The organism is Paenibacillus sp. FSL H7-0703 (assembly GCF_038003485.1).
Lineage (GTDB): Bacteria > Bacillota > Bacilli > Paenibacillales > Paenibacillaceae > Paenibacillus > Paenibacillus polymyxa_B.
In genome coordinates this window covers 2,496,029-2,611,371 of sequence record NZ_JBBOPF010000001.1, presented here as the reverse complement: position 1 = coordinate 2,611,371, position 115,343 = coordinate 2,496,029, and the positions used below count along the sequence as shown (strand labels likewise).

At 44.6% G+C, this 115,343-nt stretch carries 102 protein-coding genes and 2 pseudogenes (2 of these 104 running past the window's edge); 67 read left to right on the top strand and 37 right to left on the bottom strand.

Annotated elements, in window-relative coordinates:
- Both MHB46_RS11390 and csaA read left to right on the top strand, forming a co-directional pair.
- On the top strand, positions 1 to 798 hold the 3' portion of the coding sequence (locus MHB46_RS11390) for a DMT family transporter (protein WP_341162381.1). The gene continues 108 nt to the left of window position 1, outside the view; only the last 798 of its 906 coding nucleotides appear in the window; the start codon falls outside the window, past its left edge; it ends in the stop codon at positions 796 to 798.
- A gap of 56 nt (positions 799 to 854) precedes the next feature.
- Positions 855 to 1,187, top strand: coding sequence for a chaperone CsaA (gene csaA / locus MHB46_RS11385; protein WP_053324545.1), 333 nt, complete (start codon positions 855 to 857; stop codon positions 1,185 to 1,187).
- 266 nt (positions 1,188 to 1,453) lie between these two features.
- On the opposite strand, the gene MHB46_RS11380 is transcribed toward csaA, so the two are convergent.
- Positions 1,454 to 3,880 (bottom strand): UvrD-helicase domain-containing protein, encoded by a 2,427-nt coding sequence (locus tag MHB46_RS11380; RefSeq protein WP_341162380.1) that lies wholly within the window; start codon positions 3,878 to 3,880, stop codon positions 1,454 to 1,456.
- A 310-nt stretch (positions 3,881 to 4,190) separates the two neighbouring features.
- Here MHB46_RS11380 and MHB46_RS11375 point away from each other — a divergent pair, with 310 nt between their 5' ends.
- Positions 4,191 to 5,042: a zinc ribbon domain-containing protein gene (locus MHB46_RS11375; RefSeq protein ID WP_069010833.1), complete on the top strand. Its 852-nt coding sequence runs from the start codon at positions 4,191 to 4,193 to the stop codon at positions 5,040 to 5,042.
- 65 nt (positions 5,043 to 5,107) lie between these two features.
- Positions 5,108 to 5,896, top strand: coding sequence for a TrmB family transcriptional regulator (locus MHB46_RS11370; protein WP_165178885.1), 789 nt, complete (start codon positions 5,108 to 5,110; stop codon positions 5,894 to 5,896).
- 7 nt (positions 5,897 to 5,903) lie between these two features.
- Here the strand turns inward: MHB46_RS11370 and MHB46_RS11365 are convergent, their stop codons facing one another.
- Positions 5,904 to 6,536 carry an NUDIX hydrolase gene (locus tag MHB46_RS11365; RefSeq protein ID WP_165178886.1) on the bottom strand — a complete coding sequence of 211 codons (633 nt, stop codon included), beginning with the start codon at positions 6,534 to 6,536 and terminating at the stop codon, positions 5,904 to 5,906.
- 173 nt (positions 6,537 to 6,709) lie between these two features.
- On the opposite strand from MHB46_RS11365, the gene MHB46_RS11360 reads away from it, so the two are divergent.
- Positions 6,710 to 7,003 carry a hypothetical protein gene (locus MHB46_RS11360; RefSeq protein ID WP_025719794.1) on the top strand — a complete coding sequence of 98 codons (294 nt, stop codon included), beginning with the start codon at positions 6,710 to 6,712 and terminating at the stop codon, positions 7,001 to 7,003.
- 71 nt (positions 7,004 to 7,074) lie between these two features.
- On the top strand, positions 7,075 to 7,776 hold the full coding sequence (locus MHB46_RS11355; protein ID WP_025719795.1) for a histidine phosphatase family protein: 702 nt from the start codon (positions 7,075 to 7,077) through the stop codon (positions 7,774 to 7,776).
- 83 nt (positions 7,777 to 7,859) lie between these two features.
- Here the strand turns inward: MHB46_RS11355 and mscL are convergent, their stop codons facing one another.
- Positions 7,860 to 8,354 carry a large conductance mechanosensitive channel protein MscL gene (gene mscL / locus MHB46_RS11350; protein WP_341162379.1) on the bottom strand — a complete coding sequence of 165 codons (495 nt, stop codon included), beginning with the start codon at positions 8,352 to 8,354 and terminating at the stop codon, positions 7,860 to 7,862.
- 151 nt (positions 8,355 to 8,505) lie between these two features.
- Between mscL and MHB46_RS11345 the strand changes: the two genes are divergently transcribed.
- Positions 8,506 to 8,949, top strand: coding sequence for a carboxymuconolactone decarboxylase family protein (locus tag MHB46_RS11345; RefSeq protein ID WP_209949355.1), 444 nt, complete (start codon positions 8,506 to 8,508; stop codon positions 8,947 to 8,949).
- 18 nt (positions 8,950 to 8,967) lie between these two features.
- Entirely contained in the window at positions 8,968 to 9,927 is a 960-nt protein-coding gene (locus MHB46_RS11340; protein ID WP_341162378.1) for a sigma-70 family RNA polymerase sigma factor, read from the top strand.
- Positions 9,928 to 9,985: 58 nt separating this feature from the next.
- Here MHB46_RS11340 and MHB46_RS11335 read toward each other — a convergent pair whose 3' ends face one another.
- From MHB46_RS11335 to MHB46_RS11315, 5 genes are all read right to left on the bottom strand, one after another.
- The gene (locus MHB46_RS11335; protein WP_165178889.1) at positions 9,986 to 10,324 is read right to left on the bottom strand and encodes a DUF4870 domain-containing protein; all 339 of its coding nucleotides are present in this window, start codon (positions 10,322 to 10,324) and stop codon (positions 9,986 to 9,988) included.
- 325 nt (positions 10,325 to 10,649) lie between these two features.
- Positions 10,650 to 11,333: an MOSC domain-containing protein gene (locus MHB46_RS11330; RefSeq protein ID WP_341162377.1), complete on the bottom strand. Its 684-nt coding sequence runs from the start codon at positions 11,331 to 11,333 to the stop codon at positions 10,650 to 10,652.
- Between the two features lie 553 nt (positions 11,334 to 11,886).
- Positions 11,887 to 12,168: a transposase gene (locus MHB46_RS11325; protein WP_134904816.1), complete on the bottom strand. Its 282-nt coding sequence runs from the start codon at positions 12,166 to 12,168 to the stop codon at positions 11,887 to 11,889.
- Positions 12,169 to 12,199: 31 nt separating this feature from the next.
- A complete protein-coding gene (locus MHB46_RS11320; RefSeq protein ID WP_209949363.1) occupies positions 12,200 to 13,351 on the bottom strand; it encodes an MGDG synthase family glycosyltransferase in 1,152 nt (383 codons plus the stop codon).
- Positions 13,352 to 13,395: 44 nt separating this feature from the next.
- The gene (locus MHB46_RS11315; protein WP_341162376.1) at positions 13,396 to 14,433 is read right to left on the bottom strand and encodes a serine hydrolase domain-containing protein; all 1,038 of its coding nucleotides are present in this window, start codon (positions 14,431 to 14,433) and stop codon (positions 13,396 to 13,398) included.
- Positions 14,434 to 14,798: 365 nt separating this feature from the next.
- Here MHB46_RS11315 and MHB46_RS11310 point away from each other — a divergent pair, with 365 nt between their 5' ends.
- Together MHB46_RS11310 and map are read left to right on the top strand one after the other, a co-directional pair.
- Positions 14,799 to 14,987 (top strand): hypothetical protein, encoded by a 189-nt coding sequence (locus MHB46_RS11310; protein WP_007428354.1) that lies wholly within the window; start codon positions 14,799 to 14,801, stop codon positions 14,985 to 14,987.
- Positions 14,988 to 15,092: 105 nt separating this feature from the next.
- A complete protein-coding gene (gene map / locus MHB46_RS11305) occupies positions 15,093 to 15,875 on the top strand; it encodes a type I methionyl aminopeptidase (protein ID WP_081317543.1) in 783 nt (260 codons plus the stop codon).
- 66 nt (positions 15,876 to 15,941) lie between these two features.
- Here map and MHB46_RS11300 read toward each other — a convergent pair whose 3' ends face one another.
- Entirely contained in the window at positions 15,942 to 17,228 is a 1,287-nt protein-coding gene (locus tag MHB46_RS11300; RefSeq protein ID WP_341162375.1) for a hypothetical protein, read from the bottom strand.
- Between the two features lie 112 nt (positions 17,229 to 17,340).
- Here MHB46_RS11300 and MHB46_RS11295 point away from each other — a divergent pair, with 112 nt between their 5' ends.
- Entirely contained in the window at positions 17,341 to 17,853 is a 513-nt protein-coding gene (locus tag MHB46_RS11295) for a GNAT family N-acetyltransferase (protein ID WP_341162374.1), read from the top strand.
- On the opposite strand, the gene MHB46_RS11290 is transcribed toward MHB46_RS11295, so the two are convergent.
- Together MHB46_RS11290 and MHB46_RS11285 are read right to left on the bottom strand one after the other, a co-directional pair.
- Positions 17,842 to 19,101 carry a DUF438 domain-containing protein gene (locus MHB46_RS11290; RefSeq protein WP_341162373.1) on the bottom strand — a complete coding sequence of 420 codons (1,260 nt, stop codon included), beginning with the start codon at positions 19,099 to 19,101 and terminating at the stop codon, positions 17,842 to 17,844. The genes MHB46_RS11295 and MHB46_RS11290 overlap by 12 nt on opposite strands.
- A gap of 14 nt (positions 19,102 to 19,115) precedes the next feature.
- Complete coding sequence (locus MHB46_RS11285) at positions 19,116 to 19,343, bottom strand: DUF1858 domain-containing protein (protein WP_209949371.1); 228 nt, start codon at positions 19,341 to 19,343, stop codon at positions 19,116 to 19,118.
- Positions 19,344 to 19,578: 235 nt separating this feature from the next.
- Between MHB46_RS11285 and MHB46_RS11280 the strand changes: the two genes are divergently transcribed.
- Genes MHB46_RS11280 through MHB46_RS11260 form a run of 5 tightly spaced genes read left to right on the top strand, consistent with a single transcriptional unit; the run spans position 19,579 to position 23,936 of the window.
- The gene (locus MHB46_RS11280; RefSeq protein ID WP_209949373.1) at positions 19,579 to 20,298 is read left to right on the top strand and encodes a hypothetical protein; all 720 of its coding nucleotides are present in this window, start codon (positions 19,579 to 19,581) and stop codon (positions 20,296 to 20,298) included.
- A gap of 42 nt (positions 20,299 to 20,340) precedes the next feature.
- On the top strand, positions 20,341 to 20,742 hold the full coding sequence (locus MHB46_RS11275; protein ID WP_039270421.1) for a GntR family transcriptional regulator: 402 nt from the start codon (positions 20,341 to 20,343) through the stop codon (positions 20,740 to 20,742).
- Positions 20,743 to 20,783: 41 nt separating this feature from the next.
- Positions 20,784 to 21,719 (top strand): ABC transporter ATP-binding protein, encoded by a 936-nt coding sequence (locus tag MHB46_RS11270; RefSeq protein ID WP_341163733.1) that lies wholly within the window; start codon positions 20,784 to 20,786, stop codon positions 21,717 to 21,719.
- Positions 21,720 to 21,721: 2 nt separating this feature from the next.
- Positions 21,722 to 22,624 (top strand): ABC transporter ATP-binding protein, encoded by a 903-nt coding sequence (locus MHB46_RS11265; RefSeq protein ID WP_069291013.1) that lies wholly within the window; start codon positions 21,722 to 21,724, stop codon positions 22,622 to 22,624.
- The gene (locus tag MHB46_RS11260) at positions 22,617 to 23,936 is read left to right on the top strand and encodes an ABC transporter permease (protein ID WP_341162372.1); all 1,320 of its coding nucleotides are present in this window, start codon (positions 22,617 to 22,619) and stop codon (positions 23,934 to 23,936) included. Before MHB46_RS11265 ends, MHB46_RS11260 begins: the two co-directional genes overlap by 8 nt.
- 215 nt (positions 23,937 to 24,151) lie before the next feature.
- Here the strand turns inward: MHB46_RS11260 and MHB46_RS11255 are convergent, their stop codons facing one another.
- The 3 genes from MHB46_RS11255 to MHB46_RS11245 all read right to left on the bottom strand — a co-directional run bounded on the left by MHB46_RS11255 (position 24,152) and on the right by MHB46_RS11245 (position 25,835).
- Complete coding sequence (locus tag MHB46_RS11255) at positions 24,152 to 24,733, bottom strand: TetR/AcrR family transcriptional regulator (protein WP_013369248.1); 582 nt, start codon at positions 24,731 to 24,733, stop codon at positions 24,152 to 24,154.
- A 93-nt stretch (positions 24,734 to 24,826) separates the two neighbouring features.
- Positions 24,827 to 25,333: a fumarylacetoacetate hydrolase family protein gene (locus MHB46_RS11250; RefSeq protein ID WP_341163732.1), complete on the bottom strand. Its 507-nt coding sequence runs from the start codon at positions 25,331 to 25,333 to the stop codon at positions 24,827 to 24,829.
- Positions 25,263 to 25,835: a hypothetical protein gene (locus MHB46_RS11245; RefSeq protein WP_341162371.1), complete on the bottom strand. Its 573-nt coding sequence runs from the start codon at positions 25,833 to 25,835 to the stop codon at positions 25,263 to 25,265. The genes MHB46_RS11250 and MHB46_RS11245 overlap by 71 nt, the downstream gene beginning before the upstream one ends.
- 165 nt (positions 25,836 to 26,000) lie before the next feature.
- Here MHB46_RS11245 and MHB46_RS11240 point away from each other — a divergent pair, with 165 nt between their 5' ends.
- Positions 26,001 to 27,023: an MBL fold metallo-hydrolase gene (locus MHB46_RS11240; RefSeq protein WP_341162370.1), complete on the top strand. Its 1,023-nt coding sequence runs from the start codon at positions 26,001 to 26,003 to the stop codon at positions 27,021 to 27,023.
- Positions 27,024 to 27,167: 144 nt separating this feature from the next.
- On the opposite strand, the pseudogene MHB46_RS11235 reads toward MHB46_RS11240, so the two are convergent.
- Positions 27,168 to 28,134 (bottom strand): annotated as a pseudogene (locus tag MHB46_RS11235) (IS4 family transposase); the annotation flags it as partial.
- A 563-nt stretch (positions 28,135 to 28,697) separates the two neighbouring features.
- Here MHB46_RS11235 and MHB46_RS11230 point away from each other — a divergent pair.
- Complete coding sequence (locus MHB46_RS11230) at positions 28,698 to 28,850, top strand: hypothetical protein (protein WP_341162369.1); 153 nt, start codon at positions 28,698 to 28,700, stop codon at positions 28,848 to 28,850.
- Between the two features lie 268 nt (positions 28,851 to 29,118).
- Positions 29,119 to 29,289, top strand: coding sequence for a hypothetical protein (locus MHB46_RS11225; protein ID WP_155399775.1), 171 nt, complete (start codon positions 29,119 to 29,121; stop codon positions 29,287 to 29,289).
- Positions 29,290 to 30,479: 1,190 nt separating this feature from the next.
- Here the strand turns inward: MHB46_RS11225 and MHB46_RS11220 are convergent.
- Complete coding sequence (locus MHB46_RS11220; RefSeq protein WP_341162368.1) at positions 30,480 to 30,854, bottom strand: aldo/keto reductase; 375 nt, start codon at positions 30,852 to 30,854, stop codon at positions 30,480 to 30,482.
- On the opposite strand from MHB46_RS11220, the gene MHB46_RS11215 reads away from it, so the two are divergent.
- Positions 30,813 to 31,208, top strand: a complete 396-nt coding sequence (locus MHB46_RS11215) for a hypothetical protein (RefSeq protein WP_341163792.1) — start codon at positions 30,813 to 30,815, stop codon at positions 31,206 to 31,208. The genes MHB46_RS11220 and MHB46_RS11215 overlap by 42 nt on opposite strands.
- A 177-nt stretch (positions 31,209 to 31,385) precedes the next feature.
- On the opposite strand, the pseudogene MHB46_RS11210 reads toward MHB46_RS11215, so the two are convergent.
- The 3 genes and pseudogenes from MHB46_RS11210 to MHB46_RS11200 form a co-directional block, all read right to left on the bottom strand.
- A pseudogene (locus MHB46_RS11210) lies at positions 31,386 to 31,646 on the bottom strand (Tn3 family transposase); the annotation flags it as partial.
- Between the two features lie 136 nt (positions 31,647 to 31,782).
- Entirely contained in the window at positions 31,783 to 32,346 is a 564-nt protein-coding gene (locus MHB46_RS11205) for a receptor-mediated endocytosis protein 6 (RefSeq protein ID WP_341162367.1), read from the bottom strand.
- 143 nt (positions 32,347 to 32,489) lie between these two features.
- Complete coding sequence (locus MHB46_RS11200; protein WP_341162366.1) at positions 32,490 to 32,930, bottom strand: YybH family protein; 441 nt, start codon at positions 32,928 to 32,930, stop codon at positions 32,490 to 32,492.
- A gap of 137 nt (positions 32,931 to 33,067) precedes the next feature.
- On the opposite strand from MHB46_RS11200, the gene MHB46_RS11195 reads away from it, so the two are divergent.
- The 4 genes from MHB46_RS11195 (at position 33,068) to MHB46_RS11180 (ending at position 36,303) form a co-directional block, all read left to right on the top strand.
- Positions 33,068 to 33,961 (top strand): helix-turn-helix domain-containing protein, encoded by an 894-nt coding sequence (locus MHB46_RS11195; protein ID WP_341162365.1) that lies wholly within the window; start codon positions 33,068 to 33,070, stop codon positions 33,959 to 33,961.
- A gap of 119 nt (positions 33,962 to 34,080) precedes the next feature.
- Positions 34,081 to 35,409 carry a replication-associated recombination protein A gene (locus tag MHB46_RS11190; RefSeq protein ID WP_341162364.1) on the top strand — a complete coding sequence of 443 codons (1,329 nt, stop codon included), beginning with the start codon at positions 34,081 to 34,083 and terminating at the stop codon, positions 35,407 to 35,409.
- Between the two features lie 46 nt (positions 35,410 to 35,455).
- Positions 35,456 to 35,803, top strand: a complete 348-nt coding sequence (locus MHB46_RS11185) for an MmcQ/YjbR family DNA-binding protein (protein WP_341162363.1) — start codon at positions 35,456 to 35,458, stop codon at positions 35,801 to 35,803.
- Positions 35,804 to 35,877: 74 nt separating this feature from the next.
- On the top strand, positions 35,878 to 36,303 hold the full coding sequence (locus MHB46_RS11180) for a MaoC family dehydratase (protein ID WP_341162362.1): 426 nt from the start codon (positions 35,878 to 35,880) through the stop codon (positions 36,301 to 36,303).
- A 672-nt stretch (positions 36,304 to 36,975) separates the two neighbouring features.
- Here the strand turns inward: MHB46_RS11180 and MHB46_RS11175 are convergent.
- Positions 36,976 to 37,548, bottom strand: a complete 573-nt coding sequence (locus MHB46_RS11175; RefSeq protein WP_328801634.1) for a DinB family protein — start codon at positions 37,546 to 37,548, stop codon at positions 36,976 to 36,978.
- Positions 37,549 to 38,360: 812 nt separating this feature from the next.
- Between MHB46_RS11175 and MHB46_RS11170 the strand changes: the two genes are divergently transcribed.
- The 4 genes from MHB46_RS11170 to MHB46_RS11155 all read left to right on the top strand — a co-directional run bounded on the left by MHB46_RS11170 (position 38,361) and on the right by MHB46_RS11155 (position 42,081).
- On the top strand, positions 38,361 to 39,179 hold the full coding sequence (locus MHB46_RS11170) for an alpha/beta fold hydrolase (protein WP_190298551.1): 819 nt from the start codon (positions 38,361 to 38,363) through the stop codon (positions 39,177 to 39,179).
- A 353-nt stretch (positions 39,180 to 39,532) separates the two neighbouring features.
- On the top strand, positions 39,533 to 40,192 hold the full coding sequence (locus MHB46_RS11165; protein WP_341162361.1) for a hypothetical protein: 660 nt from the start codon (positions 39,533 to 39,535) through the stop codon (positions 40,190 to 40,192).
- Between the two features lie 548 nt (positions 40,193 to 40,740).
- A complete protein-coding gene (locus MHB46_RS11160) occupies positions 40,741 to 41,415 on the top strand; it encodes a DUF418 domain-containing protein (RefSeq protein ID WP_445667590.1) in 675 nt (224 codons plus the stop codon).
- Between the two features lie 240 nt (positions 41,416 to 41,655).
- Positions 41,656 to 42,081, top strand: a complete 426-nt coding sequence (locus MHB46_RS11155) for a MarR family winged helix-turn-helix transcriptional regulator (RefSeq protein WP_025719952.1) — start codon at positions 41,656 to 41,658, stop codon at positions 42,079 to 42,081.
- A gap of 160 nt (positions 42,082 to 42,241) precedes the next feature.
- On the opposite strand, the gene MHB46_RS11150 is transcribed toward MHB46_RS11155, so the two are convergent.
- Both MHB46_RS11150 and MHB46_RS11145 read right to left on the bottom strand, forming a co-directional pair.
- Positions 42,242 to 43,216, bottom strand: a complete 975-nt coding sequence (locus MHB46_RS11150) for a bile acid:sodium symporter family protein (RefSeq protein ID WP_341162360.1) — start codon at positions 43,214 to 43,216, stop codon at positions 42,242 to 42,244.
- 115 nt (positions 43,217 to 43,331) lie between these two features.
- A complete protein-coding gene (locus MHB46_RS11145; RefSeq protein ID WP_341162359.1) occupies positions 43,332 to 44,213 on the bottom strand; it encodes an AraC family transcriptional regulator in 882 nt (293 codons plus the stop codon).
- Positions 44,214 to 44,349: 136 nt separating this feature from the next.
- Between MHB46_RS11145 and MHB46_RS11140 the strand changes: the two genes are divergently transcribed.
- From MHB46_RS11140 to MHB46_RS11130, 3 genes are read left to right on the top strand one after another with little or no spacing between them, the layout of a single operon-like run.
- The gene (locus tag MHB46_RS11140) at positions 44,350 to 47,706 is read left to right on the top strand and encodes a DUF5107 domain-containing protein (RefSeq protein WP_341162358.1); all 3,357 of its coding nucleotides are present in this window, start codon (positions 44,350 to 44,352) and stop codon (positions 47,704 to 47,706) included.
- Positions 47,699 to 48,985, top strand: coding sequence for a cellulase-like family protein (locus MHB46_RS11135; RefSeq protein ID WP_341162357.1), 1,287 nt, complete (start codon positions 47,699 to 47,701; stop codon positions 48,983 to 48,985). Before MHB46_RS11140 ends, MHB46_RS11135 begins: the two co-directional genes overlap by 8 nt.
- 21 nt (positions 48,986 to 49,006) lie before the next feature.
- Positions 49,007 to 51,364 carry a beta-galactosidase gene (locus tag MHB46_RS11130; RefSeq protein WP_341162356.1) on the top strand — a complete coding sequence of 786 codons (2,358 nt, stop codon included), beginning with the start codon at positions 49,007 to 49,009 and terminating at the stop codon, positions 51,362 to 51,364.
- A gap of 94 nt (positions 51,365 to 51,458) precedes the next feature.
- Here the strand turns inward: MHB46_RS11130 and MHB46_RS11125 are convergent, their stop codons facing one another.
- Positions 51,459 to 52,442 carry a glycoside hydrolase family 5 protein gene (locus MHB46_RS11125; protein WP_341162355.1) on the bottom strand — a complete coding sequence of 328 codons (984 nt, stop codon included), beginning with the start codon at positions 52,440 to 52,442 and terminating at the stop codon, positions 51,459 to 51,461.
- Between the two features lie 496 nt (positions 52,443 to 52,938).
- On the opposite strand from MHB46_RS11125, the gene MHB46_RS11120 reads away from it, so the two are divergent.
- The 5 genes from MHB46_RS11120 (at position 52,939) to MHB46_RS11100 (ending at position 58,835) form a co-directional block, all read left to right on the top strand.
- On the top strand, positions 52,939 to 53,505 hold the full coding sequence (locus tag MHB46_RS11120) for a 5' nucleotidase, NT5C type (RefSeq protein WP_341162354.1): 567 nt from the start codon (positions 52,939 to 52,941) through the stop codon (positions 53,503 to 53,505).
- 121 nt (positions 53,506 to 53,626) lie between these two features.
- Positions 53,627 to 54,421, top strand: a complete 795-nt coding sequence (locus MHB46_RS11115) for a Nif3-like dinuclear metal center hexameric protein (protein WP_341162353.1) — start codon at positions 53,627 to 53,629, stop codon at positions 54,419 to 54,421.
- 79 nt (positions 54,422 to 54,500) lie between these two features.
- Positions 54,501 to 56,855 (top strand): glycoside hydrolase family 2 TIM barrel-domain containing protein, encoded by a 2,355-nt coding sequence (locus MHB46_RS11110; protein ID WP_341163731.1) that lies wholly within the window; start codon positions 54,501 to 54,503, stop codon positions 56,853 to 56,855.
- A 181-nt stretch (positions 56,856 to 57,036) separates the two neighbouring features.
- Positions 57,037 to 58,245, top strand: coding sequence for an MFS transporter (locus MHB46_RS11105; RefSeq protein ID WP_432421734.1), 1,209 nt, complete (start codon positions 57,037 to 57,039; stop codon positions 58,243 to 58,245).
- Between the two features lie 20 nt (positions 58,246 to 58,265).
- Positions 58,266 to 58,835, top strand: coding sequence for a sugar O-acetyltransferase (locus MHB46_RS11100; RefSeq protein ID WP_341162352.1), 570 nt, complete (start codon positions 58,266 to 58,268; stop codon positions 58,833 to 58,835).
- A 114-nt stretch (positions 58,836 to 58,949) separates the two neighbouring features.
- Here the strand turns inward: MHB46_RS11100 and MHB46_RS11095 are convergent, their stop codons facing one another.
- Positions 58,950 to 59,501 carry a helix-turn-helix domain-containing protein gene (locus MHB46_RS11095; protein WP_336077950.1) on the bottom strand — a complete coding sequence of 184 codons (552 nt, stop codon included), beginning with the start codon at positions 59,499 to 59,501 and terminating at the stop codon, positions 58,950 to 58,952.
- A 113-nt stretch (positions 59,502 to 59,614) separates the two neighbouring features.
- Between MHB46_RS11095 and MHB46_RS11090 the strand changes: the two genes are divergently transcribed.
- From MHB46_RS11090 to MHB46_RS11060, 7 genes are all read left to right on the top strand, one after another.
- Positions 59,615 to 60,196, top strand: a complete 582-nt coding sequence (locus MHB46_RS11090) for a LysE family transporter (protein ID WP_341162351.1) — start codon at positions 59,615 to 59,617, stop codon at positions 60,194 to 60,196.
- A gap of 272 nt (positions 60,197 to 60,468) precedes the next feature.
- Positions 60,469 to 62,208 carry an alpha,alpha-phosphotrehalase gene (gene treC, locus MHB46_RS11085; RefSeq protein ID WP_341162350.1) on the top strand — a complete coding sequence of 580 codons (1,740 nt, stop codon included), beginning with the start codon at positions 60,469 to 60,471 and terminating at the stop codon, positions 62,206 to 62,208.
- Positions 62,209 to 62,298: 90 nt separating this feature from the next.
- A complete protein-coding gene (gene treP, locus MHB46_RS11080) occupies positions 62,299 to 64,257 on the top strand; it encodes a PTS system trehalose-specific EIIBC component (RefSeq protein ID WP_341162349.1) in 1,959 nt (652 codons plus the stop codon).
- Positions 64,258 to 64,333: 76 nt separating this feature from the next.
- Positions 64,334 to 65,083 carry a trehalose operon repressor gene (treR, locus tag MHB46_RS11075; protein ID WP_341162348.1) on the top strand — a complete coding sequence of 250 codons (750 nt, stop codon included), beginning with the start codon at positions 64,334 to 64,336 and terminating at the stop codon, positions 65,081 to 65,083.
- A gap of 210 nt (positions 65,084 to 65,293) precedes the next feature.
- Positions 65,294 to 66,034, top strand: a complete 741-nt coding sequence (locus MHB46_RS11070; RefSeq protein WP_341163729.1) for a LytR/AlgR family response regulator transcription factor — start codon at positions 65,294 to 65,296, stop codon at positions 66,032 to 66,034.
- A gap of 1 nt (position 66,035) precedes the next feature.
- A complete protein-coding gene (locus tag MHB46_RS11065) occupies positions 66,036 to 67,337 on the top strand; it encodes an ATP-binding protein (protein ID WP_341162347.1) in 1,302 nt (433 codons plus the stop codon).
- Between the two features lie 123 nt (positions 67,338 to 67,460).
- Entirely contained in the window at positions 67,461 to 69,503 is a 2,043-nt protein-coding gene (locus MHB46_RS11060) for a serine hydrolase domain-containing protein (protein WP_341162346.1), read from the top strand.
- Positions 69,504 to 69,616: 113 nt separating this feature from the next.
- On the opposite strand, the gene MHB46_RS11055 is transcribed toward MHB46_RS11060, so the two are convergent.
- From MHB46_RS11055 to MHB46_RS11045, 3 genes are read right to left on the bottom strand one after another with little or no spacing between them, the layout of a single operon-like run.
- Entirely contained in the window at positions 69,617 to 70,816 is a 1,200-nt protein-coding gene (locus MHB46_RS11055; protein WP_341162345.1) for a Ger(x)C family spore germination protein, read from the bottom strand.
- Positions 70,809 to 71,912 carry a GerAB/ArcD/ProY family transporter gene (locus MHB46_RS11050; protein WP_341162344.1) on the bottom strand — a complete coding sequence of 368 codons (1,104 nt, stop codon included), beginning with the start codon at positions 71,910 to 71,912 and terminating at the stop codon, positions 70,809 to 70,811. Before MHB46_RS11050 ends, MHB46_RS11055 begins: the two co-directional genes overlap by 8 nt.
- A 24-nt stretch (positions 71,913 to 71,936) precedes the next feature.
- On the bottom strand, positions 71,937 to 73,634 hold the full coding sequence (locus tag MHB46_RS11045; protein WP_341162343.1) for a spore germination protein: 1,698 nt from the start codon (positions 73,632 to 73,634) through the stop codon (positions 71,937 to 71,939).
- A gap of 233 nt (positions 73,635 to 73,867) precedes the next feature.
- Here MHB46_RS11045 and MHB46_RS11040 point away from each other — a divergent pair, with 233 nt between their 5' ends.
- From MHB46_RS11040 to nirD, 8 genes are all read left to right on the top strand, one after another.
- Positions 73,868 to 74,878, top strand: coding sequence for a LacI family DNA-binding transcriptional regulator (locus tag MHB46_RS11040; RefSeq protein ID WP_341162342.1), 1,011 nt, complete (start codon positions 73,868 to 73,870; stop codon positions 74,876 to 74,878).
- 407 nt (positions 74,879 to 75,285) lie between these two features.
- Positions 75,286 to 75,942: a ribulose-phosphate 3-epimerase gene (rpe, locus tag MHB46_RS11035; protein ID WP_341162341.1), complete on the top strand. Its 657-nt coding sequence runs from the start codon at positions 75,286 to 75,288 to the stop codon at positions 75,940 to 75,942.
- 19 nt (positions 75,943 to 75,961) lie between these two features.
- On the top strand, positions 75,962 to 76,411 hold the full coding sequence (gene rpiB / locus MHB46_RS11030) for a ribose 5-phosphate isomerase B (protein WP_023986894.1): 450 nt from the start codon (positions 75,962 to 75,964) through the stop codon (positions 76,409 to 76,411).
- A 42-nt stretch (positions 76,412 to 76,453) separates the two neighbouring features.
- The gene (locus MHB46_RS11025) at positions 76,454 to 77,413 is read left to right on the top strand and encodes a DUF7916 family protein (protein WP_341162340.1); all 960 of its coding nucleotides are present in this window, start codon (positions 76,454 to 76,456) and stop codon (positions 77,411 to 77,413) included.
- 137 nt (positions 77,414 to 77,550) lie between these two features.
- The gene (locus MHB46_RS11020) at positions 77,551 to 79,410 is read left to right on the top strand and encodes a beta-glucoside-specific PTS transporter subunit IIABC (RefSeq protein WP_341162339.1); all 1,860 of its coding nucleotides are present in this window, start codon (positions 77,551 to 77,553) and stop codon (positions 79,408 to 79,410) included.
- A complete protein-coding gene (locus tag MHB46_RS11015; RefSeq protein ID WP_341162338.1) occupies positions 79,407 to 80,078 on the top strand; it encodes a DUF4867 family protein in 672 nt (223 codons plus the stop codon). The genes MHB46_RS11020 and MHB46_RS11015 overlap by 4 nt, the downstream gene beginning before the upstream one ends.
- A gap of 259 nt (positions 80,079 to 80,337) precedes the next feature.
- Positions 80,338 to 82,767 carry a nitrite reductase large subunit NirB gene (gene nirB / locus MHB46_RS11010; RefSeq protein ID WP_341162337.1) on the top strand — a complete coding sequence of 810 codons (2,430 nt, stop codon included), beginning with the start codon at positions 80,338 to 80,340 and terminating at the stop codon, positions 82,765 to 82,767.
- Positions 82,768 to 82,806: 39 nt separating this feature from the next.
- Positions 82,807 to 83,136, top strand: a complete 330-nt coding sequence (gene nirD / locus MHB46_RS11005) for a nitrite reductase small subunit NirD (protein ID WP_250267393.1) — start codon at positions 82,807 to 82,809, stop codon at positions 83,134 to 83,136.
- Between the two features lie 72 nt (positions 83,137 to 83,208).
- Here nirD and MHB46_RS11000 read toward each other — a convergent pair whose 3' ends face one another.
- The 3 genes from MHB46_RS11000 to MHB46_RS10990 all read right to left on the bottom strand — a co-directional run bounded on the left by MHB46_RS11000 (position 83,209) and on the right by MHB46_RS10990 (position 89,123).
- Positions 83,209 to 84,612: an exosporium glycoprotein BclB-related protein gene (locus tag MHB46_RS11000; RefSeq protein WP_341162336.1), complete on the bottom strand. Its 1,404-nt coding sequence runs from the start codon at positions 84,610 to 84,612 to the stop codon at positions 83,209 to 83,211.
- 235 nt (positions 84,613 to 84,847) lie between these two features.
- A complete protein-coding gene (locus MHB46_RS10995) occupies positions 84,848 to 88,735 on the bottom strand; it encodes an immunoglobulin-like domain-containing protein (RefSeq protein WP_341162335.1) in 3,888 nt (1,295 codons plus the stop codon).
- Positions 88,736 to 88,781: 46 nt separating this feature from the next.
- A complete protein-coding gene (locus tag MHB46_RS10990; RefSeq protein WP_341162334.1) occupies positions 88,782 to 89,123 on the bottom strand; it encodes a phage tail protein in 342 nt (113 codons plus the stop codon).
- Positions 89,124 to 89,360: 237 nt separating this feature from the next.
- Here MHB46_RS10990 and MHB46_RS10985 point away from each other — a divergent pair, with 237 nt between their 5' ends.
- From MHB46_RS10985 to MHB46_RS10975, 3 genes are read left to right on the top strand one after another with little or no spacing between them, the layout of a single operon-like run.
- Positions 89,361 to 91,061, top strand: a complete 1,701-nt coding sequence (locus MHB46_RS10985) for a spore germination protein (RefSeq protein ID WP_341162333.1) — start codon at positions 89,361 to 89,363, stop codon at positions 91,059 to 91,061.
- Positions 91,062 to 91,086: 25 nt separating this feature from the next.
- Positions 91,087 to 92,181, top strand: a complete 1,095-nt coding sequence (locus MHB46_RS10980) for a GerAB/ArcD/ProY family transporter (protein ID WP_341162332.1) — start codon at positions 91,087 to 91,089, stop codon at positions 92,179 to 92,181.
- Positions 92,178 to 93,377 carry a Ger(x)C family spore germination protein gene (locus tag MHB46_RS10975; protein WP_341162331.1) on the top strand — a complete coding sequence of 400 codons (1,200 nt, stop codon included), beginning with the start codon at positions 92,178 to 92,180 and terminating at the stop codon, positions 93,375 to 93,377. Before MHB46_RS10980 ends, MHB46_RS10975 begins: the two co-directional genes overlap by 4 nt.
- A gap of 64 nt (positions 93,378 to 93,441) precedes the next feature.
- Here the strand turns inward: MHB46_RS10975 and MHB46_RS10970 are convergent, their stop codons facing one another.
- Entirely contained in the window at positions 93,442 to 93,990 is a 549-nt protein-coding gene (locus MHB46_RS10970) for a PadR family transcriptional regulator (protein ID WP_341162330.1), read from the bottom strand.
- Positions 93,991 to 94,156: 166 nt separating this feature from the next.
- On the opposite strand from MHB46_RS10970, the gene MHB46_RS10965 reads away from it, so the two are divergent.
- Positions 94,157 to 94,648: a phenolic acid decarboxylase gene (locus MHB46_RS10965; RefSeq protein ID WP_013308656.1), complete on the top strand. Its 492-nt coding sequence runs from the start codon at positions 94,157 to 94,159 to the stop codon at positions 94,646 to 94,648.
- A gap of 182 nt (positions 94,649 to 94,830) precedes the next feature.
- On the opposite strand, the gene MHB46_RS10960 is transcribed toward MHB46_RS10965, so the two are convergent.
- Positions 94,831 to 95,217 (bottom strand): winged helix-turn-helix transcriptional regulator, encoded by a 387-nt coding sequence (locus MHB46_RS10960; protein ID WP_076160541.1) that lies wholly within the window; start codon positions 95,215 to 95,217, stop codon positions 94,831 to 94,833.
- Between the two features lie 164 nt (positions 95,218 to 95,381).
- A complete protein-coding gene (locus MHB46_RS10955) occupies positions 95,382 to 96,725 on the bottom strand; it encodes a glycoside hydrolase family 30 protein (RefSeq protein WP_341162329.1) in 1,344 nt (447 codons plus the stop codon).
- 211 nt (positions 96,726 to 96,936) lie between these two features.
- Here MHB46_RS10955 and MHB46_RS10950 point away from each other — a divergent pair, with 211 nt between their 5' ends.
- The 7 genes from MHB46_RS10950 (at position 96,937) to MHB46_RS10920 (ending at position 102,801) form a co-directional block, all read left to right on the top strand.
- Positions 96,937 to 97,617, top strand: a complete 681-nt coding sequence (locus MHB46_RS10950; RefSeq protein ID WP_341162328.1) for a response regulator transcription factor — start codon at positions 96,937 to 96,939, stop codon at positions 97,615 to 97,617.
- The gene (locus MHB46_RS10945) at positions 97,614 to 99,383 is read left to right on the top strand and encodes a sensor histidine kinase (RefSeq protein ID WP_341162327.1); all 1,770 of its coding nucleotides are present in this window, start codon (positions 97,614 to 97,616) and stop codon (positions 99,381 to 99,383) included. The genes MHB46_RS10950 and MHB46_RS10945 overlap by 4 nt, the downstream gene beginning before the upstream one ends.
- A 23-nt stretch (positions 99,384 to 99,406) precedes the next feature.
- On the top strand, positions 99,407 to 99,916 hold the full coding sequence (gene pssA / locus MHB46_RS10940; RefSeq protein WP_025677988.1) for a CDP-diacylglycerol--serine O-phosphatidyltransferase: 510 nt from the start codon (positions 99,407 to 99,409) through the stop codon (positions 99,914 to 99,916).
- A gap of 22 nt (positions 99,917 to 99,938) precedes the next feature.
- On the top strand, positions 99,939 to 100,433 hold the full coding sequence (locus MHB46_RS10935) for a DedA family protein (protein WP_013308662.1): 495 nt from the start codon (positions 99,939 to 99,941) through the stop codon (positions 100,431 to 100,433).
- 87 nt (positions 100,434 to 100,520) lie between these two features.
- Complete coding sequence (psiE, locus tag MHB46_RS10930; RefSeq protein ID WP_254327328.1) at positions 100,521 to 100,937, top strand: phosphate-starvation-inducible protein PsiE; 417 nt, start codon at positions 100,521 to 100,523, stop codon at positions 100,935 to 100,937.
- A gap of 55 nt (positions 100,938 to 100,992) precedes the next feature.
- A complete protein-coding gene (locus MHB46_RS10925) occupies positions 100,993 to 102,000 on the top strand; it encodes an AI-2E family transporter (RefSeq protein ID WP_061831264.1) in 1,008 nt (335 codons plus the stop codon).
- A gap of 234 nt (positions 102,001 to 102,234) precedes the next feature.
- Positions 102,235 to 102,801, top strand: coding sequence for an NADPH-dependent FMN reductase (locus MHB46_RS10920; RefSeq protein WP_341162326.1), 567 nt, complete (start codon positions 102,235 to 102,237; stop codon positions 102,799 to 102,801).
- A gap of 100 nt (positions 102,802 to 102,901) precedes the next feature.
- Here MHB46_RS10920 and MHB46_RS10915 read toward each other — a convergent pair whose 3' ends face one another.
- Together MHB46_RS10915 and panB are read right to left on the bottom strand one after the other, a co-directional pair.
- Positions 102,902 to 103,825: a ketopantoate reductase family protein gene (locus tag MHB46_RS10915; protein ID WP_341162325.1), complete on the bottom strand. Its 924-nt coding sequence runs from the start codon at positions 103,823 to 103,825 to the stop codon at positions 102,902 to 102,904.
- On the bottom strand, positions 103,825 to 104,697 hold the full coding sequence (gene panB, locus MHB46_RS10910; RefSeq protein WP_341163728.1) for a 3-methyl-2-oxobutanoate hydroxymethyltransferase: 873 nt from the start codon (positions 104,695 to 104,697) through the stop codon (positions 103,825 to 103,827). The genes MHB46_RS10915 and panB overlap by 1 nt, the downstream gene beginning before the upstream one ends.
- A gap of 532 nt (positions 104,698 to 105,229) precedes the next feature.
- Here panB and MHB46_RS10905 point away from each other — a divergent pair.
- The 3 genes from MHB46_RS10905 to MHB46_RS10895 all read left to right on the top strand — a co-directional run bounded on the left by MHB46_RS10905 (position 105,230) and on the right by MHB46_RS10895 (position 107,374).
- Entirely contained in the window at positions 105,230 to 105,601 is a 372-nt protein-coding gene (locus MHB46_RS10905; protein ID WP_341162324.1) for an MmcQ/YjbR family DNA-binding protein, read from the top strand.
- A gap of 140 nt (positions 105,602 to 105,741) precedes the next feature.
- Positions 105,742 to 106,368: a nitroreductase family protein gene (locus MHB46_RS10900; RefSeq protein ID WP_039270528.1), complete on the top strand. Its 627-nt coding sequence runs from the start codon at positions 105,742 to 105,744 to the stop codon at positions 106,366 to 106,368.
- Between the two features lie 55 nt (positions 106,369 to 106,423).
- Positions 106,424 to 107,374: a ring-cleaving dioxygenase gene (locus MHB46_RS10895; RefSeq protein WP_341162323.1), complete on the top strand. Its 951-nt coding sequence runs from the start codon at positions 106,424 to 106,426 to the stop codon at positions 107,372 to 107,374.
- A gap of 94 nt (positions 107,375 to 107,468) precedes the next feature.
- Here the strand turns inward: MHB46_RS10895 and MHB46_RS10890 are convergent, their stop codons facing one another.
- Positions 107,469 to 110,828 (bottom strand): DEAD/DEAH box helicase, encoded by a 3,360-nt coding sequence (locus MHB46_RS10890; protein WP_341162322.1) that lies wholly within the window; start codon positions 110,826 to 110,828, stop codon positions 107,469 to 107,471.
- Between the two features lie 158 nt (positions 110,829 to 110,986).
- Between MHB46_RS10890 and MHB46_RS10885 the strand changes: the two genes are divergently transcribed.
- Positions 110,987 to 112,075, top strand: a complete 1,089-nt coding sequence (locus MHB46_RS10885; protein ID WP_039270534.1) for a site-2 protease family protein — start codon at positions 110,987 to 110,989, stop codon at positions 112,073 to 112,075.
- A 152-nt stretch (positions 112,076 to 112,227) separates the two neighbouring features.
- Here MHB46_RS10885 and MHB46_RS10880 read toward each other — a convergent pair whose 3' ends face one another.
- Positions 112,228 to 113,148: an AraC family transcriptional regulator gene (locus MHB46_RS10880; RefSeq protein ID WP_235307181.1), complete on the bottom strand. Its 921-nt coding sequence runs from the start codon at positions 113,146 to 113,148 to the stop codon at positions 112,228 to 112,230.
- Between the two features lie 349 nt (positions 113,149 to 113,497).
- Here MHB46_RS10880 and MHB46_RS10875 point away from each other — a divergent pair, with 349 nt between their 5' ends.
- Positions 113,498 to 115,343, top strand: partial view of a beta-galactosidase gene (locus MHB46_RS10875; RefSeq protein WP_341162321.1) — the 5' portion only. It continues 161 nt past the right edge of the window; only the first 1,846 of its 2,007 coding nucleotides appear in the window; the start codon lies at positions 113,498 to 113,500; its stop codon lies off the right edge, out of view.

Below are 115,343 nucleotides of genomic sequence, written 5' to 3'. Positions count from 1 at the left end.
ACCTCTGTGGCTGGGATGTACAGATTGTATATGTCAGTACTCATAATGCTTCCTTTTGTACCTTGGAAAATGTTCCGTTCCTTAGAAATGAACAAAAAAGATTGGAGTACCGTTTTCATTGCGGGTCTTTTTCTCGGGTTATATTTCTTATTCTGGATGGAATCTTTAGTATATACCTCAGTTTCGAGCTCCATGGTCATTCTATCGTTACAGCCTTTATTTGTAATGATGGGTTCATACTTTATGTTCAGAGAACGAGCAAACATATTGACCCTTCTTTGTTTGATCGCCGCTCTTGTCGGTTCAATCATTATAGCTTGGGGAGACATAGGGATTTCGAGAGAGGCATTAATCGGAGATGGATTATCGTTAGTAGGAACAATTTTGGTTTCAGCATATATGTTGGCAGGACAGAAAGTAAGTCACAAAATAAATGCAAATGTATATAGTGTTATTGTTTTTTTTATTGGTGGCAGCGTCATGCTGGTCTACAATTTGTTGAATCATTATGCCTTGATCGAATATGACTCGTCGGATTGGATTTATTTCTTGTTACTTGCAGTAATCCCAACTATTTTTGGACAATATATTTTTAATCTGTTGTTGAAATCAATGGGTGCAACTACAGTCTCAGTTGGTATTATTGGAGAGCCTGTTCTTGCCATAATTCTCGCCTACTTATTCTTGGGAGAAATAATCTCTGCATTTCAATTCATAGGTGGAATCATGACTTTATTCGGTATGGGGATGTATTTTTGGGCAAAATCTTTAAAGTATACTACGGTTGCAAAATATTAAATTTGAAATTCATTATCGCGAAATTGAATAAAACAATAGATGAGGAGAATGTTTAGATGGCAACGATTGATGATTTTTTGAAACTAGATATTCGAGTTGGAACCATAATTAAAGCTGAATTCTTTGCAGAAGCAAAAGTACCTGCTATTAAACTTGAAATTGATTTTGGACAAGATATCGGAATAAAAGCTTCGAGTGCACAAATTACAAAAAGATATGTGGCTGAAGATATTATAGGGGAACAAATCATAGGTGTAGTCAACTTTCCACCTCGACGGATAGCAGGCTTTAAGTCAGAGGTATTGGTCCTTGGAGGAATTCCTGAAAAGGGGGATGTGGTTCTATTGAAACCGGATATCAAACTACCTAACGGAACACCTATTGGGTGATAGAGCGCTTGTTTAATCATTAAAATATATAACTTCACAACAGGCAAGGCATTGAACTAACGGGATACGATTCTTCAATAGCAAGTTGAAATAGATAGCGGCAGACTAGGACTTTATTTTCACGTCCTAGTCTGCCGCTTTTTCTTTTATTGGTCTGTCTAAAGCTTATTTGATTCATTAAAATCTGCAACAGTTAGGCTGGAAATCACGAGTGTCACCAGTCCAGTAAAAGCACAGTTCTCCAATACCAGCTATACGCCTTATACCTATCTGGCTGGGATGCTGCGTGTCCCCTCTGTCATCGGGGAGGCGCAGAGCGGGCACACCGGCGGCGTGCCCGTGCTAGCCGCACTTGTACGGCGTCCGCTTGTTGTGTCGCGCCGCATCCACGCTTTGCAGGCGCCGTCGGTGCATTTCCACACGGGCACGCTGATGCGTGGCTCCGCCGGAGACCCTGCCACCGACGAGGTCGTCCGTACCGCAGCGCTGCCTGGTCCCGGCCTGCTGCTCACGCGGGTCGCTGTGCCAGACGCTGGCGATCCAGCGCCAGCACGGTTGCTATACCCGGAAGCACCCTTCGGTTGGCCGAAGCTGCCGCGGCGCGTTTCTGGCTTGGAAGCCTCAGGAGTGACTCCATAGGCTTCCAGCAGGAAGCGTGACACGGCGGCAGGCTTGCCATGATTAGAGGCGGGAGAGGTGATGTATAGCGACTCCTTCGCCCGGGTGACGGCCACATAAGCGAGGCGGCGCTCTTCTTCAAGCGCTGCCTCGTTATCCACAGCGGTAGTCGGGGCGGCGCCTGCCCGCCGATCCTCCGGAAGCTCGCTGTGCAGCGCCGAGCTGTGCGGCAGAATGCCTTCGCTGGCTCCGATCCAATATACGCAAGGGAATTCCAGCCCTTTGGCGCGGTGGATCGTCATGAGCCGAACTGCATCGCTGTCTTCTTCTCTGCGCAGCGATTCCATTTGGCGGTGACGCTCGGAAAGCTCGTCCGCAAAGCTGACGAACGCCTCCACGGTGTCAAACCGCTTGGCTGCCGTTTCGAGCTCCTCCAGACTTTCTTGCATCGTTTCCTTATAATGAGTCCACGCGCCCGTATCTCCGCTTTCCAAATATTTGTCATAAAAGACGCGCCGCATTTCTTGAATGGCATAGGCAGGTTTCATTGTAGTGAGACTGCGAATCAGACGAATACGCTCTTTCACCTGCTCACGCTGAAAATCACGTAGTCGATCCCAGCGGCTGAGATGAATCAGCGGGTATTTTTTAGCCTGCTGTTTCTCCTCGCGCATAATCCATTCCATCCCCGCCTCACGGGATACGTACAGCGGCCCGAGGGTGCTCGGAATGGATTCCATACGCCGGGGATTTAGCGACAAGCGCAGGTGATCCATTAAGGGACGAATCAGGGACTGATCATAAAATACAGCCCCTGCTCCGTACTGAATAAATGGGACATCCCGCATAATTAATTGCTCAAAAATAGATCGGCTTCCGCTGGCTGTCCGGTGCAAAATAGCGATATCCCGGTAGCGCAGCCGACCTTCCTCTACCTGCCCGAGTAGATGAGTAACAATATGCCCCGCTTCCTCCTCGGGTCCGGATGGGGTGGCAAACTGCGGCGGCAAGCCTTCACGCCCGGCAGCCGAAAGACGTTTGGAGCGTCGATGGACATTTTTGGCGACAATGTTAGAGCCCAGCCCCAAAATCCGCGCATCGCTGCGATAATTAATATCCAGGGTAATGACCTTTGCATCCTTATAAACCTTGTCAAACTCCAGAATGGATTCCTGGCGTGCCCCATTAAAGGTATAGATCGTCTGATCATCATCCCCGACGACCATCAGATTGCGATGTCGGGCAGCCAATCGCTGCACCATCTCATATTGCAGGGCATTCGTATCCTGAAATTCATCGACCATGATATGTGAAAAACGCCGCTGAAGCGGCTGAAGCACATCCGGGTCACGCAACAGTGCGGAGGCACGCAGCAGAATATCGTCAAAATCCATTTTATTGCGTTCCTGTTTCCACGCTTCATAAGCGAGCATGGCACGTTTGGCATCCGATTCCTCGCGCACGCTTTCCGGCAGCTCGTCCGCGCTGCGGCCTTCCGCTTTCCAGGCGGAGAGGGCAGACAGCAGGCTTTCCGGCTGGAAAGCCTCGCTGAGCCCAAGCTGACGCAGCATCATTTTCATGACGGTATGCTGGGCCTGCGTTTCACCGAACACTTCATCTTGCACGCCACGATGACGCAGCATCGCCAAAGCGAATGAGTGAAACGTGCGTGCCTGAACTGCACGTGCAGCGGCAGGGCGCACACCGGGTAATCCTGCGATGCGCAGTTTCATTTCGGCAGCTGCCTTGCTGGTGAAGGTCACCAGTAGAATGGACGATGCAGGGACATCACGCATCGCCATGAGGTAGCCTGCGCGGGCAGCCAGCACTGTGGTTTTGCCGCAGCCAGCCCCTGCAAGGGTCAGAAGGGGGCCTTTGCCGTGGCGGACGGCCTGAATCTGCGGGCGGTTCAGGTGAATGCCGGCGTTCTCTAAAGCACGAAAATAGGCCGAGTCTTGGTCGGTGTCGGGCACCAGCGTTATACTGGTATCCATGGAAGCACGACGTGCCTGAGGGCTCGACGTTGAATAAGGAACCCCGATGGGTCGGGGGTAAAAAGAAGGATTTGGGTCCATAATCCTGAAACCCCTTTCGTTCTTAAAATCTTCCATTTTCACAAATGGGGGTAGTTTTTGGTATGATAGAGTTCTAGTCAGCTTTAGCTGACGATAAGAACAAGGCGATGGACTAAAATAATGCTGAAATTCATGCGGATCTTGGCGGAGCAACAGAACGTCAATACGTTGACGCTAATGCCTATAGCCTTCAATCAGGCGATATGACCGCATTCCATTATACAGGAGTTCGAGGTTTGCCAACAGAAAAAAACTTTGGGATATACGGACGGTACAGTGAAATCCGGCTGGATATGGGGAGGAAATAACGATGAAGCTGATTCAACGTATAAAGGAAGGCGCTAATCGCGCAACAGAAAAGGCGCAGCATGCTGTCGAGATTAGTAAGATCAATTCACAAATTACAACGATTCAGCAGGAAATGGATGTTCATTTCTTACGAATGGGTCAGATCTTTTACGAAGGCTACCGAGCATCCGACATGTCGGTGGCAGAAACCGAGATGACACAGCTATCCACCGCATGTGATGAGCTTCAGGATGAAATTGACGAGCTGCGCAGTAGAATTGCAGAATTGAAAAACGCTCATTTATGCACCTGTGGAGCGGTTGTGCCTCTGGATGCGAACTTTTGCCCCAAATGCGGACGCAAGCTCAATGAAGGACAGGCTGCTTCCAAACAAGTGGCTGCTGTGCGTGAAGAGGTGCCAACGGACGTCTATTCTTTTGATCTGCGCAAGCCAGAGGTAGTGAAGGATGCTGCACCTGCTTACACGGAGTATGCAGAACATGAAGTAGTCGATCGGCATGAACAGGAACAGGATGAGCGGTATGAAACACACGAACCAGCGGGACTAGACCGCGATTACACAGTGTCTGATTTTACACCGGAAGAAAAAGCGGCATTCGACGCTGAGTGGGAGCGCCGTCGTCAGGAAGAGCTGGAAAAAGAACACCGTCGTCTTGAAGAACTGGCACGTGAGCGTGAGCGTCAGGAAGAGCTGGACGAGCGGATTCGATATTGGAAGGCCAACAACTCCGGGGCTGATAAGCCGGCAACGCCGTCTGCACAAGTACGTGAAAATGTAAAATGCCAAATCTGTACTGCAGAACTACCCAAAGGGTCCAAATGGTGCCCGCGTTGCGGAGCTGAACAGATTTGACGCAGCCGAACAGGCTGCTGCAGGACACAGACATAACGCCGGGCAGCATAGGGGGAACAGAATATATGGAGCGTTTGCTGCATCATCTGCGGAATCTGGGTTTTACGGAAATGGAAGCCAAGGTTATGGTCGAGCTTTCGAGGCAAAATGCGGCTTCCGGCTATGAAGTGGCTAAGCGTCTGGGTGCATCGCGTTCCAACGTGTACGCGGCTTTACAGCGTTTGGCCGGGCAGGGATACCTCAGAACCAGTGCTGGAGAGCCTGTTCGTTACAGCATGCTGCCACCGGGTGAATTGACCCGGATGATCGAAGGACAAATGCAGGAGTCCCTGCGTGCGGTGGAGAAGGAAATGCCACGAACAGAACCAACCAAGCCGACCTTTTATAATGCGGAAGGCGATCGGAAGGTGCTGGAAAGTCTGACACGTGAATTGGAACGGGCAGAGCATGAGATTGTGTTGGATTTGTGGCGCGAGGAAGCCGAACTGCTGCGGACAGAGTTGGAGAAAGCCGAGAGTCGAGGTGTGCGTCTGCTCTGGTCCTGCGATAACGGGGAAAGCATGATGGGACCGTGGTTACCGCTTAGGTCTGGTACAGACGGACAGGAACCAGCAGGACGCAAGTTTTCTTTTGTTATTGATCGGCGTTGGTGCATGCTGGGTATGCGGGGAGAGAATTGCCTGACACAGGCGCTTATTACCGAGCATCCGGTAATGACAGGTCTGCTGCTTAATCATTTTGCTCAGGATCTTATTCTGTATGAGCTGGAGCATGATATGGGCAGAGAGCTGTCGACCCGGTATGGCTGGCGGTATGAAGGCATTATCGGCAAATATATGTCAGCTGGAGAATAGCTAAAGATTACCGGTTAGGAAGTTCCATCAGTGCCCGGCATATAGATGTAATATAGCCCGCCTTATGAGGCACGAATTGATCCGATGTAATCAGGCGGCGAGTTTTTTCTGGGTTCGGCCCTGACGTAATGCCTTGGGCTTCGATAAAGGGAATATGGCCTTCAAAAAGGGCCAGTGCTTGGTCAAGATCTGCTTCGTACAGTCCGGCTACTTCTTCTTGCTGGAGGTGATAAGCTTCCAATGGCTGGTTCGATAGCAGTCCAAACACCGAGCTAACCTCCCGGTCCCAAAAAGAGGTGCCTTGTGCGGTACCTTTGCTTTCATACCGAACGGTCATCAGCGGTGTTAATGAGGTAAAGGGAACATGAATACCCAGTTCTTCCTCCAGCTCACGAGCCGCCTGAGACATATCTTCGCCTGCCGTCAAGTGACCGGCTGCTGTAATATCGTAGCATCCGGGGAAGGTGTCCTTCGTATCCTGACGCTGTTGGAACAGCAAGCGACGGCCTGTCGAAGTGTCTCGTGCTAGCCAGCAGTGAAAGGTATGGTGCCAGTATCCCTTGGCATGTGCGTCTTGTCGCGAGGCTGTGCCAAGAGAGTTGTCTTCATCATCGTAGATATCTAGAAGCTCGCTAGTCATCGTGGTTCCTCCTATAGTAAGCAGAAATTCAAAGGTCTACTTTACAGTATAACGTGTTTTCTGTCCTGACGATATGAAGGCGGGTGTGGAATGTGGAGTGGCATTTGGGGTATGCTGGGAACATAAGGATTTGCAACATCACACAGGTTTATGATTGAAAGGAGCGATTTTACATGGAATGTATAGTACATTTTCGAGTCATGCATCCGGAGGAACCCAAGGAACTTCGTGGGTTAATTATGCTGGAAAGTGGGGGCAAGCCGGGGATTGATCAAATCACGGATATGTTCAAAAATATGGGCTATGATGTCCGCCCAGACAATCCGGACGAATTGATTTTTAAACCAGTCGATGTCAGAGCCAATTATACATATATCCGGGTTATTGAGCTGGATACGGGTGAGGAAGTCTACCAGGAAGATAGGGATTTGCGCGCGATTTTGGAAACTTTGCTGAATAAACGTTAAAGATCAGGAGAACTAATCGATGAAATGAGATAGAGCGATACTGTCGCCATTCATAGGAACGGAGAACAATGATGAGATTGTATATTATCCGACACGCTGACCCCGATTACCCCAATAACACCATCACACCGGAGGGACATTTGGAAGCCCAGGCACTAGCCAAGCGGCTTTCCAGTCACGGACTGGATCGAATTTATGCCTCTCCTTTGGGGAGGGCTTTGGATACGATGCGCTACACCGCCGACTCTCTGGGTATGACTCATGAAGTAGAACACTGGACGCAGGAGCTGGCTCTAAAGCTGGAGGAAACCCCATACGGCCGTCTTTCCCATTGGGATTTGCCTGGTGAAGTGATCCGTTCCGAGTTGCCCCTGCCCACTCATGACTCTTGGCAGGAGATTTCCTATTATCAGGGAACGCAAAGCCCTGAAACCTTCGAGCGGCTGAAGCTTCATTCCGATGAGTTCCTGAAACGGCAAGGCTTTGAGCGGGTGGAGGGCAGGTACCGGATTCTGAAGCACACTGAAGATCAGGTGGCGGTATTTTGTCATGGCGGCTTCGGGCTGACCTGGCTTGCTCATCTGTTGGAGCTGCCATTGCCCTTGGTCTGGTCCGGTTTTTGGATGCCGCCTAGCTCCGTAACCACGATCTTGTTTGATGAGCGCTCCCAAGAATGGGCAGTTCCCCGTTGCATCGGCTTCGGTGATGTTTCCCATCTGTACGCTGAGGGCTTGCCCGTCAGACCCCGTGGCATTATCACCAATTTCAACTAATTGGATTTTTTATACCATGCCAAAACGGCTTAAGACGATACACCGTCTTAAGCCGTTTATTGTAGTCATATAAATGGGTTGAGTCAGCGTGCTTCCACGTACCCTTCCAGCTTGGAAGTGCAATGTGCGCAACGGGTAGCGGCTACAGGAATTTCGGATAGGCAATGAGGACATTCCTTGATCGTTTTTTCCTGAGGAGGTTTTTCTTCCTCTTTGCGTTTCAGCATGTTAATCCCTTTGACCAGCATGAACACACAGAAGGCCACGATCAGGAAGTCCAGCAGGACGTTAATGAACTGACCATAGGCGAGGACCGCAATCCCTGCTTCTTTGGCCTGTGCCAAAGTCATGCGTGTATCGTCAGCATTTAAAGGACCGGCATTTTGTAAAGCTACATACAAGTCTGGAAAATTCATGCCGCCCAGAAGTTTACCAATCGGAGGCATGATAATATCGTTTACCACAGAAGTGACAATCTTGCCAAACGCTCCACCGATGATAACACCGACCGCGAGGTCAATCACGTTACCCCGTACAGCGAATTCTTTAAATTCTTTTATAATACCTTTTCCGCTCATGTGAGTGCTCACCTTCTTTACATAAAATCATTTATCTATAATACATGCTATGCCAATTGAGGGCAATTCCAAATTGATGTATTGCACTTTGTCACAAAATCACATGTTCATTTGTCTTCTATATGTAAACCAATAATGGAGGCGATGTATCGTGAGTTTAAGATTCAATCACAGAGCAGTGAGTCCCAGTACGTTCAAGGCGATGCTGGAGATGGAAAAATATATTTCCGGTCGTTTTACAGACAAAGTATTGTATGAACTACTGAAAATTAGAGTATCCCAAATCAATGGATGTTCCTATTGTCTGGATATGCATGCGAAGGATTTGCTCAAGCTGGGGGATTATGCTGACCACATTTTGCAGCTAGCCTTATGGCGGGAGGTTCCTTTGTTCACGGAAAAAGAACGTGTTATGCTTGAATTAGCTGAAGCGGTCACCCGTATTTCTGAACAAGGGGTACCTACGGATTTGTACAATAGGGTCAGAGAACAGTTTACAGAGGAAGAATACGTAGATTTGATAACCGCAGTTAACGTGATTAACAGTTGGAACCGGATTGCAATTGCAACGGGGATGTATCCGGGCATTCTTTAATGAACAGGGGGCTATGCTTTGTCTGGCAAAGAACATAGAATTGAACAAGAATCGGTGGATTTAAATCTGGAGGAGCTGTATCAAAGATATCGCAAATATTCTTTTGCCATTGCTTATCGCATGCTTGGAACGGTTACAGATGCCGAGGATGTAGTTCAAGACTGCTTTGTCGAGCTGAAGAATAAGCCCCTGGATGATATACACAATCCCAAAGCCTATGTAGCCAAAATGACGATGAATCGGTGTCTAAATCTGTTGAACTCTGCACGCAAGCAAAGAGAGACATATGTAGGACAGTGGCTGCCGGAGCCGTTGGGTGAAAGTGCAGATCTTCCTGCGGATTGGTTAGAGCGTAAAGACATGATATCTTACGCTTTTCTGGTTTTGCTGGAGCAGCTAAAGCCGATAGAGCGGGCTGTTTTTGTGCTGAGGGAAGCTTTTCAATATGATTACAAAGATATTGCGGAATTGCTAGGGAAGACTGAGAGCAACTGTCGTCAGTTGTTCAGTCGCTCCCGTCGTATTCTATCTTCGGGAGAATCTGCCCTTGAGGCTCAGTCCAGTCGCAATGTGAATAACTCTTCCCGAATAAAACTACTAGAACGTTTTACAACCGCCTTTCTTGCCTACGATGTGACTGCTATGCTGGAACTACTGGCTGAACAACCTGTATTCGTGTCAGATGGCGGAGGTAATGTGCATACGGTGATGAGACCGATGGTTGTACGCAAAGGTGTTCTTGCCCTGTTGACTTCTCGTCGGGTATTAACCGTTTTACGAGAAAGAGATGTGTTCCACACCGTCATCAATGGCGAGGTTCAGCTGGCATTTCTGGAAGACGGAAAAGTGAGAGAAACCTTATGTCTCAGACTGACACCGGACGGGGAGCATATTCAGAGTTTTTATTTAATGGTCAACCCAGATAAGTTGGGATACATTCATATAGGACAGAAGAAGCAAACATGCGATAAAAAGTAATCATCGAAACAGCAAAAACCTTGAATCCTGCTAAGGATCAAGGTTTTTTTTGTTGTTTTCACAACTGCCGGGCTTGATGAAGAGCCAGATCGCCTACCCAGGGAAGCTTGAGCCACTTTCCTTGGCCCGCACGAATTAACAAGATAATCCACAAGGCAAGGCTTGCCAGCGTTAGCAGGGAAGCGAGGAAAGGACCGAGTAGCGGAATGAATCCGACCAGCACATGTCCGATCATGAGGGCTACAAAAAGAAGTATGGATTGCAGTGCGTGAAATAATACGAATCGGCTTTTCTTTTCCAGCATGACAAAGGCCAGCGCGCCAATAAAGGCGAACAAATAGCACAGGACAGCTGCTATATTTTCATCCAATCCTGTGGAAGACTTATAGACTGACATGTCAGGCATATCCTCCTTTATAAAAGATTCAAGCTAAGTCTCCGTACTATACAAGCTATGAGGGCAGGATTGAAGGATATGCCCGATCTCGGTAAAAAAATTGGCTCTACACCAAGGATAAGCGGTCAAGCGAATGGATATACTCGAATTTGGTGATAACCTTTTTTTACTTTATTGGTTTGCAAATGACCGATAAAGTGCCACCTTCCGTGGTTGAAAGGTCTCCCATTTGGACTGCGCTTCTGTCGCATCGCCCACAAGCTTCGCAGATTCGATGTTCGACTGCAGGCAGACGAGCTTGCAGACTCATTGAACCACTTCCACCTTACGAATTGCCTGATAGTCTTTCCCGAGAATCCGTTTCGGTTCCCGCCAAACGTTTTAGAAACGTATTTCTCCAGTTTAAGGACAATTCTTCCACTTCGAGAATTTGTTTAATACCCTCGATATGAGCCTTCTCTTGATGCATAATTCGATTGGCAAATGAAACCGTAATTGCTTTCGGATGGCGATGAAGGAGGGATAATCCCTCGGTTTTAGAGACAACTCCCTCTTCCAGAACGCGGAAGTAGAATCCCGTGTAGCCTGTTTGCTGTACCTTCAAGGGCATGTCCGGTACGCCGTACTTGATGGACAACTTGTAGCAAGGCTGTCTCGGCTGGCTAACTTGAACGATAGCTTTGCCAAGCTTAAAGACGTCTCCAATGCAAACGTCGGATTCTAGCAAACCCTTTATCGTTAAATTTTCCCCGAACGAGCCGTAATCGAGCGGTCTCCGCAATTCATTTTCCCAGAACGGATAGTGCTCGTAGGGATAGACGCATACAGCTTTCTCTTTACCCCCGTGATGAACTAGATCGCCCTGCCCATCCCCTTCGAAGTTTAGATAAGATAAATACAAATATTCATCTGTGGCCGACTTGAATATCCCCGTAGAAACGTCCTTCTGATTAAACTGGATCTGCTTGGGCATGCCGACATTAAGTGAAAGGATTTTAATAGATGCCATTCGGATCACTCCACTCCAAATTTTGGTCAACGAGTTTTTCTAGATGCTTCTATATACCGCGTTCCTGCATTCGTTCGCCTGCCTGAAGCGAGATTTCTATGATGACTACGCCTTTTTTACATTTCGTAATTTCTCTTTTGACTCTGTTCGTCCCCGTTTCCATTTTACACTCCTCTATGCGCTATTTGCGAATTTTCGATTAGTCTTCGTTAATGTGATAGAGTCCTTTTTGGGCAACTCATCATTCCGGGAGCGATGTTCTTGTTCGAACATACCCGATCTCGGTAAAAAAATGAATTAGAGAATGTGTATAAAAATACGAAAAAGGCTGAACGAAAAAGATTCGCTCAGCCTTTTAAACGGTTATGCACATGTTTTGCACATGTTGTATACACTTTATCCACCGCATATTAATGTTTATCCACAGAAATAACATGGTTTATACACAAAATGTGCACAATCTGTAGATAATATTACGATGATTCATACTTTGCACACAGTTTGTCCACAAACTATCAACATATTGGGTGTAGTTGTGGATATACTTCCATAATTATCGGTCACCAGTTTTTAAATGGCGGCGTGGGTGTGTGATTTTACCCATTTTATTCTTGTCATCCTCTTTGGGGATAAGTCGTTCATCGGTACGTCCTTCGTGATGATTATCAAAGGCATATTCGGTCATTTTCCACTCGGAAGTACCCAGAACAACATCAGCGGGAAAATGCTGGCCTCTGTGCAAATGCTGCTCATGTCCATCCTCATCAATATAAACACCGTCCACTTCTACCTTTTCACCCGTTAGCGGGAGTAAATCCTTTCCTTTGCGTTCCATTGGTATCCCCTCCGTCTTGGCTTATTCTTCGTTAATTTGTCCGTACGGAAGGTCTTTTATCCACAAGCTGATGCAAAATATCCTCGGCAATCTGGTCTGCGGGATGAGGCTTGCGGAGCAACTCAATCGCCTGCGTCATCTCTTCGGCAAGAGAGGGGGTGGAAATCAGGTCGAGACAATGCTGAATCAGCTCCTCCGTCGTGCGAGCAATACGGGCAGCTCCTTTTTGCTGCAAATACAGAGCATTATTTAGCTCCTGACCGGGTACGGGCTTGAACACAAGAATAGGCAAACCGGATGCAATGCTTTCCGAGAGTGTAATGCCGCCGGGCTTTGTAATCACCAGATTGCTCGCACGCATAAGTGCTGGAACAAAGTCCACGAATCCATAGGTGTAAATGTCCGGGTGGTCTGCATACAGCGCATCCAATTCTGCTTTCAGTTGCTGGTTACGTCCGCAGACGATGAGTAGCCGCAACTGAGGCAGCTGGCTTAATTGCCGACAGATATCCAGTATGCCGGATAGCACACCATAGGCGCCTGCCATAATGAGTAGCGTAGTAGTCTCAGACTGTGGTGATGGAATTACCTGTTCCTGAACAGGAACTTCGTTAGCAGACATGTTATAAAAAGAAGCGTGAATCGGAATACCCGTAGCGATAATACGTTCGATAGGTATTCCCCGCTGGGCGGCTTCCTGCTGGATATCCTCAGTGGCTACATAGTAGCGGTCAATATCGGGATGCAGCCAGCGCCCATGCAGATCGAAATCTGTAACCACGTTGACAATAGGCAAATTCATTCCCATTTTGCGGCGTAACGCCGGGAGCGCGAGCTGAGGGAACGTATGTATCACGAGATCCGGCAACTCCTTTTTCAGTGTGAGCGTAAGTTGACGCATTCCGAATGAATGCAGCACATGGCCAAAGGCCGATTTAGCCTGCATACCGCGCGTGATGTTATAGACCCAGCCGTAAAGCTGAGGAATGGTTTTGAAGCTTTGCATATATACAAATTTGGTCAGACCGTTCAACCAGGGATGAGATTCAGCCATCAGGTCGAGAAGTTGTACCTCGCAGCGTCCGAGTCTTCGCAAACTGTCCATAATCGCCCGAGCGGCCTGCACATGGCCTTCCCCGTAACTGGCGTATAATATTAGAATTTTTGGTGCTGAGACTTCCATGATTGTTTAGCCTCCTATATTCAATAAGCACATTAAAGCTCATTTCAGGAACGTTCTAAGTTGAGGGAGGATACAGCTGGCAAAACGTAGCGCTCCAGCAGTGTTCGCGGATTTTTCCAACGGCTCACCTTGCTATCTGCTGTAAATACTGCGACTGCGTTCGCTTCTGGCACAAGATAAATTTGCTGTCCTCCATGTCCGTGCGCACACGCGTAGTTGATGCCGTGGAGTCGTCCTGTCCACCATTGGAATCCGTAATCTCCGAATTCTGGATACCCTTCAGCCTGTCGCTGTGTCGCTTGATGCAGCCAATCGGCCGGAATCAATTCTTTTCCGTTCCAGCTGCCTTGATGAAGGCAGCAATCGCCGAATTTAGCCATGTCACGCGATGTCAGATATAGCCCGATATGTCCCATAGTGTAGCCCTCTGGATCTTGCGCCCAACCACTTCTCCCAAAACCTAAGGGTTCGAACAGATGCTGGAGAGCGTACGTATAGGCGTCAATCCCACAACAATGGGTCAGCAGCACGGACAACAAGTGCGAATCAACACTGCGATATTGGAATACACCGAGTAGATCCTCCTGTACAGGTAAGCGCAGGGCAAAGGACGGCCAGCTTTTGCTACGATGAAAACGGTGGATAAAAGCTTCTCCGAGCTTTTTGCCTGTCTGCCAATACAAGCCGGATGTCATGGTCAACAGATGGCGAATCGTAATCTGCTCTAGCAGTGTTTCCTTCCGCCTAGGTAAATACTCAGGCAACAGCTTATGTACAGCCGTTTCTGGCCCGGGCATATCACCGCGAGCCATAGCTATGCCGATGAGCGTGGAAGTGAAGCTTTTGGTCGCGGATCGCAAATCGTTCAGAGAGCTTGCTTCATGACCGTTGTAATAGCGTTCCCAGATCAGTTTGCCGTGGCGCAGCAGCAGGAAGCTGTGCATTTTAGGAAACTTGGCTTGAATTTCACGGTCTGCCTGATCAAGTAGGGAGACATTGATGCCCTCCTCTTCACAAGTTCCTATGTTCAGGGCAGACATACGGGCAACAGGTGCAGTGAACAGCGGAGCATAGCGGCTCATCCTTTTCCCTCCTTGTTATGTTTATTTATTTTACCCCAAACACATACACTCCAAAAACCGATAAATAAGGTATACCCCCTGTGCAACAGCTGATTGAGTACCCCAAATGACATGATGCGTAAAAGATAGGTAAAATCAATGTAAATTTACTGGAAAGCTGAAAGCTGTATCTGAATATGTTATAATGGGGTAGTGATTCAGCCAAAAGAAAATCGGTTAATAATAGTGTCAGGTACATGCCTTGTATAAGGTGTTCCCGACCTAAGCTGCAATTAGACATACTACTTCACTGCATAAGGACATCAATACTTTTCGGCATTCTCTTCAACGGAGCACTTATTTTCAACGTTTTGGGAGGGAGTTACATGGCAACGAAAGGTCACAATGAAGTTAAGGAAAGTCTGCGGGAAATGACTCGAATTTTCCGGCCTAAGGATCCCAAAAAATTTGTAAAGGAATATGTGCGAAAATACCGGATTACAGGAGGGTATGAGGAAGAGTTGACCATGGTGGTGGAAAACGAACTCGGTCGCATAAATTCTTCAGTATCTTAAAGGGTTCGATTACCCGAAAAACTAGAAATACGACTTTTATAAACCGTCTATCCACAGAGGAGACGGTTTTTTTGTGTCCGCCTTGCATACAATGGGATAGGTTTAGTGAATTTGTATGCTCAAAGGAGGCGGATTCCAATAGAGATAGCGATACGAACACCGGAGGAAATCGGCTACATGAGGGAGGCCGGACGTATTTTGGCAGATTGCCATCGTACGCTGGAAAGTCGTATTCTTCCGGGAATTACAACGCTTGAAATCGATGCTTGGGTGGAGCAGTTTTTAAGCAAGCGTGGAGCCACGCCTGAACAAAAGGGCTATAAAGGTTTCCCTTATGCCACCTGCGCTTCGGTCAACGAGGTGGTGTGTCACGGTTTTCCATCGGAGCGAGTGCTTCATGATGGGGATATTGTGACCATCGACATTGTGGTTAACAAGGACGGTTGGCTGGCTGACCGAGGATGGACCTATGCGGTAGGTAACATTAGCCGCCCGGTAGCACGACTGTTGCGGCAGACCCATAAGGCGTTGATACGAGGTATCGAGGCTGCCCGCCCGGGGAGGACGTTGGGGGATATCGGGCATGCTGTGGAAAAAACGGCAGGCTGGCGGCGGTTCGGCAACGTCAAGCCTCTGATCGGGCATGGCATTGGTCGCCAAATGCATGAGCCGCCAGAGGTTCTGCACTACGGTCGTCCCAAAACGGGATTACCGCTGCGCGAAGGGATGGTGATTACCATTGAGCCGGTATTTACCCTCGGAACCGAGGGCGCGGTGCTCTGGGGAGACGATGGCTGGACCATCAGCACAGCAGACGGCAGTTGGGGAGCTCAATACGAGCACACGATTGCGATTACAAAGAACGGTCCTTATATTTTGACCTCGTAAAAGAGAGTTGTGCCATAGGGAGTCAATGTGCGGGTCGTTTGCATAAGGCTCTCTAGGTAAGTTTTTTCAGGATGACACATTCATCGTGCTTGTAGAGATTTTTCGATAAAGCAACAGATAAATCCCCAGCTCGACAGGCGAGGAAACAGCCATCACAATTCCCGCCACTTTGCCATCCAGTCCTGGAAAAAAGCAGATACACAGAATAAGCGCGAGAATCGCAAAGCTTACAGAAAACAGCCTACCAATAAAGATAGGTTTGGTATTGCCGATTAATATCGACCGTCCAATAAAATATTCCACCCAAGGATAAAATGCAACATAGACAGCCAGTATGCGAAGCAGTCCTCTGGTTTCTAGCAACAGTTCTCCTTCCAATCCCAATACATTCCGTAACACAGGATCACTAGCAAATCCGAAGGAGAGTAACAGTAGTAGCAGCGGCGACAGGGTAGACAAAAAGCTCAAAAATATCAGCACTTCCCTGCGCTTGGTCGTATAAAATTGAATCACAATTTGATGCAAAGAGCTGCAAAACCAGACAAATAGATTTAGGATTTGCAGTGCTACAGAAAAGGATGCCACGGCCAAAAGTGGATCAGTTGTATTGTTCAGCGCAGCTTGGATGGAAGGATTCAGGATAACCAGCACCAGCGCCGAATATAGCAAAGGAAGGTAAAAAGGTAGGAGATGCTTCGCATGATGGATGGTTTGCTTCCCGTTGTCAGGAGGCAGCTTTCTTTTGAGAACCCGGCCTTCTAAAAAAGTAACGACCAGCTCTATGAGAATACCTGCAATAAAAATGGCGGCACCGACTCGTCCGTCATTCGTCCAGCCAGCACGGATCAAAAACCAGGAAGCAATTAGCATCACGATAATACGTATGGACGAGCTGAATGTCATCCATGCCGTTCGGTGCTTGTTAATAATAAGTCCCTGATATATGTTACGGACAGCTACCAATATGTATAGTAAAGTAAGAACCTGAAATACGTTCTTGGTGGGTTCGATCAATACTGGGGACACACCAAATACATATTGAAAGACCAGATTGCCTACGGGCGTCAACCCGATACTCCAGCCTATGATCAATACAGCCACCGCCACGAGCGCACATAAAATACCGATAGAATGAACGGACTTGCGATCATAACCGAATTTCGTGGTCATCTGCCGTACAGCGGTTAACGGAGTTTCCAACAGCAGGCACAAGCTGACGGCGACCGCATAGCTGCTTAATGTAAACGAAGGATGTTCCGAACGAGCAAGCACGGCATTGACGATGACATGCGTTAGTGCAGCAATTAATGACGAAATGCCAAGCGGCACATAAAATGAAACAATTTTATTCAAGTCGAATCCTCCAGTAATGAATGAATAGCAATGAATATCCTTATTATAGATCAAGATTTGGATCGTCGATATAATAGAGTGCATAATATTGGAAACTAGGAGTGGAACTTACATGAACATCAGGGAAGCAACGATATCAGATGCCGAGGGCATCGCCAAGGTGCACGTAGATTGCTGGAAGACGACGTACAAAGATATAATGCCTGCCCAGGTTCTGGAACAGATTTCCTATGAGCAAAGAACAGAACTGTGGAATGCGAATCTATCCAGTGAAGACGGTCATCGGGTATATGTTGCTGAAAATGAGAAGGGGGAAATCATCGGATTTGTGAGTGGGGGTCCAGAAAAGTCAGGTGAATATCCCCCGTATGGGGGAGAAATAACGGCTATTTACGTTTTGAGTGAATACCATAGTTTAGGCTTGGGGAAGAGACTATTTTTACGTCTGCTTCAACATTTTAATAGTATGGATATTCACTCTGTAATCGTATGGGTGCTAGCAGATAATCCAGCATGTACTTTTTATGAAAGGCTGGGGGCCAAACTTATAGTAGAACAACATATTATAAGTTTGGGTGGCAAAAACCTGAACATGGTGGCTTACGGTTGGATACTATTCGGATAGAATACGCTTTTGTCCTTCCAAAGCACGAATCGGTGCGATATTTTGCGTAAATTCCAACGTTCCCAGATAGCGGCCCTCTGCATCACGGATAGCAAAATAACGGATGTAGACAAATTTGTCCTTGATTGGAATCCAAAAATCTTCAACATCCTTGCGACCTGCCTTAAAATCTTCCAGCAGCTTCTCAACGACATGCACGCTTTGGGGTGGATGGCAATTCTGTACGGTACGACCAATGACGGCTTTCGTGCGCGCGAAGATTCGTTCTTTACCATGGGAAAAATAGCGAACAACATCGTTTTCATCGATAAAAGTCAGGTCAACGGGTAGATGATTCAAAAGCAGTTCCAATTGTTGTACAGATATAATCCCTGTCTCGAATCTCACGAAGCCTTGCGGTGTTCCAGATGTGTTTTCCGTTTGCTCAAGGGCTTCTGCAGGTTCCTCTGCCCGTTCAGGTATCCATTCACGTTCGGGAGCGGTCAGGCAGAATCCGATTTCCTCGCTTTCTCGGGCTATTTTCAGCCACTCATCCTCTGTCAGCTTACTGAGTGCCATCGGCAGCAAAATATTCTCTTCCTTGAATATCATTTCATTCACTTCGCTTATGATATGGGCAAGTGCCTTCCCAATCTGTTCACGATCTCCATTATATTCGGTGAGTAGACTCTTCGCCTCCTTAATCGCGGCACGAATGCTGTCGTCCACACCCCACATGACTTTGGTTGGGCCAAAAATTCCATAGCGTTCTAGATAAGGAAAGACCAGGTTTTCTTTGCGACTATAGTGCTTGTCGAGATCGAGCAGCAGACTTAAATCTTCCAGTAGCTTGTAGATGATTTTGGGGCTGTCGTCCTTTTGAAATTGGTCCGCGTGCAATGACAACTTGAAGTTGACCAATCGTTCGATCTCTCGATTTTCCAGCTTGAAGGTATGAACGGGATGTCCCGGTTGTTCCTCTGGTCCTGAAGGACGGTGAATATCCTCAATGGAACCCTTGAATATCGATGTATGCACGGAACAAAGACGCTGCACTTCCGATACGGGAATTCCCTCCTCAGTCATCAATGCATGCTCCATAGCCGAAATTTCCGCTACGCTTACTCCGCCAACTGCCTCTGCGAAACGTGCTTTGACTTCCTCCACGCTTTTCCCGGCATGTAATTCTTTTATAATTTCCTTTAGCGTTTGTTGGCGTTCCGTTAATTCCTCTGCTGTATGTTCACGGTTATTAATTAGCTCGCTCATGATTGTTAGCTCCTTTATTTTTGAATGGTAAAACCATGTTGCAAAAACGTGCGTTCCACGGTTTCCATAGCTGATTTTTTCAATGCAATACCTTTGGACAGTGTCATAAAACGACCTGCGGTTTGTAACATACCAGGCTTGGCGATATCGTGAAAACCCAGCTCTACCATGATGTCCTTCACTTCGGGATAACGGTTAACAAGGTTAAATATCGGCTCATCCCAGTGCAGTATCTTATCCATTTGGTCATCCCCTTGATTGAGAACGTTTATCATTTACAGAGTAGCATAGGTTCTGACGAGCTTTTGTGATTGTACGCACAATTTACATTCAGGTGTTGACAGTTGTAATTCATGGTTTATATACTGTGTATAAAGATATATACAGTAATAACACTGATTACTGTAATAATAACTTCGTATGAAGAGAGAACGAGGTCGTCATTACAGGCAGTGCAGAAGGGATCGGGATAAGAAAATGACAATTATCAAGCAGGCATGGAAGATTACCCGGCAGGATTTTCGCAACAATCCATATGTCATGCTGTGGACATTGCTGTTTATTGCGTATTTGGGATTTACCATGAGTTTTGCTGTAAGTGTGCATTGGGATGAACGTGGAAACTTGAGTCCAGTAGCCGATTTTATCATGCTGGTGTTGATTCCGTTTCTCGGATTCATTTATAACCGTCGTGCATTTAAATATCTTCAGGAAGATTCCTATACGCATATGCTAGCCTTTTTCCGCACCTTGCCTATACCGATGAACGCGGTGATTATGAGTCGAATTCAACAAGCGATTTTGGCGTTTATTGTGAATAGTGTAATATTTTTCACTCTCTTGTTTACGTTGTCAGCTACGTTTCGTGTATATGCCAGTACAGGTTTCTTTGTATCGTTTGCACTTACCTGGATAGGCTACGGAATGCTGATTCAAGCCATTTATATTCATTTGGAATTTCTTAAAAAAGGAAAATCCTACTTTTGGATATCCATTGTCATTATGCTCATTTGTGGGATAGTTACGATTATAGTTCGAGTATGTGGGGCCAATCTGGTATTGATAACGGCATTTTATAGTAAGGAATGGCAGCTGTTGTCTCCGGTGATGTGGGGAGCGTTGCTGGCAGGAGTTCTGGGTATGTGGGTGTCCTATAAGGTGACACAGCGTAGGCTTATGAAACGGGACTTGACTTAGCGGTATGTGTACAAAGATAGATAAAAAGGGGGGGAGAAGCAGGTGAATATACCAGTGCAAATTGATGAGAATAGCGCGGAACCGCTGTATGCACAAATTGAAAAGCAACTTCGTTCACTCATCGTAACCGGACAGATTGCAGCGGGGACGCTGCTTCCCTCCATTCGGGAGTTTGCAGGGACGCTCCGCTGCAGCGTCATCACCGTCCGGCGGGTTTATCAGGATTTAGAGAACGAGGGCTTGCTTCGTACCCGGCAGGGGACGGGCACCTTCGTAGCTTTGGTTGAGGACGATAAGCGCTCAGGTTACCGCCTTAAAGCAGTGACCGAGGCGTTGGAAACGGCGATTGACACAGGCATTGCTGTGCAGATGACAGAACAGGAATTGTTGGAGCTTTTCGCAGAAATGGTGAAGAGAAGGTATGAAGTCCAAGTGAAGGAGTGAAGCCCGTGAAAAACGATGTAAACCATCATGTGGAAGTTCCTATGGAGATACAGATAAAAACACCCATTATTGAGATGAGCCAAGTCTATAAAACCCGAGGTAACCGGGAAATTGGACCGATTAATCTAACCATTGAACCGGGATATGTAGTCGCTTTGGCTGGACATAACGGATCGGGCAAAAGTACATTGATTCACCTGCTGACTCAGCTTATCCATCCGGATTCCGGTGAAATTCGTTGGTTCGGTCAAGCGTATCCAGACGGCATGCCGGCAGATACACGACAATGGGTTGGGTATGTGTCAGAGCAGCCAACCCGTGAGGAAGATCGACTCACAGCAGAAGCAGCAGCGGCTTTTCGAGCCTTGTGGTATCCCGGCTGGGATGAAACACGTTTTCAGCGTCTGATGGAACGATTTCAGGTTCCTCAGCATACGAAATTATCGCGCATGTCCAAGGGAGAGCGCCGTAAGTTTGAGCTGGCTGCAGCCTTGGCACCTCACCCTCGTTTGTTGCTGCTGGATGAGCCTTCGTCGGGTTTAGACCCTTTTGCCTGGAAAATCATGCTGGAAGAACTGCGGGATTGTATGGAGAACGGCAAAACGACGGTCATTATTGCTACTCATATTATAGACGAGATTAAGCGTTTGGCGGATTATATTGTTCTGATGCATGATGGCAGGCTGCTCGGCAAGCTGGAAAAAGACCATTTGCTCGAAAATAGCAAAGAAATGTGGTTTGAAGGCACGCCAGAGGAGGCATCGGAGCTTCCGGGAGTGGTAGAGACGGAGAGCGAAGGCGGATTGCAGCGAATTGTAACGTTGGCAGCCGGAGAGACCAGCGCCATATTGGAACAAGCGGGCATTCGCCCTATCCGTGTGCGGCGTTTGGAGCTGGATGATATTTTAATACATTGGTCTGCGGGACAACTATCAGATGATGCGGAGACATACACGCAGAAAAAAGGAGCGGAGTAATCATGAGCATGCTGCAATTGAAAGAGGTCGTGAAGCAATATGGGAACCACACGGCGGTGAACGGAATTTCGCTAAATGTGAACGGCGGGGAGATTTACGGACTACTGGGAGGCAATGGAGCAGGCAAAACGACAACGATGCGCATGGTGCTCGGTCTGATTTACCCTGATGGGGGAAGCATTCAATATGAGGGTAAGCCCTATAGTAAGGAGCTTCAGCGGACGATGGGCTATTTGCCCGAGGAGCGTGGACTATACCCTAAGGTGAAGGTGAGCGAGCAAATTAACTATTTGGGCAGGCTGCGCGGCATGTCGGCCAAGGAGGCGGACAAAAGTCTACGCTACTGGCTGGAGCGTTTTGGAGTGCCGGAATACTACGACAAGCGGATTGAGGAGTTATCCAAGGGGAATCAGCAGAAAATGGGCTTTATTGCCGCTGTAGTGCATCGCCCGACGCTGCTTATTTTGGATGAGGCCTTCAGTGGGCTTGATCCGGTGAACGTTGAATTGCTTAAGGATACGGTGAAAGAGCTGCGGGACGATGGGGCTGCGATTTTATTCTCGACCCACCGCATGGAGCATGTGGAGGAACTGTGCCGCCATATTACGATCTTGCATCGCTCCAATACAGTTGTGCAGGGAAGTGTGCAGGAGATTAAGGGCCGTTACCCACGTGAAAAAGTTCGTCTCATTACTACAGGTGAAGTGAATGGACTGGAGCAGCTGCCCGGCGTGCGCCGTGCAGAGCCTATGGATCGCGGCTGGATGCTGCATATTGAGCAGCCGGATGCGGCGAAGTTGATTTTACAAACGGCGTTGGAGCAAACGGATGTAGAGCATTTTGAGATCAAGGAACCTACGCTGAACGAGATTTTCATTAGAGAGGTGGGGGATTCCCATGAATAGACTGGGTACGGTGATCGGTTTTACGTTTCGTCAGAAGGCGAGAACCAAATCTTTTATCATTACAACGCTGGTACTGGCCTTGCTCATTACGATTGGTATGAATCTGCCGTATTTGATTTCTTTGTTTAAAGGAGATGGGGTAGGAGGTTCGGGCACAACGGCAGCCGAGCATCATCGCTTGGGACTGATTGCTGGGAGCCGGATAGAAGTGGCGAATCAGCTGGAGCAATTCACCAAGGAGCAATCCAACCCGGCAGCCATCTGGGTGCGTTATGACAGCGTACAAACGCCGGCAATGCAGCAAGCCTTGAAAAACGGGGAGCTGCAAGGTTACGTGCAGTTCACGGAGCCTGCCGCCAAGGGAGACGCGTTTCCTAAAGTGGAGTACGTCTCTGTAGAAAAAGAGCCATCTCCTGCTGTAATTACATTGTTGCAGACGGGACTTCAGGAAGCTAAAGTCAAAGCCATTATGGGCGGCAATGCATTGACCAGCGATCAAATTCGTGAAATTAGCACACCTGTATTGGTGGATAGCAGGGAAGTAGACGGTCCGTCTGAGGCAGGGGGAGCCGTGGGGACAGAGAAAAAAGAGACCTCTATGATTAACTATGGTTTGGTCTATGTACTGATGATTTTATTCTTCACCTCCTCCATGATGACGGGGAATATGATTGCTGCAGAGGTGACATCGGAAAAAAGCTCACGTATCATGGAGATTCTCATCACAAGCGTATCGCCGTTGACCCAGATGTTCGGAAAAATTATCGGCATCTTCCTGGTCGGTCTACTGCAAATTGCTGTTTTTGCAGCCGTTGTATGTGCCAACCTTATGCTGCCGCATAATAATGTCATTCTTAGCTCAGCCGGGCTGGATCTGTCGCAACTGAATATCGCGGTGTTGGGCTATGGTCTGGTATTCTACATCCTCGGCTACTTTCTGTACGCAGTATTGTTCGCTGCGGTGGGCTCCATCGTTAGCCGTACCGAGGAGTTGGGACAGGCGATCATGCCGATTACCGTGCTGTCACTAGCAGCCTTTTATATCGGTATCTTCAATATCGCCGCACCTGATACGATTTTCGTAAAGGTTGCCGGGTACATCCCATTTTTCTCGCCGACCGTCATGCTGTTGCGGATTGGTCTGGAGCGGGCAAGCCTGCTGGAAATCTGGCTGTCACTTGGTATTCTGGTCGCCTCTATTTTGTTGTTCGGTTGGCTGGCTGCCAAGATCTACCGTACGGGTGTCTTAATGTATGGCAAACGTCCTTCGTTCAAAGAGCTAAGAAAAGCCATGAAGGCTTATAAGATTTAAATTTTTAGCAATACATTGTGAGTAACCATTATAGTTGAGACAAATGTAATTAATAAATGAGATTTTTTTCAATATATGTTTGAGACAAAGTGGGGGCCTTGATTCATCAGAAGTACCGATGGATCAAGGCTTTTCTACTTTATATGGTGATGATTAATAATTGGTGATGTTTTGAGAGGAGAAGTTAGACTTATCATTAAATAAATCAATAAAGCTTATGACTGAGACAAGATTCCTTTAACAAACAATGAGACACTGTGCTTGTAGAACTCTTCCTCGGTGACGAGTTGGGACTGATATTGCCGGTGAATCAGCTCGCTCATCTGAAATCCGTAGCACATCGAGAGGAAAGTCATGGCGGCAAGACGCTCATCCTGTCTGGCTATAACTTTTTTCTTCTGCAGGCGTTCAAAATATTCAACCAGCAAGGAGTGCAGCTTCACCGGCGGATCGGCCAGCACTCTGTCCAATTCGGGAAGCATTCCTTTGTCACGGATGCCAATCAAAATGATGTCCGCATTTTTATGGAAAAACAAACGGTACTGCTGACTTACATTCAGCAGATCTACTTCCGGATTATCGGTCGCATCCTCTTTTAACAGCTTCTCAAATTGCGGGATATCCGAATGTCTTTCAATGATGGCTTCCAATATGCCTTGCTTGCTTCCAAATTGCCGGAAAATCGTAGATTCATTGACTTTAGCTTCCGTTGCAATGGCTTTGGTGCTTACTCCCCGATAGCCCTTCTTTTTGATGAGTCGTGTCGCGGCTTCAATGATTCTGTCTGAAGTTTGCATTGCATTTCTCCTTTTACATATGTTAAACCTATTCTACTACAAGATTTTGCATATGCAGCAGGGTCGGGGTTCATCATTTTCATAAACGTTTATTTAAGGCAAATCGCTTCTTTTTTCCCAGCGGCTTGGTTCAGTAATCTTGACATGATCAGGCACCAATTGCGTGAGCGAGCCTAATTTATCAAATGTAATCTGGATTCGGTCAGAGGGCAACAGCCATTGTTCGGTCTCGATTGCGCAGCAATCCGGTATCGTCCCCATTCCTATAATCGTGCCCGGGAGCGGCGTGAAAACTTTGAGAATCTCCTCCATCACTTTAGCAGGGTGTACAGAATACTCGGATGTGCTTCCCTTCCAGTGCAGTCTCTCCCCGATCCGTACATCCACATCCAGTGCCAGCGGGTTGCCGATTTCATCCGGCGTAGCCAGAAATGGTCCTATTCCTTTGCTGCGATCAAAATCTTTGCAGCGCGTCGGTCCAGTCAGCGCCAGGAAATCAGGCCACTGCACATCGCGAACAGTACTGTCGTTAAAAATAACATAACCTGCAATGCAGTTCCCCTTCCCTGTAACAAAGGCCAGCTCCGGCTCGATATCCAGGTAGGAAGAGTACGAAGGCCAATGTATCGTATCCCCATCGCCGATTAATGCATTGGTTACACTTGTAATAACTGAAAATTACTTTATTCGGATCTTGCTGGAATTTTTCAGCAATTTTTCGTTTAAGTTCTTCTCTTTCCGGTCCTGTGTATTCTCTTTGCAGCAGATTTACGCCAGCATTTCTCAGATGTCTTGGCGTCAGCCCGAAATCGATAAGCGCAGCCGGATGCGGAACCGGCGGCAGCAATTTTACCGCTGCAATCGGGCAGACTTCATTTTCATTGAATTGATGCGACAGTTCGACAGCATATTGCATCAATTCCTTAGCGGCATCATAACTTGCCGGCAAATAATGAAGATAGCTGTCCATACTTTCAAGACTGTCAACGAATGTTCCCTGCTTTTTCATGATTGCGGCAAAAGACACGACAAATTTCTCGTTAATTACAAGCCCAAACAAAGGTTCCTGAGATGTCTTGGTTTGAAAGGTTACTAGCTTCATGTTGCAGCGCCTCCATCCATGTTGTTTGATGTTGTTCTGTTACTATCATATTGCATAACATAAATGCATGCAAGTGCTTGCTTGCATTTATGTTTTCGATTCTCTATACTAAAGACATAATCAGTGTGCTTTACCCCAAAAACATATACGCAAAGGAGAATTTTCATGAAGTATGGACGTATTATCCAAAAACCTCGCGTTAAATTTTTTGAAGTCGCAAATGGCGTCTTTGCCGGTATTTCGCCGTATCGCGGCATCAGTTGGGCCAATGCCGGGTTCATCAACAAGGGCGGAGGGCTGGTGTATGACACGTTCTTCGATTTGTTCCATGCGCGGGAAATGCGGGAGGCTTTTAAGGAAGTAAGCAACGGCGGCTCTCCCGCATATGTGGTGAATTCGCACTATAACAGTGACCATGCCTGGGGAAACAAAGTGTTTGAAGATGCTTCCATTATTATGCACAAGGAAGCGTCCAGAGAGCGTCTCACCGAAAATATCGCCTGGATGGATAGCGTCATCAGAAGAGGAAAGAATTCTCCGGAATCGACTTCGGGCGAGCGGTTTTTTGCAGCGGAATTTGAAGGATTCGACCTGGAAGGCGTAGAATGGGTGCTCCCGAATATTGAGATAAAGGACGATATCAACATCCGTCTTGGCGATATGGAAGTTATGATTTACAACGTAGCTCCGGCCCACTCTGACAGTGACTTGCTGCTGTGGATGCCAAAAGAAAAGGTGCTGTTCGCCGGCGATGTCGTGTTTAACGGTTGTACGGCATACAGCGAAGAGGGAACCCTCAATTGGGTTAAAGTGCTTGATCGCATTATTGATGAAATTAAACCCGAAATCGTTGTTCCAGGACATGGCGCCATCTGCGGCCTGGACTTCGTGAAGGAGCAAAGAGACTACCTTCTGAACCTGATTAGCGAGTTTAACAAGCATTACAATGACGAAATTGATACCTTGTCCCTGACCAAGCAAATTGATATTTCCCGCTTCCTTCATTGGATTCAGCCAGAACGGTTGTATGTTACAGTGGATATCCTATTGAAAAGCAAACGAGGGTTACCACCCCTTCCAATTTGGAACGAGGTGCCTGCTAAGCTGGAAGACATGAAAGCTTTTTTGGCCGGAAAATATGGCGATCAGATCAAGCCATGGGACCCTATGAGTGTTTGGCAAGAATAGCAAGTTGAAGCTAGCGTACGAAAAACAAAAAACGGCCTTGTCGCAAACGATGCGAACAGCGGCCGTTTTTTTATTATTCCATGGAATTAAAATCGGCGTTTAGAACCGATTATAAAGAAAAATGGAGATGGACTTATGACTAACTTAACTTTCGCAGCTCAAATCTCCAAACAAACCCTTGATGTAGCTGGGTAAACCGGAGATCCATTCCTGGAGTCGACAAAAAACAGCTGTTTTGTTCTTCTTTGTTTTGCCTGGGACATTTCGAAAAATAAATTCATGAGTTGCTCAAGCGCAGTCTGGTAATCCAGATTGCGGACTTCATCGGCAAAGAGGAAAAAGAGTCCTCCGAGTGTCCGGTCATCACTCGATTGACGTCGTTCGTATTCCATCGCTAAATATCGGCTGAATACAATCGTGGTGTGGCTAATCAGCCCATCAAAAGAGCGTCCTTGAAATTCTGTTCCTAGTTTCAAATAACTTTTGGTGACTTTAAAAAAAGTTTCAATACGCCATCGCATGCCGTAAATGCGTACGATTTCTGCGGCATCCAGCGTGACATCTGTACTTAAAATGGCAAGCCATTCCCGTTTGTTATTCCGGCTGCGAACAAAAACAAGCTTACCGGTAGCCCGCAAGCCGTCTGTACAATGAGGGAGCCTTTAATGTCTTTTGCATTCGATGCAAGTAGACTTTGAAACACTTCGCGAAGCGTCATTTGCTTGCCTTGCACCAGATAGCGTTGTTTCATTTCTTTCACCATACCAATCACGGGAAGCCCTTGGGCGGCGAACTCACGAAGGAGTGGAGCTTGCGTAAACCAGCTATCCATAAGCACGTAGTCAGCGGTGAAGCCTGCACGTAACGCTCGTTCCAGCAAGGCTACGACAGCATCCGGCTTCCGAGTAAAGGCCTCCATCCGGCGTTTGTAGCCGTGACTGCGTTTGGAAAGATTCGAAGCCATTTCACACAACCGATTGGTGATTTTGGCGGAAGAGAGCATAACAAAATCAAGTGGAGCAAAGCTAAACCCGTCCGACCAACCTAGGGTTAACATAGTGTAGCCTTTGATAAATTTGCACGTGGAATGGTCAACAAGATAATTCACTAAAAAAATTATTATCCGACTGTTCCCAGGAGGTAATTAATGACGAATCTCTTTATGAAGAATTAGCATCTACGACTTCTTTATATACATTTCCCAAAAAAGACACCGTAAATAATGCTGTAAATAAAAGCGATATGATAAAAATATATGATTACAGAATGGTCGGAGGTACGGGCGGTCTTATTATGATACTATCTTTCAAGCCCCAAAACAGGGGATTTGTCCATCGTCGTTTGAACGCTGGAGGAACTCCTGCACCTTAACCTCAACTGGGGAGGTAGGAGACGTGGAGGTTCCGAAACCGGTTCTCTATGCTGTCGGATTCGGGAAGAGGCCGAAAGAATGATAAAACGCTACTGACTGCTGTTGTCAGTAGCGTTTTTTATAGTACGCTAAGCATGGCGTCATCTCTAGGGTGAGAGTCCCGAACGTAGGCTGAGCTAACGCCTACCGTTACCAAGAGCAAGGGTGTTCAAGGGGGTTCATCGCGAGGTGGAATCTGGAGGAAGCTGGAGGCAAATGCACGAGCCAAGGTACACGAACTGGATTTGAGGCAGGGATCGTAGATGAGTCACTTATGCATAACGAAATCCGAAGTCGCCAAGGGCATCCCTGTAGACTCCAGTGGTTGCGGGCAGAAAAATGGCGCTCTTATCTGGGGAGGCGTGCGAGGACAGGGGCTTGCCGCCCGTTTCTACTCGATCTGGGGTTATATCTAGAATAAATGAGGAGTGTTGTTTTCATCAGAAGTACAGCAGAAGCATTGCAGGTCTTTTGAAACGACGGTTCAACGGTATTTAGTTAAACTAGAAAACCTCAATATGGAGCAACTACATGCAAAACCGCATGAGAAAGAAGGTCGATTGGGCAAATGTATATGCATTTGATACAATTCATGCATTTGCGTAATGTTGACCAAAGTTTGGCCGGAAGCGAAGCCGCATTGGGGATCATGGGAGAAAAAACAGAGAGTGGTAAGGCAAGGCAGTGTCTGAGCTTGGAAGTTTTCCACCCATTCGGATACGGGTCCCGGATTCGCCGCAGTACACACCGCAGCAGCCGAAGAGTAAGGAGCAGTTTATAGAAGGACTTCGTGGTGTAGTGGAACGGATGAAACGTACTGAAATCACCTTGCGTCAGGCACCCGGATTTGAATAAAATCCTTCATCCCGGATTCGATGCATTTAATGCTACAGAGTGGTTTTTACTAGTTAAAATGCAATACAGCATCATCTATTGCAGCTAGGGCGTTTGCAACATTTTTTAGAAAATAACGATGTATAAATTGCCAAGTAGAAGTGGTGTAACGATGTTAAATGTAAAAAAACAGCAGCAAAGTCGCGGCTGGAATGGCGTTGTATCTGCTTTGAATGTTCTATATGTTGGGTTCGCGCAGCTCTGTCATGGCAAAGCCCCGCCCGAAGTGATTCTTCTAAATTCATATTTTTTACAAGAAAGCAATTCTAAAACCACGATAACATTGTCCCGCTGAAAGTCGCTATTTTAAGTTGAAATTAAACATTGAAAAAGATTGTCGCTGGCAAGCTTTTTTTGATGTCTTTTGAGCTAATAAAGATAATATGAAGCCTATACAAGTGGATGTATACTTATGCATTACAGTAATGAGGATATTCTCATTAATTATGATTTTTATGGCTTACATGAGTTGGATAGCGATAATTTTCTCACTAATTATGACACCGCACAACAACTATATAAATATTAAGGAAAGTGTTAAGCACACTATGGAGGCGATTGAATATGATTAATCATTGGATACAAGAACGTATAAGTTATTGAGCACAGGGGTAATTATTTTACTCTTAGCATCAGCCATAAGTAGAGAAGGTTCTGGAATGAAGGATGCTGTTCAAGGAGCAATGGTTGGTGCTGGAGCTATTCTCGCTGTAGTTGATCTATGGCTGGCTGGTAGCAAGAAATAATGAAGGATTAGGTGCTACTCCAAAATGGAGTTGCGCCTTTTTACATAGAATCAAATAATAATTACATTTCCTCATTAAAACCTTGAGAATGCCAGACAATATATCAATCTTCAATTCTACTGATTAGATTGTCCATGAATCTGAGTTCTCTTTAACCCGATCGTTCACCGTTCCTTTGCGCACTCCGAGCTGTTTTGCCTCATAGTATGCATTTGACTTAAGTTCAAGGCATCGCTGTACGACATGTAATTTCGTTTCTAAAGAGGTTGAACTTCATTTAGACAATTGGAAAAACTCCCATCACTGTAGCAGTAGAAGTTTTGTTTGTTCTACTGTCTCCTATGATAGGAGCATATCATCCTTAGTTAGCTGTTTTCTTATTCAATTTTTTAATTGTAATTATTATCAATCTCTAGTGAAATTCTCCAGTATCCCAGCTGGATACCGGCTACCGGCTGATCCGTGTGGGAGGATCTCTTTAATACGTTGAAGATCAGCTTCAGTAAGATTAACATTAACAGCATTAATGTTTTGCTCAAGCCGCGTAACACTGCGTGTACCAGGGATTGGGACGATATTCTCTCCTTGGTTAAGAAGCCAAGCTAGTGCCAATTCTGCTACAGAAATCCCTTTGTTAGAAGCGAGTTCTTTAAGTTGTTCAGTTGCATTTAGGTTGTATATAAAGTTTTCCCCTTGCCAACGCTCATCGAATCGACGCATATCTTCTTCGGGGTACTCGTGGGCTGGTTTAACTGCATCTGTCAGGAAACCTCTACCCAATGGAGCGTAAGGGACCTTGAAAGTAGTTATCCTGAGACCTATGAGCGCCTAAAAGAAGCTATGAAGCAACGAGAAGATCAGGAATTGGCTTTCTATGATGAAGGGATTAAAAGTGGGGTCTTTAATAAGATTGAGGGTAGACTTATCGTTATGCAAGATGAGATTCTAAGTAATGTTTTAGATGTAAAGTACTTGATGGAGAACCAATTGACCGTGTTTCAAGTGCTATTTGACTATTACAATCTAAAGAAATTCCAGTTGTTTAAACCCGATAAAATGAAAATGATAGATGACAATTTGATGATTCCTAGAATTGAGCATATGGCACAAAAAATCTCAAAAAACTTATATTAAACTAATTATTAATGACAGATAACAAGAATATTTCTTCTTAGTAAGTATTTAATAAAAAGCCCGATGAGCACGTATCATCGGGCTTTTTATTAAATACAGAGGGTGACTGCTTAGGTTTCAATCAGAGCGAATATAAATTGCATAACAAGTCAAAAGCTTTTGAATCCTTTCCTGTTAGCGAAATCCGAGCAAATGCGTTAAACCAAAGACTTGATCGGTGTAACCGGCTGTATCCGTATAATGCACCTCGATGGCCAAGTCTGTTTCATGGTGGAGCAAACCGTCGATGACGTGTACGGCATCCCGAGTGTTCGTATTGATGACTTTCGTGTAGAAAGAGGAAAATTGGTCGCTCACGAACCGATAAATCGTAGCTCCTTTTCCCGTCCTGTAATAGGGATTCGCATCTACGTGAAGCGTCGAAACTCCAATCTGGAGGGCATTCCATCAGTGACATTCTTTTACATACAAAAAGAGCAGCCAGTTTAGTTGCTCTTTTTGTATGTAAAATATATTGAGTTTTCATCAATTGAATCTCCTAATAGAGAATATTAATGTCCCATTTCCTTGCAGATTAATCAATTGTGCATAATTTCCCCTTTAGAGGATACTTTCTACTAGAAGATAAGAATATAGTCTTTTCGTCAAAATATTTATTAAAATAGTTGTTCGTTTTTAGATGAATATCAGGCTGATACCATTTAGAAAACCCATTTCGCTGAAACAACAAAGGCATACCCAATTGCTCGGATCGCTTCCCCTTTAAACCATCTCCAATGTTCAGCGAATCAATATATATTCGATCAACAATCCCCTGTAATCTTTTGGGGAAATCTGGCGTGAAGGGCAAAAGAGGAGAAATGGATGCCTGTGTAGCAATTCCTGCTGCATGGACATTTCTAAGAGCCTTTAAGCGCAGGTTGATTCCTGGAGCTAAAGGTGCAGAAAGTCGCTTTACATCTTCTCGGTCTGTTTCAATAGTCATAGAAACTAATAACTCACAATGTTGTTGTAATTCTAAAAGTATATCGAGGTCTCTAACCACCAGAGGACTTCTTGTTTGGATTTGAAGGAAATCTGGTGGAGATTCAATCATCTCCGTTAATATTTTTCTTGTTATCTCAACCTTACGCTCCATGGCTTGGTATGGACAATCTGCATGGTAGATACCCCTTCATTTTAAATATTTATATAAATGAAATTCCGAATGAACAGAAACTCCCTCCACCAGTTCAACTGATAAAGGGAGTTTTAATTAATTTTAGTAAAAGATGTGTGTATTTAGAACGCATCAAGACCCGATATAATCCCAGGATGGCGGACAAAAGACCAATGGGAATGTACTGTACGCCATTCGCCATTAATTAAACGAAAAACTTCAGTAGTATTCCAACATTTTTGAAGTTTTTCTTGTCCATCTTCTCCTGCTACATAATTGTGTAAATTATAACTCAACACAGCCAAATCACCAGCTTCACTGACAGCGAGATCTGGATTGAGATATTCACTCCGAATAATATTAGGATTTTTATAGCGTGACAAAATATGTTCTCTCACCGCTGAATTACCTACAATAAGTTTTTCAGTCACAGGATCGAAGTATGAAATATCATCACTGTAACTATCCAGGTACCCAAAGCAGTCTCCTTGATTCCACCGTTCATTATTAGCGCGTTCTATATTCAATACAGTTTCAGCTAATTCTTTGATATTTACACTCATTTTTTTGCTCCTTTTTTTTAGATGTTGGAAGTGATATGATCATTTTAGGTCATTAAACACAAATGATAAAGGCAAAACCGGGAAAATAAATGATACTTTTCGGACATTCTACATTTTGAGTAAAGGAGGTTTATGTAGTGGTTCGCATATCAAAGCAAAAAATAAATATAGAACGTCTTAAATATCAACCTGTACTACCTTATCCATACGATTTAGAAATTTTTCGAGTCTCTGATCTTAAACAACGGACACCCAAAGAAAGGATGAGTGTAACTTATAGATATGAATTCTATATGCTTATATGTGTTACTCAAGGTGAGTGTATACAATGGGTCGATTTTGAGCCGATTTCCTGTAGCACAGGAACCTTTCTTGCCATATCCCCAGGTCAAGTTCATAATTTCGGACATGATGAGAATTGGGATGGTTGGATTATTTTGTTTCGTTCGGAGTTTCTTATACCTAACACATCAACATTAAATGAGCTTAAACTAGCTTTTGATTTTGGAAGGCTACCAAGCATTCTAAATTTAAATCATAATGAGTTGCGTCGTAGCATCGCTTCTATTGAACGAATGATCGAAGACTTGTTGATTGAAGGGACAGAAGAAGATATTCATATGTTGTTGCGTTACCAACTCTATGCATTTGTGACTTGGCTCAGTATTCTTCATAAATGCAAACGGATGAACGAAACAATAGATTCTCAAACATCGCTGCGTTTTATAAGCTTCCAGAAACTCGTTGAGAAATACTTCGCTAAGTTGAGCCATGTCAGTGAATACGCTACTCGTCTAAACTGTACGGAAAAAACTCTAACTCGAGCAACTATGGCAGCAGTTGGAATAAGTGCAAAAGCTTTCATTTCGGCCCGGATTAATCTTGAAGCAAAACGTCTGCTGATGCATACGGACTATTCTATTAGTGACATTGCGGAAAAGCTTAACTTCAAGGAGGCCACCCACTTTAGTAAATTTTTCAAACGTGAAACAGGTTGTACGCCTGCAGAATTTCGACAGCAGCATCTTTGAAATTATTAACTTACTCGAGTGTCTACTACCTTTCATATTGAATAAAACACTAATTGTAGTTATATATTAATGTTTTCTCGTGTACTTTTTTAAAATATGTTGTTTGAGGAAGTGATTTTATGATCCAGGGATCTTTATTTGATGATGATTATGATCAGGGACGGCCTTTAGCAAATCGGGTACGTCCACAAAATTTAGAAGAATTTGTAGGTCAAAAACATTTGCTTGAACCCGGAAAAGTATTACGTGAAATGATTGAGAATGATCAAGTTTCATCTATGATTTTTTGGGGGCCACCAGGAGTGGGAAAGACGACGTTAGCTAAAATAATCGCCAATCAAACCCAATCTAAATTTATTGATTTTAGCGCTGTGACTAGCGGTATCAAAGATATTCGTAGTGTCATGAAAGAAGCTGAAGGAAACAGGCAATTAGGTGAGAAAACACTTTTATTTATTGATGAAATTCATCGTTTTAACAAAGCACAGCAGGATGCCTTTCTGCCTTATGTGGAAAAGGGAAGCATTATATTGATTGGAGCAACAACCGAAAATCCATCGTTTGAAGTGAATTCAGCCTTGCTTTCTCGTAGTAAAGTGTTTGTGCTTCATCCACTCAATCATGCAGATATTTTAGAGCTATTGCAAAAAGCATTAGCGAACCCAAAAGGGTTTAATAATCAATCAATCGAGATCGAAGACGGTGTTTTATCAGCGATTGCTGAATATTGCGATGGAGATGCCAGAGTAGCTTTAAACACACTAGAGATGGCTGTATTACACGGGAAAAAATCAGATGGAGCCATTGTAGTGAATAAAAATGATTTAGCACAAATGTTAAATCGCAAGTCATTATTATATGACAAAAATGGTGAGGAACATTATAACATCATATCTGCTTTGCATAAGGCGATGAGAAATAGTGATGTTAATGCTGCAATTTACTGGTTATCGCGCATGTTGGAGTCCGGGGAAGATCCATTATTTATTGCTAGAAGATTGGTCAGATTTGCAAGTGAAGACATTGGTTTAGCAGATAACCGAGCTTTGGAGATAGCAGTAGCTGTCTTCCAGGCTTGTCAGTTTATTGGTATGCCAGAGTGCGATGTACATCTAACCCAAGCTGTCATTTATCTCACCTTGGCCCCGAAGTCCAACGCAGCTTATTTGGCCTATAGAGCTGCAAAAAAAGACGCCCTGCATTCCGTAAATGAACCTGTTCCCTTACAGTTACGAAATGCTCCGACTAAATTGATGAAAGAACTGAATTACGGGAAAGGTTATAAATATGCCCATGATACTCAAGAAAAATTAACAATGATGCAGACCATGCCAGATTCTCTCATCGGACGCGTATATTACCACCCCACTATACAAGGATCTGAAATGAAATTTAAACAACGGATGGAAGAAATTTCAGCATGGTATGCAAGCCACAAAGAAACTTAATTGCTTTAATGTATAGATGATCCAATAGAAATCGAGGAAATTCGTCATGACAATAGAAAAAATTATTAAGCATTGCTTATCATACCCAAGTTCATATGAAGATCACCCTTTTGGAGACGGATGGACTGCGATGAGACATCAAGGGAACAAAAAAATTTTCGCCTTGATATACAATCATGATGAGCATCTTTGCGTCAACCTAAAATGCAACCCTGATCATGCTGATTTTTTGCGAAAAGCGTTTGAAGAGGTAAAGCCTGGTTATCACATGAACAAGGAACATTGGAATACAGTAATATTAGATGGTGATCTGCCAGAAGATGAAATTCACGATATGGTGCATCATAGCTTCGAATTGACCAAGCCAAAAAGCTCCAAAAAACATACTAGCTAAAGATAAATTTCTTATTGACAATTAAATTTTGCGGAATTCATTATGTAAAAGTATCCGGTTTCGAGAGGTGTAATATGAAGTTTAATGAATTCTTTGTAGGGCAGCGGTTCGAGACTGATTCTATAAAAGTAACCAAAGAAAAAATTATGGAATTCGCATCTGAATTTGACCCTCAGTACATGCATTTGGATGAGAAGAAAACTCAGGAAGGCATGTTTGGAGGAATTATTGCTTCAGGAATCCAAACATTAGCCCTAACATTTAAACTATGGGTAGAGTGTGGTTCATACGGTGAAGATGTAGTGGCTGGTACTGCTATGGATAATATCCGATTTATAAAACCTGTATACCCTGATGATGAGTTACATGTAGTTGTTGAAGTCATTAATCTAGAAGATAACCGAAAGAATACAGGAATTGTAACTGTGAATTTATCTACTTTTAATCATACGACTCAAAAAAATTTTGAAGGGGATCTTTCTGTAATAATAAAAAAATAACGTATCTTTAAATAAATGAAATTGACGGGATATCTTTCATTCACGTATTCCAAAGCGGGGAGAAAACATAGTAGCTCCTATCGTCAGCGTAAAGGAATGCACAAAAGATAATTGTATCCGTTCAGAGAATAGCTCCTGCAGATGCAGGAGCTGTTTTTGTCTGCACTAAACATTCAGTTGGCTGCATCATTGACACTGACCAGCACCGGGAAAATCCAGTGATTTGCTGTTGTGGGAAGCAAAATTTAAGGAACTCCTTTATGAGAAGATATATCCTTTGATGACATGAAAGAAATTTTAGGTACTACCTTTTACTGGATAGAAAAAGAGCTTAAAAAGTACGAAGATCTAGTTTTAGAACTTCTATTAGAAAAATTGTATTCTAAAGAGATATTAGAAAATATAAAAACGGACGCACATATTAATATAAAATGAAATTAAAATAAGTACTTTAATAATATTATTAGTACTATTTTTTTAATGAATTAATTAAAAATACTGGACTTCAGTACACAACTTTATTGTATGTACACAGAAAAATAATCATAATTGATGCCCGAAGAAAATAAAGTTTTAGACTGATCCGACAAATGCAACAGCGGCAGATAAGGACGCGAAAATAAAATCCTAGACTGGCCGCTGTTGTGGTCAACATTCAACTATCGTGTCCTGTTAGCCTAATAACTCTGCAGTTTGTAAGAAAGCGTCCAGCCGCTCCTTTTGAAGAAGATGATGACGGTAATGCATCTCCACCATCGTGAACCATTCGACCGCGTTTAACGCGCCGAAGGCTACGGCCGGATGAGTCGCCTTTCGCTGCAGCCGCTCTGGGTCTATGTTCTGCAGCGACGCCCCAATCTCATGCATGCGGCGCCTTGCTTCCTCCAGCTTGGCGACAAGCTGCTCCTTGCTCTCTGGCTGAGGAGGCGTATATAGCAAGTCGGCCGGTACCTGAATGCGAACCGGTGGGAAGCTCCCTTGCTCAAACACGGCATGGCCGGCCTCCGTCTTCCCGCCGCCCTCCTCGCTGCCGCCACCGAGCGCCATGCACTGCTCCGCAAGAAGGAGCTGCAAGTTCAGCGTGGAATGAGGCAGATGCAGGTACATTTGCCCAAGCGACCATTCGTTCTCGCTTGGCTTGCGACACAGTTCCGCCAGACTATACTTGTCCAGCTCCCGAACATAATGCTTCGAAATCTCGTCGAACCTTACCAAAATATCCTTAATCCCTATGTTCTTGTTCATCAAGATCATCTCCTCGAATACTGAATTACTCTCATCATATGAGAGGACCCAAGAAAAAAGCATATTCGTAGTTTATATCTTTAATACTTTATTTTCCAGTCTAAGACTATATTTTCTAATTACACCGGCCGCCGTCGCTAGCGCGCCAATCGCAAAGCTGGACTTCATTCCGGAAGAGCTGGGGAGCAAGCTGCAGCTGCGCATGCGGGCCACGCGTCGCCAGTCTATAACTTTATTATCTCAGTCTAGTTCTTTATTGTTTAGTCTAAAACATTATTATTCGCTAACAATTGACAATGAAGAAGTAGTACAACTTCTTATTGATTGTATAAATACGCCTTTTTAGAGTTGCGTATATTCTCATAAAATTTTGAAAAATTAGGGTGGACCGAATAAATTCGAGTCAATGAGTTCTCACTAATTATGAAAATGATCGTTGAATTATCATATATTCAACTTGTTGTTTTCTCATTAATTATGACACCACACATGTGAGTAACCATTATAGTTGAGACAAAGGTAATTAATAGATGAGATTTTTTGCATACATGTTTGAGACAGAGTGAGGACCTTGATTCGTCAAAAACACTGATGAATCAAGGTTTTTCTACTTTATATGGTGATGAATAATAAAACAGGCAGGTTAGTTTGACTCCGGAAATAAGAATGGCGAACAAGTGTTCTTTACATATATTATATATGCGTATATAATCAAAACGAAACGGAAACGGAGATCTGGTGTGCTAGATAAAGCAATGTAGATTTTTTTTTAGTATAAGCACATTATAAATAAATCAATTGGAGGAGTCTGTATGCCATATTGTAAAGTCAAGAATGCCAATATATATTACGAGGAAATTGGTAAAGGCAAACCGATTATAATGATCCATGGTTTTACACCAGACCATCGGTTAATGAGTGGGTGTATGGAACCGATATTTGAAGATATCCCCGGTTGGCGTCGTATCTATCTTGATCTACCTGGAATGGGACAAACAAAGGATTACGATCAAATATGTAATTCAGATGATATGCTAGAAGCAGTTATAAATTTTATTGAAACTCTTGTCCCAAACCAAGATTATCTCATAGCAGGCGAATCATACGGTGGTTATATTACAAGAGGAATAATTAATAGACATAAGGATCGTATTGGTGGAGCTGCACTGATTTGTCCATTAATTATTCCTGAACACAAAAGAAGAATACTTCCCGAGCATTTTGTTGTTCATTGTGATCGCGAGTTTATGGACACCTTAAGTGAAGAGCAAATAAGTGATTTTAGCGCAAATCAAGTTGTTCTCAATGAATATAATTGGAAAAGGTATTCTGAAGAGATCGTGGCAGGTTGTAAGATCGCTGACTACGATTTTCTTAGCAAGATTCAAAGAAACTATGGATTTTCCACCAATATAGATGAATTAGTTTTCGATAAACCAACAGTATTTACTCTTGGGCGACAAGATGCAGTTGTTGGTTACATAGATGCTTTTAGAATTTTAGACAATTATCCTAGAGCAACCTTTGCCGTTCTAGATCGAGCAGGCCATAATCTTCAGATTGAACAGGCTCTATTATTTGAGTCACTTATGCGTGAGTGGCTTGAAAGAGTAACAGAGTTTGGATTTTAGTTGTATATGAATCCATTGAACTAACGGGCAGTGTAGTTTAATTCACATGGTTTAAAAGCATAGGGTATTATTGAATAGGTATTAAAAAAAGTACAATTTTCTTCGTATGTTCAAAGGAAGAGTGAATTCATGAGTGATTTAGATAAAATTAAGCTCGTGAGGCCGCCATTTCCCAAGCTACGATGTTTTTCTTCCAACCTATTATGATCTAGGAGAGGATTTCTTTGAAGAAAAACATCGGAAACAAAAAGCTAAGCTTATTATTACTGATTGTTTGAGTAGGCTTCCCACAAATTAGTGAAACGATCTTTAGCCCCTCATTACCTTCTATCGCTGTGACGTTCGGAACTTCAATGAGTAAAGCAGCTGCTGGCAAGACCTACCCTGCAGGTTCATTTATCATAAATATGCACCAGGCAAAACACGGCATTGCAAACATGGTTTTATATGATGGTATTAACGTCTCAGATTATGCTTCCGTAGCTGGCGGGATTGTGCAGGATTTTCCAGTCCTACGAGGATTTGAATGTGATGTGGTTAGAGAAGCTGAAGTGTTTGAGGGCCAAACCTCTCCGGTGACTTCCGTATCGATTCCGGCAACACAAATGCCGAATCATTCTGCCTATGTTTTAATTCGAAACACCAATAACGATGCCATCAAAACCGTTAATGAATTGCTTAAATCCGGCAAAGTGGTCACGATGCTATCAAAAAGCGGAACAGGATATGAAACGGGTGACTTTGCAGTCGCCTATGACGATCTGCACCCGCTGGCCTCAAAATACGATCTTGATGTAACGGCATTAGGCAATAACCAACCCGTTGGCAAAGTTCTTAAACCTTCTACGGTAGCTGCTCTCGGCGAACCGGCTTATGTGCTCAAAAATCTCGGTTTTAAAGTGACCGATGATCAGCAGCATGCCGATGTGCTTGTGAATCATTCGATTCCGATAAACTTGTCGAGAAAGGGAAGCCTTACATTGCTTATGGAAATATGGGGATGGTTAATGTGAAAAGCTGGATTCCTCAATTTGCGTTTGCTGGCCAATTCAATTTTTAATGCCGTCCCTGGCAAATCGTGAGTGAATTTTAATGATATTGAAAACAACCTTATTCCAGTGATCAACTGCGAATAAGGTTGTTTTTTGTGATAAACCAGTTTCGTCCGTTGTGACATTTTGTTTGCAACTTGATCAAACTTTAGCGACATCTGCAGGCTATATTGGACTACAGCGTAACATCAATCCTGAACATGCGGGTTGATGAAAAATGTGAGTTCAGGATTTTCAGGGACGAATGCAAGTTGCTAAGCAGTATTAAACTGATGAGCAGATCCTCAGAGAGTATGAGGAAGAGACAAAGATTAAAAACCGAGCTTTTTCCGTAAACAGCCAGTTGAATGAAAATCAAGTAAATGAAAAGACGGTTGCTAATAAATTGGATGAAAAAGCAGTAGATACAGCAGGTATATCCAATTCAACCTACGACGGTACACAAACCGATATTCCTTCTCGAAGCTCTGTAGAAGAGTCGAAGAGAAGGTGATATCGCGGGAGGTCCGATGTCTGCTCTCGCCTTGACTCCTGCGTTTGTTGCTGGTATGGCCATTGGCCGCTTTGACCTCACCAGATTACGCACAGCTCTCATACTCGCAGGCAGTGGTATCGTTATGCTTGTTATTGGCAAAGCGCTGGCCGCTTTTATACTTCCGAATTGGAATCTTCACTTTGGACAATGGCTGATAAGTGTGCAAGGAGTTGTTCCTGTACAACCGACGGATGAGTACGCAATTTGGCCTCTTAATACGGAGACACCTATGTGGCAGCTCCTTTTGGGAACGGCTCCGCACACCCCCTCGACATTCCAGACGATGCTAGGATTAGGGATTTCATTTCTGGTAATGGGAGTTGCATGCCTCGTATCCAAAAAGGCTTCCGCTGTATTAATGCCTTTCGCAGCAGTCGGACGTGTGGCCCTGACCATGTATGCCTTTCAGTTTGTAGTGGTGTGGATTCTCGATCTGACAAAGATTGGGCATAGTCTGGATGGAGTCCTGTTCGGCGACGTAATGATCGCAGTTGCAACACTGCTGCTGGGGTTATTGATTGCCCAGCGTCCTGTTGGTCCGCTTGAAGGATTGATGCGCCGCTTTGACCGATTGTTCAGCCCTCCCAACCAGTCTCACAAAAGTAAACGGACTGATCAAAAAAGATACCAGATAAGAGCTATAAGATGATTATTGAACAGATTGAAAAGGAGAAACTAATAATAAAAATATTAATACTTAATTTCTCCGGAAGGGTGGGTTCAATTGTGAACCCACCCGTTTTCCATTGAACACAGTTATGGTTCTTTCTGTAAACAAAATCACTCACATCTTGTTAATATTGTATGGGTTTTGACCATTCTAATTAAGCTTGATACAATAGGTTAAACTAAGTGGAGATACTTCAATATAGAATGGTGTGGTCTAAACTTGCAACATGAAAACGAACTTTTGGATGTATGGTTGTCTTTGTCTCACATCCATTCCACTTTAAATGATAAGTTAGAACAAGCTCTGCTACAAAATTATGATTTATCCTTGAAGGAGTTTTACGTTTTGGGTTTTATATCGAATTCCGAGGAAAAAAAATTACGACTGCAGCAACTTCAAGAATTGGTGGGATTAAGTCAAAGTGCGACATCGAGACTCGTAGTGAGAATGGAAGCCAAAAACTGCGGGGCTTTACAAAGACATACATGCGAGGATGATCGGCGAGGGGTGTATACTCGGATTACGGAATTAGGTGAAAATAAATTCCAGCGTGCACTTCAAACCTTTAATCAGGTGTTACAATCAGAACTTCAGAAAGATGGAGTGAAGTCACAATTTCAAAATCTTACGCAAAAGCTGTTTTAGACTTTGATAGAAATGTTATGATTGGAAAGTGAACATTTACATGATTGCGCATGCATGTTTTCATCAGGCTTCCAACCATGTACGTATAGAAACGCCCTTCCAAAACTCCTCCTCATAAGGAGGAGTTTTATCCTCTGGAACCAACGCGAGCCCTCTTTGCTTAAGAAACAGAGGCCGTATTGCGTTTTTCCTTGGCATTGCCAAGGTCGCGACGACTCAGCAGAAATCCGACCAGAGATGCCGTGGATTGCTGGAAAATCATCCCGAGTACAACAGGCAGTGCTACCGGGGCCGGGAAATAGGTGATGGCCAGCACAGCTCCCGCGCTAATATTGCGCATGCCGCCGTTAAAGACAAGCGCCGTACGGTCTGCATTATTCCACCGCATCAGTCCTGATATCAGATAGCCGATTGCATATCCAGTGGAAGCAAGGACGACTATGGATAGGCATACTCCGACAAGCTTGAGATTAAAATCGACCAGATAAGGCGCGATGACAGATCCGTTAATCATTACGACAAGAGCCATAGCCAGCTTGGAGAACGGTCCCAGCCGAGGTCCCCATACCTGCTTGATCTTCCCTTTAGTCCATTCGTTCAACACCATGCCGATTAGCGAAGGAACGACAATCATCCAGAATAGGCTCTGCATCATCGCCCAGGTATCGAGCTGCACATCCGCTCCGATCAGCAGGGACATGATGCCCGGAACGGCAAATGGGGCCAAAATCGTATCAATTAAAATGATCGCCAATGTCAGCGCCGTGTTGCCTTTATAGATGTTGACCCACACGAAGCTGGAAATGCCCGTAGGGATAGCCGCACCAAGAATAAGTCCAGTGATCGTATAAGGATCATTACTGAAAGCCAGATGCCCCAGCATCATGGCAAGAAGCGGCATAGCCAGGTGAAGAATAAACAGACAGGCGATCAGTGGACCAGGATGCTTTATCACATGGACAAAATCCTTAAACCCCATACTGATGCTGCCCGCGAAGGTCATGAATGCAAACAGCCAGGGAGAGAGTTCGGTATATTCTGACAACGGCGTACCGATTAGGACGCCAATTAGAATGCTGATTGGTGTAATTAGCGGCATAGCTGCATTTAGTCTACGATTCAACGTGAGGAGCATACAAAACTTCCTTTTTTAACCTTAAGTATAGACCTTGCACCCCCGATTCGTAAATGATCTGTGACCTTGCGGCAGCCCGATAGAAGCAAATTTGAACACTCCTGATGAACATAGATCAACCCTTCAAATTATTTCGGTATTCCAAAGGAGAGCAGCCCATTATTTTTTTGAATAGCCTGGAAAAGTAGTAAGGGTCCCTAAAACCGAGTTGTATGCTAATTTCTTTAATAGAAGCATTCGTCAAATCCAAAAGCTGACTGGCCCTCTGTATCTTCATTCTTAAATAGTAATCGACAGGAGAGTAGCCGGTGGATTGCTTGAATATCAAGTTCAGATGCTGCTTGGATACCTGAACATGCCGACTAAGCTCCTCAAGCGAAACGGTGGATTCCAATTGTTCACTCATATAGCGTGTTGCTTTATCCACATGACTCTGGTACGTACTGTCTTCCTTGCGAAATGCAACGGATACAACAAAACTCAGCAGATAACGGACAGTTTGCGATACTTGAACTAAATGTATGATGGAGTATGATTTATTCAGTAAAAGGTCGTAACACTGATGAAATAGCTCCAGTAGTTTGACTTCATTACTGGCGGCCATGGAAATATACGTTTTAAAAGGCTCAAATAATGCCATAAAGTCATCCACTTGGTCCCCTTTAAGATGAAACCAGTAAATCGTCCAAGGATCTCCATCGTCAGCCCCATAAGCATGCGGCATGTCCCTGGGAATGTACGCAAAGCTTCGCTCCGTCATGTCAATCATTAGGCCATCCTTTGTTCGTATCCAACCTTTTCCGCTGGCACAGTAGATGAATATATGAGAGTCACATCCGTGCATTCTTTCACGAAAATGATGGCGGGCATGGCTGAAGCAGCCTATATCCGTAATATATAGATTTTTTGTAAGCGGATTCATATTTAATTTATCCAGCATATAGGGTGGAAGGACATATAACTTTTCACCCTCAAATCCATCAGCTTTCTTATTCATAATCTATCCATCTCCCAGCCGTAAGCGGCTCTAATGATGAAATACGTATATAATCCATCATAAACAGTGGATTGTCAATTGTCTGTAATGTCGCTTACTTGTAAGCTCTGAATATAAGGGCGACTATGAGGGAGTGATGGAATTGAGCATTTTCGATGCTAAGGCACGCGTGTGGGAGCAAACTGTGCAGATCCCCACGTATGGAATTGGCAAACCTGACAAAAATCCAATGTTTCTGGAGAAACGTGTCTACCAGGGAAGCTCCGGTCGAGTGTATCCGCATCCGGTAATTGATAAAATTGAGGATGAGAAGAAACTTGAAAATTACCAAATGGTTTTTCTGGAAAATAAATATTTACGCATTGAGATCATGCCGGAACTGGGAGGCCGCATTTATCGTGCGGTCGACAAGACCAACGGTTACGATTTTGTTTATTATAACAGGGTCATCAAACCAGCGCTTGTGGGCTTATTGGGGCCGTGGATATCTGGAGGGATTGAGTTCAACTGGCCGCAGCATCACCGTCCCAACACTTATGGACCCGTTGAATACAAGTTGGAAGAACATGACGACGGAAGCGCAACGGTATGGGTAAGCGAAATTGATCGTATGTTCGGCACGAAAGTAACAGCTGGTTTTACACTACAACCAGATAAAGCATACCTTAAAGTTGAGGCCCAGCTATACAACCGGACTGACGAGCCTCAAACGTTTCTATGGTGGGCCAATCCAGCCGTAGCGGTACATGAGCACACACAATCCGTTTTTCCTCCAGACGTATCAGCCGTGTTCGACCATGGAAAGCGTGATGTATCCCGTTTCCCGATCGCTACAGGCACTTATTATAAAATGGATTATTCTGAAGGTGTAGATATCTCCCGATACAAAAATATCCCTGTCCCCACTTCATATATGGCCTATAAATCGGATTACAATTTCATAGGTGGTTACGACCATATGAAACAAGCCGGGCTTTTGCATGTGGCCAACCATCATATCTCTCCTGGAAAAAAGCAATGGACATGGGGAAATGGCGAATTCGGCCAAGCATGGGACAGGAATCTAACAGACGAAGATGGTCCCTACATCGAGTTGATGACGGGGGTATATACCGATAACCAACCAGATTTCACTTGGCTTCAGCCGTATGAAGAAAAATCGTTCTCGCAGTATTTTATGCCTTACAAACATATTGGTATGGTCAAAAACGCTTCAATTGACGCAGCCGTTAATTTGGAATTAAATCGCAGCGAAGGGACAGCACAGATTGGAGTCTATGTAACTTCATCATTTCGTGAGGCTGTTGTGGAATTAAGCAGTCAACGGAAAGTTTATATCCAAGAAACCTTAGATCTGACGCCTAATAAGGCCTTTATACAGAAGACAGTTATTTTGGCTGAGGATGAGGATTATGAACTATGCTTAATCGTCAAAGACGCGACCGGAAGGGAGTTGATTAGCTACCAGCCGAAGAAAAAGGAAGTTGAACAGATGCCGGCTACCGCTGCCCCCCTGCCAGAACCGGAGGAATTAAGAACGAACGAAGAATTGTATTTAGCAGGACAACATTTGGAGCAATACCGTCATGCTACCTTTGAACCCGAGGCGTACTATCTTGAGGGCCTGAAAAGAGATAAAAATGACAGCCGCATAAATGTGGCATATGGTACGTTGCTTCTTCGTAGAGGGTTGTATTCAGAAAGTGAAGAGTGCTTTCGTAAAGCCATCTCGCGGGTAACCTGGCGTAACTCTAATCCCTATGACGGTGAGGCCTACTACCAGCTTGGCTTGTCGCTAAAACACCAAGAGCGGATGGACGAGGCGTTCGCTGCCTTTTATAAATCGGTATGGAGTGCGGCATGGCAAGACAGCGGGTATTTCTCACTGGCACAGATTGCGACAGAACAAGGGAACTATGAAGAAGCATTGGAGCTCGTGGAGCGTTCAATCATCCGCAATGCTCACAATTACAAAGCACGCAACCTGAAGTCAGCTATTCTTCGTAAGCTCGGCAGCTACGAAGCGGCAATAGCCTTCTCCAAGGAAACGATGAAGCTCGATATCGCCGATTTTGGAGCTTACCGTGAGCAAGCATTATCTTTAGAGGCTCTCGGGTTACGAGATGATGCTAAAACGGTCCTCGAAGAGTTGGGAAAATGGATGCGGGGAGATGTGCATAATTATATAGCGGTAGCATCGGACTACGCGGCGGCGGGACTCTATGAGGATGCAGCATGTGTGCTGGAAGAAGCTCCAGAGCAGGCGAAAACATACCCTATGCTGTATTACGTTCAGGCCTTCTGCTATGCTAAAATCGGCAAGCATGAGCAGGTGAACAATGCTCTCGCTCAGGCCGCAGATGCAGTACCCGACTACTGCTTTCCTAACAGTCTGTTTGAGTTGGATGTGTTACAATTTGCAATTCGAACGAGACCGGGGGACGGAAAGGCGCATTATTACTTAGGTAATTTACTCTATGATAAGAAACGGCATCTGGATGCCATTTCCAGCTGGGAAACTTCTCGTTCCATTGACGATACTTACCCCGTTGTTCACCGTAATCTTGCTCTTGGATATTTTAACAAACAGGGCCAAGTAGAGAAGGCTCGCCATTCGTTAGAGCAGGCCTTTGCGTGCAATACTTCAGACGCGCGTGTTCTTTATGAGCTTGACCAGCTGTATAAGAAGCTGAACATCAGGCCCAACGACAGATTGAACCTAATGGAGAGTTATCCGGGAATCATAAAGCTTCGCGATGATCTGTTTTTGGAATATGTAACCGTTCACAATACGATGAAGCAGCATAAAATAGCGTTGTCCTTGCTGACAGGGCGAATATTTCACCCATGGGAAGGCGGAGAGGGGAAGGTAACTGGACAGTATAGGCTTGCCAAGGTAGAGCTTGCGAAGTCCGACCTGAGGTCTGGGCGGATTGAACAGGCTGTAAAAGGGCTGCGGGAGGCTTTAGTGTATCCAAAGAATCTTGGCGAAGGTAAGCTAGAGGGTTCCCAAGATAACGATATCTATTATTATTTGGGCTGCGCGTATGAGCTATTGAAATTAACAGATGAGGCAAGGCAGGCCTTTTCCACGGCCTCTCAAGGACTGGGGGAACCCATTGATGCCATGTATTATAACGATCAACAGCCAGATATGATATTTTATCAAGGATTGGCCTGGAAGAAACTTGGTTATGCGAAGGAAGGCATGCGTCGATTCAACAAGCTCATTGATTACGCCGAAAGGCACTTGTTCGAACCCGTGAAAATGGATTATTTCGCGGTCTCGTTACCCGACTTTCTCATCTTTGAAGATGACCTGAATATTCGTAATCAGGTTCATTGTACTTATATGAAGGCACTTGGTTTGCTTGGATTAGGGCGACAGGACGAAGCTATCTTGCATTTTGAATCGGTGCTTAAGCTGGAAGCTAATCATCAAGGAGCATTGAACCATATGGACTGGAGCTGGGAGGGGAAATCAAATGAGTAATCTCATGAGAAATGTACCGCGCAAATTGACGATCACCATGTGGGACTTTTCTTGGTATACAATGACGCAGGAAGGTGAGCCCTACAGCGATCTTGAAGCCCGGTTTAAAGAAGCGGTCGAAAGAGGCTACAATACGATCCGAATATGTGCTATGCCATTCATGTTGTTTACAGCGGATGGCAAACGTCCTGGACCCTTGGAGTTTGCTAACCTTGGGGAAGTAGGCCAGCGTACGCGTTGGTATAACTGTCGTGGCGGCGCAGTGCTGGACGGGCATGCTCATTTACTTGAACTGTTTAAACAAGCTAAGGCTCATAACTGTTACATTATGTTATCCTCTTGGGAATATCAGCAGAGTCCCAGCTTTCTGGCTCATGCTGAGCTTAGAGATGAATTAGCTGCAATACCTCCTAAGGAGAGATTTATGGCCATTGCAAAATCAATGGATCAGTTGATTCGTTTCGTCACAGCAGAAGGTTATAGGAACCAGATTATCTATACAGAGCTGCATAACGAAGTGGAATTTGGGCAGTTAAACGCCGTCGGAACGTCTGAAGGCATAGCCGAAACGAATGTACCAGCGCTTATTGAAGCCATGCAGCCCTACGTAGAAGAAGCAGTTGGATATCTCCGCCAATGTCATCCTGATATCATGATGACCGCCAGTTATACGTTAAATGAAGCCTACCCTAAAGCTTACGTCGCGCGCAATATGCAGGTTGCCCATTTTCATCTTTATATTAAAGGGGTACTCAATGAGCTTATGGAAGCGGCAGGGCTTGATGATGAGTTGGCGCCGTTCCCCAATCCATTCGTACAATCCCTATTAAGAGAAGATGCTCCTCCATTTGCAGAGTGGACCCTGCCTCCGGAGCAGAATTGGCGGATGGAAGGCAATCCAGTCGGCATGAGGCTTATTTATTTGCACGACTGGGTAGATCCCGATCAATGGGATTTATTTTTGTACGATCGGTATGGAGACCATAAAATTGCCATGTTACAGAAGGCCGACTCCCGATTGGAAGAGATTCATGAATGGACTCGTCATTCCGGCATTCCAATTGTCATAGGAGAAGGTTATGTAGGCTACACGCCGCTGTATGCCCAATTTGAAGAAGGCCCAGTCGGTAAATTTATCGCTGAATATGTATTGCGAAAAGGAATGGCACTTGGGTTCTGGGGAATGACCCTCTGCTCTAACTGTGCTCCCCATCATCCATTCTGGAATGATATCGCTTGGCAGCGCAAGTGGAATCAATTTATCTTGAATTCAGATTAACGAGTGAGGGGAGTGAACTCCATGAGAACCTATCGGGTTACAGTCAAAGACGATCAAAAGCATATTATTAAAGGACATATCAAACTTGGCGGCACCAATCCAAAAGGAGAGGAAATCGGATTCACCAACTATTTTATGGAGAAGGACGGAGAGCCCTTTTTCGGTATTTGTGGTGAATTCCATTATGCCCGTTATGATGAACGCTATTGGGAAGACGAAATCATTAAAATAAAAATGGGCGGCGTAAACATCATTGCCACTTATATTTTTTGGAACCTACATGAAGAAGTTGAAGGTATTTTTAATTGGAGTGGGAACAAGAATCTTCGTCGTTTCATCGAGTTGTGCGGCAAACATCAGGTATACTCCATTATTCGGATCGGACCCTTCAATCACGGGGAAATTCGAAACGGAGGTATGCCGGATTGGTTATTTGGTCGACCATTTGAGGTTCGCTCTAATGATGAGGGGTATCTGTTCTATACGAGAAGATTATATAACGAGATCGGTGCCCAGGTTAAAGGGCTGCTATATAAGGAAGGGGGGCCGATTATCGGCACCCAAATCGAAAACGAACATCATCATTCATCTGCCCAGTGGGCATGGACTGTAGGAATTAATGATATGTGGTTAAACAGCGGAAGTGACGGTAACTCGCATATGTTAAAACTTAAAGAAATAGCTCTGGAAGCGGGGATTGATACTCCGATCTATACGTGCACAGGATGGGGAGGAGCAACAACTCCTGTCCCTGATATGCTGCCATTATGGGGCGGGTATGCCTATTGGCCATGGATCTACTACGAAGAGGGACGTTTGGAAGGGATGGACGAGCATCCTGCGACACCGGAATACATTTTCCGAGACAAGCATAATAACAAGATTCCAAAGAGCTACAATTTTGAGCCTCAATATGCCCCTGAAGACTATCCGTACGCTTGCTGTGAAATGGGTGGCGGCATGGTTCAGTTTTATAAATATCGGTTCGCCTTTCCCTACCGTAGTGTTCCAGCGATGACTGTCATGAAGGTTGCAGAAGGTTGTAACCTGATAGGATACTACATGTATCATGGGGGTTCCAATCCTCGAGGTCAGGTTAACCCGTTCACAAATGATCTAGCCACCCCTAAAATATCCTATGATTTCAACGCTATGATCGGCGAATTCGGTCAAGTAAGAGAGTCATATCAAAGAACAAAGCTGCAACATTACTTTTTTTCAACGTTCCAAAAGCAATTCTCTCTAACAAAGACTATTCTGCCAGGGGATACGTCCCAGATGGACCCTTATGATGTGGAAACGTTACGATATGCTGTGCGATCCAGTGCCGGATCGGGGTACCTATTTCTAAATAATTTCCAAGACCATGTCGAAAATGACGACCTGTGCGATTTTAATGTGAGCATTGAGCTGCCCGAGGAAACGATTGTAATCCCTAGTCAAGGTGAACTAACGTTAGGACGTGATAGTTTTGCCATATTGCCATTTAACTTCAATTTAGATGGAATGAAGCTCAAATATGCTACGGCACAGCTGATAACAAGGATAGAAGAAGATGGAGAAGTGTATTATTTTTTCTTTGTACCAGAGGGCATGAAAGGAACGTATGCAATGGAGTCAAAAGGCATGATCAGTGCCACAATCGACAAAGGTTCGATAGAGCAATTCGATGGGAACACGATCATTAAGGTTGCTGAAGAGGAGGATAGTCTCATCCATCTGGTATCTGAAAGTGGCAAAAATGTTGCCATCTACACGATGACTGATGAGCGAAGTCTTACATTTTGGAAGGTGAACATGCAAGGCCGCGACAGAGTGATGCTGACAAATGCCAATGTACTTATATCTGAGGGCGATCTAAGGCTGGAATCAACGGGCCAAGAAAGGGTAACCCTGAGTGTATTCCCGGATTTTGACGCCTCATTCACATCTATTTCTGGTGGAGAACTGCTTGAAATAACAGAAAGTGAATTATTCAAAACGTATCGTTTAAAGGCTCCTAAGAAAGAAATCCATTTCAATTTGAAAAGGGTAAATAAAGATAAATTTACTATTGATTTCGAAACAGATGCGTTTCATGGAATCAAGGAGGCTCTGCTGCGTATCGATTATACTGGAGATATCGGTTATGCTTTTATGGATGGCGAACTGATCAACGATAATTTCTGCAACCATACGACCTGGGAAATAGGTTTGAAAGCATTTGAACATCGGCTCATCAAGCAAGGGTTGTACGTATATGTTTCCCCCATTCGAAAGGGTAAGGTTCTCAACAGCAATACGACTATGGCGGGCTGGAACGAGACGACAAAGGAACGTATCGTAGATATCAGTTCGGTTAGCCTTGTACCTGTATATGAAATCAAAATCACCATATAACCCAGAAGGTTATATGGTGATTCTTTTCCAGATTCATTTCACATAAAGTGAGGAGCCAGTGAATACATGAGTCTTTTTTATTTTCTTAATGTGTTTAGTAGATACCAGCTTTTTTTGATGTTTGTTTGATCCCGTTGCTTCCGTTGACTACAGTTTTCCCCCAATCTGTCAGATTGCCATTAGGTCCTGTTACAAGATCAAGGTAGGAAAGGTTGGAACTATTACCATACCAGGACCAGGCTAACCAGCCTACTCCTTTGGATTGGCCATATCTCATGATTTCTGTCTCGTCGACGTCTGCTCCTTGATGGTAACCGCCAAATTCACCAATAATCAGAGGAAGTCCTTGATTCAGAACGTTATCAATATTGGTTCGAACAGTTTGAGCATCTTTACCCGCGAACTCATACATATGGATGGAGAATACCGTATTTTTCAAAGAATCAGCTGCAAATACAGATTTACCAAAGTCATTGATAGACTGAGGATATTGTCCCCATCCGGCACAATCGACGATAAGCGTATTTTTGATACCTGCGTTTCTCAACTTGGGAATCGCTTGCTTGTATCCATCAGCCCAACCACTTCCATTCCAAGAACCATACCATTCGTTCGCAATGTTTACGATAACCCGGTCTTCCTTGCCGATCAGAGCATCCTTTATGCTAATCCAGTAGTTCACAGCTGCATCCAAAGACGCGTAGTCGTCTTTGCCCGTAGCGTCATGAACTTCAAGCACAGCAATCATTTTGTAACTCGTGACGAGAGAGATCATATTTTTCACGGAATTAATGTCATCCTTGGTGTACTGGTTTCCGTTAGAAAGGACAATTCGGACGGTATTAGCGCCTGTCTGGGCAATTGCCGGGATAGCTGTATAAAGATCGTTTTTGTACCATGTGTGAGCATGATTGACGCCTCTCATAACAAATGGCTTGCCTGTAGAATCATACAATTTGGTACCGCTTACATAAAATCCTGAAGCAGCTTGTGCCTTGGAGAAGAATCCCCCCAAACCAATCATGATAAGCACACCGACGAGTCCAGACAATAATGCTTTTCTTAACAATACCTTCATTTTTTTACCTCCCTAAATATATTATTCAACTTCCTGCTATATAGAGATGAAGTAGGTGTGTAAGTATGTATACAGCAGTAAGCTAAACACAACATAAAACGCTTTCATTTTTGGTAATAGTTATTTTTTGTTATTCTATCATTTGTGTTTTTGTTATGCAATTGATTTTTTTTAGCTATTTTTTTGCTTTTGAAATTCAGACACATAGATTACTTATTTATGTGTGATTTTTCTATGATTTTATTGTACTCGTTGCTTATATTAAGGTGTATTCCTTCGATATTTATTTGTAATTTAGTTTTTTAAGATAAAAATAACCTAACTAGTTTTTCTTTAGTGTCCCTAACTTATGTAGATAAACCTAACGTTCTGCTTGGCTGATTATCTTGAACAAAGGTGAGATCTATCGGAAGCAATACCTAAGCTTCACCACGATATTAAATTATAGTATGATATTCTTATGAAAAATTTTACCAGAGTGAATAGGGGCAAGCTGATGAGAAAACCAATCATTGCAGTCGATATGGACGATACCATCTGTCATCTCGTCAAACGAGCCATATACCATAACAATAGTGAATTTCCCACTCATCCGCTTCGGTATGAAGAAATGTTAGATTGGAATACTGATCATCTACGTCATCCCAAAAGCACGCATGATGTATTTTATGGGCGACCGGGTTTATTTGAGGAACTTGAACTGTATGACGAGTATGTTGTAGAAGAGATGGAGAAGCTTTGCAATGCTTTTGATGTCATTATTGTGACAGCGGCAGAACCCAAGACCGTCGTAGAGAAATGGAACTGGCTTCAAAGACATATGCCATTCATTCCATTTGAGAACTTTTTCCCATGTAAACGAAAGAACCTGATTAACTATGATCTCCTGATTGATGATGGTCCTCATAATTTAGTGCCTGCGCTAGAGGAGGGGAAAAAGGTGCTTTGCATTCCTCATCCATGGAATCTGAGAGCAAGAGAGCAATATGAGTTCCCCGTCATGACATCCTGGCAAGGGGCAAAAGAACGAATCGACTCCATTTTAGGGGTTCTGTATAAATAATAGAACCATTCGTAAAACAGCTGGCTCCTTTGGAACTGGCTGTTTTGCTAGAAGGAATAGCACCTATGATTGAAATAAAATGGTACAATTGATATACCTTATCCATGAGGAGGGAACGTGTATGACCATGACTATGGGTCAGATTGTGAATCATCTGACCAAGGGAATAAGCATACCCAACACCACCGTAGATCTGCTGGAACCAGGATTTATAGATACTGAGGTGCACGGAATTGTAACCGCTTTCTCCGCTTCGCAGTATGTGATAGAACAAGCTATTTCTCTAGGTGCAAATTTTATCATTACGCATGAAGGCATCTTTTATAGTCATCAGAGGATGCATGAATGTTTACTACATGATCCTGTTTTTTTGCAAAAATCTCGCCTCATTGCCGATGCAGGTATAGGCATTTATCGGTTTCATGACGCCATACATCGTTATCAACCGGATGGAGTGATGGTTGGGCTTCTTCAGGCGCTTGGCTGGCACAACTACATTGTGAAGCAGCAGCCGACGGCCGCCATTTTGACTATTCCGGTTATGGAAGTTAAGGAGATCGCTGAATATATCAAAGCCAAACTACATATTCGTTATGTACGGGTGGCTGGTGAGGTTTCCATGCCATGTGAACGAGTGGGAATCTCAGTAGGATACAGGGGAGGTGGTGATCTAGCCATTCCATTATTTCTAAATGAAAATGTAGATTTAGTCATTGCCGGTGAAGGCCCAGAATGGGAAACACCAGAATATGTTAAAGATGCTGTCTATCAAGGTCAAAGTAAAGCACTTATCATGCTGGGACATGCTGAAAGTGAAGCACCTGGGATGAAGTATCTCGCAGATGTACTTTCCGCCCAATTTCCAATGCTCCCCGTACACTTTATAGAAGATCGCCCGGTGTTTCAAATATTGTAATGAGAACACGTCTTTTGTGATGGTCATCCAGCACTGCTGTTATATCCGTTCATCCACTTTATGAAATGGAGGCAAGATGATGGGAAGCAGAGTGATTATGCCGTTCAAAACGGACTGGAAGTTTATAGAGGGTAATTACGCAGGTGCTGAGAAAATGGACTACAACGATGAGCATTGGCGACTCCTTCAAGTCCCTCATGATTGGAGCATTGAGAAGTCCTTTGATCCACATATGCTGTATGGTGGCAATCAAGCTTATTTGCCGAGATGGTCTGTCGGATGGTACAGAAAGCATTTTAATGTGAAGCCCTCCTCTCCAAAACAGCGCGTATACATACAATTTGATGGTATTCACAGTAACAGTGAGGTTTGGATCAATGGGCATTTTGTGGGCAAGCGGCCCTATGGATATGTTAGCTTTCAATATGATTTGACTCCATATATTCGGTGGGATGAGGAGAATGTGATTGCTGTCAAAGTGGACAATACGATTCTTTCACCTGACAGATGGTATTCCGGGGCCGGTATTTATCGTAATGTTTGGCTGATTTGTACGGATTATATTCATATAACCGAATGGGGGACTTACATTACCACACCTGAAATTTCGCCAGATGAAGCCAAGGTAACTGCCAGAATCCAGGTCACTAATCATCACGCGCATGCCGTAGAGTGTACGATTATGACTGAAATGCTGGACCCACAGGGACAAATCAAAGGAAAAGTTGAAAACCGAGTCACTCTTTCGAGCTGTGAAACGGGGGAAATAGAGCAAAAAACGCGAGTTTTAGAGCCAGAACTGTGGTCACCGGACAACCCAGTGCTCTACGAAGCCCAGACGACGATCTATTGCGACAATACAGAGGTGGATCGTTATTGTACCCCTTTTGGCATAAGAGAAGTGAAGCTGGACACTCAAAAAGGTTTATTTCTGAATGGGCACAGCTTAAAGCTAAAGGGAGTGTGCATTCACCATGATTTAGGCTGTCTGGGGGCTGCTTACCATGATACAGCCATGAAAAGAAGGCTTCAAAAGCTGAAGGAAATGGGCTGTAACTCGATCCGTTTTGCTCATAACCCGATGGCGCCCGAATTATTAGATTTATGTGATCAGATGGGGTTCTTGGTGGTTGATGAGGCTTTTGACAAATGGAAATCTCTTTTCTATGAGCATTTATATGATGAGTGGTGGGAAAAAGACCTGGAAGCAATGTTGCTCAGAGACAGGAACCATCCCAGTGTTTTCATGTGGAGCGTTGGGAATGAAGTGGAGAATCAAGGTCAGCCATCCATGCTCAAAATGTTGGAGCAGCTCGTGGGTTTCTGCCATGAAAAAGACCCAACCCGACCAGTTATATGTGCGCTTGAGCCGCATAATACACCGATCAGCTTGCGTGAGGGTTCAATTGAGGCCAAAGTGGAGCATACCAAACAGCTGGCACAACGAGTGGATGTTCTAGGGTTAAACTATCAGGAGCAGTGGTATGAGCACTATAGGGCGGCCATGCCGGATACGCTTATCCTTGGAACAGAAACATTCCCATACTATCGGGGTAAGGATAACCGGGTTAAAGGTTATTTGCCTATGAATCCCTGGTTTGATGTCGCTAATCATGATTATGTGATCGGTCAATTTGTTTGGAGTGGAATTGACTATTTGGGAGAAACGAGCTATCCCTCTAAAGGGTGGTCTTCGGGCCTGATTGATACTTGCGGATTCCGCAAACCAGTATCTTATCTCCAACAAAGTTTATGGTCTAATCAGCCTGTTGTGCACATAGCCGTATTTAACGAACATATGAAATCGGAATTTAATCCGACATGGACGATGCACTGGAAATCTCCGGCTATGGATGATCACTGGACATTTCCTGAATACGGTGGAAAATTGATACGGTTGGTTACCTTCACCAATTGTGAGAGCGTGGAATTGATCATGAATGATGAATCATACGGTGAGAGGAAGTTAGTGGACTATCCTAATCATTTAATCCTATGGGAGCTTCCCTATACACCGGGCAAAATCCGGGCTGTGGGTCGTAATGGAAACAAGAAGGTTTGTGAGCATGAATTAACCACTGCCGGGCTTCCTTATGCTTTAAAGTTGGAGGCTGATCGGGTAATTCTACCTGCTGATGGGCATGAGATATCTCATGTGGAAGTAACCGTCATAGACCAAAATGGGATCATTGTACCTAACCAGGATTTTGATGTAGCCTTTAAACTACAGGGTGATGGTCGTATCCTTGGAATAGACAATGGGGATCTCACCAGCGATGAATCCTTCAAGGGGAATGAGAGACGAACACACAGAGGAAGGTGTCTCGTTGTTGTACAATCCGGTTATATGGCTGGTGAGTTGTTGCTTCAAGCGTCAGCAGAGGGAGAGTTGCAGGGAGAAACCAGACTGAAAATAGAACAAGAACGCAAATGATAATTCAAGGCTGATTCAGTCTAGAGCTTGTATGGTTTTTAATATGTTTACAACTGACGGTCAATAACGATCTATGACTATAATTCTCTTTTTGACAAATAGTTTGGATGTGAATAGAATGACTAATTATAATATATCTTATTAAAAGATTAATAAAAAGTGGTGATAAGGAGATAAGTAAATGCCAGTAGAACCATCCATGAATCCTCGGGTAATTCGTAATATTTTGTTCTTATTATTCGCTTTACCAGGTGTAGCTTTTGCTTCCTGGGTGTCTCGAACGCCTATTATACGGGATATTTTGCATGTCTCGACTGCCGAAATGGGAATCATTATTTTTGGATTAGCTGCAGGTTCTTTAGTGGGACTACTCAGTGCAGGCAATATTATTTCTCGTATAGGTGGACGGGCGGTCATTCTGGGAAGTGCGATTTTGATTGTAAGCGGTTTTGTCATTGTAGGGTTGGGAACTGCATTTTCGCTCACGAGCATCGTGTTTGCTGGTTTAGTCATCTTTGGAGGTGGTTATGGGACAGCAGAAGTAGCTCTGAATGTCGAAGGTTCTGCGGTAGAAAATCAATTGCAAAAAACGCTTTTGCCGGCTTTTCACGGTTCATTTAGTATGGGGACACTTGTAGGTGCAGTCATCGGTTCTGGAGCAGCGGCACTACACATACCTGTTGTGGTCCATTTTGGAGCGATGGCTGCCATGATTGCAGTGGTAACTTTCTATTTTTATCGTTTTCTGCCTCACGATACAGGTATAGAGAAAGAAGTTCCTACTCAAAAGGTTGGATCTAATCTCAAGGCGCAGCTTGCTGTATGGAAAGAAAGACGAATTTTATTGATCGGTATCATCGTGTTAGGTATGGCGTTTGCAGAAGGGTCTGCGAATGACTGGCTGCCGCTAACGATGGTGGATGGTTATGGCGTGGATTCTTTAACAGGTTCCTATATGTATGGACTATTTGTGGCAGCGATGACCATTGGACGTTTTACCGGAGGATTCATACTGGATAAATACGGCCGTGTCCCTGTATTGAAAGGAAGTGCTGTCCTGGCTGCTATCGGTATCATTCTAGTGATCTGGGGACAGCATTACCTCATAGCCGGAGTGGGCGTCGTATTATGGGGGCTTGGAGCCTCACTTGGTTTTCCTGTGGGCTTATCTGCTGCCGGAGATGACCCTCGTGGTGCAGCTATCCGGGTTGGAGCCGTAGCCACGATCGGTTACATTGCCTTTTTAGTAGGCCCCCCAGGATTAGGGTTTTTAGGTGAGCATGTTGGACTTCTGCATGCCTTGATCGTAGTGCTTGTTGGCGTTATTGTTGCTGGCTTGATATCCGGTGCAGCCCAACCTATTGGGGTGAAAGAAAAGAAATCAGATTAAAATATAAAGGGGATTGTCGCATGACTATGAAAACGGAAAAACAAAAGATGATGGATGGGGAACTGTATGTAGCTGCTGATCCTCAATTAACGCAAGAAAGAGAGTATGCGAGAAGATGTGTACGTCTTTTTAATCAGACGGCAGAGACGGATCGTGAGTATCGTGAAAAGTTACTTAAGGAGCTTTTCGGATCAACTGGTGAAAATATAGGCATGGAACCCAACATACGCTGTGACTACGGATACAATATCCATGTTGGGGAAAATTTCTACGCCAACTTTGACTGTACCATTTTGGATGTTTGCGAAGTGCGTATTGGAGATAATTGTTTCCTGGCTCCAGGAGTTCATATTTACACAGCGACTCATCCCATAGATCCGTTTGAACGAATCGCTGGCCCAGAGTATGGGAAACCTGTAACGATTGGCAACAATGTATGGATTGGCGGTCGAGCAGTTATTAATCCCGGTGTTACGATAGGTAATAATGTCGTCGTGGCATCAGGAGCAGTAGTGACCAAGGATGTTCCAGATCATGTGGTTGTAGCTGGAAATCCGGCACGAATAATTAAGCAAATTAAAATCTCCTAAACAGCATACAAGTAAATCATTTAATATTTTGTACCGATGATCCTATTAAAAGGGCTCCTTATTTTAATAGGATCATTTAATTTAAAGACTTGAACACTTAGGATCTCTTGAGGACTATACAGAGTAATAAATAATCATATTCATCCGAACCAGTGTTTCTCCTAGATTATAGTAAATGTGTGGGCGGTCTGCTTTAAAGCGGATCGAATCTCCAGCTTTAACCGTGTACATTTCTTCGCTGATTTTTACCACCATCTCACCCTCAAATACCGTAATAAATTCTTCTGTACCTTCACGGTGCGGCGCTGAACTCAGTTCCCCGCCTGCTTCAATCTCTACGGTGTAAACCTCAAAATTTCTACTTCCTTCATAGGGGAAAAACGGATACAACCTATAGTGATTATTTTCTTCAAGCACTTGTACTTTGCTTTTAGGAACGACTACCGCATCTGCAGGTGGTTCATTAATCAGAGCAGTGAAAGAGATTTTCAAGCCGTTCGCAATTTTCCATACGGTTGTAATCGAGGGATTAGATTCTCCCCGCTCAATCTGACCGAGCATCGTTTTACTGATCCCCGTCAGATCAGCTAATTTATCTAAACTTAATTTTCTTTCATTTCTTAGATGTTTCAAATTTTTACTTAAAATCAGATTAATATTCTCCATAATTCTTCGCTCCTATTGTGCTTTATAAAGAACATATTGTACAATCATAAAGTACAAATGTACGTCTCAACGTACATTTCATTCAATTATAACATACGGGAGTTGATTGTTGCATGCCGTTTATTCCGTTCCTTTCTTATGCACTTGTTAGCAGCTTTACGCCAGGTCCCAACAATATTATGTCTTTAGACAGTGCCAGGCGGTTGGGTTTGAAAAAAGCATTCCCATTCTTGCTGGGAGTAACAGCAGGCTGTTTCGCTATTATGCTGTTAGCCTGCTATTTTAATCTTGCTTTGTATCATTTTTTGCCACGAGTTAAGATCTGGATGAATGTCCTCGGCAGTCTGTACATGCTCTATCTGGCGGTGAAAATTGCAAAGAGCAAATCCTCTACGGACGATAATGATCACAATGAGGGATATTCCTTCAAATCAGGACTGCTGCTGCAATTTATCAATTTAAAAATCATTTTGTATGGTATTACGGTCATTTCAACGTTTGTAATGCCTTATGATGTATCATATATAGAGCTTATTACGATTTCATTACTCCTGACCTGTATTGGTTTTGTAGCTGTAGTGAGCTGGGCGATTTTTGGCGCTGTGTTTCAACGTTTCTTGAATAAGCATGAGCGTTCCTTCAATATCATAATGTCCTTATTGCTCCTTTATAGTGCACTATCGATATGGATGTAAATGAGCACCCTATTCATCAAAGAAAAGAAAGGTTCCTGACTATAGGCAGGGGCCTTTTTTCGTGTGAATTGAGCTTATTCTACGAGTCATAACATACAATCGAACAGAATGGATGAGTCTCCTGATCATTTAGCTGTAAAACGGGTATTACCTTAATAGATAAAGCTGTTGACAACTTGTATATACATGACTTAATCTTGTATATACAAGATGTTGAAAGCGTTATATTGTTTTTTACGCTACTTCATTTCGCAAGAAAGGAATGAGCATGAATGGAAGCAATGAACAAGACTTTAATTCCTCAAGATAAAGACTGGTGGCGTAAATCAGTAGTCTATCAGGTTTATCCCAAAAGTTTTAACGATACGACGGGCAAAGGAACCGGTGATATAAGAGGACTGACGCAAAAGCTGGATTATTTAAAAAAACTGGGTGTTGATATTGTCTGGTTGCAGCCTGTATATGTCTCACCACAACGTGATAACGGGTATGATGTAGCCGATTATTGCCAGATTAATCCCGATTATGGAACAATGCAGGATTTTGAAGAATTGAGCGAGGGAATCCGGGCACGTGGGATGTACTTAATGATCGACATCGTGGTTAACCATTCTTCCACAGAACATGCCTGGTTTCAGGAGGCACGGCTTTCTAAGGATAGTGAGTATAGGGACTACTATATCTGGCGTGACCCAGCACCCGATGGTGGACCACCAAACAATTGGGTTTCCAAATTTGGTGGACCTGCTTGGCAATATGACGAGACAACAGGCCAATATTTCCTGACACTATTTGATAAGACTCAGGCGGATCTAAACTGGGAAAATCCCAAAGTCCGTCAGGAAGTTGTCAATCTGCTGGAATTTTGGGCTGAGAAGGGAGTCAGTGGTTTCCGGCTCGATGTCATCAACTTGATCTCCAAAGATCAACAATTCTCGAATGATGATGGGAGCACGGTTCCTGGCGACGGACGTAAATATTATACGGACGGTCCACATGTGCATGAATACATTCATGAGTTACATGAGAAAGTATTTGCCAAACAAAATAGCGTCACTGTGGGTGAGATGTCCTCTACCTCCCTAGAGCACTGCATCCGTTATTCCAATCCAGAGAGAAAAGAATTGTCCATGACCTTTAATTTTCATCATTTGAAGGTGGATTACCCAAATGGACAGAAGTGGGAACTCATGCCATATGATTTTGAAATGCTGAAAAAGCTATTCTCGGATTGGCAAACGGGCATGCAACAGGGTGGCGGCTGGAGTGCATTGTTTTTTAATAATCATGATCAGCCAAGGGCAATCTCTCGCTTTTTGGATGATGGCCAATACCATGGGGAAAGCGCCAAGCTGCTGGCAACCACGCTACATGGTCTTCAAGGTACACCTTATATATTTCAAGGTGAAGAAATTGGGATGGCCAACCCGCAGTGGGCAGACATTGAAGAGTTTCGGGATGTTGAATCTCTGAATATGTATCGTATTTTACAGGAGCAAGGCAAAAGTGCAGAAGAAGCATTGAATATCATTCGAGAGCGGTCTCGTGATAATTCGAGAACACCGATGCAGTGGGATGGCACTCGCAATGCGGGCTTCACTACAGGCACTCCTTGGATTAAAGTAGATGAACGATATCCACAGATTAATGTTCAGGCTCAGTTAGAGGACCCGAACTCTATCTATCACCATTATCGTAAGCTAATTCATCTGCGTAAGACGGTGCAAGTCATTACCGATGGGAATTATCAACGCTTGGACGAAGCTCATCCTCAGGTCTACGCCTATCAACGCAGCAATGAAGAAGAGACTTTGATCGTCATCTCTAATTTTAGCGGACAGGATGCGCAATTCCGTATACCAGATTCATTTTATTCACGATTAAAAAATCAAGCGTTGGATGCGGCTGAGCTCTTAATTGGTAATACCCAGCACGCACCAGAGCTAAAACAAGTGATCTCTTTAACCCCATATGCTTCATATATGTGGATTGTTCGTAGACTTAGTGAATAGTATGGAGACATCTAGTAGCACCCCGGGCACGTTATTTTGATAACCGGGGTTGCTACTTTAAAATAAGCAAACGTTAAGGGAGTGGGCTAAATGGCGATTGAAAGATCACAGGTAGAAGACATTATAAAAGCCGTTGGTGGCAAAGACAACATAGAGGCCTCTACGCATTGCGTAACTCGTCTGCGATTTGCCCTTTATGATGATAAGCTGGTTGATAAAGATGCACTTGAACAAAATGATCTGGTCAAAGGCCAATTTTCTTCACAAGGACAATATCAGGTCGTGATTGGCCCAGGTCTGGTGGATAAAGTATATGACGAAATGATCTCCATTACAGGAGGTAGTCGGGCTTCTAAAGACGATGTCAAAAATGCGGCAAGCAAAAAACAAAATCCTATTCAACGTGCTATCAAGACGCTGGCAGATATTTTTATTCCCATCTTGCCCGCAATCGTGACCGCAGGTTTATTACTTGGAATAAATAATATTTTGACAGGCAAGGGAATTTTCTTCGAAGGTATGGCTCTGGTTCAGGTCTATCCTCAATGGACTGACTTTGCTGCTATCATTAACACCATTGCCAGTACCGCTTTTGCATTTCTACCTGCCTTAATTGGATGGTCAGCCGTTGTCCGGTTTGGCGGCAGTCCTTTACTCGGGATTGTACTGGGTCTGATTCTGGTTCATCCAGATCTATTAAGTGCATACGGTTATGCGGATGCCGTTACCAAAGGAACCGTTCCGGTTTGGAATTTGTTTGGGTGGGAAGTGAACAAGATTGGTTATCAAGGACAGGTTTTACCCGTTTTAGTATCCGCTTACGTGCTCGCGCACATTGAGAAATTCCTAAATAAGAAGATAGCAGATTCATTTAAACTGTTACTTGTAGCACCGATTACATTATTAATAACGGGATTTCTGGCATTTACAGTAATCGGTCCGGTTACTTTTATGATTGGTAATGCTATTACGTCTGGTCTTGTATACGTTTTCGATTTGGCTCCTGCGCTGGGAGGCCTGATTTATGGAGGCTTGTACTCCTTGCTCGTGATTACGGGAATGCACCATACTTTCCTGGCGGTGGACGTGCAATTAATTGGTACGCAGGGTGGAACATTCCTTTGGCCGATGCTGGCGCTGTCCAATATCGCTCAGGGTGCCGGAGCACTGGCAATGATGCTGGTATTGAAGGAGCAAAAGGGAAAAGGATTGGCTCTTACCTCTTCAGTGTCTGCATTTCTGGGTGTAACCGAGCCTGCCATATTCGGGGTGAATATCCGATATAAATATCCGTTTGTATTCGCAATGATCGGTTCCGGTATTGCAGGTATACTGCTCACCGTAAATCATGTGATGGCTTCTTCCATTGGTGTGGGCGGGATTCCAGGCTTCTTGTCTATTTTCCCAAACAACTGGGGTGTATTCTTCATCGGGATGGCGATCGTGTTAATTGTGCCATTTGCTTTAACTTTAATGTATGGCAAGTTGTTAACTAAGCGCCGTCAGGCTGCACCAGCCAATGATTCCGTACAAAAAGACTCGCTTCCGCAAAATACCGCAATAGATGTGCTTGAAGTGAGGACTCCCGTACGAGGACGTGTTGTACCGCTGGAACAAGTTCCTGACCCGGCTTTTGCCGAACGGCAGATGGGGCAAGGTATTGCAGTGGAACCGAAGGATGGCAAGATTCTTGCCCCATTCAGGGGAAAAGTTATTCATATCATGATGAAAAGCAAGCATGCCTTGATTTTGGAGCATTCGACAGGTGTACAGATTCTGGTACATGTGGGGATCAATACGGTGTCACTGAAGGGTGAGGGATTCACCATGCATGTGGAGACCAATCAAACCGTGGAGCAAGGACAACTACTGATGGAATTTGACCGTGATCTGATTCAGAAATCCGGATATCCCGTCATTACACCAGTCATTGTCCCGGATGGTCAGAGTATGATTGAATCGGTTGAAGAACTGCCAGGTGAGGCAGACGATTTGCAGTATACCTTAATGAGAATTCATTTGAATTCTTCATCAGGTCATAGGAATTAATTCAGATTCAATTCGCACAGTCTATTATAGTGAACAGGGAAGTGAAAGAATGCTACAATGAACGTGGTGATGAAAATTGACAAAGAATATATTTTTGCAAATTTATCAGGAGTACTCGGGACAGATCCAGACAGGCGAATTGGCTCCAGGCACGAAAATGCCATCTGAAAATGAACTGGCCCGAGAGTATAACACTTCTCGTGAAACCGTACGTAAAGCACTTCACTTGCTTGCACAAAATGGGTATATCCATAAAATAAAAGCTAAAGGATCTTTTGTTCTGGATATTGGACGGATGGATTTTCCTATAGGAGGACTGGTCAGTTTCAAGGAAATGTCTGAACGAATTGGGCGTACATCACGTACCATTGTACATGAAAATCAGCTAATTCCAGTTCCAGATGACATCGCCAAGCATCTTGAGATTGACAAAGACAAGTATTTGGTCTGGAAAGTTATTCGTGCGCGTGAGATTAAAGGTGAATGCGTCATACTGGATAAAGATTACTTTCGATCAGACATTGTACCTGTGCTTACCGAGGAAATTAGTCGGGGGTCCATCTACGAATATTTGGAGGGAGAGCTCCATCTTCAAATTAGTTATGCCAAAAAGGTCGTTTCCGTAGAAAATGCAGACGAAGAAGATCATAGGCTGATGGACCTTCAGAACTACACTCATGTGGTCGTAGTACGTAACTATGTTTATCTGGAAGACACCACATTGTTCCAGTATACCGAGTCAAGGCATCGGCTAGACAAATTCCAATTTATCGACTTTGCCAGACGTTCCCACGGTGAAGACAAGAGAGCAGATTTTTTAAAATAACGATCAATAAAATAGTTAAGAAACCCCGTCTTTTAAGACGAGGGTTTCTTTTTTACCTTGGATGCAACTGCTGAGCAGCTTGTATACTGGCATTTGAGGGATTTGAATTTGCGTTTTATCCAAAAGCTGTTTATTGAATATTAAAAGGTTATATACTGTTTAGAATACAATTCCATGATCAATGCAATGGGAACGAGGTGTATGTTATTTATGTATAGAGTGGCTATCTGCGATGATGAGCACAAGCAGAGAGAACTTGTTAAAAATATGCTGATTACTTTGTCGATAAAGACCAGTATAGAATTTAAAGTTGAATTATTCGACTCCGGAGAACAGCTGGTATCTCATTATCAAAACCATGAGTCTCCATTCCATATCTTAATATTGGATGTTGAAATGAATGGCATGAACGGAATTCAAACCGCCCAAAAAATAAGGAGTTTAAATCACCTGGATGAACAGATTATTTTTTTAACGAACTACCCTGAATATATGGTGGAAAGTTTTGACGTAGTCACATTTCAGTATTTAATAAAACCGATTGCTCCCCATATCTTTGAGGAAAAAATGATAAAGCTGTGTCAATATTTTCAATCTCTAGATAAAAAATTCGTTATCATCAAGTCAGCTTATGAGGAAGTGCTTTTAAAATATGATGATATCATTAGTATTGAAGTGGTCAAAAGCTTAACCATAAAAAACAAACTGCATTTTGTAACCTCTACTCAAACCTATGATAGCAAAGGGATTCTTTCGGACTATGCTTCAGCATTAAAAGAACACAATTTTCTACAGATTCATCGTTCGATTATTATAAACTTAATTCATGTGAAAAAATTTGCTGGCGGTGATGTTTTGATGTCAAATGATGTGAAGTTACCTATTGGGCGTTCTAAAATAAAAGAAGTTAAAGATTTATATACCAAATTTATGATCATGAAGATGCATTAATATGATGGAATATAACTCCCTGCTTCTTAATCTTTGCGTTGTCCTTGTTATGTGCTTCCAAGTGAATTTTTACTTTAACTCGGTTTTTGATAAGTCCAATCGAAAGCCGAACAGATTCGTATACTTCATTATTTTTGGGTTGCTGGATTCCTTATATTTAAGTGTTTATTTGACTCCTGCGGTATCTTCGATTTTAGCATTACTTGTCATATTTAGTTTAGCGCAATCGTATACAGTGGAAATAAAGACAAAGATCATTTTTTCTATCCTTTATGCTGTATTGATAACCATCGTTAATTTTATATCTCTTTATATTTTATATGCTGTAGGCTCCGTTAAAATTAGCAACTTTAGCCATTTGAGTGGACAAGATCACTTGATATTCTCTAAGGTTATGTTACTCAGCTGCATTATCATGTTTGCTGTCATTCAGATTATACGTCTATTTGCCAAACGCAGAACCTTCCCTTTGCAGCATCGTTACTATATTTTATTTCTAATCGTTCCCATCATAAGTTTATACCAGGTCAATGTTTTATCTGTTTATAGTGAAAAGAATATGTATTATTTTGGTTCTATTATTGGCTTTATTTCCTTAAATGTTTTTATCATATATATTTTTGATAATGTCATTGAAAAATTTCAATTAATGCATGAAAATGCTCAATTACAACATCAGATGGACTACCAAGATGCTAACTACGAAAAAACGGTTCACAGCTTCAAAAATATAAAAAGAATCATTCATGATACACACCAACAGTTTTTGTATATTGAAGAATGTATCAAGAGAAATGAATTGGCTGAGGCGAGTGAACATATTAAGGTTACATTAAATAAAATCGAAGGAGCATATCAAAGAGTGAATACCGGTAATCTGGTTATAGATGCCCTTGTCACGAACAGCCTTAATATTGCTCTGGCCAATGGCATCAAGGTAGATACCCAGCTTAACTTGTATTCACAGAAAGTAAATATTGAACGTTATGACTTATGTGTCGCTCTGGGCAATATGCTGGATAATGCCATAGAAGCATCTAAAAGGGTCAGGATTGCGGATGATAGGTACATTCTTATTAAAATACATTCCAATGAGTCCGCGCTGTTCATTCACATCCTTAATCATGTGGAGAATGAAGTTGCCCATTTGCATAGTCAAAAATCAAACCCGGATGTTCATGGCATTGGCTTAACCAATATATCTAGAATATGTGACAAATACGGTGGGAATATGACCATTGAAACGAAAAATAAAGTATTCGATAATATGGTTTTATTGCCATTTTATAAGGACATTCCTTAGACATCATGTTGTTTAGGGATTGTTTTTTTCGTTTAAGGGTGTTTTTTTATATAGAATCCTCGTTCATTGTATGATCAGGTCAGTAATAAAGCCTGGTGAAGCTATAAGAGGAGGAAATATGGAATGAAGAAAATAATAGCTGTGTTCGTTTCTGCTATGCTTTTTGTACTGCCGATGACGAATACTTTTGCTCAAGGCACTGCTGAACCCATCAAGGAAAAGGCTCGCAGTCTAGCCTCGGAGCTGGTATCCAAATACGGTGCTAGCGGTGTGCAGTATGCCATTATGGACCAAGGAAACATTGTATTATCGGATAGCGTGGGTGTAAAGAATAAAGCAACCAACGAGCCGATCACCAAAGATACGATGTTCGGTATAGGCTCTACAAGCAAAATGTATGTATCTGCTGCAACGATGATGCTGGTCGATGCCCATAAGGTAGATATGGATCAGCCGCTAACAACATACCTTAAGGACTTTAAAATGTCTGATGAAAGATACAAACAAATTACACCCCGTATGCTGTTAAATCATTCGTCAGGTCTTTACGGTGCTCACTATAAAAATAGTATGTTATTTAATGACAATGATACAGAAAATCATGATGAGCTCTTGCTAAGGTTGCAATCAGAAACTTTAAAATCAAACCCTGGCGAATATTCCGTATATACCAATGATGGATTTCAATTGCTTGAAATATTGGTTGAGCGGGTGAGCGGTCTAAGTTACACCGATTTCCTGGCAAAGCATATTAGTACACCTTTAGGTTTGAAATCTACCAAAACACCTCTCGATCAATTTGATAGACAAAAGCTGTCCAAAACTTATTTTCCTGGGATTGAGGGGGCCTTACCGGTTGAAAATGCCAATGTCATCGGGACAGGAGGCTTATACTCCACTGCAGAAGAGGTGGCTATGTTTTCAGAAGTATTAACGGGGAACAGACCCGATATTTTATCTGCACAATCAGCAAAGTCCATGCAAAGTCATGAATATCGAAATGGAGTATGGGTTCCTGAAGAGACAAACAGCTTTAATTATGGGCTTGGTTGGGATGCGGTTCAGTTGGCACCGTTTAGTGATTACGGAATAACTGCGTTATCCAAGGGTGGGGATACTGTTTTGTATCACTCTGTCTTGATCACCATACCAGAGCATCAGCTTTCTATGACTGTGCTTTCATCTGGAGGATCTTCCATCTTAGATAGTATTTTTGCTTCTAACGTTTTATTAGAAGTTTTAAAAGATAAGGGCATCATTAAAGACATCCTACCGGATAAAACATTTGAGCCTCCTGTAAAAGTAGAAATGCCGTCTGATTTACTTGCTTATTCGGGATTATACGGTTCGGTGGGTACAACCATCAATGTAGAGATTAAAAACGGAGAGTTTGAGTTACCAGCTTTTCTGGATGGATTCGTCCCGGCGCAAAAATATGTGTATACAGGCAATGGACAATTCAAAAGCAGTGATGGCAGTGTAGCCATAAGCTTTGACAAACAAAAAAATGGGAATTCGTATATTAAGGCTAACTTCTATTTAAACTTTCCGGGATTAGGTCAAATGGTTATGGTGACTTATGAATATCAAAAGCTAGATGCCAATCCTGTAAATCCTACAGTTAAAAAGGCATGGGAAAACAGAAACGGGAAAAATTATTATGCTTTGGATGAAAAGATATCTTCCATATTTTATCTGGCCCCCTCATTTATAACGAAAAAAATATCCTTTGATCATGATGGATACGCAAGTGGTACTAAAATTGTGGATGAGAATAAAGCAGTAAATGCCGTTGAGATTCCTGTTATGAGTGGAAGAGATGCATTTGATCTGAATTTTTATGCCAAGGATGGTTCGGAGTATTTAACCATAGATGGACAATCCTATATCAGTGAAGATGCTGTTAAACCTATCTTGGGAGGAAAATCAGTGTACACTATACCATCTAATGGCCAAGCCACATGGTATAAAATAGATAAAAACTCAGCCAATAAAACGATGACCGTTGATTTTCCAAAAAGCGGAGGTTTCGCTGTCTATGATGAAAACGGAGCGGTTGTACAATTTTCAACTGCTAGCAATAACAATTCGGTTGTACTGCCCAAAGGTGGCTTGATCGTTTTGGGTGGCAATGCAGGGGATGTATTTAAAATCAATTTGAATTAAGCATGTAGCCGCTTCTGGAAATTCAGGAGCGACCGTTGCAGCGTTGGAAGGTTATAAAGACAACCGCGAATCCTAAGTCGAATTGGCTTTTATATAAGGCCAATTCGACTTTTTCATTCAGCAGATGAGCCTAAATCCGTAATGGATAATTTTATATCGAAGGTTACGGGTATTTTGCTGAATTTATAATCCCAATCCTCCTTTACTTTTTTCCACACCTGCGGTTTCTCAATATGCAAATGGTCACCAAAACCGGCAACATCGACTTTATATTCTGACTGTAATTTGTGCATAAGAGACTTAATCCTGCGAGTCACTTGTTTTTCAAACTCTTTCTCAGCCTCCTTCATGTTTTGTGTCTCAGTCGGGTCCGCTTTATCATCCCAGTTTTCGATTAAACGTCCTTTGGATTCAATTTTTACGTGAAACGAGATATCGTTGCCTTCGGTTACTTTAGTTGTTATTTTGCTTTTTACCGATTTGATTTCGTAAGTGATAGCTTCATTCCGCTTGTCATATGTTTTTACAGCTCCGCCCTTAACATCACCTGTAATCCATCCAATACTCTCCACGTCTTGTTGGTCCAAACTGCCTATCCAGTGACCGGTATCTCCTTTAATAATACCAGCACCTGAAAATTCCAATTCCCCATCGGATTCAGTGATGTTTTGCAATATATAGCTTTTTTTGGAATGCATCATCCCATCCAATTCAGACAAATTGACTCCCCTCATTACCTTGCTGGTTCTGAAATGGTTACGAAGCATATACAGAATATGAATGGATGGGACTTCTTCCTTATATTTGGTGACTAAAGTACTAGCTGCTCGTCCCTTGCTTAAAAAGACCAAACAACTCGGGCGAATATCATTATCACGAAGCGCAAAATCCATCAATTGCTGCATCGTCTGTTCTTTCGCCAAATCGGTGGCAACCACCATGACCTTTAGATGGTGGCCAATAACGGGGCGATCCAAACGGAGAGAGAGTTGGCGGAAGATTTCAAGCAAAGAATCTCCTGTGCCAGTTATGTTGTTATAGTTTGGCTCTTGTCCCCCTCCTCCGCCTTGTTGGTTTGGGCTTCCAGATGATTTTTTGGGGACGATTTGTACGCTGGCCGTAATTTTATTTTTCTTGAAGTAACGGCTGCCTTTCTTCTCCAGATCTTGTTCCAATGGAGTGAGCTCCCCCTTATCCAGAGAAATTCCTGTATATATGCTAAGTTCCTCTACTTCTTTGCTGCTCCAACAACCGACTTGAGTCACCAGAAGAATAAAGGCAAGCAGTACAGATAGGATAGGTCGTCTACACATTTTGCTTCATTCCCTTCTTCCTGATCATGAACACAATGGAGAGAAATACCGGAATCAAAATAAATAATATGATTCCCATATATCCGATCGCATCGCCCAGGCTAAACACTTCCATCATACGAACAGGAGTCATTGTGGAGATAAAGATTAGCGGGATTAAACCGAAAACCGCATAACGATATTTAAAACCAAACACCTGTGAAACACCTAAGGATGCATTGAAGAAAAAACTGCAGGAATTACAAAACATTTGCATCATCCAGATCACTAGCAGTGGAAACTCTAGACGTTCAAAAAGAAATCCGGGGATTTCAAAACTGCGCATCAAATTAATGGTAGGCCAAGTACTTGTCACAGTGGAATCTACCGATAGCCCGCCGATCACCATAACTACGGTCAAAAAGTACAAAATTAAAGGGATACTGATCCCCACTACCATGGCCTTAAATGCTTTCTCGGGGTGCTGCATAAAAGCGACCAGTGTCATGACGACTTCACATCCACTGAAAACAAGGATAGTTGATTTCAGCCCCTTGATGACGGGTAAAACCCCTTCACTCAATACGGGACGAAGATGATCAATTTCAAAAATCCTTAAGCTAAAGAGAAAACAAAAAAGCAGAAAGAAAAGACTGATTGGAAGTACAATCTGGTACAGTCGCACGATGGGATTAATGCCTCCAAAAACTAAATAACTCCCTACCCAGATAAATGGAATCACAATCGCCCAGATGGGTGTGCCTTCGAGCAGAAAAAACATGGTCACTTCAGCTAACACACGTATTTCAAAGCCGGCGATGATTATAAAGTATATAATTAATAGCACGCTTAAGATTCCTCCCGGAACAGTGCCTACAATTCTTCTGGAGTATTGATATATGGTGTTTCCGGGAAACTGTTGACTTAATTTCACCATGACCCAGACGACGAATATGACAATACCTCCACCGATGAGGACAGAAAGCCATGCATCAGGAGTCTGTACTTGTTCAGTTACACCCCTCGGCAGTGTCAAAATTCCTGCGCCCAATACGGTATTGGTCAGGAATACAGCCGCCTGCTTCGTTGTGATCTTGTCATCAGAGCGTCTAAACACAGTGGCTCCTCCTTCGTCTTGGCATCATGGTCTACGTTTGCGTTGCTGCGTTTTCATCATAACAGGTCTTCGTTTCATCAGAGATATAGGAGCCCGGATGTACACATCCTTCCAATCGCTTGGTCGCATGGGAGAAAAGGGAGTTACATACGGTACGCCAAAGCTTTTCAACTTCGTCAGATGGATACAAATCAACAGAAAGAACAATATGGTTCCGAGCATGCCCAGGAGTGCTGCGAAGAGCATTCCAACAAAACGCAAAAGACGCAAGGTAATGCCCGCACTGTATGTCGGTATCGAAAACGAAGAGATGGCAGTAACCGCAACCACAATCACCAGGAAGGGGCTAACAATGCCCGCATTTACAGCAGCGTCGCCGATGACCAAGCCTCCCACAATGCCCATCGCAGGACCAATGGGTTTGGGCAATCGGATACCGGCTTCCCGCAGAATTTCGATCGAAATTTCCAGAATCATGACTTCAATGACGGAAGGAAAAGGGACACCTTGACGGGTCTGAATGATGCTAATGACCAGCTTGGTCGGAATCAAACCGGGATGAAACGAAATAAAAGAGATATACAAAGCAGGACCCATCAGCGCTATGAAAGCTCCAAAAAATCGCAGCAAACGTAAAAGTGAACCTGGAATCCAGCGTTCATAATAATCCTCGGGAGATTGAAGCAGCATACTGAAGGTCACCGGGACAATAAGTGCAAAGGGAGTCCCGTCCAGAAGAATGGCTATTCTTCCTTCCAGTAATGCATTAATGACACGGTCGGGTCGCTCTGTGTTGTGAACCTGCTGGAACGGACTTAAATAATTGTCTTCAATGAGTTGCTCCACATAACCGGATTCAGCCAAAAAATCCATGTCTATTTTTGATATTCTGCGCTTTACTTCTTCAAGAAGATCCGGATTCACAATATCCTTGATGTACGCGACAACCAGATCCTTTTTGATTCGGCTTCCAACCTGGAATTTCTTTATTTCCAGATTTTTATTTAAGCCCTGGCGTCGAAGCATCGAAGTATTTTCACTTAATACTTCCGTAAAACCGATCCTAGGACCCCGAAGTAATGCTTCAGAGGTTGGTTCATTGACGGAGCGAATAGCGCCATTAGGCGAGCCCACTAGTAGTGCTTCCTTCATTCCTTCAATTAATAAGGCGGTATGACCTAAAAGGATGAACTCGTACAGTTCCTCCATACTGGTAACTTCACTAATTTGCGTAAGTGGCATCAAGCTATCTTTTATAAAAGAGGTACTTATACTTTCCTGTTGTTCCTGTTGTTCCTGTTGGTCCTGCTGGCCCTGCTGGCCCTCAAACATCAAGACCTCCAATACCTGATTGCTCATAAGCTTTTCATCCTGCATACCTTCTATGAAGACTAATACGGACCGAGCATGAAATTTCTTCAACATAAACTCACGAAAATGCACATCACTATTTTCGCCTATAGACTCTCGGATCGAATCTAAATCGGAATCGTAATTCCCTGTAATTTTGGAGCTTGGTTCATGCTGTTGATCAGCATCGCCTTCGTTATGTTCGTCGGAAAGCGGACGATCAGAAGAATGTTTGGATTTTGCCCCCTTACTGCCGACAAACGAATAAATCGATGTGTTTATATAATAAATTCCTAAAGGAATAACCAACGCGAGGCCTGCTTGAAAGAGTGTACTCCAGCTTGGAATATAAGAAATAATTTTAGACCACATGATGATCACCTCCATACGATTCAATTCATGTTTCCTTAAGATACAAGTTGTTCCTAAAGTATTCCTTATAAAGGTTGTATTTACTCATTAAACGGTATGTTAACTTGCGGTCTCTTCGTATTTTGGCGGAAAACTCTTTCTATACTAGTGCGTCAGTTGACACCTATATTAGGATTATGTTAATCTCCAATCAGGAAAACGTTTACTCAATATAACTATTTGAGGGAAATAATATGAAAAAAAATCAAGTGTCCATAAAGGATATTGCCAGGTTGAGCGGAGTTTCTGTAGCTACGGTTTCCCGTGTGATTAACGAGAATGGTCGCTTCTCTGAGGAGACACGGCAGAAGGTTATTGAAGTAATCCAAAAGTACCAATATGAGACTAACAGCATCGCCAAAAGCCTGCGGATGAGTAAATCACAGACGATTGGCGTTTTGGTGCCGGATATTAATAATGAATTTTTTTCAGTCATTGTCCAAAAAGTGGAAAGCTTCTTTTTTAAACAAGGATATTCCACCATTATATGTAATACTGCTAAAGATGCGGAGAAGGAACGAGAATATTTGAAAACTTTGGATGGGAAGATGGTAGATGGTCTGATCTGTATTTCAGGGCAGGAGGAGCTTTCTGCTGAATTGCTTAAACGTCCCATTCCGATTGTATGTATTGACCGTCGACCGAAGATTAATACGAATGTAGCTTTTATTGAGTCCGATCATTATGAGGGTGGATTTCTGGCGACAGAGGAGCTGATTAACAAAGGCTGCAAGGAAATTTTGCTGTTGACCAAGCAAAACAATCTATCCTCTGTTAATGAGCGTCTGCACGGGTATAAAGATGCTCTGCAAAAGCATGGACTGCATCCATCCGAGGATCGCTTGGTTGCAGTTCACAATGATGGGCCTACTTTGGAAAACGCACAGGCTGCTATTAAACATGTCTTGGAAAAAGGACTGCGGTTTGACGGCATTTTTGCCACTAATGACTGGTTGGCTTTGGGCGGATTACTGGCGTTACAGAAATTCGGAGTACAGGTCCCCGGAGAAGTCAAGATAGTGGGTTTTGATAATGATACAATTTCCCAATACTGCAATCCACCATTGACTACAATTGAACAGGATAAAGAAACACTTGCAGATAAAGCCTCCAGTATGCTGCTTCGTATGCTGAGTGGAGACAAGATGGAACAAGAGCAGCATTATTCCATCCCAGTACGGTTGATACAACGCAGTACCACCTAGTTTCGCGGTCAGATATCATCTTGCATTAGCCAAGGGAGAGGTAAGCATAGGTACTGTTTACCTCTCCAGAGTAAGATGGTCGAGCTGTACTCTATCATGCTGTATACTTCCCGTTTAATATCCAACAAAAAATGGTTTGACAACAATATCAGAAAATGATAACTTTAATTATGTTAAATGTAATCGTTTACTCAAAGAGATCAGAATCCATATGATGTGTGAGGAACCAACAAGTGATGGAGTTCGAGCCATGAACTGTTGTTATTTTTTTAATGGGTAAACGTTTTCCTAATTGGTTTATTCAATACCAAAAGCAGAAGAATTAACGGTTGCTTTTTGGAAAATGTTAAACAGATTATGTCGTTTGAGTAATCGTTTACTCTATTTTAGAAGAAGGGTGATTATGAATGAGTATGTTATTATGTCCTTCCATGATGTGCGCTAATTTCAGATCCTTGGAACATGAAGTAAACGCGCTGGAAGAAGCCAATGTGGATATTTATCATATTGATATTATGGATGGTAGATTTGTCCCTAACTTCGGAATGGGGCTTCAGGATTTGGAGTTTATCCGTAAACAAACCCAAAAAACAATGGATGTACATCTGATGATAGACAACCCTTCCGCCTATATTGATTTATTTGCCGATAAGGGTGCAGACATCATTTATTTTCACCCGGAGGCCGATATGCACCCGACGCGCACCATTGACCGAATTGTTGGAAGAGGGGTAAAAGCGGGAATCGCTCTTAATCCGGGGACAGCCATTGCTGCAGTAGAACCTTTACTTGGCATGGTTGACTATGTGTTGGTCATGACCGTAAATCCGGGTTTTGCAGGGCAAAAATATTTACCCTTCGTGAACGACAAGATTAAAGCGCTGCAAGCTTTTAAACGCGAAAAGGGATTGAATTATACAATCGTGGTTGATGGGGCTATCTCCGAAGAGAAGATCAACGAATTGGCACACTACGGGGTTGAAGGATTCGTACTGGGGACATCCACTTTGTTTGGTAAAGAAGAATCTTACAAAACCATCATTAACAGATTAAAAAATATCTAATTCGGGGAGGAATAAAGCCATGAAAATTGCCATCGGTAGCGACCATGTGGCTGTAGAGCTTAAAACGACGATTTCAACTTATCTTAATGAGCTGGGTCATGAGGTCATGGACTATGGACCGCAAACTTCAGAAAGAACCGACTATCCGAAGTATGGAAAGCTCGTTGCAGAGGCTGTGGTCGGAAAGCAGGCTGACGCAGGCATTCTGATTTGCGGCACAGGCGTGGGAATATCCATCTCGGCCAACAAAGTCAAGGGAATTCGGGCTGTAGTATGCAGCGAGCCTTATTCTGCACAGTTGTCCAAGCAGCACAACAATACAAATGTTCTTGCATTCGGTGCACGTGTCGTCGGAAGCGAATTGGCGAAAATGATAGTGAAATCATGGCTGGAGGCTGAGTTTGAAGGAGGACGCCATGGCGACCGCATCAAGATGATATCCGACATCGAGGAACAGCATTTGTGCTGACGAACGACCACTTAAAACATAAATGACTTGGAGGAGATTACATTGGCAAAAAGATTAATCGCAAGCACGAAAACGGATATTTTGAAATTTAGCGCAGCAGATCTAAAAGAATCCATTCTGGCTTCTGAAGGGCGCGTCATTATGGGACAGCATCATGTGATGCTGAATTCCGGCCTGGTCGATGGCGTTACCAATGCGGAGATCCAAGCAGCTTACGGCGCAGATATGGTTATGCTGAATGGCTTTGATATGATCAAGGAAGAATCCAATATCGGATTGTGTGAAATGAAGCATGGCAAGCTGGCTGATAAGCCGTATAGCCTGAAGCAAATCAAGGAATGGGCCGGTGTTCCGCTCGGTATTTATTTTGAGTGTCCAAGCCCGGATGCTCAGGTTGCGGGAGAACAATATGTGGAGGCCAAAGAAGGAAGAATCGCTTCCAGAGAGAACTTCCTGCGTGCCTTAGAGATTGGAGCTGACTTTATCGTATTGGGAGGAAATCCTTCCGCAGGTACAACCTTTGAACGGATCATTGAGGCTACCAAGCTGGCAAAAGAAACACTGGGAGACAAAATCCTGATCTGCGCCGGAAAATGGGAAGACGGAACCATTGAGAAAGTATTGGGTGATCCACTGAGCGAGAGACCTTCCAATGAAATTATAAAGGACTTGATCGATTCTGGTGCTGACGTTATTACGTTGCCTGCACCTGGCTCCAGACATGGTATTACAGTGGAGCACGTCAGACAATGTGTAGAATTTGTCCATTCATATAAACCCGGAACGCTTGCTCTTTCTTTCCTGAACAGCTCAGTTGAAGGGGCAGATGTTCAAACGATTGCCTGGATCGCACTCATGATGAAACAGACGGGCGCGGATATTCATGCCATTGGAGATGGTGGTTATGCAGGAACACCTCTTCCTGAGAACGTATACCAGCTTGCGCTGTCCATTAAAGGACGCAGACATACAATCAAGAGAATGGTAGGAAGAAGCCGGTAACGATTGACCCCGTGTAATTCAGAGACTCTATATTCTTTTCGTACTCCTTGGAGTGCGCGTAGAGTCTTTGAATTACCACCATCAATGTAAACGTTTACTTTCATAGATGCCAAATGAGGATTAAAGGAGCGAGCAGTATGTCCGATGAAAAACTGGCAAAAGACATTTTAGCGTCCGTTGGCGGAGAAGGAAATGTCTCTAGCTTGGTGCATTGTGCCACTCGGTTAAGATTTAAATTAAATAGCAGGGATCAGGCCGACAAGAACCAAACACAAAATATTCCCGGGGTTATTACAGTTGTTGAAAACGGTGGACAATATCAAGTGGTCATTGGAAATACGGTAGGGGACGTATATAAAGACATTTTAAAGATCAGTAGCCTTGGAGATGACGACAAATCGAATGCATCCGCTGCTCCTGAAGGCAACTGGTTCAACAAAACGGTGGACATTATTTCCGGTATTTTTACACCATTTTTGGGGGCACTGGCAGCTTCGGGGATTTTGAAAGGGCTTTTATTAATGCTCGTCTCGTTAGGATGGCTCACCAAAACAGGTGGTGTCTATTCGATCTGGTTCGCTGCCGCAGACAGTATCTTTTATTTCCTGCCGATCGCGATTGCTGTGACCTCTTCGAAGAAATTTGGAGCCAATACCTTTGTTGCGCTTGCGGTAGCAGGGGCTCTGGTGTATCCGAATATTATTACTTTGTATAACGATAAAACGGATATTTCGTTCTTCAATATTCCTGTTGTTCTTATGAGTTATACTTCTTCGGTTATTCCAGTGATTATCGCGGTTTGGTTGCTATCCATTCTGGAGAAATTCCTGAATAGAGTAATTCATGATAGCGTGAAAAATTTTATAACGCCACTTATCTGTCTGATGGTCATTGTTCCCTTGACTCTGATTGCGGTTGGACCAATTGGAATATATGCGAGCTTGGGGCTGGCTAAGGGTTACACTTTCTTATACAATTTGAGTCCGATTGTAGCGGGAGTCATTGTAGGTGCCGGGTGGCAGATGTTAGTTGTTATGGGGCTCCACTGGGCGTTTATTCCTATCATGTACAATAACATTGCGGTATACGGTCATGATACTTTGAAACCATTATTTGCGCCTTCTAACTTTGCACAAGCAGGTGCGGCACTGGGTGTATTCCTTAAAACCAGAAATCCAAAAGTGAGAGCGATTGCAGGGCCTGCAGCGATAACAGGTTTGTTTGGCATCACGGAACCGATCATCTACGGGATTAGTATCCGCTACAAAAAAACGTTCGTATGGGCTATTATCGGGGGCGCTATCGCCGGGGCAATCACAGGTGCGGCGGGTTCCGTGGCAATTGCTCCAGGTATACCGGGCTTGGCATCCCTGCCGATATTCTTCGGCACAGGATTTGCCGGATTCGTAATTGCCATTATCGTAGCTTATATATTCACAGCCATTACCACGTATTTCTTTGGATTTAATGATTCCATGGAAACAGAAATGATTGCAGTCCATGAAGAGAAGAAAGAAGCTGCAACCCCAGCTCATGCGCTAACGAACGAGAATATTTCCAGCCCGCTGACGGGTGCTGTCAAACCGTTATCTGAAATATCTGATGAAGTGTTCTCTACGGGAGCCATGGGTAAAGGCGTTGCTATTGTGCCTGAGGATGGCAAACTGCTCTCTCCATTCAATGGAACTATAGCTAATGCCTTCCGTACAGGCCATGCGATTGGCATTGTATCGGATGGAGGAACGGAGATCCTAGTTCACATTGGTATGGACACCGTCAAGTTGAAAGGACAGCATTTTAAAACACTTATCTCAGAAGGGGATCGGGTTACCAAGGGCCAACTGCTGGTCGAGTTTGATATTGGAGCAATTAAAGCTATGGGCTATGACATAACTACTCCGGTTATTGTAACGAATACAGCCGAATACTCTGAAGTTAAGGTGCTGGGGAACAACCGAGTGCATACGGGAGATTCATTGCTGGAGGTCAAGTTATGAAGACTATCGAAAGACTAAATCAAGTCAATGCACCTTTGGTCATTTATGAGGTAATGAGCGAAGCATTCCGCCCGTATGGGAGGCTGCTGTCTCATTTCAATACCACGGAGCTCATCAAGTATGCAAAAGATACGACCAGCGTACCTGATCAGGGAAATCATTATGTACCTTCGGTCACAGAACTCGAAGACTTCGGTGTAATTCACCAGATTCAAGATCAGGTGTACGGTCAACTTCCAATTCAGGCTGGTTTTTGCGTAGGTCAGAATACGGGTCTGACCGGGTTGGAATATCATCAGGGCAGCGAGGTGGTGATTGCCGCTACAGACTGTATTCATCTTGTCGGTAGAGTACAGGACATTGAAGACAATTCCTATAACAGTGCAAATGTTCAGGTGTTTTTTCAGCCTAAAAACACGGTTGTCGAGATATATTCAACGACACTTCATTATGCTCCCTGTAAAGTTGACAGTGAAGGATACTTGACGATTGTGATCCTTCCGGCAGGAACGAATATGCCACTTGAAGCGGGAGAAGGTAGCCGGGAGAACCCACTGTTGACTAAGAAAAATAAATTTCTTATGGTTCATAGTACACAGATGGAAAAAATCGCGGCTGGCGTCCATCCCGGGCTACGCGGGAAATTGCTGAATATTTCACCCATTTGAGTCAAAGTCATCATTCATAAATTTAACAAAGCGACCAGCTAGCTGGTCCTTTTTTTTTAACTCAATTTCAGCTCCTTACCTTTATCCCTTGAAATAGAATAGGGAAATCCCTAAATATTCTTAATTTGAACTATATTGTGACTGTAATCACATATAGCTCTGTCTGCTGTATTAGAATAGAAGCATAAGCAATATTCATAGGAACGTAGGAGATGTCGTCGGATAGGGAGTATCGTCGAATGAATGGAGGAACCGGTATATGATAAACAGTAAACAGAAACTTGTGGTTATAGGGAACGGGATGGCTGGTATCAATACGGTCGAACAAATTTTAAAATTAACAGATAAGTATGAAATTACGGTCCTGGGAAATGAGCCGCATCCGAACTATAACAGGATCATGCTCTCTTATGTGTTGGAAGGCAGTAAAACGATTGATGATATCATACTGAACGATTTGCAATGGTATGCGGATCAAGGGATTACTTTGTATACAGGAAAAATGGTGAAAAGCATCGACGGTGAGAACAAGAAGATTCACACCGAAGACGGACTGGAAATTGATTACGATGTAGCTTTGGTAGCTACTGGCTCACAATCATTTATTCTGCCTATTCCGGGTAAGGAATTACCGGGTGTCATCGGTTTCCGAGATATCGCCGATTGCTCGGCAATGCTTGAGGCAGCGAAGACCTTTAAAAAGGCAGCTGTCATTGGTGGAGGTCTGTTAGGGCTGGAAGCAGCTAAAGGCTTGGTCAACCTGGGAATGGATGTTACGGTCGTTCATTTAATGGAGGATTTGATGGAACGCCAGCTGGACCGGGAAGCCTCTGCGATGCTGAAAGCAGAACTAGAACGCCAGGGAATCAAGTTTGCTATGCAAATGCAAACTGCGGAAGTGTATGGTCAAGATCGGGTACAAGGGCTGCGGTTTTCAGACGGAAGCGAGCTAGAAGCGGATTTGGTCGTTATGGCCGTCGGGATCAAGCCTAATATTCAGGTGGCTGTGCAAAGTGGTATGGAAACGAACCGTGGTATCATAGTCGATGATTTGATGAGAACCTCCGTACCGGATGTATACGCCGTAGGGGAATGTGTTGAACACCGCGGAATCTGTTATGGTCTGGTAGCTCCGCTGTTTGAGCAGGGAAGTGTCATTGCCAAACATTTGGCAGGCGCGGAAACTGAAGGTTATATGGGATCGGTGGTTTCTACCAAGCTCAAAATTTCAGGGGTGGATGTTTTCTCAGCTGGCGAATTCATAACTCAGCCTGAACATACGGTGATTGTTGCAAAGGATGAGTGGAAGCGCACATACAAAAAAGTGCTGCTTCGTGAAAATAAGATTGTTGGAACTGTACTGTTTGGCGATGTGAGCGAATCTGCTAGTCTTCAAAAATATGTACGTCAGCAAACATTGATGACAGATGAGATATATGGACAGATCATGGGTACTGGATGTAGCAATCACGGGGCGAAAACATTATCCGCTGAAACGATGGCGGATGATGAAATTGTCTGCGGCTGTAACGGTGTGACTAAAAAGGCGATTGTGGATGCAATTAATGATAATGGACTGACAACAGTCGATGAAATTAAGGCATGCACCGGAGCAACGCGTTCCTGTGGAGGATGTAAGCCTGTCGTTGAGCAAATTTTACAATATGTTCTTGGAGACAGCTTCAAGACGTCAGCCAAGCAAGGAATATGTGGTTGCACATCATTGAGTCGGGACGAGATTGTGGAAGCGATCAAAACCAAAGGGCTGACAACAACGCGTGAAGTTATGAATGTACTGGGTTGGCATAATGATGAAGGATGCTCCAAATGCCGCCCGGCGCTGAATTACTATTTGGGAATGATTAACCCGGATACCTATGAAAATGAGGGAGATTCCCGTTTTGTAAATGAGCGATTGCACGCAAACATTCAAAAGGATGGAACGTTTACAGTTGTTCCTAGAATGTACGGCGGTGTAACGACCCCAGAAGATTTGAAGAAGATAGCAGATGTTTCTCTTAAATACAACGTTAAGGTCGTTAAAGTAACAGGAGGACAGCGGTTGGATTTGATCGGTGTCCGTAAAGAGGATCTGCCTAAAGTATGGGAAGAACTCGATATGCCGTCGGGATATGCCTACGCGAAGTCACTTCGTACGGTTAAAACCTGTGTTGGATCGCAATTTTGCCGGTTTGGCACACAGGACTCGATGGGAATGGGAGAAGTGTTGGAACGAAAATTCGAACGACTGGATTTCCCAGCAAAATTCAAATTAGCAGTTAATGGATGTCCACGTAACTGTGCGGAATCATGTACCAAAGATATCGGAATCGTAGGTAATGATGGGGGCTGGGAGATCTTTATCGGTGGTAATGGCGGTATTAAAGCACGGTTGGCTGATTCACTCTGTAAAGTGAAAACCGACGCCGAGTTGATTGATATTGTAGGTAGCGTAATGCAACTCTACCGGGAAACAGGACAATACCTGGAGCGCACGTCGGAGTGGGTGGAACGGATCGGTCTGGAAGAGATTCAGAAGGCTGTCGTTCAGGATACAGATCATCGACAAGCTTTAGTAGAACGCATCGAATTTGCACTACAACAGGTGGAAGACCCGTGGAAAAAGATCATCAATGATGAGGATACACGCAAAAATCTATTTGAGGTTGTCACTCCGTCTATTGTGTAATTGTATCTAAAATGCCTGAGGAAGGGAGCGATCAAGCAAATGATCAAAAATGCCGAATGGCTTGTCGTCGGTCACAGTAAGGATTTTCCGATCAGAATAGGGCGTACCATCCATATCAAAGGTGCTGAAATTGCTGTTTTCCGCACTTCGGAGAATGAGCTTTATGCCGTTGAAAATATCAATCCTCATCCCAAAAGAGGTCCTCTTACAGAGGCGATAGTATCTGGTCATTATATCTATGACCCTTTATATGACTGGAAAATTGATCTGCAGACAGGCATCGTTCAAGAGCCTGATCACGGACAAGTTAAAACTTTCGCCGTTTGTGAAGAGGGAGAAGAAGTTAAAGTATCACTCGAAACGGTTTAGTTCGTCTGATGGAATACAAATAAAAAAGGGCTTGACAGGAACAATTCTGTTGGGCCCTTTTTTCGTCTTGGATCAGGTAATGGTAACGCCTGCACTTGCATAACCTACGATAGTGTTTACGAGGGAAAGTCCCGTAGCTGTTGCAGAGAAGACAAGGAGCAGACGAGTCTGTGCGGTTACCGGTATAGCCAACCCGGTAGTAATACCGCTAGAGATCGTTCCCAAAGCAATAATGCCAGCCAGTGAAGGGGCCAATGTAACGATAGCTCCGGGAACTGCTGTGAAGGTATTATTAGGTGTTGGGGAACTAAACAACTGGGCAGTAATCGTCGCAGTTGAACCCACGAGAGTTAACGCAGCTGTTGTACTGAAGTAACCAGCAATAGATGTAATTACGCCATCCCGTGGTACGGAAAAAGCAAAGTTGATCAGAGGTCCTACAAGTGTACCTGTCAGGTCAATGGCCCCGCCTACAAGGCTAATCCCTGTTGCTGAGCTTCCAAAGCCGATCAAACTGGTGGTTCCTACCACCCCGCCAAGAACGGTTGTCAGGATAGCAGGTCCGCCCGAAGCAAACGGAATGATGGCTCCCGAACCGGTCGCTCCAGTAACACCAGCCGTGCCCGTGGCTCCGGTAGCACCAGCCGCACCCGGCAGCCCATCAGCTCCGGTCGGCCCTGTGACCCCAGCAGGTCCGACCGCGCCAACCGCGCCCGGCAACCCATCAGCCCCGGTCGGTCCTGTGACCCCGGCTGGCCCGATCAATCCATCCGCGCCCGTAGCGCCCGTGGCGCCTGTCACACCCCCGGCAGGTCCCGCAGCACCCGTAGCGCCGACAGGTCCGGCAGGGCCTTCCGGTCCAGCGGCCCCGATAGGCCCGGCGGCGCCAATAGGTCCAGCCGCTCCAACTGGTCCGGCAGGCCCCGCAGGCCCGGGAGGCCCTTGTGGGCCAGGTCCACCTGCTGGTCCAGGCGCACCGCCGGGTCCCGCAGGTCCAGGAGGTCCTTGTGCACCTGGCTCCCCTGACAAGTATGTTTCACCTAATACGTTGCTAACCGTCGTTCCAGCGATTCTGATCGCGCTGATTAAGCTGTCTTTAAGAGCAGGATCGAGGGGTTCCTGTAAAACGATGGACAATAGGACATCCAGTAACTGTTGTAGTGTAGTTCCTACGCTGATTGGGGAGAAAGGCGTGGCTTCTATCGCTACAATAGCAAGTTCCAGCGCTGCCAGTAAGTCTGCCTTAATCCCGCCTCTAGGTCTTAAGCTTTTCGCCAGAGACAACAAACGTCTTAAAATCTGTTGCAAGGAAGATACATTAGCCGCAGAGGGGCTTGCGAATACAAGTGGGATGATCGCAGTCAATTCATTAATAAGCTTGAGAAGCTCTTCTATATTTCTATTTACTCTTGCTGGCTTACAGTCTTCGTCTCTTTTTGAAGCACCACTGAACCTGAACGGTTTTCTGTGTTTCATATTCAAATATCTCCTCCTCACCATTCTTCCTACTGTAGAGGTGACAGGTAGTTCATCGCCCCGCTTCGAAGATATTCATAATATATTTACTGAAGCGAAAAGGGTGAATAAACAAGCAAAAATGATTGTTGAAGGCTTGTACATAAAATATACATAAAAAAATACGGCCCCCGAAAAGCTTGGAGGCCGCGTTGTATTTGCTTATGCTCATCTGATCTATGAAGCTTAAAAAGTCTTATTTAAGAATACGTACCAGCAGTTCAGCCATCTCACCTCTGCTGATAGCCGCTTTTGGCTTGAGTGTTCCATCTGGATAACCGCTGATCCAACCGGAGGATACTGCATTCTGGAATGCTGCGGAGGCCCATGCTGCAATCTGCTGCTCATCCTTGTAGGATTGCAGTGCAGCAGTGCTGGAAATGGATGTCTGATTCTGCATCGCGTGTGACAGGATCACCATCGCCTGTTCACGGGTAAGACTCTCATCAGGTCCGAAAGTTTGAGCGGTTAGCCCTTGAATCCATCCCTGGCGGTGAGCAAAATCCACGGCTGATCCAGCCCAGTGTCCCTGCATATCTGTAAATGAGGTAGAAGGGCTCTCATCTCCAGCAGTTCCCAATGCTCTGGTCAGTATGGCTACAAATTCTGCACGGCTTACAGCGCGATCAGGGCGTATGTTTCCGTCTTTATAGCCTTGTATCCAGCCTTTGTCTGCAAGAGATTGCAGGGACTTCGCTGCCCAATGGCCTTGTACATCCGGCCATACCTGAGCTAGCACTTGTGGATCTGACGAATTGCTTGGGTCATTTTGCACACTGGCATTATTGGTTTGAGTCTTTGCGTCTGTGGCGACGGCAAAGGTACCTAACCCGGTCGTATTCAGACTCACACCCGACAACATCCCTTTTGAATCCATTACAGCAGTCCCTTTTAAAATCTCACGCTCACCATTCTCGTGAATAACAAGAATGGAGAACTGGGGCTCTGTATTGTGTAACTCACTTAAGGATTCGTTATCCAGCGGTAGAATGATCGACGAGGTTCCAGTCACATTGGCTTTGATGTCTGTAACCGGACCCATCAGCGTCAGGCTGGATTGTTGCTCGGCCCAGTCACGGATCTGCTGTGCACGTTGTACATCTGCCTGCTGGAATGACAATGTAACGTCCTGCTGGCCTGAGGCCATGCTGGTTAAGGTGTCACTGGATATCAACAGTGTTCCATATCGGGATATTACCGATGCACCAATCTTATCCCATTTATTCAGTAAAGAATGAGAAAGGATAACACGACTCAGTTGCTTCTCCTGCTCCAAACGAATGTCTGCGTATGCCTTGCCTTCGCGAAGTGCTTGCTGTATCTGCTCATCCAGGAATGCCGGCGAAGGAACAAAGAGGGAGAACTCTTTCCCTTGTTCGGAAAATCCGATCTGTTGTACGAAAGCAGATAGATCCTCATGCTTATCTTTGTTAGATTTACCTGAGCTCGCAATTACCTTGGCAGGGACGGTGACTTCTATAGCTTGCGTCAAAGCATGAGAACCATCGCTTACCCTCATAACATCCAGCATGATAGTTACAACGGAAGGAGTATCTGCTTGAACAATAGTTCCGTCTGTAAGCACGATGTCTGGCTGGCTACTGCTGCTGATGGTCACACGGAAACCATCAGGTACAACAGGCAACCTGAGCAGTGTATCACTTGTTGTAGGAGCTGCTATGCTTGTGATGGAATCCGCAACGCGCTGCGCGGTTAACCCTTGCGGATACACTAGCCCTGACGGAGCGCTCTTCATGCCATTTACGTTCTGCAGCACATAGTAGCTGGCTCCTTCAGGAACAGGTGTAAATGCATATCTTCCCTCTCCCGAAGCGATTCCTTCCGCTATAAGCTCCTGCTGGGCATTGTACAGCTCAAGCCGTGCGCTCGGTAAGGCGCCTGTAACAATCACTGAGGCTACCTCAGTGCCTGCTGCGGCTGTAACAGCACGAGGCAGCACGTTTATACGGCGTTCTGCCGGTTCTGCCGTCCAGCCCCCATTGTCGCTATAAGTATAGTTCAATACGTATACGCCAGGTACATTTGTATCGACATTCCCGCTACCTGAAAGCTCAGGGATCAGGATATTGCCGTATACGCTGTCCAGTACGCTGGCTCCTGGATCAGTGAAGCTATCGCCGGTTTCCAGAACAATTGGATTGCTACCGTTCAATCGTACGTAAGGTGTATTCGGTAATGCCTTCAGCACTGTGATCGTGAATGTTCTTTGTACAGAAGCTGCACCTTTAGAAATAATGGCAATTAATTGTACATTCACATCACCATCTGTATATTTAGGCCGATTCACCTGACCGCTGTTGCTGAGGATATCTGGTTGATCCGAAGACCAGTCGATCTGGGTGTCAAATGCTCCTGTACGAGGCAGAGCGATGGAATCCTTAATCCCTTGCGGATAATCCAGATTCAGTGTATTTGCTGCCAAATTCACTGCTTCATCAGCGCTTACAGGCAGTGCGGGCACGAGCAGGCTAAATGTTTTTCGTAGCTCAACCGCGCCTCGTGATACAACTGCTTCCAGCGTGATAGTCTGATCGCCCTGTACATAGCTTGGGAAGGTTACATGCCCAGTATGATCCAAGAACTGGGGTTGATTCGATGACCATGACACCTGAACACCATTCAGAGCATCTTTTGGCAAATATACGTCTCCCGTTACTGTCGTTATCGGCAGTTCAAGTGCTTTGTATGCTGCGTCTACGGCTTCAGTGTCGCTCATCGGCAGACGGAGTACGTGTGCAGTAAAATTCTTTGTTTTCGTTAAGCCTGCAAGTTGCAGGGTAGCCGTTAGGGTAACATCCGTATCTCCACTGTTATAGGAGGGTCTGGTGAGTGTTCCATCTGCTGCAATGACAAGAGGTTTGGACGAGGACCATTCGATCTGCGCTCCACCATAACCGGATAAAGGGAGAGAAATATTTTCTGTTAGCGCAGACAAATCGCCAAGCGAGAGGATGTCGGCTGCTTGATTCAATGTATCTTGAGCAGTGATCTTCGATACGGTAACCTCAAAAGTTTGGGTATCTGAGGCGCTTCCCTTCGCAATCGTAGCTGTCAGTTTTACTTTTCGGTCACCCAGATCGTAACGCGGGCGTGTGACAGCCCCCTCGTTCGTAATGATGTCAGGAGTATCCGAACTCCAGCTCACCGTCGTATCATTCAATCCAGTGAGTGGCAGTGTCAGCTTTTGGGATACCGAATCAGCTGTATCACCAGATGAGAAGCCTAATGCAAGAGCAGCTTTTGCCTGTGCAACTCTCTCAGCATCGGTAAGTATGTTCACTTTAACCTCTGATGGAGTGCTCTCCCCCTTAGCATTCACAGCCTGAACCGTGTAAAGAGCTTCACCTGGCGGCAATGCTGAAGTGTCTATAAATTGAGTTAAGTTACCTGAATAGAGCGTTACACTATCTCGTATGACTTTGTATGAAGTTGCATAAGGAACAGCATCCCAGCTTAACTCCACTGTATTTCCATTTTTGGTTCCTGTAAAATGACCCGGAGCCTGTGGAACGGGCAATCGCTCCCCATAAGCTGCGAATTCCAAGATGGAAGCCCATTGATTGTTTCTCGCATTTCCTTGATCAATATATAATCGCAAGTATCGTGTAGTTACAGGGGCAATGCTCTTTTCAACATTAGAGCTCCCATTATTCTGGACGGTATCCACAGTCACCCAATTACTTCCGTTGCTGCTTGTTTGCAATCGGAAACTGTAGGGATCACGTTGATCCTGCCACCCGTTATGGACTCCCATACCTGTAACAACGTATCGATCTACGATATACCAATCTCTCAAGTCTACCTGGATCCATTTCTCACCGTTGCTGGCTTGATACCAGCGGCTTGTCGGCCCGATTGACCCATCCACAGCTCTGGAGGGATCATAGGGCTGGCTATAGCCACTGGATGTGGCTGGTTTATTAAGTACCACATTTTCCCAACCGGCGGCATGTGCCTCATTCGTCCCTATGAGCAGGAACGTACCGCCGATGAATGGCAGCAATGGAACCAGCAAGCGATACGGTTTCAAATTGTTGCGTGTGAAGTTATTGCCTTCGAGCACGCCATCACCTCTTCTTCATTAAATAACATACCATTGAACGCATTCATTATGGGCGGGACGGGTATGACCCTTCGGTTGCAATGTAGTAGTTTACATTTGGCAACGGGGAAGCCCCACGCAAGTCGGGTAATGCAAATGTGTTCATTCCATCGCCGCCAAAATTAGTGCCCAGCAGACTAAATAATGCTGAATTCTGAGAAATGCTCAAGATCTGCCCCTCGCATTTTAGCCATCCCTTAGGAGCAAACATGTAAGGATACATCGTAATTTCCCCAAGATAAGGTTCGGGCGATGCTTGAGCCTGCTTGGGACTGATCGCCGTTCCCCCTAACAAAATGACCGCTAACAAACTCAACACAGCGGCTTTCTTCCAAAAATGCTTCTTCATACCTACAACTCCTTTTAGATTCGAATAATGGCCCACGAATTCAACAAATTTGTGACATTAGTCATAGAATGAATAGATATTATCATGGAAATCCACTTTTGGCACTACAGTTCATCTATCAAATTCACCTTTTTATTCCTTTTGTGAGTAAAGAAATTTATTCCATTGCCGATGCATCTTTTTTCTAATCCAGGTAAATCTATATACAAATCATCTGGAAGTGAAGGAGGAAAGAGTGTGTGGCAGGTCATCGGAACTCATATGCCCAAATGGAACGTATGGATGGAAGCTTTCTTTTTGTTCATCATCCCTTTGATTATTTTTCTGACGGTACGACAAATTAGAGCGATGGATGGTCGAGAAAGCAGACGTATGGAACGATTAAAGCTTTTAGAAGAAGAAGACCGTTCGCAGCATACAGATCGTAATCCGTCTGTAAGTGAGGCTGAGAATGTAAAGGAGACCTTTACCGAAGATTATGAAGCCAATGTAGCAAAAATCAGACAAGCCGTCACGGATATGTCAGACGTGAACGAACGATCGATTTTTCTGGAAAAATTGAACGCTGTAGGCACACTTTTTTTTGTGGATGGATTAACGGACAAGGTTGGCATGGATCAGAACATTTTAAAGCCACTGATGGATTGGGGCAGCTCCGGACAAGGCGGGGAGGAGCTTCCGAGAGGAAAAGAGCTTCGGGATATGTTTATTCGTCAGGTCATGCTGGTATCGGAAACAGAGTATACGTTAGAGGTGCAGTTCTCCTTGCAAAAGGTGCTGTTCGGTTCAGTCATACTCATGATTCAGGGCATACCAGGCGCCTTTGTGCTGGGTACACCCAAAGGGAGTACACGAGGGGTGGAAGACCCTATATCGGAATCGGTGCTGCGGGGACCGCGAGTCGGTTTTACCGAGACCCTCAGCGACAATACGGCAATGCTGCGCAGACATGGAGAAAGTACAGAACTGGCCATGTCGTCCTTCAAAGTGGGCAAAAGAGTGGAAAAGCAGCTGATGGTGGTGTATTTCAGAGACATTGCCGACCCGGAGCTTGTAGATGAGGTGAAACGGCGGGTCAAAACCATTGATATGGATGAGGTGTTGGAGTCGGGCTATGTGGAGCAGCTTATTGAGGATAATTTTCTTAGTCCCTTTCTGCAAATTCAAAATACGGAGAGACCGGATCGGGTCATGGCTGCATTGCTGGAGGGACGTGTGGCGATTCTGCTGGATGGTACACCTTTTGCCCTCCTTATGCCTGTGACGTACGGGATGATGCTCCAGTCTCCCGAAGATTACTATGAACGATGGATACCGGGGTCGCTTATTCGATTTCTTCGTTTTATGGCAACTACGATATCTCTGTTCGCCCCAGCGCTCTATATCTCCTTTATCTCGTTTCATCCCGGACTGATTCCAACCAAGCTGGTCATTTCCATTATCAGTGCGAGACAGGGGGTTCCGTTTTCGACGCTGATCGAGGCCTTGATTATGGAAATTTCCATCGAAATTTTACGCGAGGCAGGACTACGGCTGCCCAAACCCATCGGTCCAGCGATGGGCATCGTCGGCGGTCTGATCATTGGACAGGCCGCTGTTGACGCCGGGATTGTAAGTCCGATTCTCGTTATTGTAGTAGCAGTCACGGCGATTTCTTCCTTTGCCTCCCCTGTATACAGCGCAGGAATATCTATGCGTATTCTTCGTTTTGGGGCCATGTTCACGGCGTCTATCTTCGGTTTGTATGGAGTGATCATGTTTTTCCTGATGCTGAGCATTCATATGGCTAAATTACACAGCTTCGGCGTGCCATATCTTAGTTTAACGGCTCCCCGTTCATTGAAGGACTGGAAAGATTACTTTTTGCGAGCACCGTTACAATTTATGAAAAATAGACCCATTCTATTGAAGCATAAAGACCCTAAGCGACAAGGATGAGTTCAACAACACAGGAGGGAGCAAGATGGCCCGTGGGAAAAAAACGGATAAAATTACAACGTTACAGACGACGACAATTGTGCTTTGCTTTATGCTGGCTGCCGGGTTGCTTACCCTTCCCAGAGTAGCCGTTGAAACTGCAAAAACACCGGATGTATGGATGTCTGTCATTTTAGCAGGGGCTGCCACTTTCCTGTTCGGATGGATTATTGTCAAACTAAGTTTGCGGTTCCCAGAAAGCACCTTTTACCAGTATGTTCAGCGGATAACAGGCAAAGCCATCGGCAAAGTGATTGGCATGTTGTTTGTGATCTATTTTATTTGTATAGCCGCATTCGAAATCCGATCTGTGGAGGAAGTAACGTCGTTCTTTTTGCTTGAAGGAACTCCGGCGTGGGCGATTTCAGCACCTTTTATGTGGCTCTCTCTGTATCTGTGCTTGGGAGGGGTAGGTACGTTGGGAAAAATATGCCAAGTTATATTCCCGATTACGGCATCTATCTTTTTGTTAATATGCTTGCTGAGTTTGAATATTTTCGAATTGAATAATTTGCGTCCTGTTTTGTCCGAGGGTGTGATGCCAGTGCTTAAAACGCTCAAGACTACAACCCTGACCTTAACGGGGACAGAGTGCCTGCTGTTTATTCTTTGTCGAATGGAAAAGCCGGAGAAAGCAACCAAGGCAATCGGATTGGCAATTGGGATCTCGGTCGTTTTTTATACAGCTACGCTAATCTTATGCATTGGCGCCTTTTCGGTGGAAGGGGTTATGAGCAGAACCTGGCCCTTTTTAGATTTAGCCCGCAGCTTTGAAGTGGAGTATCTGTTATTGGAACGGTTCGAATCCCTATTGTTGTCCATCTGGATCATGCAAATTTTTGCTACATTCAGTATTGCTTTTTATTGCGCTTCGCTCGGAGTTTCTCAAATTTTGAATAGCTCTTATTCCAAGGTGCTGTTCATTCTGCTCCCATTCATCTATGTCCTGTCCCAATTTCCCAAAAATCTGAATGAGTTATTTTCTTTTGGAACGATCATCGGGAATGGAGCTTTCGTTTTAATTGCTCTGCTTCCACTGCCACTGCTGCTTATTTCTCGCTGGAGGAGGGTGCGGTCATGATGAGGGCCCGGTCAGGATTACTCGGAATGGCTGCGCTCTTGATATGTAGTACACTTTCAGGTTGCTGGAGCAGTTCTCCGGTGGAGGATCTAAATCTGGAGACAGGCATTGCTATGGATATAGCGGAAGAATCTTCACAAGAAGAGCAAATTAATCGGAAAGGAGGAGATTATCCCAAAAAGGAGTTAATTACGGGAACCTTTCAATTTATCATCCCAGAGGAAAGCGGCGGCTCCAACAGCTCCTCCCCACAAGCTAAAAAGTTTTTTAATATTACGGAAACGGGGGATTCCGTTTTTGAAATGCTAAGAGAAATTTCATTGCGGACTAATCGTCCTCCCATTGGGCAACATTTGAAAACCATTATTATCAGCTCTAGTCTGCTTCGCAAGATTCCGTTGTACGAGCTGCTGGACTTTTTTTTGGGGGATAATGACATTCGGCCCAGCGTACAATTGCTGATTAGTACAGACAAGGCGAGCAATGCGCTTCAGGAGAAAATTCCTGGTCAAATTCCTGCCTATATCTTAAAGGATATTTTCCAAAATCGTAAACGGAATGCCCGGTTGATAAAACCCGTGGCTTTGGTTAAAGTGGTTGGGCCCATGAAGGGTAAAAGAAGCTTTATATTGCCCAATGTCATTACGGCGGAGAATGAAATCAAGCTTGCAGGTGCGGGAATCATCAAGGGAAAGACGCAAACATACGCTGGTTTTCTGAATGAATCAGAGGTCGAAGGTCTCATGTGGATCAAAGGTGAGCTGGATGGAGGCGTGTTGAAAAGTAGCGATCCCCAGACCGGTAAAAATATAGCCTATGAGATCAAAGCGGTGAAAAGCAGGATCAAGGCCATCGTTCAGGGGGACGACATTTCCTTCCAAGTAAAAATGTCCTCAGAGGGACGCGTTTCCGAGGTTTTTAACAAGAAAGAAAATTTGCGCAGCAATGATGTGCTCGGACAAGAAGAGAGTATCTTTCAGGAGAAAGTGAATTCATTAGCTGAACAAACCCTAGCTAAAATGCAAAAGCTGAAGGTTGATGTCGGAGGTTTCGGAGAAGTTTTGAGGATTCAGCATCCTAAAGTTTGGCATAAGGTCAAAGAGGATTGGGATACCACTTTTAGTACCATTCCCGTACGGTTTAGCATAGATATTCATATTGAAGATTACGGTTCTTCGATTACGACGGCAGATTAGTTTGTATGTATTTTAGAAAAACCTTCAATACCACGAATCTACGTGGCGTTGAAGGTTTTTTAGGCTATTCAAACAGGGACAGCGTTTCTTCCAGCCACGTAATATAGCTTTCCTCCCGATTAATGGCACGGCTCAGCACCAGATAATGCCCGAATTGATTAGAGCCGGGGGCTTGAAGGTTCTCGTCCAGCTGTTGGAGGGATTTTTTACTTTCGTACAGATACTCTAGCTTCTCTTTACGTTTGGTTATCTGGTCCTCGAACAATCGCTTGTTTTCTTCCTTGGGGATGGCCGCTGAGAAATATAGCATGAGCATAAACTCGTCCTTTTCCGTTTCTGGTAACTCTTTGGGGCTCAGCAGCCATTCAGTCAGTTCTTGGGTTCCTTTGGGGGTAATGCAGTACAGCTTCTTTTCCAGTTTGGCTCCTGTAATGGAGGTGCGATATTCAATAAGATCCTCTTCGGTCAGCCTTTTTAACTCAGGATAAATCTGACTGTGTTTGGCGCTCCAAAATTGTCCGATTTCCTTCTTGAATTGACTCGTAATATCGTAGCCGCTCATTTCCTCTTTATGAACCAGGCCCAAAATGGCGTATTTTAATATGCGTTTCAACGTAGCTCTCCTTGTCAAACGTTATTTGACACTAGTATACCATAGTGCTACAATTTATATGTATTTAAAAACATGTTTAATATTACATGTTTTGAATTGAATGTTTTTGTCTTTGGTCTCCTATTCAATTCATAAAAACTTATAATTTAGGAAAGAAGGATGCAAGATGGACAAGTTTATCGGCAGCCACATGATCTACACTTATGAGAATGGTTGGGAGTACGAAATATATATTAAAAATGAAGATACGATCGATTATCGCATTCATAGTGGTATGGTAGGCGGCCGCTGGGTACGTGATCAGAAGGTCAATCTGGTGAAGCTGGTGGAAAATGTGTATAAAGTATCGTGGACCGAACCGACAGGCACTGACGTGTCTCTGAATTTTATGCCTGAGGAAAAACGTATGCACGGCATTATTTTCTTCCCTAAATGGGTTCATGAGCATCCGGAAATCACTGTGCGCTATCAAAACGATTTTATTCCGCTGATGGAGGAATCGCGTGAAAAGTATGAAACATATCCGAAGTATGTGGTTCCTGAATTTGCAGATATTACATTCATCGAAAATGCGGGTGTGAACAACGAACAATTAATTTCCCAAGCACCTTATGCAGGAATGACAGACGATATTCGTGCAGGTAAATTGCAAGTGTAATCAGCTCTGTGCTGAAAGTGTAAAAGCCTGGCCTGTGATAAACAGTCTCAGGCTTTTTTACGTGAACTGGAGATGGTTTGAAGTGATGGTCTTTATATCATAAAAAAACAACCCCAGATCTCCCCAGGGTCGTCTCTACTAAAAATATAGTTCAGCATTTCGCAAAATGCTTGTTTTGCTGGTCACACGGGTGTGACGTCCTGAATCGCTTCTTCTTTCCAGATCACGTTCTCGCGATAGTTTGATCCCCAATCGTACATTGCTCTCAGTACCGGAATCAGGCTTTCGCCATGCTCTGTCAGTGAATATTCCACATGCGGAGGGACGACAGGATAGACTTTACGTAGAATGAGTTTATCTTCCTCTAGCTCGCGCAATTGGTTGGTCAGCATTTTTTGCGTAATATGGGGGATCAGCTTCTTCAATTCACCAAACCGCTTGGTGCCTTCCATACCGAGATGCCACAAAATAATCAGCTTCCATTTTCCACCGATGACCGCGAGAGTCAATTCCTTATCACAATTAATCAGCTTCAAATCAATCCGGTCTTTTACAGTAGTGATATTCATCGACCTCCTGTCCGTAGTTATTCCAAGTATACTATTTATAGCTACTATACGCAAAAGGATATACATCCATTTTGGAAACTATACATATGGCTTGGGCACTTATAGACCGGACAGGGACACCTGACGATGTGTCCAAGACTGGAAGAGTCCAGAAATCTGCGGTGTTAAGAAGGAGCCACAATAGTGTTAAAGGATTCCGGCTCCAGCTCCAAGCGGTGTGTTGTTTTGCCGAGAGACAGATTCAGCACACGCGATTCCTTGAACGGATTGGCGATGACTACCACCCTTTGCCCGTCTGTATTTTGAAAAGCAACTGCATTTCCAGTCCATGAGCCACGAAGTCCGATGCGTCGGGCACCCGGTAATACAAAATGAGAAAAGTGCTTCATGACGTAATATTCCGGGTTCAGGACAGGTTTTCGATCCGCCGGATCAACGGTGATCATCGAATTTTGCTCCCAGCCCCATGTACTCTTGCCTTTCGGTTCCAAAACCATATTCCAGTAAATATAAGCATTCACGCCATTGGTGAAGTAGTGCTGGTACAGATTATATACATATTTGGCGTAGTCCCATGAGTTTTCTCCGTTCCCGCATTCATTTTCTGTTTGCATGTAACGAAGCTCAGGATAACTGGCAACGGTGCGTTGAATGGCATTTTTGCCTGCCCACTGGTAGCCTACGCCTTTAATATATTTGTAGGCCTCGGGGTCACTCAACACGGTATGGGCATACTCATCGAATCCGGTCGAAGTCTTCTTCATTAATTCCTCCCACGGATCGGGAGCGTTAATGGTCCCCAACCAAATTTCCGTATCCAGTCCGTGTTCCTCAAAAGCAGGGCCCAAATAGTCGCGAATAAATTCACGCAGTTGCTCTCCGGTCCATACACAGGAAGGAAACTTCTGATCGGCAATGACTTCATTTTGAACATGGATCTGATGGATCGTAATACCTGCCTCGTGATAAGCCTGAACAAATTTGACAAAGTACAATGCATACGCTTTCAAAATATCCTTTTCCCAGCGCAGCGTGCCGTAATTGTAGGCTCTGGGTGATTTCATCCATGTCGGCGGGCTCCAGGGTGAAGCGAACAGCTTCAAGTCCGGATTGAGTTGTAACGCTTCCCGAATAAAAGGAATGAGATATTGCTGATCACGCTCAATGGAAAAGTGCTTCATCTCCACGTCGCCGTCTGTTTCATTGTGGCTGTACCACTCCAGCGCGTAGTCACTCGCTCCAATAGGAAGTCGGCAAATCGCAAATTTGTGCTCGCCCTCTGGATGAAAGAGAGAATGAAGCACCCGATCTCGTTCGTCCTTTTCCAAATGATTCAGGGCCACATAACCTAATTCATTAAAACAGCCACCAAAGCCTTCGACAAGCTGATGCGTTTCTCCCGTAAGGGTTAGGTTGGCACTCTCTTGGGTATCGGTCAAATGATGAGCTTGGGAATGCCAAGCTTTAGCTTTGGAAGTGGAAAACCACTGAATGGTTTGATTACTCATGTATTACCCTCCTGTTCAGGCTTTTTGTATCTCTTCTTATTATAGGGTAGGATCATAGGAGAAGAGATGGCCTGAGCCAAGACAAATTTGCCCTAATCCAAGGTGGAATTTGCGGATGAGAAGTTCTGCTGATAAGAAGTGCCAAGAACACATAAAGTACACATGTCTTTGATATGCTGTTGTCCTAGAATGACCGAAAGAGGGAAGTCGATTGAATAAAAGAGTTCTTCTCGTGGAAGATGAAATACGTATTCGTGAAGTTATTGCGGATTATTTTAAACAGAATAATTGGGAAGTCTATGAAGCAGGCAATGGAAAAGATGCACTAATCTGGTTTGATTCGGTGCAGCCGGACCTGATTATACTCGATATTATGATGCCAGAGCTGGATGGTTGGGAGGTGTGCCGTCAGGTACGCAGCCATTCAGGTGTACCGATCATTTTGTTGACAGCCAAATCCGGTGATGATGATAAAATATTGGGCTTTGAGCTGGGAGCGGATGATTACGTTACCAAACCTTTCAGCCCCAAGGTGCTGATCGCCCGTGCAAACGCACTGATGAAGCGAGTGGAGGGACATGTACAGCCGGAGTCGCATATTTTGCGGTTCGGTAGTGCCATTCTCAACACGATGGCTCATCGGCTTGAGGTGGATCAGGCGGAAGTCGAGCTGACGCCCAAGGAGTATGAGCTGCTGCGGCTGCTTATACATAATAAAGGCATAGTTATTTCACGGGATGCGATACTGAACCGAGTGTGGGGCATCGACTTTGAAGGAGATACACGAGTTGTCGATACGCATATCAAAAAGCTGAGAAGTAAGCTAGGCCGTGAATCACGCCATATCCGTACGGTTTTTGGTACTGGCTATAGGTTTGAGGAGGAAGAATGAACAAACGGGGAGTTACCTTTAAGTTGTTCATTATGACGGTTGTGTTTTTCCTGTGTTTTTACGGTATGGTGATTTTAAGTCAATTGCTGTTTTTTGAAAATTTTTATCAGGAACAGAAGATTGGTCGTGTGGAAAGCCGCTTGCAAAGCTTCGGTCAAAGTTATGTCCAGGAGGCTTGGGGATCGGGCAGGGTTTCCCGTGAGGCAGCTCGCTTTATGCTTCAGAATAAAAACCAGCTGGCGATTGTAACGCTGGACGGCAAAGTAAAGCTGGATGATGCGTTTCATATCAATCTAAGAAAAGCGGATGGTAAAATCGTTAAAATATCGCTGTCTCTGTTTATGAGCGAGTACGGAGATGAACTGAGAGCTGCTCGGATTCAGCCCGGTGATACGGTAACGGTTGAAGGTGAGGGATTGGGAACGGACGGCATCTCTACCGCCAATTTAATTTATCCAACCGGCATACAGAAGCTTGGTTTCAAAAATATAGGATCGACTTCGGAAGAGGCAAGCACAGATGGCCGTGTAAGGTTTTCCGGTACGGTGACAGAGATTGTACTGCCGGATCTGAAAACATGGAGTCAGCGACAAGGCTTACTGTTTAGTGCGCTGGAGGAATGGTTCCCTTTATCGCAGGCGCATCTGGAGAAACTTAAGAATTTCGAAGTGTTGGAGGAAGAGTGGACGGAACCTTGGACAGGGGTACGCAATGCAGTCATAGTCCATCCTGTTCGTCAGGACACAGGCGAGATCGACCTTCTGTTTACAGTGACATCGTTGCAGGAAATTAGTGAGACGAATGAAGCTCTGCGCTGGTTTTATCTGTACCTGGGGATCGGGGGATTTGCACTCATTCTGATTTTGTCCCTGTTCTATTCCCGGATGGTGACCCGTCCGCTCATTGCTTTGAATAATACCGCCAAGCGGATGGCTAAGCTCGATTTTACAGCCCATACACCAATCCGGCAGAATGATGAACTGGGTAGCCTGTCCTACAGCATGTATACCCTGTCCCAGAACCTGGACACAGCTTTGCGCGAGCTTCAGGATGCCAATCAGCAATTGGTGGAGGACATGGAACAGAAGCAGAGGATGGAGGCTGTGCAACAAGACTTTTTTGCCAACGCTTCTCATGAACTGAAAACCCCGCTGAGTATCATTAAAGGCTTCGCAGAAGGATTACAAGATGGGGTTAGCGCCGGGAAGCAGGATCATTATATGAAAGTCATTGTAGAGGAAGCGGACAAAATGGAGCGATTGGTCAAAGATATGCTGGACCTCGCCAAATTGGAATCGGGTACCCTCAAGCTTCGCAAGACGACCTTTATCTTGAGTGAGCTGGTGGAGGAGGTCGTGGACAAGTTATTCCATTTGTTGAAGGAGAAAAAGCTGGAAGTGGTCATTATCCCCGCCAATGAGATGCCGATCCATGCCGATGTAGGATGGCTGGAACAGGTGATTATCAACTTTGTTGTCAATGCCATACGACATGCTGAGGAAGGAAGCTCAATCACGATACGTGTCGAAGGTGCTGGGGAAATCAGTTTTTTTTCCATTGAAAATAAAGGTGAGACCATTCCTGACGATCAACTGGAGCAGATATGGGATCGCTTTTACCGAGCCGAGTTGTCCCGAAGCCGCCAGACAGGTGGGACAGGGCTCGGGCTGTCGATCGTCAAACGAATTTTGGATTTGCACGAATTCCGCTATAAGGTGGAGAATACCAAGGACGGCGTCCGTTTTGTTGTTATATTCGGAGGCTAAGCTACGGCAAAGGAGTTAAGAGTATGAAATGGAATTGGTTGCCCTCACTATGCACGATTGCAAACCTGGGGGCAGGGGTCTTATCCCTGTATTTCACGATTCATGAGCAATACATGACCGCTTTTATTCTCGTGGTGGTGGCTGCTTTATGGGATGTATTAGACGGTTTGCTGGCAAGGCTGCTGCATTGCTCCAGTGATTTTGGCAAACAGCTCGATTCGCTGGCGGATGTGGTCTCATTTGGGGTTGCCCCTGCTTTCTTGATCTTGTTATACAAGCTGGGAGATACCCATTGGATAGGACCGCTTGTGGCTGTTTTGTTTGTCATATGCGGTGCGGTAAGATTGGCAAGATTCAACCTAATGGCTTTTAGCAAAGGCTTTGTAGGTATGCCGATTACGGCGGCGGGTGTGATTTTGTCCTTTATGTTTTTATGGAGTGAGCATTTGAAGCCGGGGTTGTTGCTTGCATTAATGGTAGTGCTGTCGTTCCTGATGGTTAGCCGTATTCCCTTTCCGTCCTTCAAAAAATAATCGGTCAGGAGGTGGCTCCCCTATGGAATGGGTCATCAGCATGATTACACAATACGGATATATCGCTATTTTTGCTCTTCTTGCTCTTGGGATTATCGGTCTACCGGTTCCAGATGAAATTATTATGGTGTTTGTCGGCTATTTATCTTCTATTATGGTACTGAATTATTCGGTGTCTATATTAGTCAGCTTCATCGGTGCAATGACAGGGATGATGATCAGCTACACGCTAGGCAAAAAGCTGGGTCAGCCCTTGGTGGATAAGCACGGCAAGTGGGTTGGATTGACACCGAAGCGATTTGCAAGAGTTAAGGGGTGGTTTGCACGCTTTGGGTTGTGGACCATTTTGTTCGGTTATTTTATCCCAGGAGTCAGACATGCGACAAGCTATTTGTCGGGCATTAGTGCGATGCCTGTCCGAAAATATATGCTGGTGGCAAGCGCAGGTTCTCTGATATGGACGCTTATCTTTATCTCCATTGGTTATATTGCAGGGGCGAATATAAACTTTCATTAAGGTGACCCCAAAAGTAATGTAGCATTTTTCACGTATACCACCGATAATATAAATAAAGATACTGTACAACCAGTGAGGGGATATGTATTGAATGTACTAATGAAGTATATTGAGAAGTTACCTAGTTTTCTGCAAATGATCTTGAATATCTCGCTGTTTCTGGTTGGGCTGATTTTAAGCTTCTTACTGCTAAAAGAAACATGGTCCATTTTTTCTTATGTTTTTTTGTACGCAGAGGCCGACAAAAATTACTATGAATTCACGGAAGAGTTGCTAGTGTTCTTCTTGTATTTTGAATTCATAGCATTAATAGTTAAGTACTTTAAAACCAATTTTCATTTTCCATTACGTTATTTTATCTATATTGGGATCACGGCTGTCATCAGGCTCATTATTGTAGATCATGATGATGCTAAAAATACATTCTGGTGGTCCATTGCTATCCTAGTCATGGTAGGTTCTCTATTGATCGCTAACAGTAAATTGTTAAAAAGAGAAAGTTGATGCTCAGGAAGATTGCAAAGTTGACAGTCAAGTGGGAGAGAGGGAATAAAGACGAATGGTAAGAAACTGGATGAATCATGCGGGCGTCAGGCGGGTAGCCGTCCTTGCGATAATCGTTTTGCTGTTGTTTATGTTAAGAAGCATGATGAATATTATGTTGTTAACACTGCTGCTTACGATCTTGATTGGCAGTATATATAACGGAGTGAATAAGCTGGTCAAGCGGTTCGTCAATGTGCCGTCAATGATCGTGCTACTACTGGTGTATGGGTTGCTAATTCTGATTATGGTGTGGGGCGTTTACCGAATGGTGCCGCTAATCGTTGTACAGGTCAAGCAGGTGTATCTCATGATTCAGCAAGCGTATATGTATCCTGATCGTAATCAATGGAACGAAACGATTATCGAATTTATGGACACGCTGAATGTTCAGCGGCTATTTGAGCCTGGCCTGAGTGCAGTGATGAAGGTCAGTCAATTGGGAACACAGCTTCTGGTGTCAATTATTTTGAGCTTGTTCTTCCTGATGGAAAAATCCTATATTACACGTTTTACAGCTACGTTTGTAGATAGCAAGCTGGGTTGGTTTTTCAAGGAAGTGGGTCATTTTGGCCGTATGTTTCTGGGTACGTTCGGGAAGGTATTGGAGGCTCAACTGCTGATTTCACTTATTAATTGTATATTGACCACGATTGCGCTCTGGATTATGGGCTTCCCTAATCTGCTCGGTCTTGCGCTCATTATTTTCGTACTGGGATTGGTTCCGGTGGCAGGTGTGTTTATCTCACTGGCACCGCTCGGCCTGATCGCTTTCAGTGTCGGCGGCATTCAATATGTGGTTTATCTGGTTATATTGATCGTGGTGATTCATGCGATTGAGGCCTATTTCTTAAATCCCAAGCTGATGTCATCCAAAACGAATTTACCGATCTTCTTTACCTTTGTCGTACTTATTTTCTCTGAGCATCTGATTGGAATTTGGGGCTTGATTGTAGGTATTCCGTTGTTTGTCTTCTTCCTTGATCTGATTGGGATAAAACGCAAGCAAGAGAAGGATACTTGATTCCAGCACTACAGATTCCACCCTTGTATAGTGACTATTGATTCATCACGAATGCCTGCGAAGCCGTAGGCATTTTTTTATTGCCCGTTTGTTCATAGGAAGAATTGCTGACGTTCATCATCATGCAGGAAGTGTCCAACGGCATTATCTAATGAATTCTCACCTACTTTTTAATTCTCTTGTTAGCTATAGTACACTGAATATGCAAGATTAGATCAAGTTAAAAGAAATGAGATGATACGGTTGGAACAGAAAATTAAAGTATTGGCTATATCGGGTAGTCTTCGTCAAAAGTCCTCCAATACAGCGCTTATGAAGGCTACTATGGGGCTGGCTTCTGAAAATATGATATTCACAGTCTATGACGGATTGGGGGATCTTCCGCATTTTAACCCTGACTTGGATGTAGATGAGGGGCCAGCTACCGTAAGAGAGCTACGGGAACAATTGAAACAAGTGGATGGAGTGCTGATCTGTACACCGGAATATGGGAATGGTGTGCCGGGTGCTTTGAAAAATGCTTTGGATTGGCTTGTATCTTCAGGTGAGTTTGTAAATAAACCTACAGCGGTCATTAGTGCATCACCGTCTCCTATGGGCGGCCATCTGGCGCATGCCTCGCTGCTGCTCACATTGCAAATGATTAATGCAGAGATTGTGGAGAATGGAAGGGTCATTATTCCGCATATCACCTTGAAGCTAAACCAGGAAGGTGAAATTACAAACGCTGAAACTAGGCAGGAGCTAGAAGCATTACTTCAAGGGCTTGAGCAAGCATGCTCAAGCACAGGAACTCTTTAGATTTTTGAAGTTTAATAAAGGAACTGCAGCGGCAGTCTAAGATTTCATTTTCACCTTCGAAGCTGCCGCTTCCTCTTTAATTGATTTTAAAGTTTGAATTTTAGACGGTGTCCAATAAGCTCTCGTATACCTTTAATCGGGCATATACCGTTTCGAGTATGGGGTAAACAGTATTACTGGTTGCAGCCAATGCAAGCAGTGAACCATGTAGATGACTGGCTTCAATCGGAAGCTTTTTATGCATATCGCGTTGCATGGATGACATCATCTCAGGTCGTAAGGATTCCATCGTTTTCAGTGTATGAGCTTCCATCTCCGAATCAATCGGCATCCCTGCGTTGCGAGCAAGTGTGACAATCTCATGCAGCAGCTTTTCATATATAGCTCGTGACTCTGCCGTGGCAAGTATAGTCCCAACCGAGGCATCCATCAGTGTTGTAATTGCACTCAAGCTGGCAACGAATATATATTTCTGCCAAACTTCACGCTGGATATCGTGGCTTCGTGCCACTGTGAAGCCTGCATGATCAAGATGATTCAGCAGCAGTTGTGTACGCTCTGAGTGCACTCCGTTCCATTCACCGAAGACGATACGGTGGAACGGACTTGTCTGAACAACAGAACCATCATGATCCAGCGTAGTTTCAATATAACAAAGTCCGCCCAGCACTTTTTCAGAACCGAATTGCTTGCGCAAAAAGTCAAAATGTTCGTAACCATTAAGTAACGGAAGAATCATGGTATGATCACCGACATAAGGCTCAAGATCAAATTGCAATTGGGGAAGATGATACGCTTTGACCGAAATGATAATACAGTCGAACGGATCGGCAGCTTCACCATTTGTAATAGCACGGACTGGTGTCTGAAAATCCCCATGAACACTTTTAACAATTAGACCGTCTTCTGCCAACTGAGATTTTTTTGAAGGGCGTACGAGGAAGGTCACGTCTTCTCCTTTTTGAACAAGAAGTCCCCCAAAATAGCCTCCAATCGCCCCTGCACCTACAATCAGAAACCGCATTATAGGGTCCCTGCCTTTACTTTTACATTCCCATATAGTCCTTCTACTACGTTCTCATCTGCCTTAAAAACATGCTCCTCGCTCGGAAAAGAACGATTCTTCACGTCTTCGACATATTGCCCGATGCTGTTGCGAATCAAAGCACCTATATCCGAATAGGTTTTTACGAACTTTTTCTCCCGGTAAGGAGCTGAGTATTGTAACATGTCATGATACACCAAAACCTGGCCATCACAGTATCTCCCCGCACCGATGCCTATGACCGGAATAGATATCTCTCGGGTGATGCTCTTCGCTACTTCCTCTGTCACCAGCTCTAACACGATGGCAAAAGCTCCCGCTTGCTCCAGGGCCCGGGCATCATTTAGAAGGCGCTCAGCGGCCTGTGAGTTTTTACCTTGAATGAAGTATCCGCCGATTTGATGCACAGATTGTGGTGTAAGTCCGATATGCCCCAGTAGTGGGACGCCGGATTGAACAATTCGCTTCACGGTGTCGCAAATTTCCATGCCCCCTTCTAATTTCACGGCATGGGCATGTCCCTCTTGCATGAGCCTGCGCACATTAGTAAGGGCTTCTTCACTACTCCCGTGGTACGTCATAAATGGCATATCCGCGACAATAAAAGTATGTTCCGCACCGCGCACGACAGACCGTGTATGATAGACCATATCATCCATAGTGACGGGCAGTGTGGAGTTATAATTAGATAACACATTACCTACGGAATCACCGACAAGGATGATATCGATCCCGGCTTCCTCAGCCAAACGAGCAGATGGATAGTCATACGCCGTAATCATACTTATAGGTGAACCTTCTTGTTTCATTTTCTTCAATTGTAAAATATTAAGTGCTTTCGAGTTTACCATGGTTGCATTCAAATCCTTTCCTACCTTTATTTTAGATCACAAAAAAAACCTTTCAGCACATGGCTGAAAAGGTCCGAAAGGCAAAAAAAGAGTCAATTTGCGACCGTTCTTTTGTCTCGGTCCTTGCGGATCAGAGCAAAATCCAACGAGTTCACCTCCATAGGCTCACACATCTACATATTGAATTACACTAACTAGAGTACCGTTCGAATGTATCGATACAGCCTCTCACGGAAGTATACCAAAATATAGGGCTGTTGCATAACATTCTCTACTATATGAACAAAACAGGCCCTTTCACTTCCGAATAGGAAGTGAAAGGGCTGTCAGCTGGGCAGATACAGTATGTGAAATATCGCTAAATCTTTAGGACGTGTATGAAGTCATGGACGGTCGATAAATTCATATAGAAAGGATTGACCCTCCCGATAGAATTCTAATTGTAGCATGGGACTATTGTATGTGGAGAGCGTGATATAATAGGGCACAAATCGTTTCATAGATGATGACTCAAGCAGAGGAGTGAAGGCTGGTGTATGAACAAATTGTAGCGTATAGTCTGAGCCAAAAAGAGGCCGTTAAGGATTATCCATTTGGTGCTGATCCCCTGGTACTAAAAGTAGGGGGCAAGATGTTTGCACTTCTAACTGAAAAGGATGACATTTGCCACGTATCCTTGAAATGTGATCCAGTCATTGCGGTAAATCTGCGTGAACAAAACAAGGCGATTAAGCCAGGCTATCATTTGAATAAAAAGCATTGGAATACGATTGAGGTTGATGCTACCTTCCCACTGGAGGATTTGTACAGCATGATCGACCATTCGTATGAGCTGGTCTTCAAGAGCTTAACCAAAGCGCAACGCGAAGCGATTACGATGAGAATACGGGCAACGGATCTGTAAAGGGCTGGTGAAGCCCTTAAGTTGTATCCAAAAATACTTACTAACATTATTATAGTTTCACTTGACAGAAATCACGAATGGATATATTCTTAATTTAAAGATAATTCATTTGAAAATAATATCAAGGAGTGGAACTTAACATGAGCGAACTGGTGAATATTATTCAAGAGAGAAGATCAGCTTCTAAATTTATTCCTGATGTTACTATAGATGCAAAAGAACTAGAAGAAATATTTCAGCTGGTGAAGTTTGCTCCATCGGCTTTTAATTTACAGCATGCGCGTTATATCGTAGTGCAGGATGCTGATACCAAACAAAGATTGCATGATGAGGCAAGTAAGCAGTATAAAATATTAACGGCTTCGGCGACCATTGTAGTGCTGGGGGATACAGAGGCTTATACCAAGGTAGCCGACCTCAACGAAGGATTCCTGAATTTGGGCGTTCTGAGCAAGCAGGAATATGATAGCACAGTAGAATCGGTAACTCAGTTTTATCGCGAGCGGGGACCTGTCTTCCAGAGAGAAGAGGCGATCCGTAATGCCAGTCTGTCGGCTATGCAATTGATGTTGATTGCCAAGGACAAAGGCTGGGATACGTGCCCGATGATCGGTTTTGATCCGGCGAAGGTGCAGGAAGTACTGAATATTCCAGAGCAATTTGTACCGGTAATGATGATTACCTTGGGTAAAGAGGACGAATCGGGTCAGCGGGCACGGGGATACCGCAAGCCGGTTGGACAATTTGTCAGCTACAATGGATTTTGAAATTTGTAAATCATTTGTGTAAATAAATCAACATGTTAATGAAGGAGTGATAAAGATGTCATTGAAAACCGCTGGAATACACCATATCACGTCCTTTGCAGGCGACCCGCAGGGCAACGTTGATTTTTACGCAGGCGTACTTGGTCTGCGATTGATTAAAAAGACGATCAACTTTGATGCTCCAGAAGTATACCATTTGTACTTTGGTAATGAAGAGGGCAGCCCGGGAACGATCATTACCTTTTTTCCAGCTCCGGGTACACGCAAGGGTAAGATTGGAGGTGGACAGGTCGGGATTACGACGTATGTCGTGCCGTCCGGTGCTTTGGAATACTGGGAAAACCGTCTGCACAGCTTGAAGGTATCTTTCACGAAGGCCACTCGTTTTGGCGAGTCATTCATCCAGTTCCGAGACAACGAGGGCTTGCATCTGGAGTTGGTGGAGCGGGAAGCTGGCCCGTTGAACACGTGGACAGCAGGCGGCGTGCCTACGGATAAAGCGATCAAGGGCTTTGGCGGGGCGGTACTGTACAGTGCGGATTCCAAGCATACGCAAGAGGTGTTGGAGAACGTCCTGGGGATGACTCCAATCGGAGAAGACGCAAATGCAGGCTACATCCGCTATCAGACGACAGGTGATTTGGGCAACCTGATCGATATTCCGGTCAAAGATGTCCCGTGGGGGAATGGCGGCGCCGGTACGGTTCACCATATTGCCTGGCGCGCGCAGGATGATACGGAGCATCAGGCGTGGAACGAATGGGTTCATCAGCATGGTTTTGGGACCAGTGGTATTGTAGATCGCCAATACTTCAATGCCGTATACTTCCGCGAGCGGGGCGGTATTTTATTCGAGATCGCAACCGATCCACCCGGATTTACCGTGGATGAGGAATTGAATGAGTTGGGGCACAAGCTGATGCTGCCTGAATGGTATGAGCCTCAGCGCACCCAGATTGAGTCTAACCTGGTCCCCATTGAACCTAGAGTATTAAAACAGGATTAATCTGCTCGATCCAAACAATCATATTTAGAAGCAAAAAGGTCCAATGCGGGAAAATTTCTACCGTGATTGGACCTTTTTGTGCATGTGGAATTGGCTAGATCATGAGCAGTTCGCGAATCTCCAGCTCGGTCAGTGCCGAAAGGGTTTCTTGCCCCGGCTGAATGACCTGGTCGATCATGTTTTTCTTTTTTTGTTGCAGCTCATACATTTTATCCTCTACCGTACCTTGGGCGACGAGACGAATAACCTGTACGACTTTTTTCTGGCCCATTCGGTGTGCGCGGTTGGTAGCCTGCTCCTCTACAGCGGGATTCCACCACAGGTCATACAGAATGACCGTATCTGCGCCGGTGAGATTCAGGCCAGTGCCTCCTGCCTTTAGAGAAATCAGGAACAGCTCGCGTTCTCCTTCGTTGAAGCGACTGCACAGCTCGACTCGTTCCAGAGCGGGAGTCTGCCCATCCAGGTAAAAGTAGGACACCCCTTCTCGAGCAAGCTCACGTCCGATCATTTGAAGCATTGTGGTGAACTGTGAAAAAATGAGCATCCGTTTCCCGGAGCTGAGACATTCCGTAATGATCTCCAACAGCTGTTCAAATTTGGCAGAGCTACCCGTATATCCTTCGATGAACAAGCCAGGATGACAGCAGAGCTGACGAAGTCGAGTCAAACCGGCGAGAATTTTGATCCGATTTTTCTGAAATCCTTCCTCGTTGAGATGCTTCAACGTTTCATGCTGAAGCTTGGCCAAATAGGCTGTGTACAGCTTTTTTTGATCTGGCAGAAGCCGGGATACCTGCACGGATTCGATTTTCTCCGGCAGCTCCTTGAGGACATCGCTCTTAAGACGGCGCAGCAGAAATGGACGAACCCGCTTGGCGATCACATTTCGAGGCATGTTGTGAAACGCTCTTTTCCCGCCGGGAAATAGCGCGGGAAATACAACGTCAAAGATGGACCACAGCTCTTCCAACGTATTTTCTACGGGTGTTCCTGTCAGGGCAAAACGATAACGAGCTTTTACATCCTTAACAGCCTGTGCCGTCTGGGTGGCATGGTTCTTGAAAGCCTGCGCTTCGTCCAGAATGAGCGTATGAAACGATGGCTTGCTGTACACATCTGCATCGCGCCGTAGCAGCGGATAGGACGTAATGACGACGTCATAACTGGCGGCATCCCGTATGATTCGGCCGCGTTCTTCCGGGCTGCCATCTGCGATAGTGACGCGGACGTGTGGAGCAAATTTCTCCAGCTCATTCCGCCAGTTGTACACCAGTGATGCAGGGGACACGATCATGGCTGGAAGCTGCTGGCTGCGAATCTCCGGCAATACTGAGACGAGAAAGGCGATACTTTGCAGCGTTTTACCCAGCCCCATATCATCTGCCAAAATGCCCCCAAAACGGTAATGCGCCAATGTCTTAAGCCATTGAAAGCCGTAAAGCTGATAATCTCTCAAGATTGGGGCAAGCATGTCTGGAACTGGAAAGTCGAGATGGTCTGGGTTGCGTATATTTTCCAGTAGCTGGCGAAAGGTTTTACCCAAAGTCAGATTTTTCCCATGATCGTGAGGATCAATTAAGTACAGTCCTTGCGTGACGGGAACACGAATTTGTGCTGCATCCAGATCACTTTTGCGGATACCTGTTTCATTCATGAACCGAATCAATTCCTTGTACTCTTCTGTTTCGAGCGGCAGCAAGGCACCATTCGGCAGACGGTGATATTTCTGTTTTTCCTCTAACGATTTGAGCAGTTTGCGAATTTCCGGTTCCGGTATGCCCTCCATATCAAATTTAAATTCAAGCCAATCTGTACGTTCATCCCACTCCGCCCGTATCCTTGGGGTAGGCAGAGTATTGTTTATTTTCGCTTTGACTGCACCTGTAGCATAGACATCGAGCAGCTTTTCCAGTTGCGGAACAGTATGGTACAAAAAATCATACTCTGCATCTTCATTTTCCATAAAATATCCGCTGTCTGTTCTGGCGAAGGAGCTATGCTCCATCAGCTCCAAAATCCGCTGCTCCTGTTCCCCATCACGTATCAGAATACGGTCGTTACCAGGAGTTCGTGGATCTGTTTCCAGCGGGTTGATGATGATATCCCCATATTGGAACTCCAGTCCTGCCAGTAGCTTGTCTCTTACCCGGTCCAGATATAGCTTTGCCTTCAATGGCTGCTGTGTGACCCGATCTGAGACGGACCGAGTCATATGAACACGTCCGAGCTTCATTAACCCGGGTACAACCTTGTCCATAAAAGATTCCATCTGCTCTGGCGCAATCTGAACTTTTCGCCTGTGGTGTACTTCTACCATCCGTTTTAGCTCGGACAAACGCCGTAAGGGATCGGCTTTCTGTTTGACAAGCTTGCCATCGGCAATGACGACACCATAGTCTTCCATGATGGTCAAGTCATCTAATCCTTGTATGCTTAGCTGGTAGCCTTCGATTTCGGCCTCATCAAATTCAAATTGCAGCGGAAGCATCAGGTCGGACTGGGGAATACCCTCGCTCATGTTTCCGTGAATTTCAAAGTAGATGCCCTGTGCTGCTGTCAGCAAGGGGAGCAGCTTTTCCCAAGCCGCAGGCGGGATGAGGAGCATTCGCTCGCCGCTCATATGACTACCGGAAGATGAATACGTACCTGAGGTTTCCCGAATCATACGCTCATGGTGGCACACCTGGGATAATTGCTGGAGAATAGCGTCATGTTCAGGACGGAAGCGGTACAACTCAGGCTCGTACGAGAAGCTTTTCGTGAACATGTAGCTATCCCCACGGTCAATACTATCCAGAAACGGACGAATTTTCTGGACGATATATAATCGTTTGGGCCCAGCCTTCATTTCCACACCAAACATATATTTTTGGTAACCGTAGGCAAAAGGCCGGATGATGAACTGAAAATCCAAGACCGCGCGAGTATCCAGCAGGGTTGGTGTGCTGCGAAGCGGTCGCTTGCGGTCAAATAGTTTTAACATACTGTCGGTCAGCTGGAGATCGCCTCGTGTGATGTCAGAGGATCGTGCCGTTCTAGCAGTGTGATCATATGGAGCATCTGTAGATGTGTACATCCCGTCTGAATCCATGCTTCCTGCTGTATCTGGGGTAGTACCGGGATGAAGTCTGGAGGCGTAGGAGCGTACAGACAGACTTTTTCCACGGCGTATATCATGCGCGTTAAGGAGAACAGCAGCGATATGCTTACAATATCGTCCGGTGTTCTGAAATGTGCTACAGGTGCATTCTGCTCGGATACTTCCATTGGATCGGATCATCGCCGCAACAGCATAAAAGCTGCTTCCTTTGACCGTAGCTTCGTATACACCTTCATCATGATCTATTTGTGTAAAGGCCACTCTTTTGGCCCGGTAATAGGCATCCCCGTCGTCATAAGCGGCTTGACTGCATAGTTGTCTGATGGCTCGCCGGGTAAGTTCAAAACTCATGATTCGTAATCCTTTCCTGGGTTATTCCGTTTTCTTACATGATAACAGAACAGACAGGAGGATGAACACTTGGGTGCTTATCTGTGGGTTAGAGAAGTTTTTACAAGCTGCACATAGCAGGATACAATGGAAGTGTTAAAGAAAGGAGACGGATACCTTTGCAAAATGAAGAGAAAAAGACCGATTCCAAATCCGGCTCATCCAAATGGTACCTTGGTAGTGCAGCAGCATTGCTTCTTCTGAAAGGCAAGTCGTTACTTGCCCTTTTAAAATTCAGTAAATTTGGCGGTGCGCTGATATCTATGGCGATAACGATTAGCACATATGCGATCATTTACCCGTGGGGATTTGCGGTTGGATTCGTGTTGCTGTTGTTTGTGCATGAGCTGGGACATGTATGGGCTGCCAAGCGCAAGGGGCTTCCCGTGTCAGCACCGTTATTTATTCCTTTTCTCGGTGCGCTGATCACAATGAAACGGCAACCTTTGGATGCGCAGACAGAGGCTTATGTAGCCATGGGCGGCCCGTTACTGGGGACGGTTGGGGCTATGGCGGTATACGCAGGAGCCTATGCAACAGGCAGTCCCCTGTTGTATGCGCTCTCGTATGTCGGTTTTTTCCTGAACCTGATCAACCTGCTGCCGATTCATCCACTCGACGGAGGACGGATTTCCACGGCAGTGACGCGTTGGCTGTGGCTGGTGGGCTTATTGGGTGGAATTGTAGTCGTAGTATATTTAAAATCCTTTTTATTTTTCTTCATATGGGCGTTCTTTGCCTACGATTTGTACAAAAAATATGTTAAACGCAATAAAGGAGAGGTCAAGATCCAATCCTTTTTGCAAAAGCCGCTGGTGAACGTACAGCATCTGTATGAGCAAGGATATCCACTGCCCGGACCGGAGCACACACGCAGATTATCCTTTAATACCTACTCGGATTTGGAGGGGCAGCAATATGTGACGGTGTATATGGAAAGTTTGGATGTGGAGCAGACACTTAAGCTGCCGCAGCAGTGTCTTGTCCAGCATGTATGGCTGAACGGTGTGGAACATATACCGACGCCGGATGCGTACCAGCTCAGATTGCTGTGTGGGATTGATTACATTCCGTTTGAAAATGATAAATATTACGAAGTGCCCGCATCATCGCGCTGGAAATTTGGCATCAGTTACTTAGCTTTGGCCGTATTCCTAATGGGGATGATGTATGTGGTGCACCAGCATATAGGGGATATTAGGCTGTGATCTGAATAATGAGTGCTTGGTCAAGATTTTAGATCATTAAGGCAACGGTACAGCTTATAGAAAATAGAGACAAAAGAGCGCGACAACCGCGATATTCGGTGTCACGCTCTTTTTTTGGTTGAATAACACGGTGGAGCTTTTGCTATCCGTCCTTATATCTTAATCCTTTGCTCATCAGTAATCGGTTTTAACGTCTGGCGGTATTTAAGTGGGCTGGTGCCTGTCCAGCGCTTGAACTGCCTGCTGAAATGAGCCAGACTGGAATATCCGAGCAGGGAAGCTACCTTGTTGAGTGGCAGATTGGGCTGCTGGATCAGCACCTTAGCCTCATGCAGCTTGGTCTCCGATAGATAGTGACGTGGAGAATAACCGTATACCTTGCGGAACACTTCCTGGGCATAGCCGGGACTGATCCCGAGGGAAGCCGCCACATCTTCAAGACGGAACGCTTGCTCGCCAGATTCATCTTCCCGATAAGGCTTAAACCTTGATTGAATGGCTTCCATGATGGCCTTGGCATATTGAACGGATGAAGGTGCAATTCTGGGCTCCAAACCGGTAGATATCATTTGCGAGAATATCCCGAATAGCTCAAATAAAGCAATTTGCATACGAAAACGGTCTGCTGTCGTATATTCTCCGCTTTCCTGCACCATGCCAATCCAGCTATGGACGACCTTTTGCAGCTTGGTATTCGTTTCAGTACCCGCTGGAAAAAAGAGCTGATTGCTCTTAATCATTTCCTGACGGAACAATGGATCATCGACATTAAAATGAGAACTAAAATAGTACATGCCGTTTGGGGAAACACATTGACTCACATGCTTGAAACCCGGCGGAATAATTAAAATATCACCTTCCCCAACCGAATATACGTTATTTTCCATAATCGTTTCCTGACGACCTTCTAAAATGAGTGCAATTTCAAAACCGATATGAGATTCCTCCGGCATGCACCAATCCGCTTGGACCCGGTGAATATGGGCGCCAAAAAATTTCACATTCCAGTCAATAATGGGCAGCCATTGGCAATCATGAAATAGAGCTGGATCAACATCAGGATTTAATATCATCAGATCACCTTCGATTAGGGCAAATTTTACACCGCTTAGACAATCTCATTGTATCTAACATTTAACTATAATAAAAGAGCGTTTACAAATGCTATAGTATAAGCTTTTATATATAAAAGAAAGCGCTTGCTCTACTATTTATACGGATTATGTTGGCATATCTGTTTCTATTATCGGTACTTTATTTCGTACTAGCCCGTATATGGGATGCACTTAGCGCTCCGATCTTCAGCGTGATCATTGACCGGGCCAATCTAAAGAGCGGCTTGGTTCGTCTATATCTTGCACTTCGAAGCGACTGGAATCGAATTTTACAAAATCCTAACGAACCTAATTGGAGGACGACTTGATGAAAAAGCTACTGTACGGTGTTGCTTATTATGATGAATATATGCCATATGACCGTTTGGACCAGGATATCCAAATGATGAAGGATGCGGGCATCAACGTGGTGCGGATTGCCGAATCCACTTGGAGTACGCATGAACCGCAAAACGGCGTGTTTGATTTTACTTCTGTGGATCGGGTGCTGGACGCCATGCATAAGGCGGGCATTGAAGTCATTGTGGGGACGCCCACCTATGCCGTACCCACATGGTTGGTGAAGGAGCATCCCCATGTATTGGCGACAACGCCTCAAGGTCCGGGCAAATATGGGGCTCGCCAGATTATGGACATTACGAACCCGGTGTACCTGTTCCATGCTGAGCGAATCATACGCAAGCTGATTGGACGGGTGAGTCAGCATCCGGCGGTCATTGGCTTTCAGACGGATAACGAGACCAAGCATTACAACACGAGTGGGCCCAATGTGCAATTGCAATTTGTAAAGTATCTGCGGGAGCGGTTCGAATCGCTGGAGGAGCTAAACCGCAAATTTGGTCTGGACTACTGGAGTAATCGCATCAATAGCTGGGAGGACTTTCCTTCGGTGGTCGGAACGATTAATGGAAGTTTGGGCGCAGCCTTTTCCCAATTCCAGCGCAAGCTTGTGACGGACTTTCTGGCATGGCAGGTCGCGCTGGTGAAGGAATATAAGCGGGAGGACCAATTTGTTACGCAAAACTTTGATTTTGAATGGAGAGGTCATTCCTTTGGTGTTCAGCCAGACGTGGATCACTTTGCGGCATCGCAAGCCTTTGATGTGACTGGGGTGGATATTTACCATCCATCACAGGATGACCTGACTGGCATTGAAATTTCCTTTGGTGGCGATGTGGCGCGTTCGACGAAAAATAACAACTATCTAGTGCTGGAAACGGAAGCGCAGGCCTTTACCCACTGGGTTCCCTATCCGGGGCAATTGCGTCTGCAAGCGTTCAGCCATCTGGCTTCCGGGGCCAATATGGTGGCATACTGGCACTGGCATTCCATCCATAATTCTTTCGAAACCTACTGGAAGGGTCTGCTCAGCCATGATTTTGAGCCGAATCCTGTGTATGAGGAAGCACAGACCATAGGGAAGGATTTTGCAAGATTGTCTCCGCATCTGGTCAACCTGAAAAAGAAAAATAAAACGGCGATTCTGGTCAGCAACGAAGCATTGACGTCGATTGACTGGTTTAAATTTAATATGAGTAGCCCGTTAAATTACAATGACATCGTACGTCGTTTGTATGACGAGTTGTATAAACTGAATATCGGGACGGATATTGTTCATCCAGGTACAGAATCGTTTGACGACTATGATCTCTTGATCGTCCCGGTCCTCTATTCTGCCCCAGACGCACTACTGGAGAAGCTGAACCGATATGTGGAGAAAGGTGGTCATATAGTATACACATTCCGAAGCGGATTTACCGACGAGCATGTGCAGGTGAGAACGTCCCGGCAGCCGGGCGTGATTAGCGAAGCCTGCGGCATTCATTACAGCTTGTTCGTGGAGCCAAAGAAGGTGACGCTTAAGAATAATCCTTTTGAGGTGGCACCAGAGGACAATCAGGTAGATACGTGGATGGAGCTGATTACCCCGACGACCGCCGAAGTATTGGCCTATTACGATCACCCGCATTGGGGAAAATATGCCGCGATTACGCAAAACCGCTATGGTCAGGGAACAGCGACCTACATCGGCTGTGTCGTCAGTCCGGCGGTCATCCGTGAACTATTCAGCTCTGTAGCCAAAAAGGCAGGAGTATGGGGACTGGATCAGGGAGCGTCTTATCCGATCATTGTTAAATCCGGCACGAATGAGC

Excerpts from the sequence above, each read along its gene's own strand:
- csaA (WP_053324545.1), top strand. The coding sequence starts at position 855 with ATGGCAACGATTGATGATTTTTTGAAACTAGATATTCGAGTTGGAACC.
- MHB46_RS11380 (WP_341162380.1), bottom strand. The coding sequence starts at position 3,880 with ATGGACCCAAATCCTTCTTTTTACCCCCGACCCATCGGGGTTCCTTAT.
- MHB46_RS11375 (WP_069010833.1), top strand. The coding sequence starts at position 4,191 with ATGAAGCTGATTCAACGTATAAAGGAAGGCGCTAATCGCGCAACAGAA.
- MHB46_RS11370 (WP_165178885.1), top strand. The coding sequence starts at position 5,108 with ATGGAGCGTTTGCTGCATCATCTGCGGAATCTGGGTTTTACGGAAATG.
- MHB46_RS11365 (WP_165178886.1), bottom strand. The coding sequence starts at position 6,536 with ATGACTAGCGAGCTTCTAGATATCTACGATGATGAAGACAACTCTCTT.
- MHB46_RS11360 (WP_025719794.1), top strand. The coding sequence starts at position 6,710 with ATGGAATGTATAGTACATTTTCGAGTCATGCATCCGGAGGAACCCAAG.
- MHB46_RS11355 (WP_025719795.1), top strand. The coding sequence starts at position 7,075 with ATGAGATTGTATATTATCCGACACGCTGACCCCGATTACCCCAATAAC.
- mscL (WP_341162379.1), bottom strand. The coding sequence starts at position 8,354 with ATGAGCGGAAAAGGTATTATAAAAGAATTTAAAGAATTCGCTGTACGG.
- MHB46_RS11335 (WP_165178889.1), bottom strand. The coding sequence starts at position 10,324 with ATGTCAGTCTATAAGTCTTCCACAGGATTGGATGAAAATATAGCAGCT.
- MHB46_RS11330 (WP_341162377.1), bottom strand. The coding sequence starts at position 11,333 with ATGGCATCTATTAAAATCCTTTCACTTAATGTCGGCATGCCCAAGCAG.
- MHB46_RS11325 (WP_134904816.1), bottom strand. The coding sequence starts at position 12,168 with ATGGAACGCAAAGGAAAGGATTTACTCCCGCTAACGGGTGAAAAGGTA.
- MHB46_RS11320 (WP_209949363.1), bottom strand. The coding sequence starts at position 13,351 with ATGGAAGTCTCAGCACCAAAAATTCTAATATTATACGCCAGTTACGGG.
- MHB46_RS11315 (WP_341162376.1), bottom strand. The coding sequence starts at position 14,433 with ATGAGCCGCTATGCTCCGCTGTTCACTGCACCTGTTGCCCGTATGTCT.
- MHB46_RS11310 (WP_007428354.1), top strand. The coding sequence starts at position 14,799 with ATGGCAACGAAAGGTCACAATGAAGTTAAGGAAAGTCTGCGGGAAATG.
- MHB46_RS11295 (WP_341162374.1), top strand. The coding sequence starts at position 17,341 with ATGAACATCAGGGAAGCAACGATATCAGATGCCGAGGGCATCGCCAAG.
- MHB46_RS11290 (WP_341162373.1), bottom strand. The coding sequence starts at position 19,101 with ATGAGCGAGCTAATTAATAACCGTGAACATACAGCAGAGGAATTAACG.
- MHB46_RS11285 (WP_209949371.1), bottom strand. The coding sequence starts at position 19,343 with ATGGATAAGATACTGCACTGGGATGAGCCGATATTTAACCTTGTTAAC.
- MHB46_RS11280 (WP_209949373.1), top strand. The coding sequence starts at position 19,579 with ATGACAATTATCAAGCAGGCATGGAAGATTACCCGGCAGGATTTTCGC.
- MHB46_RS11270 (WP_341163733.1), top strand. The coding sequence starts at position 20,784 with ATGGAGATACAGATAAAAACACCCATTATTGAGATGAGCCAAGTCTAT.
- MHB46_RS11265 (WP_069291013.1), top strand. The coding sequence starts at position 21,722 with ATGAGCATGCTGCAATTGAAAGAGGTCGTGAAGCAATATGGGAACCAC.
- MHB46_RS11260 (WP_341162372.1), top strand. The coding sequence starts at position 22,617 with ATGAATAGACTGGGTACGGTGATCGGTTTTACGTTTCGTCAGAAGGCG.
- MHB46_RS11255 (WP_013369248.1), bottom strand. The coding sequence starts at position 24,733 with ATGCAAACTTCAGACAGAATCATTGAAGCCGCGACACGACTCATCAAA.
- MHB46_RS11245 (WP_341162371.1), bottom strand. The coding sequence starts at position 25,835 with ATGAAGCTAGTAACCTTTCAAACCAAGACATCTCAGGAACCTTTGTTT.
- MHB46_RS11240 (WP_341162370.1), top strand. The coding sequence starts at position 26,001 with ATGAAGTATGGACGTATTATCCAAAAACCTCGCGTTAAATTTTTTGAA.
- MHB46_RS11230 (WP_341162369.1), top strand. The coding sequence starts at position 28,698 with ATGAGTCACTTATGCATAACGAAATCCGAAGTCGCCAAGGGCATCCCT.
- MHB46_RS11205 (WP_341162367.1), bottom strand. The coding sequence starts at position 32,346 with ATGGAGCGTAAGGTTGAGATAACAAGAAAAATATTAACGGAGATGATT.
- MHB46_RS11200 (WP_341162366.1), bottom strand. The coding sequence starts at position 32,930 with ATGAGTGTAAATATCAAAGAATTAGCTGAAACTGTATTGAATATAGAA.
- MHB46_RS11190 (WP_341162364.1), top strand. The coding sequence starts at position 34,081 with ATGATCCAGGGATCTTTATTTGATGATGATTATGATCAGGGACGGCCT.
- MHB46_RS11185 (WP_341162363.1), top strand. The coding sequence starts at position 35,456 with ATGACAATAGAAAAAATTATTAAGCATTGCTTATCATACCCAAGTTCA.
- MHB46_RS11180 (WP_341162362.1), top strand. The coding sequence starts at position 35,878 with ATGAAGTTTAATGAATTCTTTGTAGGGCAGCGGTTCGAGACTGATTCT.
- MHB46_RS11175 (WP_328801634.1), bottom strand. The coding sequence starts at position 37,548 with ATGAACAAGAACATAGGGATTAAGGATATTTTGGTAAGGTTCGACGAG.
- MHB46_RS11170 (WP_190298551.1), top strand. The coding sequence starts at position 38,361 with ATGCCATATTGTAAAGTCAAGAATGCCAATATATATTACGAGGAAATT.
- MHB46_RS11165 (WP_341162361.1), top strand. The coding sequence starts at position 39,533 with ATGAGTAAAGCAGCTGCTGGCAAGACCTACCCTGCAGGTTCATTTATC.
- MHB46_RS11160 (WP_445667590.1), top strand. The coding sequence starts at position 40,741 with ATGTCTGCTCTCGCCTTGACTCCTGCGTTTGTTGCTGGTATGGCCATT.
- MHB46_RS11150 (WP_341162360.1), bottom strand. The coding sequence starts at position 43,216 with ATGCTCCTCACGTTGAATCGTAGACTAAATGCAGCTATGCCGCTAATT.
- MHB46_RS11145 (WP_341162359.1), bottom strand. The coding sequence starts at position 44,213 with ATGAATAAGAAAGCTGATGGATTTGAGGGTGAAAAGTTATATGTCCTT.
- MHB46_RS11140 (WP_341162358.1), top strand. The coding sequence starts at position 44,350 with ATGGAATTGAGCATTTTCGATGCTAAGGCACGCGTGTGGGAGCAAACT.
- MHB46_RS11135 (WP_341162357.1), top strand. The coding sequence starts at position 47,699 with ATGAGTAATCTCATGAGAAATGTACCGCGCAAATTGACGATCACCATG.
- MHB46_RS11130 (WP_341162356.1), top strand. The coding sequence starts at position 49,007 with ATGAGAACCTATCGGGTTACAGTCAAAGACGATCAAAAGCATATTATT.
- MHB46_RS11125 (WP_341162355.1), bottom strand. The coding sequence starts at position 52,442 with ATGAAGGTATTGTTAAGAAAAGCATTATTGTCTGGACTCGTCGGTGTG.
- MHB46_RS11120 (WP_341162354.1), top strand. The coding sequence starts at position 52,939 with ATGAGAAAACCAATCATTGCAGTCGATATGGACGATACCATCTGTCAT.
- MHB46_RS11115 (WP_341162353.1), top strand. The coding sequence starts at position 53,627 with ATGACCATGACTATGGGTCAGATTGTGAATCATCTGACCAAGGGAATA.
- MHB46_RS11110 (WP_341163731.1), top strand. The coding sequence starts at position 54,501 with ATGGGAAGCAGAGTGATTATGCCGTTCAAAACGGACTGGAAGTTTATA.
- MHB46_RS11105 (WP_432421734.1), top strand. The coding sequence starts at position 57,037 with ATGCCAGTAGAACCATCCATGAATCCTCGGGTAATTCGTAATATTTTG.
- MHB46_RS11100 (WP_341162352.1), top strand. The coding sequence starts at position 58,266 with ATGACTATGAAAACGGAAAAACAAAAGATGATGGATGGGGAACTGTAT.
- MHB46_RS11095 (WP_336077950.1), bottom strand. The coding sequence starts at position 59,501 with ATGGAGAATATTAATCTGATTTTAAGTAAAAATTTGAAACATCTAAGA.
- MHB46_RS11090 (WP_341162351.1), top strand. The coding sequence starts at position 59,615 with ATGCCGTTTATTCCGTTCCTTTCTTATGCACTTGTTAGCAGCTTTACG.
- treC (WP_341162350.1), top strand. The coding sequence starts at position 60,469 with ATGGAAGCAATGAACAAGACTTTAATTCCTCAAGATAAAGACTGGTGG.
- treP (WP_341162349.1), top strand. The coding sequence starts at position 62,299 with ATGGCGATTGAAAGATCACAGGTAGAAGACATTATAAAAGCCGTTGGT.
- MHB46_RS11070 (WP_341163729.1), top strand. The coding sequence starts at position 65,294 with ATGTATAGAGTGGCTATCTGCGATGATGAGCACAAGCAGAGAGAACTT.
- MHB46_RS11065 (WP_341162347.1), top strand. The coding sequence starts at position 66,036 with ATGATGGAATATAACTCCCTGCTTCTTAATCTTTGCGTTGTCCTTGTT.
- MHB46_RS11060 (WP_341162346.1), top strand. The coding sequence starts at position 67,461 with ATGAAGAAAATAATAGCTGTGTTCGTTTCTGCTATGCTTTTTGTACTG.
- MHB46_RS11055 (WP_341162345.1), bottom strand. The coding sequence starts at position 70,816 with ATGTGTAGACGACCTATCCTATCTGTACTGCTTGCCTTTATTCTTCTG.
- MHB46_RS11045 (WP_341162343.1), bottom strand. The coding sequence starts at position 73,634 with ATGTGGTCTAAAATTATTTCTTATATTCCAAGCTGGAGTACACTCTTT.
- MHB46_RS11040 (WP_341162342.1), top strand. The coding sequence starts at position 73,868 with ATGAAAAAAAATCAAGTGTCCATAAAGGATATTGCCAGGTTGAGCGGA.
- rpe (WP_341162341.1), top strand. The coding sequence starts at position 75,286 with ATGAGTATGTTATTATGTCCTTCCATGATGTGCGCTAATTTCAGATCC.
- rpiB (WP_023986894.1), top strand. The coding sequence starts at position 75,962 with ATGAAAATTGCCATCGGTAGCGACCATGTGGCTGTAGAGCTTAAAACG.
- MHB46_RS11020 (WP_341162339.1), top strand. The coding sequence starts at position 77,551 with ATGTCCGATGAAAAACTGGCAAAAGACATTTTAGCGTCCGTTGGCGGA.
- MHB46_RS11015 (WP_341162338.1), top strand. The coding sequence starts at position 79,407 with ATGAAGACTATCGAAAGACTAAATCAAGTCAATGCACCTTTGGTCATT.
- nirB (WP_341162337.1), top strand. The coding sequence starts at position 80,338 with ATGATAAACAGTAAACAGAAACTTGTGGTTATAGGGAACGGGATGGCT.
- nirD (WP_250267393.1), top strand. The coding sequence starts at position 82,807 with ATGATCAAAAATGCCGAATGGCTTGTCGTCGGTCACAGTAAGGATTTT.
- MHB46_RS11000 (WP_341162336.1), bottom strand. The coding sequence starts at position 84,612 with ATGAAACACAGAAAACCGTTCAGGTTCAGTGGTGCTTCAAAAAGAGAC.
- MHB46_RS10990 (WP_341162334.1), bottom strand. The coding sequence starts at position 89,123 with ATGAAGAAGCATTTTTGGAAGAAAGCCGCTGTGTTGAGTTTGTTAGCG.
- MHB46_RS10980 (WP_341162332.1), top strand. The coding sequence starts at position 91,087 with ATGGCCCGTGGGAAAAAAACGGATAAAATTACAACGTTACAGACGACG.
- MHB46_RS10975 (WP_341162331.1), top strand. The coding sequence starts at position 92,178 with ATGATGAGGGCCCGGTCAGGATTACTCGGAATGGCTGCGCTCTTGATA.
- MHB46_RS10965 (WP_013308656.1), top strand. The coding sequence starts at position 94,157 with ATGGACAAGTTTATCGGCAGCCACATGATCTACACTTATGAGAATGGT.
- MHB46_RS10960 (WP_076160541.1), bottom strand. The coding sequence starts at position 95,217 with ATGAATATCACTACTGTAAAAGACCGGATTGATTTGAAGCTGATTAAT.
- MHB46_RS10955 (WP_341162329.1), bottom strand. The coding sequence starts at position 96,725 with ATGAGTAATCAAACCATTCAGTGGTTTTCCACTTCCAAAGCTAAAGCT.
- MHB46_RS10945 (WP_341162327.1), top strand. The coding sequence starts at position 97,614 with ATGAACAAACGGGGAGTTACCTTTAAGTTGTTCATTATGACGGTTGTG.
- pssA (WP_025677988.1), top strand. The coding sequence starts at position 99,407 with ATGAAATGGAATTGGTTGCCCTCACTATGCACGATTGCAAACCTGGGG.
- MHB46_RS10935 (WP_013308662.1), top strand. The coding sequence starts at position 99,939 with ATGGAATGGGTCATCAGCATGATTACACAATACGGATATATCGCTATT.
- MHB46_RS10925 (WP_061831264.1), top strand. The coding sequence starts at position 100,993 with ATGGTAAGAAACTGGATGAATCATGCGGGCGTCAGGCGGGTAGCCGTC.
- MHB46_RS10920 (WP_341162326.1), top strand. The coding sequence starts at position 102,235 with ATGATACGGTTGGAACAGAAAATTAAAGTATTGGCTATATCGGGTAGT.
- MHB46_RS10915 (WP_341162325.1), bottom strand. The coding sequence starts at position 103,825 with ATGCGGTTTCTGATTGTAGGTGCAGGGGCGATTGGAGGCTATTTTGGG.
- panB (WP_341163728.1), bottom strand. The coding sequence starts at position 104,697 with ATGGTAAACTCGAAAGCACTTAATATTTTACAATTGAAGAAAATGAAA.
- MHB46_RS10900 (WP_039270528.1), top strand. The coding sequence starts at position 105,742 with ATGAGCGAACTGGTGAATATTATTCAAGAGAGAAGATCAGCTTCTAAA.
- MHB46_RS10895 (WP_341162323.1), top strand. The coding sequence starts at position 106,424 with ATGTCATTGAAAACCGCTGGAATACACCATATCACGTCCTTTGCAGGC.
- MHB46_RS10890 (WP_341162322.1), bottom strand. The coding sequence starts at position 110,828 with ATGAGTTTTGAACTTACCCGGCGAGCCATCAGACAACTATGCAGTCAA.
- MHB46_RS10880 (WP_235307181.1), bottom strand. The coding sequence starts at position 113,148 with ATGATATTAAATCCTGATGTTGATCCAGCTCTATTTCATGATTGCCAA.